Source organism: Specibacter sp. RAF43, from assembly GCF_052114065.1.
Taxonomy (GTDB): domain Bacteria; phylum Actinomycetota; class Actinomycetes; order Actinomycetales; family Micrococcaceae; genus Specibacter.
In genome coordinates this window covers 1-80,980 of sequence record NZ_JBFREA010000023.1, presented here as the reverse complement: position 1 = coordinate 80,980, position 80,980 = coordinate 1, and the positions used below count along the sequence as shown (strand labels likewise).

Here is an 80,980-nt window from a genome sequence, read left to right as displayed (position 1 = left end):
CACGCACCTGGACCGGCTCCGGGCCGGCTACCGGCGGCGGGACCGCGCCGGCGTGGCCGCGGCGCGCCGGGCGGCCGTCCTCGAGCACCTGCAAACGGCCGGACCCGCGCCCGAGTTCCTCGGGCTGCCCGAGGAGCTGCGCTCCGGCGACGCCCGCCTCGACGCGACGCTGGCGGACCTGGTTGCCCGCGCGGCGACGCCCCGGGCGGCCGCGCCGGCCCAACGCCTCTTCGACGAGCTGGCCGCCGCCTCGCGCGTCCTCGCCGCGTCGGGCGAGACGCTGCGCGCCCGGCCCCAGCTGGGCGTCGACGCCGGCGACTTGGCAACCCTCGCCCGCAACGACGACCTGCAGCTGCCCGACGCCCTGCGCCTGGCCACCCGGGGGATCGTCACCGCCCCGCGGCCGTACCTGCGCTGGGAGCCGATCCCCTCGCCCGCGTTCGTGGCCCGGCAGGAGTTCGGCACGGGGGAGCAGCCCGCCCACCTGGTCGTGCGCAGCGGTGCCCCTGCGGACGACGCAGAAGGGGAGGACGGGCCGGACGCCCGGCCCACATCCGAACGGCACATTGCCCCGCCCAAGGCGACCCAGCTGGAGGCCGAGGCCGCCGGGATGTTCGACGCCGCCATCGGCACCGGCGACGCCGCCGAGATCCGCCGGCTGTACGCCGTCGCGCTGGCGGAGCGGGGCACGCTGCTGGATAGGTTCGCGCCCAGCCTCACCGACCCCCGCGGCACGGACGAGCAGCCCGGGATCGCCCTCAAGGACCGGCCCGGCGCGGACACCGGCTCGACGCACCGGGCCACCCTGGACCAGATCACCGCCGATCGCGGCCGGCCCATCGGTGAGGGCCAGTACGTCGTGCACGACACCGACGCGCTGCGCCTGCCGTACCTGCCCGACCCCCACGCGAGCGGCGTCTCGCTGGTGTTCTACGAGGCGGGCGCACCGCACATGCTGGCGGAGCCGCGCGCCCTGCAGGCCGTCACGGTGCCCTACCCGGGGACGTGGCCGTCACTGCAGCCGCTGCGGCTCATCCTGGAGCGCGGGGACGTGCTGGACGCCCGGGTGGCCGGCCACGAAATCCACGTGGCGCTCCCGCCGGGCGAGCAGGTGCGCGTCGCGGTCTCGAGCACCCTGGAGACGCCGGCGTTGGAGCAGTTCGGGCTGTGGCGCTCGCACCTGGCCAGCGTCGCCGACCCCGCGGACGGGTACACCGTCGACGAGGTCGTGGCCGCGGCCGCGCTCATGCGCGCGGCGTCCTCCGGCTGGACCTGGTGGCTGACCCCGTCGACGGAGCTGCGGCTGGTCCATGCCGTGCCCGCACCGGTTCGGGCGCCGCAGTTGCGGGCGCTGGAGGTGTTCCTGCGCCCGCCCGGGCGCCCGGTTGTGGCGCTCACCGGACTCGTCGACGTGCACGGCTCCAGCACGGACACGCTGCTGGTGCGCGCGGAGTGGACCGAGACGGTCGACGACGTCTCGGCCCCCGGTCCGCAGGAGGTGACCAGGTCCGACGTCGTGGTGCGCTCCGCCGTCGCCGAACGGGAGCGGACCGGGGTGCTGTTCCTGTACGACTTCCAGCCCACCGGCGCGTTGGCGCAGGCGCTCGGCCCCCTGGGCTTCCACCGCATGCTCCAGACGTTCAAGGACACGCACCACCGGCGCGTCACGTATGTGCCGTCCGGGACGACGCGGTACGCGGAGTATTTCGCGCACGTGCCCGAACCGGGGGACCCGGCGCTCGCCGGTGAGCCGGTGGTGCTCGAGATTCCCTCTTCGGCCCGGCCGGCCGCGCCGCTGGTGCTGGATGCGGTGCCGCTGCTGCGCTGGGAGGAGGAGACCGAGCCGGAGGAGCCGTTCGCGTGGCGGCAGGTGCGGCGCTCCGGGGTGCGCCTGTGGCTGGCGCGCCCGTGGTTCTCCTCCGGTGACGGCGAGCTGCTGGGGGTGCTCGTGTTCGACCCCGACGAGTGGGTGGAACAGCCGGACGGCTCGTGGACCCGCCAGCCGAAGGCCGAGCAGGCGCCGGACGGGGCGACGAGCCTGTGGGGAGCCGACCCGATCGTCCAGCACGGCGGCGGCACGACGTCCCCGACCGTGCCCCCGCTGCTCACGGTCGACCAGTTGGTGCTGGACGTGATGGAGACGGCGGCGGCCGGGAGTGTGGGCATCTCGCCGCCGCTCGGCGGCGAAGTGCAGGGCGGGCGCGACCGCGGGTGGCCGGACGCGCCGGGCAACCCGGTCGCCGTCGCCGCGTCCCTTCCCTTGCGGGACGTCCGCAACCACCCCGCCGTGCGGGTGCTGGGGTACCGGCCGGAGTACGACGAGCAGTCGGGCCGCTGGTTCGTGGACGTGGCCGTGGCCGAGACGCCGGCGCTGTGGCCGTTCGTGCGCCTCGCGGTGGCCCGGTACCAGCCGCACTCGATCCCCGGGAGCGAGCTTTCGCCGGTCGCGCTGTCCGGCTGGGTGCAGCCGCTGCCCACCCGGACGCTGACGGTGAGCCGGCCGGACGCGCGGCACGTGCAGGTGACGCTGACGGGCGTGGTCAGCTGGCTGCGCTGGGATCCGCACGGCGCACCGGAGCTTCCGGGGGAGCAGCTCAGCGCGGACAGCCCGACCGGCGATGCCGCCACGCGGGCCTCGCGGCTGCAGCAGTCGCGCACGGTGCGCGCCACCGTGCAAAGCCGGGCCCCGGGGGCGGGCGACCTGGAATGGGAGACGGTCTCCAGCGCGCTTTTGTTGGCCGTAAGCGTCCAGGAGACCGGGGGTTGCCGGGCCACCTGGACCGGGTCGGTGGTGCTGCCCGCGAACGCCGGGACCCCGGCGGGGGATGCGGCCGGCTACCCGGGGCTGCGCCGGCCCGGAGGCACGGAGTCGCTATGGCGGGTGCTGGTCGAGGAACACGAGCTGCTCGACGCCGATCCGACGACGCCCGGGGCGAGCTCGTCGCCGGTGCCGCGGCTCGTCTATGCCGACGGGGTCACATTGTAGTTCCGCTGGTGTCTGCTGCGGCAACAGCCGGTCGCAGATGGGCCTCGTGGAATTTGTGGAGCCGTATGGTCGCACCGGACTGAAGGATTTCTTCCATCATCCGGGCGGCCTCCCGTCCAAACTCGAACGGGGTGAGATCCAACGCGGTAATCTTCTCGTTCATCAATTCCGTCGCCGGGTCACCGACAAGCGCCGCCAAATGAAACTCTTTTCCTATCTTGTAGCCCAGCGATTCAAGAATGGGCTGGGAGCGTCCTGCCAAACCCTGTGGTGCGCAGACCAGGGCGTCAATGCTGGAATCGGTGATCAGGCGTCGGACCGCCGAGTCCAGGTCCTGGGAGGTGGGAGAGACCGCAATCGTGGCCAATTTCGGTTCAATTCGATGGTCCTCACACCACGCCAAATAGGTATCCCGGACATCGCCTGCCCAGGGGGAGTCGAACATGGCGTCCGGTGCCATCAGGGCCGGCAGCCGGGCACCCAGGCGCACCAGTTGATCGAGAACCTGCCTTCCCATCTTGTAGTTGTCCACCTCAATGACCCCGTCCGCCAGCCGACTGTTGGACCCGCGCATCGGTCCGCCCGTGACCAGGGGAACACCGGTCCGGGCAAGGCGTTCAATGACGGGGTCGTCGGGGAGCGGGTCCGCAACAATGGCCCCGTCGATCTGCGGACCCATCTTTTGGGTCGGCTCTGACGTCCGGCCAAAGAGCGTCACGTCATACCCCAGGGCTGCCGCCTCATCAACCACACCAAAGGTGAACTGCATGTAGAACGACTGCATGCGCACCTGCGCCGGAATATAGAGTCCCCAGGCACCCGTACTCTGTACCCGCAGCTGCCTGGCCGCACGATTTGTCACATAGCCCATGCGGGCCGCGGCTTCGACGACGCGCCGTCGGGTGGCCTCGGACGATCTGCCCTGGCCCGTCAGGGCACTCGAAACAGTGCTCTTGGACAGGTCCAAGGCGCGCGCAATGTCAACGATCGTCACTGCTCTGGTCATGGCTGGGACCCCTTCGGCATCATACTTCCCTAAGTCAGATGCTCTCACACGCGACGGCCCTTCCCGTGGACGTCCAAAACCGGCTCCGGACACCCTGCCGTCATAAATCTCTATCCCTTGACATGAGACGTGCATCACACCAATACTAGAGCGAGCTGGAACGTTCCAGCAATCGATTTGGGCGGCGACGCCCACAGTCCGGAGGACCGAATATGGTTGAAAATCAACATGCGAAGCGGGTGATCGGTGTTCTGATCGTCTTGGACATCATCGTCGTCTTGTTTCCCACACTTCACTGGTCCTTGACCAGTGGATCCCCGACAATGTCGGTCGCCTACGTCCTGGGATCAGCCGTGTGGGTTGTGCTTTCCCTGTTCGTCATGGCCGCCCTGGACAAAAAGCAAAAGGAGTCCTGACATGGACATGCTGATCGGGTATGGCGGAATAGCACTATTCTTCGGACTCATCGTCTTTGTGCTGGAAAGAACCAAGCGTAAGGAGGTTTCCTTCAGCGACTACGCCACGGGCGGACGCTCCTTCGGGTCCATCTTCAGCACCATGGCATTTGTGAATACCTGGTTTCCCGGGACGATATTCATTTCCTTTGCTGGCCTCGCCGCCGGTGCCGGCGTCATCGGATTCTACGTCCTTCACTACTCGCTCCTGGCGGTCGTGGTGATGTTCTTCCTGGCCAAGCCGGTGCATGTTTGGGGTAAGAAGTTTGACATCAGGACCCAAGCGGACCTCTTGGGCCTGCGATACAACTCCAAGCCCGTCAGGGTCATTGCCGCCCTGATCGGCATTGTCGCCACGGTCCCCTGGATCATCCTTGGCATGCAATCCCTCGGACTGGTCTTTAGGTACCTGTCCTTCGGCTCCGTCGGGGCGGCCGCCGCGATCGTGATCGGCGTCATCGTCATTTCCGCCCGCCAGATCTGGACCATCAAGTTCGGCATGCGCGGCATTGTCATCAGCGACATGGTGCAGGGGATCTTCGCCTACATTCTGGGCACCTTCGCCATCCTCGGACTGCTCGTCTGGCTTGTGACGAACGGCCACGGATTCGCCCAGGTCGACCCCGCCCACTTCCACCTCCCGGGCCCCACCAGCGAACTTGGCGGGCTGTACTTCTTCGCCATCGTCCTGACCGGCGCCCTGGGCGGTTGGTGCTGGCCCGATATCTTCGTTCGACTTTTCAGCGCCAAAAACACGAAGACCATCAAACAATCGGCGGTCCAGGCAGCGCCCCTGCTGCTGATCTTCGGCAGCTCCCTGTTGCTTCTTTCGCTGCTTGCCTCCAGCTATCCCGGGGTCAAGGACGCCCCCGATGATGTGTGGTTCATCGTCTCCGGCGTTGGCGGTGTCCTCATGGTGACATTCGCCGGCATCTGCGTCCTCGCCGCGACGATGGGGAATATCGGGGCAAACCTGCAGGCCCTGGGAACCCAGGCGGCCAACGATGTGATCGGGGTCGGCCGGGCAAAGCGGCTCGACGATCCCAAGAGCGCGAAGATCGTCGTGGGAGCCCTGACCGTCATCTCCGCCCTCGGGGCGCTGGCCCTCAAGAACGTCTCCGGCGGCCTCGTGGTGCTCGCCCTCGTTTCCTACCAGGGAATCGTGCAGCTGGCTCCCACGCTTTTCTTTGGCATCTTCTGGCGGCGCGGCAACGCGGTTTCCGCAACCGCCTCGATGCTCACCGGCTTCGCGACCGCCTGCGTTCTGCAGTGGTTCTATCCTGTGTCCATCCCATGGCTCGGGGGACTCACCTCGGGAGTCGCCGCCCTCGTCGTCAATGCCCTGGTCTATGTTATTTGTGCCTTTGCCATCCGCCAGCCATTGGCCGAACAAGACAGGGTCAAGCAGTTGTTCGATCATCTTCGAGAATCACCCGCCGCGGACGAGTCTGCGCACCGACCCCTGGCGGAATCCTCCGTCGGATCTGAAAGGAATTAGCAGAATGCGACGCACCGGCTACATTTGGCACGAACTCTATGCATGGCACGACACCGGGACTCATGCGGGCGTGATCCCGGCCGGCGGCCCGGTCCAGCCCTATCTCAACTTTGAAAGTCCCGAATCAAAGACCAGGATGGCATCCCTCGTGGAGGTCTCCGGGCTGATTGATGATCTCGTCAAAATCCCGGCGCGACCCGCCACGGAAGAGGACGTGCTGCGGATCCACACGCCCGATTACGTTGCGCGCATCAAGTCCGACAGCGAAAAGCACGGCGGCGACGGAGGAGATGGCTGGACACCGTTCGGGAAAGGATCCTTTGAGATCGCGCTCCTCGCCGCCGGGGGCACCATTGCGGCGACCGAGGCGGTACTCAATGGCACGGTTGACAACGCGTATGCGCTGGTGCGGCCTCCCGGGCATCATGCCGTCCGGGACTCCGGCAAGGGATACTGCATCTTCAGCAACGTATCCGTCGCCATTGAATATGCCCGCGCCGTGCACAACATCGAACGGATCGCCATCGTCGACTACGACGTGCACCACGGCAACGGCGCCCAGGACATCTATTACAGCGATCCCAACGTGCTGACGATTTCGATTCACCAGGAATTTCTCTTCCCGGCGGATTCGGGCACCCTGGCGGAGCGTGGGGACGGCGCGGCACACGGAACATGTATCAATGTGCCGCTGCCCGCCGGGTGCGGAAACGGCGCCTACACCGACGCCATCCAACGCGTCGCCGGCCCGGCCATCCGGGCCTTCCAGCCCCAGCTCATCATGGTATCGAGCGGATTTGATGCAAGCGCGGCGGATCCGCTGGGCAGAATGGCCGTCACGGCCTCCGGCTACCGGGACATGGCCACCGAGCTGGTCTCCATTGCCGAGGAGGTGTGCGAGGGACGGGTGGTGTTCTCCCACGAAGGCGGATATTCACCGGTCTACGTGCCTTTCTGTGGCCTGGCCGTCCTGGAGGCACTCTCCGGGAGCCAGACGGGAGTTCAGGACGCGTTCAGCGACCTCTTTGAGGGCTCGCCGGCCCACAGCCTCAAGCCCTGGCAGGATGACGTGATTTCCGCTGCCGAGGAGCTGGCGCAACAGCTTCAGCTCAAAGTCTAGGACCCGGCTCCCGCACGAGCAGACAGGACAAGAAATGAACAGTGAAGAACTTAGCTGGCTTCCGGCGACAAGCCTGGCGGCTGCCGTGAAGGACGGTGAACTCGCTTCAACCGACGTTGCCGCGGTCATGGCCGACCGCATCGAAAACGTCAATCCGGTGCTCAATGCCTTCGTTAGCTACGAGCGAGACCAGATCCTGGCCGACGCGGCGGACCTCGACGCGAAGCAGGCGGCAGGGGAGGAGTTGGGCCCACTCCACGGCGTTCCGTTTTCCATCAAGGTGCTCACGCCGATGAAGGACCTGCCGTTGACCGCCGGCCTGCTGCCCCTGCGGGACAAGGTGGGCAGCCGCGACGCCGCCCTCGTCCGACGCATGAAGGCCGCAGGGGGGTTGTTTCTCGGTAAGACCAACTCGCCGGAGAGCGGCTATTACGGTGGCACGGACGGACACCTGTATGGTCCCACGCACAACCCATGGAAGCACGGCTACACGCCCGGCGGATCCAGCGGCGGTGCCGCCGCCGCCGTTGCCGCCGGGCTGGGCCCCCTCGCCGAGGGAGGCGACGGGGCAGGATCCGTTCGCATTCCGGCATCCCTGTGCGGCGTCGTCGGGCTTAAGCCCTCGCTGGGGCGAATTCCGCAGTCCATCTTGGAAGGCCGGCATCACACCTGGGTGTTCCACGGCCCCATTACCAGGACAATCGGCGACGCGGCCCTGATGATGAATGTCATCTCCGGACCGGACCCCGAGGATCCGCTGAGCCTGCCCAGGGACGGCATTGATTACACCGAAGAAATCAAGAAGGACATCACGGGCTGGAATATCGCCTATTCCGACGATCTGGGTCTGGGCTACGTTGACCCCGAGGTCGCCCGGATCTGCCGGGAAGCCGTCATGGCCTTTGAATCACTCGGTGCACGGGTCACGGAGGCCACCCCTGGCTGGGCGCATCCGGAAAAGGCGATGTGGGAGGGAATCTGGGTGCCCGCCTATGCCGGTGGCTACGACCTCCTTGACTGGAACTCGATGCAGGGGCAGGTCGATGAGAATCTCATCAACATCATGCGGGAGGCGGAGAGTCTTACCGCGGTTGACATTGGCCGTGCCGATGCGTTCCGTGGCCGCATGTATGACACCTTTACCTCGTTCATGTCCGACTATGACCTGCTCATCTCCCCGACGCTGAGCACGGCAGCCTTTCCCCTCGAGCAGTTCGCGCCCCCGTGGTTGGCGGGTGAATCACTTCGGCGCCAACTGCTTGGCTGGCTCCTGACGTATCCGTACAACATGCTGACGACGCCGGCGATCACCGTGCCGGCGGGATTTACCGCCGATGGCCGTCCCGTGGGTCTTCAAATCGCTGGCCGGCACCACGCGGATGCCGCCGTCTTGCGGGCGGCGGCCAACTTTGAATCGGCCCGTCCTTGGGCCGATTTGAAGCCGAACATGTTGCTGGCGCCACACTAATTCGACCTTGAATCCACGGCGGAGTCGCCGTGCGGTCCCAACGGACCGCGCGGCGACGGACAACGCGAACAAGTGGCATCCGGCGTCCGGCAACTCCTCCATGACGGTCGATTCGTCGGCGCCGCAGATTATCAAAGAAGGCAATGTTGAACTCTAGAATCCTCGGGACACTCCCGAGCCGCCAATCCCCGCCTGGGCGGGCGGGTCTGGTTCGGGACAAGAAGACCTGGATACGGTATGGCCAGTTGGGGGTCTTCGCCTTCCTCATTGACGGCTATGCGCCAACGGTGTCACTTTTGGCCGATGATTTGGGGCTTTCCCTTTCCCAGGCTGCCATGCACGGCCCGGCCGTCGGGTTGGGCGTTCTCTTGGCGGGAGCCGTATCCGCCCGGTTGACGGCAATATGGGGGCGGGAAGCGCTCACCTGGATGGGCCTCTTTGGAATGTGCGCAGGAGTCTTTTCATACTGTTTTAGCGGACAACTTGCTTTTACCCTCGCGGGAATAGGTGTCGCCGGGTTCTCGGGTGCATTGTTGATGGCTGCGGGAAATGCTGATCTAGCCGCCCGGCACGGCAGTAGGGGACCGCAGGCACTGAATGAGGGAGCGGCAGTGTCCCAGGGAGTCGGACTGGTTGCTCCCTTGTTTTTGGGACTGGGCGCTGCCGGCGCGTTGGGTTGGCGGGCGGGCCTCATGGTGCTCGTCGTCCTGTCCGTGGCGCTTGCATCCGTCGGCCTGGCACGTGGCACCAGGCGCCGCGCCCCATCGTTTCCCCAGGGGAAAATTCGATCCCTGGCTCCCCAGCGCATGTCTCCCCGGTTTTGGGCCATGTGGCTCTGCTTTGTCTGCCTTCTTGGCATCGAGTTCTCCATGACAATGTGGACCCCCATGTTTCTGAGCGAACGAACCGGCTTGAGCGCGCCGCTTGCCACGGCGGCCATTACCGTGACGCTTTCGGGCATGATGATTGGCCGCTTCGTTTTCGCCCGGCTGGTCGCCTCCAGGGGACTGGATGCGCTCCTCCTGGCTGCCATCGCACTTTCTCTCCTCGGATTCACGGTCTTCTGGCTGACCACGACGGCGGTGATTTCCTTGGCGGCCCTGTTCATCGTGGGGCTGGGGATCTCCGGGCAGTATCCTTTGGCCTTGGCCAGGATGATTCAATCCTCGGATGGCCTGACAGACCGCGCCACGGCGTTGGCCTCCGTGGGCATGGGGCTGGCGCTGGCATCGGCGCCGGCGGCACTGGGCGTGCTGGGGGATCGAATGGGGATCTCCACCGGAATTCTTTTGGTGCCGGTTCTCGGAATCTTGTCAGTTTCCCTTATTGTTCTGGTCCCGGTTCGCGGGAATTGCGCAAGTCGCTGGGAGTGACTCCTCCCGGGAAGGGGGTATTGACGCCCGCCTCCCCAGCGGCGCAAGCTCATGGTAGGCCCTCCGGCGATGCCGGGCCCAGCCGGGCCTTTCTGCCGCCGGTCCTCAGCCGTGAACGCAACTCGAGGAGCGCCCCATGAACGCCACAAAATTCAACGATCTGCTCGCCAAGCAGGTAGGCATTGAGTTTGCCGCGTCCCAGCAATACATTGCCGTTGCCGCCTGGTTCGACGGGCAGGACCTGCCCCGGCTGGCCAAGCACTTCTACCGGCAGTCCCTGGAGGAGCGGAACCACGCGATGATGATGGTCCGGTATGCCCTGGACCGCGGCATTAAGATTTCCATCCCCGGGATCGATCCGGTCCGGAACGACTTCTCCTCGGCCGAGGAACCCCTGCTCCTGGCCCTTGCCCAAGAGGTCGAGGTCACCGACCACATCAAGGAACTCTTCGCCGCGGCGCGGGAGGAAAACGACCCCCTGGGTGAACAGTTCATGCTTTGGTTTCTCAAGGAGCAGGTGGAGGAGGTTGCGTCCATGTCCACGCTCCTGAACGTCGCGCGCCGCGCGGACAACCTCTTCGACGTCGAGATGTTCCTGGTCCGCGAGGAGGTGGGCGACGCCGGACAGCGCGGCGGCGGCCACAGCCACGGCGGCCATCATGGTCACGCCAGCGGCCTCGGCGGACCCGTCCACGGCTCGGGTGCCCCGAAGGCGGCCGGCGGAGAACTCTAGGTGCCCTCCCGGACGGACCCGCTGGCCCGGGCCGCGTCGGCCGTCCGCCCCGGCCGGCGGCCCGCGGATCTGCCGCCCTGCTGATCATCGTCTACAGCGTGGCGGCGTCGATGACGAAGCGGTAGCGAACGTCGGAGGCCAGGACGCGTTCGTAGGCGTCGTTGATCTTCCCGGCCGGGATGACTTCAATCTCGGCGCCGATTCCGTGCTCGGCGCAGAAGTCGAGCATCTCCTGGGTCTCGCGGATGCCGCCGATCGCGGAGCCGGCGAAGGACCGGCGTCCCTGGATGAGAGAGGACGCCTGGACAGGCAGCGGTTCGGCCGGGGCACCCACGTTGACCAGGGCGCCGTCGAGCGTGAGGAGTTGCAGGTAGGCGTTGATGTCAAGGGCGGCACTGACGGTGTTGATCATCAGGTCGAAGCTGCCGGCGAGCTCGGTGAAGGTATTCGGCTCGCTCGTGGCGTAGTAGTGGTCGGCGCCGAGGCGCAGGCCGTCCTCCTGCTTCTTGAGCGACTGGGACAACACGGTGACATCGGCGCCCATGGCGTGGGCGATCTTCACGGCCATGTGGCCGAGCCCGCCCAGACCGACGACGGCCACATTCTTGCCCGGGCCTGCGCCCCAGTGACGCAGCGGTGAGTAAGTGGTGATGCCCGCGCAGAGCAGCGGGGCGGCAACGTCCAGGCCCAGGCCGTCGGGAATGTGGACTACAAAGTTTTCCGTGACGACGACGTGGGTGGAGTAGCCGCCCTGGGTGATGCGCCCGTCCCGGTCCACGGCGCCGTAGGTGCCGGTGTTGCCGGCCAGGCAGTACTGTTCTTCGCCGGCCTGGCAGTGGGCGCATGCGCCGCAGGAGTTCACCATGCAGCCCACCCCGACTCTGTCGCCGACGGCGTGCCGGGTGACGGCGGAGCCGACCTCGGTGACGATGCCGGCAATTTCGTGGCCCGGCACCAGCGGGTAGCGTTGCGGACCCCAGTCGCCACGGACGGTGTGGATGTCCGAATGGCAGATCCCGGCGTACTTGATCTCGATGAGGACATCGTGCGGGCCGACGTCGCGGCGCTCGATGGTGGTGGGGATGAGCTCGCCGGCGGCGGACGGGGCGGCGTAGGCGTTGACGGTCAGCATGTGTGGTCTCCTGTGGTTGGTTTTTCGAAGGCGGGGAGCGGCGGCGTGGCTGCCCTCCCTCCATCCATTCAACGGCAGGTGCAGGTCGGCAAACAGGCCCTCTTGTGAGGGGTACTAGCAGGGACCCCAACGTTGCAGACCGCTACCGCGTTCGGCTTCGGTCAGCGGTGCATGGGTGGTGGCCGTCCAGCTGGCCAGCAGCCGCAGGCCGTCCTCCGAGGAGGATCCCGGCTCGGCGCTGTAGGTGAACATGGTCAGGCCCGGTGAGGCGGGCAGTTCCAGGGCGTCGAAGTGAACCTCGAGCAGGCCCACCACCGGGTGCCGGAGAGTCTTGACGCCGCTGCGGTGGAGGCGGACGTCGTGCTGGGCCCAGCGCCGGCGGAAGTCCTCGCTGCGGGTGGACAGTTCCCCAACCAGCTCCGTCAGGGACTTGTCGAACGGGTTGCGCCCGGCCTCGGCGTGCAGCATGGCCACGGAGGTGTCGGCAGCCTGGTTCCAGTCCGGATATAGCGACTTGGAGCGGGGGTTGAAGAAGGCGAACCTTGCGAAATTCGCGGGCCGCATCGGATCTTCGAAGACGTCGGCGTACAACGCGCGGCCCAGGTCATTGGCGGCGAGAACGTCCAGGCGGCCGTTTTGCACGAAAGCCGGGATGCCGACCATGCCGTCCAGGATGCGCTGCACGCTGGCGTGGATGCCCTGGGCGGGCGGTCGCCGCACCCGGGCGGCGGGCCCCGCCGCCCGGGCAAGATTGAACAAGTGGTCGTGCTCGGCCTCGTTCAGCTGGAGGGCCCGGGCGATGGCCTCCAGGACGGAGTCGGAGACGCCCGCCAGGCTGCCGCGCTCGACGCGCGTGTAGTACTCCACGCTCATGCCGGCCAGCAGGGACACCTCTTCGCGGCGCAGCCCAGGGACGCGCCGGATGCCGCCAAAAGTGGGCAGCCCGGCCTGCTCGGGCGTGAGCCTTGCCCTTCGGGAGGCAAGGAATTCCCGGATTTCGCTGCGGTTGTCCATGGACACAACGTTACGTCGCCCGACGTGTGCCGTGGGAGGTACTGACAGGGCCTGTGAGGTGAAGCAACCGACACCCTTCTCCTCTTCAATACCCCGGCCGCTAAACTAAACCTTGTTAATACCCAGATACTCCCGAACGGCAATGTCATCGTGAACCACACCGTGCCCAACGGCGATTAGCCGATGACGTGGCAGACGCTGCTTGGAATCTTGGCCGGACTGGTGGCCGTTTACGTGGCCCTGTTGGTGGCATTGTGGGTTTATGCCCGGCGCCATCCGGACACCGTGGGCATGAAGGACGCCCTGCGGTTGCTTCCGGATTTGCTGCGTGTGCTCCACCGCCTGGCCGGGGACAGGACCCTGCCGCGGAGCGTGCGGATCAAGCTGGCCCTGCTGCTGGCCTATCTGCTCTCGCCGTTGGACCTTGTCCCGGACTTCCTGCCCGTGATCGGGTACGCGGACGACGTGATCGTCGTCGCCGTCATCCTGCGGTCGGTGATCCGCTCCGCCGGCCCCGGGCCACTGCGCCGGCACTGGCCCGGGACGCCGGCCGGGCTGCGCACCATTGAACGGCTCGCCGGGCTCCCGGGCGGCACCCTTCCATCGACGACGGCGGAGCACCCTTGAGCTCCTTCGCGCCGACCGGGCCTCATGCTGGAAGGGTTCACCCGGGGCCGGCACGGTGGTGATCTGGGAACTGTCCGGCAGCGGCAAACAGCACCAACAGTTCGCCATGAAACTCATCGCGGGGCCGTGCCAAAAGAGGGCCATTTGACCCTCCCCCTAAGGGCAAGGTTTAGGGTGATCTCGGGAGGTAAGAATGCGCATAGGCGAGTTGGCTGAACGGGCCGAGGCATCCATCAAGGCGGTCCGCTATTACGAGCGGCTGGGCCTGGTTCAGCCAGGCCGTCTGGCCAATGGCTACCGCGACTACTCCGGACATGACCTGCGCGTGATCCGGGAAATACGTGCCTTGGCAGGGTTCGGGATCAACCCCGCCCGCGCCGCGCCGTTCATTGAGTGCCTCGACGCCGGCCACCAGCACAGCGACGAGTGCCCGGCGTCGCTGGCCGCCTACCGGGACAGCATCGCGGAGCTGGACCGGACCATTGCATCCCTTGCCTCCCGGCGCGAGCTCCTGGCCGAAAGGCTTCAGCGGGGCGCGTCCCGAACGTTTGGAACGGAAGTCACAACCGTGATCGACTACTCGAAAGTACTGCCGGAGAATCTGCCCATCCCCGAGGACGACGGCGCCGCCGACCACTTGGTGGGCCTCGCCATGCCGGCGCTAACCCTGAAGGCCACCGACGGCAGCCCCGTGAACCTCGCCGGGCTCGGCGCCGGCCGGACCGTCATCTACCTCTACCCCCTGACCGGCCTCCCCGGGACCGACCTGCCGGCCGGGTGGGATGCGATTCCCGGCGCCCGCGGATGCTCCACGGAGGCCTGTGATTTCCGTGACCACTTCACCGTGCTGCGGGACGCCGGTGTTGCCAACGTCTACGGGTTCTCGAGCCAGGATCCGGACTATCAGCGCGAGGTGGCCAGCCGGCTGAGCCTGCCGTTCCCCATGCTGTCCGATCCCGGTTTTTCCCTTGCCGCGGCGCTGAAGCTCCCCACCTTCGCGGCGCCGGGCCATGACCGGCTTTACACGCGTCTGACCCTGGTGGTGAAGGACGGGGGCATCGAGCACGTCTTCTACCCGATTTTCCCGCCCAATACGCACGCGCAACAGGTGCTGGACTGGCTGCGGGAGTGAGCCTGCCCGGCTCGGGAGCCGCCACCGTCCCACCCTGGATGCTCGCCGTGGCAGCCATGGTGTCCGTGCAACTATGCTCGGCGCTGTCGGTATCCCTGTTTTCGTTGGTGGGCACATCCGGGGCCGCGTGGCTGAGGCTGACGGCGGGGGCCGTGTTCTTTATCCTGATCTGCCGCCCGGACGTGCGCGCCATCCGCCGCGCCGACGTGCCGCTCATCCTTGCGCTGGGCGCCACCACCGGCATGATGACGATCCTGTTCCTGGCCGCCATCTCGCGGATCCCTCTCGGCACGGCCGTCGCCATTGAATTCCTCGGCCCACTTGCCGTCGCGGCCTTCCGCAGCCACCGCCTGGGCGCCATGGCGTGGCCGGCCCTGGCTTTGGCCGGCGTCGTGCTGCTTACGGAACCATGGCGGGGCAGGGTTGACCTCGCCGGTGTCGGCCTGGCTGTCCTTGCGGCAGGATGCTGGGCCGTCTATATCCTGTTGACGCAGAAATTGGGCGATCGCTTCTCCGGGATCCAGGGCCTCGCCCTGACCGCACCCGTTGCGGCGGTCGTGTCCGCGTTTTTTGGCCTGCCCCAGGCGGCGGGCAACCTCGGATGGGGCGTCATCCTGGCCTCCGTGGGGCTGGCGCTCCTCATGCCCGTCATTCCATTCACCTTCGAACTCCTTGCCCTGCGAAGGATGACGCACACGGCCTTCGGCACCCTCATGGCGCTTGAGCCCGCCTTCGGTGTACTTCTCGGCCTGGCACTTCTCCACCAGGCGCCGTCGGCTGTTCAGGTGCTCGGCATCCTGCTGGTTGTCACGGCCGGGGCCGCCGCGCAACCCAATGGCCGCCGCCTTGAGTACGCCCATGGTGGGATTACGATAAATAGTTGAAGCTACAAGTAATCGGTGTATCCTTGAACCTGGGGAACTGCCCGCCACCGTGCCCGTGGCCCGTGATGGCGGTTGCCTGCCACCCACCGATCCGCGGGGCACCGAGCCGCACCCGGCTCCCGGATACCCCTTGCCAAGGAGCTGATTCTTCGAATGAACACCACACTGCGCGACGTACGCTCGCCCGGCTGGACCACCACTGCGGATGCCGAGGCCGTGGCCCTGTTCCTGCACGGCTTCGGCTCCAACGAGCACGACCTGGCCTCCCTGGCGCCGGCCCTGGGGCTCAACCTGCCCTGGGCATCCCTGCGGGCACCGCTGGAGCTCGGCAACGGCGGGGCTGCCTGGTTCACCATCACCACGCCCGGCGCCCCCGAGGCTCGGCCGGTGGAGGAAGCAACCGACGCCATCTGGGCCTGGGTCGAGGACAATGTGGACCCCGGCACCCGAATCGTCCCCCTGGGATTCTCGCAGGGAGGGCTCATGGCCAGCCAGCTGCTGCGCACGCGACCCGAACGGGTGCTGGCCCCCGTGGTGTTGGGCGGATTCGTGCTGGGTGCCCCGCAGCCGGGCGACGAGGAACTGCAGGACAGCCGCCCCACCTTGTTCTGGGGCCGCGGCGCCGAGGACAGGATGATCGCCCCCGTGGCGATCACCCGCAGCAGCGAGTACCTACCCCGGCACACCACGCTGATTGAGCGGGTGTATCCCGGACTGGCCCACGGCATCAACGCACACGAGCTCGACGACGTACGCGACTTCCTCGCCGTCGAGGTCGGCGCCCAGGCGGTGGCCCGCGCATGAGTGAGCCCACGCCGTTCGAGATCGGCATCTTCACCTTCGGCGAGCTCACCCGCAACGCCGAGGGGAAGCCGATGGACGCCACGACGCGCACCCGCGACATCCTGGAATGGGCGCGCGTCGCCGACGACGCCGGGCTGGACGTCTTCGGCGTCGGCGAGCACCACCGGGAGGACTTCGCGGTGTCCTCGCCGGCGGTCCTGCTGGCCGCGGCGGCTGCGCAGACCAAGCGCATCCGCCTGACCAGCACCGTCACCGTGCTCTCGAGCGCCGATCCGGTCCGCGTCTTTGAGGACTTTTCCACGCTCGATCTCATCAGCGCCGGACGCGCCGAAATCACCGCCGGTCGGGGCGCCTACCTGGAGTCCTTCCCGCTCTTCGGCCAGCAGCTGGAGCGCTACGACGAATACTTCGAGGACCGGCTCGAGCTCCTGCTGCGCATCCGCGACGAAAACCCCGTCACCTGGGCCGGGTCCACCCGGCCGGCGCTCAGCGATGCCGGAGTCTGGCCTCGCCCGGCCCAGGCCAGCCTGCCGATCTGGCTTGCGGTCGGCGGGACGCCGGCCTCTGCGGCGCGCGCCGGGAAGCTGGGGCTGCCGCTGTACCTGGCGATCCTCGGCGGCCCGGAACGGTTTGCGCCGCTGGCCGAACTGTACCGACGCTCCGCGGCCGCCGCCGGCCGGGAGCCCGGGAGGATCGGGGTGACCTCGCACTTCTACGTCGAGGAGACGTCGCAGGGAGCCAAGGACACGTTTTTCCCGCACTACTCCTCCTACATCGGCCAGAACATGCCGCGCGCCGGCCGGCTGGACCGCCCCGGCTTCGAGGCCTGGGCGGGCCCGCGCGGCGCCCTCTTCGCCGGCAGCCCGGCCGAAATCGTGGACAAGATCCTCTGGGAACACGAGATTCTGGGCCACACCCGCTTCCTGGCACAGGTGGGCCTGGGCGGCTTGTCGCAGGCGGCGACCCTGCGCTCCATCGAACTGTTGGCCACCGAGGTGCTGCCCGCCGTCCGGGCGGCGCTGCAGCGCTAGGGATTCCTCGGCGGCAAGGTGGCGCCGGGCCGCGAGCTCCACTGCCACATGCCGGTTTGTGCGCTCAGCACGGTTGCGAATAGGGGAGACTGGAAGCTCCCCACGACAAGGCGGCATCCGCATGCTCAACATCCAACAGGACCGCGACGGTTTCATCCACATGAGCCGACACTTCCCGAAGACGATCCCCGTCTCCATCACGTTCACCGATGGCAGCCGGGGCGAATTCTCCGGCGCCCGGCTCAACGAGCTTTACGACCAGGCCCTGGCCGCCTACCGCCTGGGGAACAACCTCGATGCCAAGGGCTTCGACCGGGCACCAGTGAAGTTCCACCGACGCAATGCCGTCAGCCTGGTGCCCGTGCGCCCCGACATGGCCCGCTAGCGTCCGTGCGCCCCTGGAGGGAATCAGCGGCGCCCCAATCGTGTTGCCGCTTACAAGCGATCAACTCCTGAGAGGCCCCCTTCCCCATGACATCTGCACTTTTCGAACCGATCACCCTGCGCGGGTTGAGGGTCCGCAACCGGCTCTGGGTCACGCCCATGTGCCAGTATTCCGCCGAACAGCAGGACGGGATGCCCACCGACTGGCACCTGGTCCACCTCGGATCGTTTTCCCGCGGCGGTGCGGGCGCCGTGTTTACCGAGGCCACCGCCGTGGTTCCCGAGGGCCGCATCACGCCGCAGGACCTTGGGCTGTGGAATGACGCCCAGCGTGACGAGTTCGCCCGGATCGTGCGCTTCATCCACTCGCAGGGCGCCGCGGCCGGCATCCAACTGGCCCACGCGGGTCGCAAGGCGTCTACGTTCCGGACGTGGGACGAACGGCGCGGCAGCGTCCCTGCGGCCGATGGCGGCTGGCCCACGGTCGCCCCCAGCGCCGTCGCTTTCCCGGGCTACGACGAGCCCGCCGCGCTCACCGTCGAGGGCATCCACGAGATCATCAGCGCCTTCGCCGACGCCGCCCGCCGGGCGATCGTCGCCGGCTTCGACCTCATCGAAATCCACGCCGCCCACGGCTACCTCCTCCACCAGTTCCTCTCCCCGCTGAGCAACACCCGCACCGACGACTACGGCGGGAGTCTCGCCAACCGGGCCCGCGCCCTGCTGGAGACCATCGACGCCATCCGCGCAGTTGTGAACGACGACGTCCCGGTGTCCGTGCGCTTCTCGGCCACCGACTGGACCGACGGCGGCTGGACCCTTGAAGAAACCCGGACCGTTGCGCGCTGGGCCGCGGAGCACGGGGCGGACCTTGCCGACGTCTCCACCGGCGGCAACGTCCCCGCGGCGAACATCCCGGTGGGCCCCGGTTACCAGGTCCCGTTCGCCACCGCGGTCCGCACCTCGGCAGGGGTGCCAACCATCGCCGTCGGCCTGATCGACGAGCCCGAGCAGGCCGAAGAGATCATCGCCACAGGGCTGGCCGACGTCGTCATGGTGGGGCGGGAACTCCTTCGCGACCCCAACTTCCCGCTGCGGGCCGCGGCGGCCCTCGGAGTCTCGATTCCCTATGCCCCAAACCAGTACCACCGTGCGCCGATTGGGCGGCCGACGGCGTAGCTGGCGCAGATTCCGGCCTCGACTTTGGTGGGTGGCCGGACATCGAGACTAGTATGCCGACGCGTCCGTTGCAGGAGGGCCCCACCACGACGGCGGGGTCGGCGAAAAGGCGCCAGTGTCGGCGTGGCCCTGCGGCAGTGCCCGCCGGGGCCGTGTTCGGCCGCGCACACACGGCACGGCGGATCTCCGTTGGGGGAGCGTGTGCAGGGCCGCGGCTGCGTCACCGCCCCGGCGGTGTGTCCCCCGCAATCGCCGCGTGTCGGGTGGCGGTCAGATACAGCCGGTGTGCGGTGATGACCAGGGCCAGCCACACGGCGCCCAGCGTCCAGGCGCCCAGGACATCGGTGAACCAGTGGTGGCCGAGGAAGATGCGGCTCAGCCCCACCGTGAACGCGAAAAGGCCGGCCACCAGGGCCGTGAGGACCCGCCCCCGAACGGTGCGCCGGCGCAGGATGAGCAGGTAGGCCACAATGCCGGCGATGACGATCGCGTTCAGGGTGTGGCCGCTGGGAAACGACGGCGAGTATTCATAGGGCGGGACGGCGTCCGTCAGCGGGGGGCGGGCCCGCCCGAAGAGCCGCTTGCCGGCGATGGTCATCAGGAGCGACCCCACCGCCGCCGTGACGATAAGGATCACCGGGGTCCAGGACCGGCGCTTGAGGGCCAGGACGAGCATGATCGTCGCGGCGATGATGGGCATCCAAACAGTCCCGGCAACGTCGGTGTAAACCGTTACGGCCGCATCCAGCCAGGGGGAGCGGAGGCGCATGGCCGTCTCGAGCAGCGGATGGTCCAGGGCGGCGACCCCGTCGGCGTCGGCCACGGACTCGTAGACCTCCGCGGAAATGAACGTCAGCGCGGCAGCGATCGCGGCACCCACCGCCAGGGTGAGGATCAGGGCGGCATGCGGTCCCAGCCGTGCGCTGAGCCAGAGTACGGTGCCGGCCAGGTGACGGCCCAGCGGGGTACGCCACCGGGTGAGGTCCCTGCCTCCGACGAAACGGTCGTTGGAGAGTTCGCCCTCTTGGCCGCCCTGGGGGTCCGTTGCAGTCATGCCCACGTCCTGCCTGTTGCCGAAAGGTTGTTGCGCCGCAAGTCCAACCTACCCAGCGTAATGGCACCGGCTGGAAACTCGCCGGGGCGGAAGGGTCAGGGCGAGGATGAGACAAAGTGGCCCGCATGGGGCATGCGGCTGGCCCTATGGGCATTAGACGGAGGCCATCGCCGTCATGATGGAGCGTCCATGGGAAGTGTCGTTGCCATCATGCCCCTGCGCGATGCGTTCGGCGATCTGGTCGCCGAGTTCCTCCGTGCTGGCACCCATACCGGGACCGGCCAATTCTGGAAGCTCCGCGAGGATAGATGCGACAGCGCGCTCCAGGGACAGCGCGGCCTCTCCTTGTCCGAGGGCGGCGAGGCAGAGTGCGGCGGAGAGAACGGCAGCGGCGGGGTTCGCCCATCCGCGTCCGGCGATGTCAGGGGCAGAACCGTGGACCGGTTCGAACATGCTGGGTGCTTGGCCGTCGAGGTTCAGGTTGGCACTGGCGGCAACCCCCAGCCCGCCTTGGATCGTCGCTCCGAGGTCGGAAATGATGTCTCCGAAGAGATTGTCGGTGACGATGACATCAAACCTCTCTGGGGACATGGGCATGTGCTGGCACATTGCATCGACGTGGATGTAGTCGACTTCGACGTCGGGATACTTGGCAGAATATTCGTCAACGACCGTCTGCCACAGTTCGCCAGCATGCACCAGGATGTTCTTTTTGTGGCACAGGGTGAGCTTTCTGCGGCGTTGTTGCGCAAGCCGGAAGGAGTAGTCAACGACGTCGGCAATCGCTGGGAGCGTATTGACTGACTCCTGCAAGGCTACCGCATTCTTGGTTCCCTTATGGACGGTGGACCCCTCACCCACATACAAGCCTTCCGTGTTCTCCCGCACCACAACGAAGTCACATCGGCCGGGACTTAGATCCCTGATGGGCGTGGGAACGCCGGGGTAGAGCCTCACGGGGCGCAGGTTGACCTGCTGGTGAAACTCGCGTCTCATGCGCAGGATCAATCCACGTTCCAGGATCCCGGGCGAGACTCGGGGGTCGCCCATTGCGCCAAAGAGAATGGCGTCGTGACGGCGGATTCGCTCAAGTGTTTCCGCATCGACAAGGACGCCCGTGTCTAGATAGTTCTGCGCACCCAGGGGGTATTTGGTTGTTTCCAAGCCGAAGTCGAATCGCTCTGCCGCCGCGTGCAGGGCCTTGAGGGCTTGCTCGTTGACTTCGGGGCCGATGCCGTCGCCGTGGATGATGGCGAGGTTGTATGTTCTCACTGTTGATCAAGTCCTCTGGGAGGTAATGGTCCGTCGGTGAGGGCCGGGTGCCCTCACCGTTTCGGCGTGATGGATCAGTTGGCTATCTCCGACTGCCAGCGCGTGGTCCAGGCGGAAAGGTGGGTGGCGATGGCTTCAGGGTCGACGGTGGCCAGGGATTTGATCTGGTCCTCCCCGTAGGGGACGTAGTTCTCCGCCAGGAACGACGGCGACAGTTTGACGGTCCTGTTAGTCGGGCCCTCCCCGACGACCTGGACGAATTTGGAATTGACCGAGGAGGAGATCTGGAAGTCGATGTACTCGTGGGCTGCATCGAGTTTCGTCGTGCCTTTGGGAATTACCATCGCGCTAAGGACGGCGATCGCACCCTCCTTTGGTTGGACGAAAGCGACCGGCGCGCCGCTCTTCCTGAGGGCGCTGGTGCGGTCGGCGTACCAGACGCCGATGACTGCCTCTCCGCTGGTTAGAAGCTTGCTCATCTCGTCGGGAGTGCTCCAGATCGCCGCAAGGTTGGGCTTGAGTGATTTGAGCTTCTCAAATCCGGGATCAATATTGCTCTCACTGCCACCGTTGAGCTTTGCCATGGTGGCGAGGAACTGATAACCCGCCGTACCGCTGACGTTGCAGATGGCGACCTTGCCGGCGTACTGCGGGTCCCAGAGGTCATCCCACGACGTAGGCGGTGATTTAACCTTTTCCGTGTTGTAGGCGATGCCGGTCATCGATGCGAGTTCGGCGATCCAATAGCCCTTGTCATCGACGGCCAGCGGGTAGAGTTCGGCAACGGATTTGAGCTTACTGTGGTCGATGGCTTGCAGCAGGCCMGCGGCTTTCGCCTGGTAAATAATTGCCAGGTCCATATAGGCGACGTCAAAGGCGGAATCCGAGGCTTTCAGCTGGGTCAATGCCTCACTCGAGATGGCTGTGGTCACATTGACCTTGGTCCCGGTGGCCGCGGTAAACGGGTCAACGACGGTTGCCTGGATGGTCTTTTGGAACGTGCCGCCGAAGCTGTTGATGTTGATGCTGTTTCCACTGGCACCCTTCGATGAGCCGGGACTGCCCGCCGCATTGGGCCCGCAAGCTGTCAATGCGAGTCCGGCGGCAGTGGAACTGATTGCGAGGCCGGAGATGGTCAAGAATCGGCGTCGGTTGAGGTTGGCGTCCATGGTTGTTCTCCTGGGTTTGGGTGGGGCATGCGGATGGAAGGGCGGTCATGAGTGGCAAGAAGATCCGGTTAGTGAAGCGTTCGGCCGCCATCAACGGCGAGCGTTGAGCCGGTCAGATATCGGTTGGTTCCAAGGAATACGACGGCTTCGGCTATCTCATCCGGCTCAGCAGTGCGCTTGATGAGGTAGTTGTCGAAATTTTGGACGGCGGACCTTGTCTCGTCGCGGCGGAGCTCCTGTGCGCGTCGGGCCATGGGCGTGTCCACGAGGCCCGGACACACACAATTGACCCGGATATTGCGGGGGGCCAGATCGATGGCCATCGAGGCGGTCAGCCCGACCACGGCCGATTTCGACGCAACATAGGCTGACATGTCTGCAATGGCGCGCAGGCCGGCGGCGGAGGCGATGTTCACCACCGAACCACCGTCAATCATCAAGGGGATGAAGGCCCGCGCCGTACGCCAAATTCCGGTCACGTTCATGTCCAGGACCCGGGTCCAATCGGACTCGTTCACCGCCAGGATGTCCCCGGCGACGACGGCTGCCGCGCCGTTGACAAGCACATCGCAGCGTCCGTGCTTCGCTGTGACCCATCGGGCTAGCGCATCGACGCTCTCGGTGGAGGTGAGATCCGTTGCCGGAGCCTCACCGACTCGGGTGAGGTCGGCAATCACCACGCCGTAGCCCAGCGCGCGGAACCGGTCCGCCGTCGCGGCTCCGATTCCGCTGGCACCACCCGTCACCACGGCCACCGGGGATGCCGGATCGGGTGTTGGCACGGTGTTCACAGGAGGAGATCGTCGGCAAGGAGCGCAGGAAGCACCCGGTCGGCATAGGCGGCGCACGTCGTGAATTCACCGGTACCCGACTCCAGGATGTGTGCGATGGTTTGCTCGAGTGCCCAAAGCCGAGAGTGGCGGCCAATGACCTGCGGGTGCATTCCGAGCATGAAGTGGGTACCTTCTTCACGGGAGATCCCGTCGTACTCGAGGATCCAAGATTCTGAGACGGCGGATGGTGCCGACATGGTCCTGCCGGGGAGGCGATTGCTGTAGAGGAAGAAGGGTGCATCATCGAGGACCCACGCGAAGGGTAGTTCGACAATGCGGGTTCGCCGTCCCTGGTCCGTTAGCAGGTGCGCCGTATCGGAATCGAACAAGTTCGAAGAAAATGTCATCCCGAACTGCTCCATGTAGCGGACGGAGTGCCGCGTGAGTTCACCGGCCGGCGAGCGCCAGCCGCGAGGCTTCCGGCCCGTTGCGGCGACGATCGCGTCCCAGCCCTTTTGAAATTCCTCCAGCTCGGCCTCGGGGCCCAAGCTGTCCGACCACTGGTGTGTATGGCTGTGGTGTTCTATCTCGATGCCCGCCTCAAGGATGGCTTCGATCTCCCTTGGGTAGTTTTCCACGACGAGACCGGGGATGAAAAAAGTAGCGGCGACATCGTACTTTTTCAAGAGCGAGAGGATGCGCGGAAGGCCGACCTTCGGGCCATACTGGCCCTGCGAAATCCACACAGGCTTCGTGGCGCTGTCGGGATCACGGGCGATCCAGAGCTGCTCGGCGTCCATGTCGAAGGTGAGAAGGACGGGTGTGGTCATCGCGTGGTTCCTAACGTGAGAGGGGCTGCAAAATCTGGGCGGCCAGGTGCGGTGGGGAGTCGGTAAACCCTGTCCTGAAACCTCGCGGCGTAGCCCAACAACAGTTCCTCCGAACCTGGGCGTCCGATCAGCTGCATGCCGACCGGCAGGCCCCGTACGACGCCACAGGGAACCGTGACCGCGGGCAGGCCGGTGTAGTTCATGAGGTAGGTGAAGGCGACGAAGCCGCGCCGGGCGTCCTCGGGGAGTGCCATATCGCCGCTGGGGATTTCGGGTGCCACAAAGGCGACGGTAGGCGTCACCAGCAGGTCAACGCCGTCGAGGAGTCCCTCCATGTACTCCAGGGCTGCCAGTTGCATCTCGACGCCGGCCGAGTAGGCGAGACCGGTAACGGTCGACGCTTTCTGGAATTGGTGGCGGCTGTAGTCGGTCAGAAGCGCGTTGGTTTCGGGGTCCTCGTACAAGTCCCTGCCGCCGGTTGAGAGGCGATCTGCCTGCATCATGTCGTAGAATGCGCCGCTGAACCGGCTCGCGTCCATGATCCCGTCCGCCTCTTCGAGGTTTCCGCCGTGGGACCGGGCGAATGCGAGGGCCGCGACGTGAACCGAGGAGACGACGTCGGCCTCCGCGCCGGGGATTCCGCTGTCACCGATCCAGCGCATCCGGGGGCTGGCCGGGAAACCTGAGCCGTGGCGGAGACCGGTGGGTGAGAGTCCGCGGCTGAGACCGTCTGGCGCGAACGGGCCCGCCATTACTTGGTACAACAGCTGGGCGTCGAGTGCGTCGAGGGCCATGGGGCCGGCGGAGGAGAAGCGTCGGGTGCCAATGCGGCCACCTGTGCGTGGCAGGGCACCGCGTGAGGGCATGAGCCCAACGCAGCCACATAAGGCGGCTGGGATCCGGATGGAGCCGCCACCGTCACTTCCGACGGCGATCGTTGTCAGGCCGGCACCGATCGACGCCGCAGCACCACCGCTGGAGCCGCCGCACGTGCGGCTGGGGTCCCACGGGTTCACGGTCTCCGGCTGCAAGTCGTTGGTCGATCGAATGTAGATTGCGAATTCCGGGGTGTTGGTCTTGCCAACGAGAATGCCGCCCGCATGACGGATGCGCCGTACGAATTCCGCGTCCTTCGTGGGGACGTGGTCTGCAAAGACCCTCGAGCCGTAGGTAGTGCGCACGCCCGCGGTGTCGTAGGTGTCCTTGACCGAGAACGGAACGCCCCACAGCGGTCCCGGCGATTCCCCGGCTCGTCGACGGCGTTCGAGGGCTGCAACCTGTTCGCGGGCGTGTGGCTCGTCGACGGTGAGGAATGAGTGGAGCCGGTCATCGTTTGCGGTGATCGCTGCGAGTGTCTCATCCAGGACCTCCGTGGCCGTCCGCTGGCCGGTGACGACGTCGTTACGGATTTCAATTGCTGTTCTCCGGTTCATGACCAGCCGCCCCAGATGGACCATCCGCCGTCGACGCGGAGGGTTTGGCCGGTGATGTAGGACGAGTCAGGGGTGAGCAGGAAGCGTGCCACGCTGGCGATTTCCGCCGGCGTGCCCAAGCGGCCGAGCGGGGTGCGTTGGAGCACCTGTCCTTCATCGAGCAGGCCCCGTTGAAAGTTCCGGGTGACGAGCGGAGTGAGAATCGTCCCCGGGGCGATCGCGTTGACGCGTACGCCGTCCGGAGCCCACTCAGCAGCGAGCTGCATGGTCAAACCATCGAGGCCGGCTTTCACTGCTCCATACGCCGTGCGGCCAGGAATGGCGGTATTGCTCGCCAGGCTGGACATGTTCACGGCGGCCCCGCCGGTAGCCACGAGGTGGGGGTGGGCGAGGCGCAGCAGGCGTGCCGCCGACAGGAGGTGCATTTGCAGGAGGCTGGACCAATCGTCGTCGGCTATGTCAATGAAGCTCTTGGTCAGACCCGTTCCGGCGTTGTTTACCACCCCGTCAATGCGACCGAAGTTCTCGATCGCCACATCGACCAGCTCTTGGGCGGCGTTGGTTTCGCGGACGTCCACGTGCACTGCGACCGCCCGGGCCCCGCAGGCCCGAGTGAGCGCAAGCGTTTCTGCCAGGTCCTCGCCATCCGTGCGGCCGTGGACGATGAGGTCCCATCCAGTACGGGCGAGCTCAAGAGCGCATGCGCGGCCGATGCCGGACGATGACCCGGTGACGATGGCAGCGGGACGAGAGGGGGCGTTGGGTTCAGCGGTCATGTCGTCCTTTGGGGTTGCGGGTAACCAATCCAACGAGAATGACGCAGAATACGACAATGACGGTGGAGACGGCGGCAATGGTGGGGTCGTTGGAATATTGCACATAGGTGAAGATCGTGACAGGGAGGGTGGAAAAGTTGGGTCCGGTCAGGAAGAGCGTCACGACCGCTTCGTCGAAGGAGATGACGAATGCGAAGACAGCACCTCCGATGATCGCGCCGCGTACCGATGGGACGACAATGCGAAGGAAGGTGTGGACCGGGCCGGCTCCGAGGGATCGGGAGGCTTCCTCCAGGCTCGGATCCAGCTGCCGCAGTCCTGCCAGCACGGCCCTCGTCACGAAGGGGCACGCAACGATCACGTGGGCCAGGACACCACCTTCGAATGTGCCGCGCCAGCCCGACGCTGACAGCACGAACAGGATGCCCAGCCCCAGCACGACTCCTGGAAGCATGATGGGCGAGAGGAACACCTGTTCAAAAAATGCCCCAAGACGGCCGTTGTTTTTGGTAATTCCATAGGCTGCGAGCACTCCGGCAACGACACTGATGATCGTCGTTAGTGTTCCGAGGCGGAGGGAGACCCACAGTGCGTCGGTAAAGGTCRCGTCTTGGGCCGCTTTGCCATACCACTCGAGCGAAATGCCCTTCGGTGGGAAGGTGATGTAGCCGGTCGACGTGATGGAAGAAGCGGCGACCACCACCAGCGGTGCCACGATGAAGGCGACGATCACGAGTATTGCGAGCCAAAACACCGTGGAGCCGATCCTGAATTGCCGCCGACGTGAAGTCTTAACGAGTTGCACGTCGCACCGCCCAAGCCTGGAGGATAAGGATCACCAGGGTGATTGCGAGAAGGACCACGCCGAGTGCGGAGGCCAGCGGCCAGTTTTGGGCGCTCGTTGCTTGCTGGTAAATCACYGTCACGATCGTGGAAACCTTTCCGCCGCCAAGGATTTGCGGGGTGACGAGTGCGCTCATGCTTGTGACGAATGTCAGCGCTGACCCTGCGGCGAGTCCGTTGAGTGATTGTGGAAGGGTGATGCGGAAAAAGATGCGAGTGCGTGTTGATCCCAGCGACTCGGCGGCTTCTTCCGTACGCCGATCAATCGCCCCGACGGCGGTGACGAGGCTGAGCACCATAAATGGGAAATATGTGTGCACCAGCCCGATCACGATGCCTATTGGCGTAAACAGCAGTTTCACCGACGACAGGCCGATGGCATCGAGGGAGGATTGGAGAAAACCGTCGCTCGAGAGGAGCACCGACCAGCCGAAGGTCTTCACGACCACGCTCGTCAGCATCGGCACCATGACGATTGCCATCAAGCCGCCGCGGAGGAACCCCGGCCCGCGCGTGATGGCGAGGGCGAGGGGATAACCGATGAGAGCGGAGATGACAGTAGTGGCCAAGGCCAGTCCCAAGGTTCGAACGATCAATTCACCGTAGAGCGGCGTGGTGAAGACTGCGATGAATTGTTCGGCCGTGAACATGCGGCTCTGAGACGCATCACCGTTGAAATGCTCAAAAGAGAAACGGAGAACGAAGAATAGGGGTGCAACGAAGCCGACCAGGAAGAGAAGCATCATGGGCGCCATCAGCAATAGCGACTGCTTGGTTCGTTGGCCGGGGGCACGGCGAAGCGGGCGCGGCACAGGGGACCGCGACGTCGTCTTTGGCTCTGCAGCGAGCATTGGCGTCGTCACGACGCCGTGCTCGGGTCATCGGCAACTACGACAGCATCGGCAGCCGTGATCTTGAGCGCCACGCGATCCCCGGCCCGGACTCGATTTGCCAGGGCGCCGGTTACCAGTGCCTGTAGGGAGTGGCCGTGGGCAGTTAACTGCACGACCGTCGAGCTGCCGTAGTAGAAAGTTTCATCCACCGTTGCGGGGAGCGCGCCAACTTCATTCTCGAGGCGTGAGATTTGAATGTCCTCGGGCCGGATTAGCAGCGTTACTTGCGCGCCAACCGCGGCAATGTCATTCGTCCTGATCGGGCCGGGGCCGGTCGCGACATCTGATCCGTTGGCGTCGGCGGCCACAACTTTTCCGGAGATCAGGTTGGCATCGCCAACAAAACGAGCCATGAAAGTTGTGGCAGGACGGCGGTAGATGGCATCCGGCGTATCCAATTGCTCGATGCGGCCATTGCGCAGCACGGCGATCCGGTCCGCCATGCCGAATGCTTCCTGACGGTCATGCGTTACCATTATCGCCGTCGTGCCCGTCCGCTGTTGGAGACGGCGGATCTCTTCGCCGACCTGACGGCGCAGATTGGCGTCGAGGTTTGAAAGCGGCTCATCCAGCAGCAACAGCTCCGGATCCATGGCCAGGGCCCGGGCCAGGGCCACTCGCTGCTGTTGTCCACCGGAGAGGCCTGAAGGGCGTTTGTGTGCGTGTCCGCCGAGCTGAACGAGTTCGACGAGCTCATCGACGCGGCTGCGGATCTGATTCCGGCTCTTTCTTTGCACCCGCAGCGGATAGGCGATGTTTTCGGCAACACTCATATGGGGGAACAAGGCGTAGCTTTGAAAAACCATTCCGATATTGCGTCGATTGATCGCCATGGCAGTGAGATCGTTTCCTCGCAAGACGATTTCACCACCGGAGGGTTGGATGAAGCCGGCGATGCTTCGGATGATAGTTGTCTTCCCTGATCCACTGGGGCCAAGCAAGGCGATGAGCTCGCCCGCCCCAACGCAGAGATTCACATCCTCAAGCACGCGGTGGCTGCCGTAGTCGACGGACACCCCGCGCAATTCAAGAACAGTTTCCCGGCCAGAAGCCAATGGCATCCCCGTCTTGGTGGCATGTGCGGACTGAAGGGCGGTCATCATCCCGGACCTCGGTCTTTCTCAGAGTGTGTGGCATCGCAAAATGAATGCCGGCTGGACTGGCCTATTAGCGTCTGGTCCGACCAGCTGCTATGACGTAGATCTCATCATGCAGCCTTCCGTGGCCGGGGTCAAGACCCAATGCGGAGTCCGCCAAAATTTTTTTCGGCTCCAGTCCTCCGCGCGTACTGGGACTCGGCAGGCCTTCGTGACGGGGAGCAGGTCCCGCATGCTCACCGTGTCGCGGTGGCCGCCACTCTTGGAGCCATGTACGTTGGTCAGACCAGCTGTTAGCGTTGGCTCCAGACTATGCGTTCGGAAAGGGTTCTATGTTCACGCCGATCACAAAAGGGCGAGCTTTTGAAGCGGTGGTCGCCCAGATCGAGGCGGCCATCTACGCCGGTGATTTGAAGGCCGGCGACAATCTTCCCTCTGAACGGGCGCTCGTTGAGGAGTTCAATGTCGGTCGGTCCACCGTCCGGGAGGCGCTGCGGATCCTTGAGAGCATGGGTCTTGTCAAAACGAGCCCAGGAAGCCATAAGGGGCCGCGCGTCTCAGCGTCCCTCAGCCACGGCATTTCACGAATGCTCAATGGGGCCGTTCGGGTCGAGGAGATCAAACTGGTTGATCTCATTGAGTACCGGATCATGTCTGGTTCGACATCGAATTTCCTCGCTGCCAACCTGCGGACCGACGAAGATCTCGTGCAGATGGGGGCTGCCATCCAGCGGATGGTTGAAGCCGACACGGACGACGTCGGCGGATTTGCGCGTGCAGATGCCGAATTTCACGCCGCAATCCGAGTCGCCGCCGGGAACGCCCTGATGGAATTGATCAATGGGGTGATAGACGCCGCCATCGTCGAGCTGGTTGAAGCCGCCATTCAGAACACGCCCGAAACCGGCGCGACTCGCGAAGAGTTTATCCGTGTGCACCGGGCCGTGCTCAAAGCAATTGCAGATGGGGACGGCATCGAGGCGGCCAGGTTGGCGCGTAGGTCACTCATTTCTGAATATGGTTCATCACTTGGCGCCGACGAGCGCCGTCGTTTAGCGCTTCTGGACCTGTCGGTTGAATCCGCTGACTGAGGTGTAAGAAGCCTGGGTGGCGGCCATCGCGCCGACACCCGTTCGGCCAGGTCCCGCCTTCGGAGCGTCGCCGGAGAACATCGGCATGGCCGTGATGCCGACTTCGATGCGGGCCGTGCCATCGAGCTGTTGGCCACCGAGATGCTGCCCGCCGTCCGGGCGGCGCTGGCGCGCTAGCGGGAATTACTGCGACAGAGCGGGTTTCAGGGGGTCCGCGTCTCATTGCGGATTCCCTCCGGGAATCTGCGACGATAAGGGGCAGGTCATCCGGGCCGTGCCATGGGTTGACATCGAATGTACCGGCAACAGGGGAGTTGGAGGGGCAAGGTGGAGCGCGATTCAGGAGGCCAGTCCCATGACGCCCAGGTCGATTCCCTCGTCGCGTTCCTGGCGGACAAGGGCGATGAGATCGGCCGTCAATTGGCCCGGCGATATCGCGAGGAGATTGTTGAATATCGCTCGCTTCCGGAGGGGTTCATCGAGCAGGACGTCGTACCCACCGCCCGGCTGAATTTCGAGCAAATGTTGCTCGGTGACTTCGGCACGGAGGATGGCGGCCCGGACGGCTTGGACGTTTTCCGTGAGAGCGCCATCCGCAGATTCCGGCAGGGTGTCTCAATTCAGGCACTCCTTCACGCCTACCGCCTTTGGGGCCATACGGTTTGGGAACAGGTGCAAGGATCCCCGCACGTCCGGGATCATCCCCACGCCGGCTTGGAATTGGCCGGTCGGATCATGCGGCACGTCGACCGCGTTTCATCAGCCGTGGCGAGCGCGTATCTGGACGAGGCGGCCGGCCTCATCCATGACCAGGAAAAAGGGCACCGCGACCTGCTGGAAGCGCTGATTTCCGGCAACCAGCCGGCACGCATGGCGAGCTATGCGGCGCGTTTGAAGTTAAGTTTGGATGCGGCCTATTTTGTTGTCTTGATTCGTCGCCGATCCGGCGCGGGCGACGGACCGATCGCGATGCGGACCTGCCTTGAAACCGTTCGTCGCTCGTTCCGGGACGGCGGCGTGGGCCCGGCCATCATCGGCACGCGGGATGAGGAAGTCGTGGTGTTGATTGCGGCGGAGCAGACGGCGCCTCTTCGCATTCGCCCGCAACTCGATGAGCTTGCCAGGGCCCTTCCGAACTTCGTGGTCGCAACGAGCCGGACCAGGCAGGGCCTGGGTGAAATTCCGCATTCATACATCGACGCCCAAAACGCCGTGGCCTTCTCGAAGGTCAGCCAAACCCCGCGGGCCTATTTGTTCTCGGACACGCTGGTGGACCAGATCGCGTGGGGGAGTGACTTCCGGACGGATCTGCTGGATGAGACAACGCGGCCGCTCGCCGCCCACGACGCCAGGCGACACACCGAGCTTTTGCCGACGATCAAGGCGTATGTCGAGTCCGGTTACAAGCTCGCGCAGGCGGCGGCGCTCCTGAACGTTCAGCCGAACACCGTGAAATACCGCCTCCAGCGGGTCGCCGAACTGACCGGCCATGACCCGTTTCAGGTTCCCAGCATGACGTTGTTTTCACTGGCCCTGCGCTTGCCGCTGGAGGAACCGCGAACCTCCCCCTGACGTCGCCGGTCACCCGTGGCGGGGCGGCAGACTGCCGCGCATTTCGCCTTTGCACATAACGCAAATTTGCGTCGCAAACTTCGCTAGAACGGACAGAGACACCACCTGGGCCCGTACCTAGAGTGAGGTAAATCGTGATTCACATCACAGAGCCTCACGCTAGGAGCGAGCAATGACATTGGCTTCCCCGCTGACGAGTAGTGACACCGTTTGGCGCCCGGGCCACGCCGAGCTCGACCGGAGCCGCATCCTGGCATTCGCCTCCTGGGCGGGGTGTGCGACGCTGCCGGAACTGAATGCCCGCGCCGACGCCGACCCCGAATGGTTCTGGGGGAGCGTCGCCACGTGGCTGGGTCTTGACTGGATTTCCGCACCGGAGTCCGTCGCCGACCAGCTGAGTGAACCCCACACGACGCGTTGGTTCACGGGTGGCCAATTCAACATCACGGACAACGCCGTCAACCGTTGGATCCGCGCGGGCCGCGGAAACCATACGGCCCTGTTGTGGGAGGACGAGGACGGGTCCCGCGGGCAGTGGAGTTTCAGCGAGCTGGACCGTGAGATCGACCGGGTCTGCCGGGGACTGCTGGCCGCCGGGATTGGTGTTGGCGACACGGTTGGCATCCAGCTGCCCATGGTGCGGGAGGCGGCGGTCGCACAGCTGGCGTGCGCCAAGATCGGCGCGATTTCCGTCCCCATCTTCTCCGGGTATGGTGCGACGGCGGTTGGGGACCGGCTGCGCATCGCCGGGGCGGTGGCGCACATCGTGGCCAACGGTTTCGACCGCCGAGGCAAGGTGGTCAATGTCCGCGACGAGGCGGCCAAGGCCCTCGAGGCCGCCGCAACGGTCAAGGTGACAATCGTCGTGAACCTGGCGCCCGGCCTGAATCATCCGCAACTTCCCGGGGAGGTCCGGTGGGAAGACCTGGGCGCCGGTGACACGTATGAGACGGTCGAGGCTGCGGCGCTCCCCTCCGACCACCCCCTATTCATTGCCTTCACCTCGGGAACCACGGGTGCCCCGAAAGGTGTGGTGCTGAGCCAGGCCGGCTTCGCGGTCAAGGCCGGCAGCGACGCGGCCTTCAGTTTTGACATCGGCGAGAGGGACACCGCCATGTGGATCACGGATCCCGGGTGGATCATGAGCCCCATCACGGTCCTCGGCGGCCTCATCGCCGGCAGCAGCGTTGCGCTCTACGGGGGGTCGCCGGACTACCCGCACCCGGGGCGCATGTGGGACGTCGTCCGGTCCCTGGGCGTGACGATGCTGGGCATTTCCCCGACGTTGGTGCGTTCCCTCATGAGCCAGGACACCGGGGGGACAATCGACCTCGGGGCGTTGCGGGTGATCGCCTCCAGTGGCGAGGCCTGGACGCCCGATGCCTACGACTGGGTGTTTGAGCGGGTCACCGGGTCATCGCTGCCCATCATCAACTACAGCGGCGGGACCGAAGTGTCCGGGGCCATCCTCTCCAACCTCACCGCCCTTCCCATTCACCCGTGCGGATTTGCCGGCCCCCTGCCGGGCATGGGTGCCCGCGTGGTTCACGACGACGGCCGCGCCATGGACTGCGGTCTGGGYGAGTTGGCCCTGAGTCGGCCATCGCCCGGGATGCCCGTGACGTTTTGGGGAGCGCCGGGGCGCTACTTCAACACCTACTGGGACCGCTGGCCCGGTACCTGGTTCCACGGAGACTGGGCGGAAATCACCGACCAGGGGGTTTGGTATATCCGGGGCCGAAGCGACGACACGCTCAAGATTGCCGGCAAACGCCTCGGTCCCGCCGAGGTCGAGGCCGTGGTCAACGCGCTCCCGATGATCCTTGAGTCCGCCGCCATCGGGGTACCGGACGCGATCAAGGGTGAATCACTCGTTGTGTTTGCCCGGGTGGCGTCGGCCGACCTGGTCAACGCCCACGACATTGCGTATGCCGTGGAGCGCGCCGTGGCGTCCGCGCTCGGCAAGCCGTTGAAGCCCAAGAAGATCCATGTCGTGGACACCTTGCCGCGGACTCGCAGCGGAAAAATCCTCCGCCGGGTCATCCGTTCGGTCTACCTCGGGAACCCGCCGGGAGATACGTCCTCGATGGAAGATCCGTCGGCCCTGATCGCCATTGGAGAATCCAAGTGACCGGTTTCCCGTCCGCGGCCATCATCGGCGCCGTCGAGCTCCCACCCCAAAGGACCACCTCGGGGAGCACCACCCTGGAGATGATCGCCAAGGCATCCCGGCTGGCCCTCATTGACGCCGGGCTTGCCCCGCAGGACATTGACGGGCTCATGGTGGGACCCCACGTCGGTGAAACGCCGCAGCATGTGCCGGCGACGGTGGCGGAATACCTGGGGATCCAGCCTTCCTTTGCCGACATCGTCGATCTGGGCGGCGCCACCGGCGCGGGGATGATCTGGCGGGCAGCCGCGGCCATCCAGGCCGGCATGTGCACCACGGTCCTATGCGTGCTGGGCAACACCCGCGACAAGGACAACGTTCCCAGATCACCGAATCGCAACCCCATCCGTGAGTTTGACGTTCCGTACGGGGGAAGCGGAGCCAACCAGGCCTACGCCATGGTGGCCCAGCAACACATGTCACGGTTCGGCACCACGGCCGAACAGCTGGCCATGGTCCCGGTGAAACAACGCGCCAACGCCATGCTGAACAAGGCGGCCGTCTTTCACGACAAGCCCATTGGCGTCGATGACGTCCTCAACTCGCCCATGGTCATGTCGCCACTCCACCTGCTCGAGGTCGTCATGCCCTGCGGCGGTGGGGCGGCGGTGATTGTGACCTCACCGGAGCGAGCCGCCGATGCACCGCACGCACCGGTCTGGATCCGCGGAGCCGGCGAACGGGTGACCCACCGGGCGCTTAGCCAAGCGCCGCAGCTGACGACCTCGCCCCTCGCCCCGGCAATTGCCGGCGCCTATGCGAGGGCCGGGGTCGGGGCCGAGGACATCAGCTTCCTGTCCATCTATGACTGCTACTCAATCGTTGTCGCGATCACGCTCGAAGACGCCGGGTTCTGCGCCAAGGGAGAGGGCGGCCCCTGGCTGGCCCAGCATGACTTCTCGATCCACGGCGCCCTGCCCGTCAATCCGCACGGGGGCCAGCTGTCAACCGGCCAGGCCGATCTGGCCGGAGGCATGGGGCACATCGTCGAGGCGGTGCACCAACTGCGCAACACCGCGGGGGAGCGCCAAATCCTGGATCCGGAAACAGCCCTGGTGACCGGCAACGGCGCCACCATGAGCGAAGAAGTGGCCCTTATTCTCGGCAGGAGCAACTCATGAGCAACGCGGTGCAGGCTGGGCAAATAGCGAAGCCGGGATTCGTCTGGACACCCCTGACAAGGACCTACTGGGACGCCGCGGCAAAGGGCGTCCTGCTCCTGCAGCGCTGTGGTGACTGCGCCAACCTCCAGCACTATCCCCGCAGCCTTTGCACCAATTGCTGGTCGGAGGATCTGGCGTGGCAGGCGGCGTCCGGCCTGGGACGGGTCTGGACCTTCACCGTCGTCGGCATACCCGGCCATGCCGCCTGGGGATCCGATGTTCCCTACGTCCTTGCCCTCGTGGAACTGGACGAGGGGCCGCGACTTATGACGAACATCGTCGGTTGCGACCCGGCGGACGTCGCATGCGGCCAGCGCATGAGGCTGAGCCCACACCTTGGCGCCACCGGCCACCAGGCGCTCCTCCAATTCACTCCCATCAGCGCTCACTGAGGACACGCCATGTCTACCGGAACGCTTGAGGCTCCCGCGCCATGAGCCGCCATCCCGCCGTGCTCCAGAAATCGTTGATCGCCGCGGTCCAGGTCCTTGGCCTGGCCGTCTGGTTTTCCGCGACGGCCGTGGGGGCCACCCTTCAGCGGGAATGGTCCATCGGTACCGGCACGCTCGTGTGGCTGACCGCCTCGGTGCAAATTGGATTCGTGGCGGGCGCCGTGGCCTCCACCGTGCTGAAGTTGTCCGACAGGTTTCGACCGGAACGGCTCTTGGCTGTGTGCGCAATCGGCGCGGCCGCCGCCACCGGGGTGCTGGCCGTCTCCGTCGACAGCATTGGGCCGGCCATCGCCCTGAGATTCCTCACGGGTGTGTTCCTGGCGGGCATCTATCCGGTGGGCATGAAGCTCATGGCCTCGTGGGCGGAGCCCGAACGCCGCGGCAAGGCATTCGGCGTCCTGATCGGGGCCCTGACGGTGGGTTCCGCACTGCCGCATCTCATTAGCGGCTTCGGACCCTTGCCGTGGAGGCAGGTGATGGGGGCCTCCGCCGTGCTGGCACTCGTGGCAGCCGTCGTTGCCACCGCCTGGATTCGGGTCGGCCCCCATACCGGCTCCACGTCGGCGCCCGTGGTGGCCAACTACTCCATGACCATGTTCCGCGAACGGGGTCCGCGGCTGGCCAACATCGGATATTTCGGCCACATGTGGGAGCTCTATGCCTTGTGGACGTGGCTGCCCATGTACCTCATCATGGGCCAGCAGGGCCGGGGCGTCATGCAGGTTGTCGAAACCGGTCTGACGGTCTTCATCACGATGGGTCTGGGCGGCGTCACCGGGACCATGATCGGTGGCTGGGCGGCCGACAAATGGGGTCGGCCGCAAGCGGCAGCGGTTGCCCTAGCCGTCAGCGGCGCCTGTTGCCTGGCGTCACCACTGATGTTCGGCGCCAATGGCGTCGCCATGATTGTCTTCCTGTTCGTGTGGGGTGCGGCCGTCATTGCCGACTCCGGAGTGTTCTCAACGGCCCTGAGCGAATCGGCCAATCGACGCTACCTGGGTACCGCCCTGACGACCCAGACGGCCATCGGATTCCTCCTCACCGTCATCTCGATTCAATTCGTCCCCCTGTTCGCCGGCGCTGTCGGCTGGCAGTACGCCTTCCTCCTGTTGCTCCCTGGCCCCGTGATCGGGGTACTGGCAATGAAGAAACTCGCCTCCATCAAATCAATCCAACCCCAGAAGGCCGTGATCGACAATGAAAGCACCACTGCTGTCCCTTCGCCCTAAAGTAGGACAATCCGCCCAGCTTTCCCGGACCGTGACCAGCGAGGACATTGCGCTCTTCACGGCCATCAGCGGGGACCGCAACCCACTCCACTATGACCTTGAAGCCGCCAAGGCATCACGGTTTGGTGAAATTGTTGTGCAGGGAGGCATCACCAGCGCCATCCTCAACGCCGTGGTGGCCGAAGAACTGCCCGGGCCCGGCACCGTCTTCCTCAGCGTCAACTGGAACTTCAAGGCCCCCGTTCGCCCGGGCGACGTGATTACCGGCCGCGTGGAAGTTATCAAGGCCCGGGAGGACAAGCCCATCACCGAACTGCAGACAACGGTGGTGCGGGGTGACGGGGTAGTCGTGCTCGATGGAACCGCCGTGTGCTACACCATGGAACTGGACGGGGATCAAGGCAAATGAGCGTGGATACGAGAACGCCGGTACTGGTCTCGGCGGCGCGGACGCCCATTGCCCGTTTTAATGGTGGCCTTCGTGACGTTTCGGCAATAGAACTGGGGGCTACGGCGGTGGCGGGCGCCCTCGAGGCGGTTGGAGACATGATCCCCGACCACGTCTACCTCGGAAATGTCGTCCAAGCCGGGAACGGACAGAATCCCGCCCGATCGGCGGCGGTCACGGCCGGTCTCCCCATGACGGTGCCGGCCACGACCTTGAACGATGTGTGCCTGGCCAGCATGACGGCAACCGGCCTGGCGGCAACCCTCATCCGCGGCGGTGAAATCGACAGCGCGGTAGTTGGCGGATTCGATTCCATGAGCCGCGCCCTGCACGGGGTCCAGGTCCGGCAGGCCGAGCGCGTCGGAGACGGCGGCCTGATTGACCTGCTGGTGCGGGACGGTCTGTGGTGTGCGCTGGCGGATGAAGGCATGGGGCCCATTTCGGATCGGGCGAATGAACGGCTGGGGATCTCGCGCCTTGACCAGGATGAATTCGCCAACGAAAGCCATCAACGCGCAGCCCAGGCCATGTCGAATGGAAGATTCAAAAAGGAAATAGTCCCCTGTGGGCGCGTTGCGGCAGACGAGGGCGTCCGCCCAGATACCACTCCCGACCGCCTGGCTCAGCTTCGCAGCGCGTTCACGGACGGGGGGACCATCACGGCAGGAAATGCCTCGCAAATGTCGGACGCCGGTGCCGCCGGCGTGATGATGGCAGCCGGCAAGGCACGAGAACTGGGCCTGACGCCGATGGTGGAAGTGGTCGCCAGGGCCACGGTGGCCGGTCCGGATGCCTCACTGCACTTGAAGCCCGCCGCCGCGGCCAAGCGGCTTCTCGCCGCCGCCAACCTCACCGTCAAGGACATTGGGCTATGGGAAATCAACGAGGCCTTCGCCGGGGTCGTCCTCGCGTCGGCGAGGGAACTTGGCGTCGGCCTGGACCAGGTCAACGTCAACGGCGGTGCGATCGCGCTGGGGCACCCGTTGGGGGCATCGGGCTTCCGAACGATTCAAACGCTGGCCATAGAGATGGAACAGCGGCAGGTCGAATTCGGCATTGCCACGATGTGCGGCGGAGGTGGCCAAGGACAGGCAATCCTGTTAAGGCTCTTGTGAGCCTCGAAAAGACCCATTAAATAGTGCCCAAAATGTTTATGAGTGATTGAAAAGATTTAATGTAACGCGAATCGAAGTAGGAAATTTTGGAATTTTTCCCGCATCCACAAGAATTGGCGGACATTGAAAGCGCCACCAGCTTAGAAAGAGGAGAACCATGAGTTCACCCACTGCATCATTGGCCGTACCCGATGCGACGCGCCCGGAAGTCCGTGCGTTCCTCTCCGGCTCGCCCCAGCTGTTCATTGACGGGGAAATGGTCGACCCGATCTCGGGAAAGACGATTCCCGTGCTGGACCCGGCAACCGGCCGGGTCATTGCCACGGCGGCCGCGGCAGGCATCGAGGATGTGGATCGCGCCGTGTCGGCGGCTCGTCGGGCCATGGAGTGGGGCGCGCCCTGGCGAAGGATGACCGCACCGGACCGTGGCCGCATCATCGAACGATTCGCCCGACTTGTTGAGGCGCACTCGGAGGAGATCGCCGACCTGGAAGTCCTCGACGGCGGAAAGGTGCGCCGGGCGGCCCTGTCCGTTGACATCCCGCTGGCCATCAGGCATCTGGAGTACTTTGCGGGCTGGTCCGGGAAGATCGAAGGGAACACCATCCCCGTCTCCATCCCTGACACCATGGTGCGAACCGAACGGGAGCCCGTCGGGGTCGTCGCGCAAATAGTTCCCTGGAACTATCCACTCCTCATGTCCATCTGGAAGATTGCGCCGGCCCTAGCCGCCGGGTGCGCGATTATTCTCAAGCCCGCGGAGAACACGCCACTGACCGGCCTTCGATTGGGACAGCTCGCCTTTGAGGCCGGCCTCCCCAAGGGCGTCTTGAATGTGCTCACCGGCTACGGGGCCGAAGCCGGTGAGGCCCTCGTCGATCACCCAGGGGTGGACAAGGTGGCATTCACCGGTTCGACCGAGGTGGGCAAGCGCATCGCGGCACGCGCCGCTTCCCAGGTGAAGCGGGTCACGCTTGAACTTGGCGGAAAGAGCCCCAATATTGTCTTTGCCGACAGTCCGGTGGAGGTGTCCGCGAAAGGCGCCAGCGATGCGATATTTTTCAATGCTGGTCAGGCCTGTGCGGCCGGCTCGCGGCTCTACATCGAGAAGGGCGTCTTCGACGACGTCATCTCGCAGATGAGTGAGATTGCCCAATCACTGGCGATCGGGCACGGGATGGAACGGTCCACGCAGCTCGGCCCACTCATCAGCCAGCGGCAGCATGAGCGTGTCCGGGGCTACATCGACGGGGCCCTTGACATGGGGGCAACCGCGGTGACCGGCGGATCCGCCCGGCCGGCATCGGCCAACCCGGAGGGCTATTTCGTGGCACCAACCATCCTCACCAACGTCAATGATTCATTTGCGGCAGTGCGGGAGGAAATTTTCGGTCCGGTGGTGGTTGCCCAACCATTTGAGAACTTGGAGGAAATTGCCCAACGGGCCAACAATTCCCCGTATGGGCTGGCCGCCGGCATCTGGACGAAGGACATCACCCGGGCCAATCGGCTGGCCAACATGCTTCAGGCCGGCACCGTCTACATCAACATGTATGGCGCAACCGACGCCGCCGCACCGTTCGGCGGGTACAAGCAATCCGGCTATGGCCGCGACATGGGCCATGCGAATTTGGAGTCGTATCTGGAAACGAAGACAATCTGGACCAATCTGGCCTGAGACGCCGGACGACAATCGACGAGTGTCGTTTGCAGAACAAAGGAGCTGTCATGACCGCAATTGAAGACTCAACCACCCTCGTGGACACCGTGAAACGGGATATTCTCGCCAGCCTGACGGGCGGGGAGATCAACCAGATTCGCAAGATTCTCTCCGAGGCGGGACTGGTGCGCCCCGACACCCGATTTGGATATGTGGGGCTGAAGGAACCCGAGAAGGTCAAGGTGCTCGCCGCGGAAGCCGGCACGGGTCCTCTTCCGGCACGCCTGGCCCGCGTCCTGCTCCTGAATACGGGGGACGGGGTTGCCACGGACGCCGTGGTTTCACTTGACGAGCAGGCAGTCATCAGCCGGGAGACCATTGACGGAACAGCGGGCCAGCTGCCGATTCTCGAGGAGGAATACGAGATTGTCGGGCCGATTCTGCTCCAAAACGACGAGTGGCTGGCCGCCTTGGACGCCCGGGGCGTCGACCCGGCCAAGACCGTCTATGTGTCCCTTTCCGCCGGTGTTTTCGGGCACGAAGACGAGGTGGGCAAACGCATCATTCGTGTCGTGTCGTTTGTGCAGAACCATCCGGAGGACCATCCCTGGGCGCATCCGATCGACGGCCTGTGCGCATATGTGGACACCATCGAACGGACCGTTCACCGGATCGTCGATGACCGGACGTTCAGCATCCCCGAGGAGCCCGGCAACTTTCAGGATCCGCAGCAGCAGGGGCCGCCGCTCACCGGTCTCAAGCCGATTCGGATAACGCAGCCCGACGGCCCCTCCTTCACCGTTGACGGGAGTCGGGTGGAATGGGCGAACTGGAAGTTCGGGATTAGCTACGACGCCCGCGAGGGCCTCATCATCCGCCAGCTCTCCTACGCCGATGAGGGTGTGGACCGGCCCGTCATGTACCGCGGCTCCATTGCGGAAATGGTGGTCCCCTATGGGGATCCATCCGCCACCAGGTATTGGCAGAACTATTTTGACACGGGTGAGTATTTATTCGGCCGCTCGGTCAACTCGCTTGAACTTGGTTGCGACTGCGTCGGGGAAATCACCTATTTTGACGCTGTTCTCAGCGACGAGCTGGGTGTTCCCAAGGTCATCAAGAACGCCGTCTGCATGCATGAAGAGGACTACGGAACCCTCTGGAAGCACACCGATGGGTACACGGGGGTGAGCGAGGTTCGCCGCAACCGCCGCCTGGTGATCAGTTTCTTTACCACGATCGGAAACTACGATTACGGTTTCTATTGGTACCTCTACCTTGACGGCACCATCGAGTGTGAGGCCAAGCTCACGGGCGTCGTCTTCACGTCGGCCTACCAGGGCGAAGGCTATCCGTTCGCCAGCGAAATCGCGCCGGGTCTGGGTGCGCCTTACCATCAGCACCTCTTCAGTGCCCGACTCGACATGACCATCGATGGCACCGACAATACGGTGCTGGAAGTGGACGCGCAGCGGGTGCCGATGGGTGCCGGGAATCCCTGGGGCAATGGCTTCACCTCGAAATCGACGGTCATCAGCACCGAGTCCGACGGTGCCCGGGACGCCAACGCAGCGGTCGGGCGGAGCTGGCACATCGTCAACAGGGGGAAGAAAAACCGCCTGGGCCGGCCGGTGGGGTATGTGTTGTACCCGGAACAGAACCCCACGCTCCTGGCGGATCCCGCGTCCTCCATTGCCTCCCGGGCGGCCTTCACCACGAAGCAGCTGTGGGTGACCCAATACGCGGCCGATGAGCAGTACCCGGCCGGAGACCTCGTCAACCAGAACCCGGGTGGTGACGGCTTGCCGAAATACATGGCGGCGAACCGGTCGCTGGAGGACCAGGACGTGGTCCTGTGGCACACCTTCGGGCCCACGCACTTCCCCCGCCTGGAGGATTGGCCCGTCATGCCGGTGGACTATTCAAAATTCACGTTGAAGCCGTACGGCTTCTTCGACCGAAACCCAACGCTCAACGTTCCGGCGTCCGCCAGTGAGCATTGTGGGGCCGGTGAGGACAGCTGCCACTGCGGTTGACGATCGGATTTCACCTGAATGAGAAAAGGTCTCTTTAATAAATACCCCCGTTGAAAGGATACAAAATGACCAGTAGTTCTGATTCAACATTTGGCGCCCCGGGTACCATCGCTCCAAGACCGGAAAAACAGGCTGACACGTCCAGTCCTCGGAAGCTACGCGGTTCCCTGGGTGTCTGGGGCATCGTGTTTATCGTCGTCGCGGCCGCGTCGCCCCTGGGCGTCATGGGGGGCACGGTTCCGATCGGCATAGGCCTTGGCAATGGCGCCGGCTTCCCCGCCATCTTCGCGCTGTGCACTGTACTTCTACTGCTCTTCGCGATCGGGTTCACCGCCCTGACTCCCTATGTGCCAAATGCGGGGGCGTTCTACTCCTATATCGGCAAGGGACTTGGTCGCTCGATCGGGTTCGGCGCGGCATTTATCGCCGTGCTGGCCTACCTCGCCGAGGTCATTGCCGTCTACGGATTGCTCGGCGGAGGGGTGGAAAGCCTCTTCCAGTCGTGGGGCATTTACGTCCCCTGGATCGTGGGTGCCCTGGTGGCATGTGCGGGCGTGACCTACCTGGGTCACCGCAACATCAACCTCTCCAAGCACGTCCTGGGTGTGCTACTGGTGGCAGAGGTGGTAATCGTGCTGGCCCTCGACGCGGCCGTCTTCCTGACCGGCGGTGACAGCGGCATGTCCACCGGTCTCGTCGTCCCGGAGGTCGTCATGTCCGGTGCGCCCGGCCTGGCCCTGCTCTTTGCGTTCCTGAGCTTCCTTGGCTTCGAGGCGACCGCCGTCTTCCGCGATGAGGCGAAAGATCCCAACCGGACGATCCCTCGGGCGACCTACCTGTCGGTCATTTTGATTGGCGTCTTTTATGTTCTCTCCACCTGGGCGTTGATCTCCGCCTGGGGCGACGATGCCGCCCTCAAGATGTCCCAGACCAACCCCGTGGCCTTGTTGCCGGATGCCACCATGCGCTACCTCGGCACCACCACGGCGCACATCGTGGAGGTGCTGTTCATCACCAGCCTCTTCGCTTGCGTCTTGTCGTTCCACAACATCGTCTCGCGCTACGTGTTCTCCCTCTCCCATCGCGGCGCCTTGCCGGCCAAGCTGGGCAAGCCGCACGACGCGCACGGCTCGCCGCACATTGCCTCCGGCATCGAATCAATTGTCGCCGTGGTCTTCCTGGTGGGTGCGGCCATCATCGGCCTGGACCCCGTCAATGAGTTGTACGCATGGTTCGCCGGCACCACCACGGTCGGGTTTATTGTCCTCCTCTTGGGCACGACCATCGCCATTCTTGTGTTCTTCGCCAAGCAACGCCGAAACAACGAACTGACCTATAGTGCCGGCCGCGTGTTCGTCGCTCCGGCGTTCGCCTTGGCGGGACTCCTGGCCGTGTTCGGCCTGGTCCTGCAGAACCTGCCCGGACTCGTGGGGGACTCGGTTCCCATCGCCATCGGGATCCTGAGCCTGCTCGCGGCCACCTTCGCCGGCGGGGTGATCCTGGCTCGCCGCCGCCCGGAGATGTCGCTGGAATAGCACGCCGAAGCCGGGCCTGCATCCATGCGGATATCAGGCCCGGCAGACGGATTGAGGGGCTGCTTTCCTAGCGGCGGGCTTGACTTCTTGGTACCTTGGACCCGGCGGCACTGGCCGCATGGGACCCTTCGCGGGAGGGTGTGTGATGTCTCCAATGCTTCATCTGGCGTCCACCGTGGGCATGGTGATCTTCACGGTCATCGGTCTTTGTTGTTCCCTGGCCGCCGCCCGGGGCGGCAGGGCAGCCGCGTGGCGACCGACGTCGGATGTGTTCGTCATGGCGGCGATGGCGGTCGCGATGGTGGATGTTGCCGTCCCGTCGGTGACCCTGCTGCCCAACGCTGTTTGGGCACTGATCCTGGTTGTGGGTGGACCCGCGGCCGCGGCGGCATCGGGAGTGCGAACGCGACGCGGGCCTGCCGTCGATCAGTTCTCCACCGCACTGGACTTGCACCGCGGCGTTTCAAGCGTGGCCATGGGGGTGCTTGTCCTGTTTATTCACGCCGACGCCCCCGGCGACCTTCTTGCCCCATTGGGTGCGCATGCGCACGGCGGTCTCGGGGCACCCGTCTGGGTTCTGACGGCCGGCATCGTCGCCTTCGCCGTGTTCTCCGTGTACGTGGTGCGCGGGGCAGTCGGAGCAGCCCGTGGCGCCGGCGCGGCCCACGCCGTCGAAGCCCTCGCTTCCGTGGCGGCCGTCGGCTGCATGGCGGCCATGCTGTATTGAACCGGATGAGCCGGCGCCGCGCCCACCGGCGGTGCCGGGGCCTGGGGTTATGCTCAAAAGGATCAATAGGAGGAATTCATGCCCAACTTTGGCACGCCGTCGCACATAGACCTGTCCGTTAACGATGCTGAATCCAGCGCGCGATGGTATTGCGAGGTGCTGGGGCTGCGGCGAGTCCGCCGGGCCGACCTCGAGAACCGCATCATGATTGTGCTTGTGCATCAGGCCACCGGGCTGATCATCGGGCTCAACCAGCACACGGCCGTGCCGGTGACCACATTTGATGACCGCAGCGTTGGCCTGGACCACATCGGGTTCAGCGTGGCCGAACGGGCGGACCTGGACGCCTGGGAGAAACAGCTCACGGCCCTGGACGTGGTGCACTCCGCGCCGGAGGACACGGCCAACGGCGCAGCCCTGGTCTTCCGCGACCCGGACAACATCCAGCTGGAGTTTTGGTGGGCGCGCCGGCACTGAGCCGGCCGCCACTGTTGGCAGGACGCGGGGAAGGGGGCCGGCGTCGACCGGCCCCCTTCCCCTTGTAGTGCTCAGTCCGCGTTACGGGGCGGGCGTGAGCCAGCCGGCCCGGGCGCTGCCCCAGCCGGTTTCGCTATCCCAGCCGGTGCCGACCTTCAGGGTGGTGTTCGTCGTGTTGAAGGAGCGCACGGAATAGACGTACCCGTCGCCGGCGTCCAGCCCGTTCACGAAGTCGACCCGGATGGCGCCCGCATCGATGCCCGCACCGGTCACGTCCCGGAACCCCGAGTGGTCGGCGTAGATCGTCGGGTTCAGCAGGCCCAATCCGTGGCCGCTGGCCTGGATCTTCAGCGCGGTCATGCCCGCGAACAGCGGCGAGGCGAGGCTCGTCCCGCCGATGCGGTAGGTGTCGTACGCCGCGGTGCCGGTGAAATTCTGGGTCTGGCCCACCAACATGCCGGTGGTCGGATCGGCGTCCATCGACACGTCGGGCAGCGCCCGGCCGCCGTTCGGGCTGTGGACGCCGGCCGCGGTCTGGTAGTCCGGCTCGGCAATGTTCGACGAGTATCCGCCGCCGCCGCCGTAGAGGAACGGCACGGTGGGCGCCCAGGCACCATTGGCGAGCCCGTACTTGGTGGTCTGCCAACCGGTCTCGCCCGTGATGCCGGTCGGCGTGATGGCCGTTGACGTGCCGCCGACGCCGGTCACGTACGGATCGGATGCGGGGTAGTCCGTCTGGGGGGAGCCAACGGACGCCGCCTCGTCACCCGAGTCGCCCGTCGAAAACGTGTAGCTGATCCCTTCGGTGGCACCCTGCAGGAAGGCGGTCTCGTAGGCAAGAAGCAGTGCCGGCCGCACGAGGTCGCCGACGCCGCCCCACGAGTTCGTCACGATGGTCGCGACGCCGTCGTCGTTAATCCGGCTGAAGGTGTCGAGGAGGTCGGTGTCCTGGCAGCTGGCGCCCGCGTAGTAGCGGATGTTCGCGGCGGGCGCCATGGCGTGCACGGCCTCGACGTCGAGCGTCTCCTCGCCGTACCATCCCGACGCGTCGCACTGCCGCGGCGACTTGTTGGCGTGCACCTGGGTAAATGAGCGGGGCAGGTTCTGGGTGAACTGGCCCTTCGCGAACGGCTGGTCGCCCGTGTCGGTCGCGTAGCGGTTCGCGTCGGCTTCGATGGTGGGGGAGGCGTAGGCGTCGGTGATCGCGACGGTCACGCCGCGCCCGTCCAGACCCGCTGCCGCACCGGCCTCATAGGAGTTGCGCAGCTGCGGCCCGGTGTAGCCGCACGGGGCGTAGGGCAGCGTGGCGCCGTTGAACTGCGGCAGGGCCGTACCATCCGGCGTCGGCAGCGTCGTCGGGTTTTGGTCGCCGTACCAGTGCGAGCAGACCGGCGCGTTGCGGAAGCCGTCACTGGGCGGCGACGGCTTCTTGGTCCGCGGTTCCACGATCGAGACGGTCGTGTCCAGCCCGGAGACGGCGATGATGGAGGCCGCGACGGAATCGGGGGCGCTCGCCGGCCCGGTGGGCGCCTGGACGCTGAGGCCGTCGTGGCTGAAGTTCGCGATGGTGACGCCGAAGGCCTTGTTGGCCGCGCCCACGCTGCCGGTGACGTCGAGGTAGCGGTGGTTCGCTTCCGCCTTGACCCGAAGACCCGAGCCGGTCAGCCAGCCGCTGACGGCGCCGACGGTCGCCGCGGTGGCGTCGAACTGCGCGTGATACTGCGCCGGCGTGAGGAAGTGGTGGGAGCTGGAGGCCGCGGTCGCGGCATCCTTCAGGGCGTTGACCCCGCCGTTCGGGGCAAGGTAGACGCGCACGCTGACGGGGGAGTTCGGGGAGGTGGTGCCGAGGTTCTTGCCGTGGGTGAGCCACCCGGGTGATGAGTTTGGAATCGGTTTCGGGGCCGGGGCGGCGTTGGCGGCGCCCGCACTGGTGACCGCCGCGACCACCGCCGCGACGACCACCATGGACACTCCGAGGAAATTTTTACGCATTCCAGGATCTCCAGACATGTGAAGGGGGCCATGTGACGATTGTCGGAAGCCCCGCTGGGTCAAGGGTAGGACTCGCTGTTTCCTGCGGCAATAGTTTTGGTGGTACCGGTGGTAGTGGATTTCGGAGACCACCGCCCTCCCCTGCGGCCCCGGTTGCTGTGGGTCAGGCGGTTCCGGCGGGGAAGGCGATGCCGGTGTGCGCTGCGAGTTTGTCCAGAAGTTCGCGCTGGAAATGGGGGTCGTGGGCGGCGCGATGCGGCTGACGTCGCTGGCGGTGATACCAATATCCGCCCGAGCGCGGGCTGATCTTGGTCTCATCGGCGGTGGCGAGCCATTCCTGGGTGCGGTGGCCTTCCTCGAGGCTGTCCGGAGCGGCGCGGCCGCCCATGCGTGTCGGCACCCAGCCCGGGTCCACGGCATGCGCCAGCGCGTCCGGGCGCCGGTCCGCCAGGGCCATGGCCAGCGCGGTGACATAGAGCTTGGAGTCCTCGTAGGCGCCGCGGTTTCCGGCCCCGGAGAGGTTAACTGAGCCGAGATCGCCGGAACCTGCCATGTGCATGGAACTGCTGAGCACGATCGACCGGCCCGGCGGCGTCAGCAGCGCCGTGAGCACATACGGGGCGACGACGTTGACGGCGAACACGTCGGGGCCGTTGAGGACGCCGGCGTTATGGATGACGGCATCGAACCGGCCGATGCGGTTCGCCCGCTGGGCGAGGGCAACGGTCTCTTTCAGGTCGGCGAGATCGGCGTAGAGAACCTCCCGCATGCGCGAGCTGTCCCTGACGCGGCTGGCATTGCGGGCGTGCAGGACGACGTCGTGCCCGGCGTCGGCAAGGGCGGTCGCGGCGGCGAGTCCCAGGCCGCCCGACGCGCCGGTGACGAGGATCAGTGACATGCCGCAGGCTCCTTTCATCGCGGGGAAACGGACACAGCCTACGGGCTTGTCGCCGTCGGGCCTGCAGCCGTCAGCAGGTGGTTTGGGAGCCTGTTTCCCGGCGCCCGGCCGCGGATTTCCAGCAGTTCCCGGGCATGGGCGTGCAGGCGCTTGTCCTCTTCGGTGACGGGAACCCAAGGGGGGACCGGGACGGAGGTGCCGGCGTCGTCCCGGGCCACCATCACGGTCAGGCAGTAGGTTGTCAGGTTCATCTCGCGCCCCTTGGGATCGCCGGAGCGGACGTGGACGGCGATGTGCATGCCCTTGGTCCCCGTGTAGACCAGCCGGGCCTCGACTTCCACGAGGTGGCCGATCAGCAGCGGCCGGTAGAACCGTACGCCGCCGGAGAACACGGCCACGGTGTCCTTTCCGCAGTACCGGGAGGCGCACACATAGGCGGCTTCATCGATCCACTTCATCACGATGCCGCCGTGGACCTTGCCGCCCCAGTTCACGTCCGTGGGGGCGGCCATGAAGCGCAGGACCACGCGTTCGGCCGTGCCCGCGTCGGTGTATTCCTGGGCCTTCATGGCCGCCACGATCTCTTCGCGGACCTTGATGCGGGCCAGGGCATGATCGCGCTGTTCGATCTCCTCCGGCGTGGCGGGTTCGAACGGCCTTACCGGCACGGGTTTGCCGTCCGCACCCACGGCGACGAATATGACCAGGCACTGACTGCGCATGGTGGGGGTGCCGCCCATGGGGTCGCCCGAGGAGACGACGGTGCGGATGTGCATCGAGGACCGGCCGGTGTAGACAATGGTCGCCTCCACGTGCACCATGTCGCCGCTGTTGACGGGGTCCGCGAAGTGGATGTTGCCCACGTAGGCGGTCACGCAATAGGACTTGGCCCAGCCCACCGCGGCGGCGTAGGCGGCCTTGTCCACCCACTCCAGCACGGTGCCGGCATCCACGGAGCCGCTGTGCCCGACGTCGGTGGGGGCCGCAAGGAAACGGAGGGTCACGGAATTGGCGGCAGTCTCACTCATGCAACGAGTTTATTGAAGTGGCGGACCGTAGGACACGGGGAGGTCTCATGGGCGGTTGGTTCCGTCACAATTCACACGCCACGCGACGGTACGTCCGTTCCCGGCGCGACAGCCGGGAGGCCTTGAAGGAGGGCCTGCGCTAAGACAGGGACGACTGTATCGGCACCACATGGACCGTCCCGTCCTCGACAAGCACCAATGCGTGTTCCACGGACGGACCCAAGGCGCTAAGAGCCGAAAGCAGCGCGGCCGGGTCGGTCGGGCCCGTACCCCGCTGATCGGTGCGGGCGGCAAACTTCCAGTTCTGGGCCACCTCTTCCGGCAGTTGCAGCGCCCGCCACCACTGTGCGTCGGCCACCACCGTGACACTGTTCAAGCTGGTTACGGTGTCCACCGCCGGTTCCGCCTGGGCGGTCACCGGCTCCATCTCCGCACGGTCGGATCGCCACAACACGAAGTGGTAGGTGGCCACGACGGCGGTGGCAATCAGCAGCCCGAGTGCCGCGCTGGTCTCTCCGATCAGGCTCGGTCCGGCCAGCTCGGGAGTAATCAGGAACCTGAAGACCCGGTAGCCGACCACCAGGAGCGCCACCAGGGCCACGACCGCACTGACGCCGAAAAACAGCACCAGGTAGATGCGGCGGGCGGCTGCCGCGGCGGGGGAGAGCGGCCGCCAGAACATCACCCAGCTCACGGCGCCGCAGGTGAAGAGTGCGAGTCCCACACGCAGTACGTCTTGGGGATCGTTGCCGACCAACGAAGGGGAAAAGGCGGAGAGCATGGCGTGGATGACCATCCCGAAGCCGGTGGCGCCGATCGACAGTGCAATGCCGCTGATCACCTGGCGTCCGAATTCGCTCGGGGTGCTGGCGTGCTGGCGAAGCACAGCGGCATGATAGATCCACACCATGAATCCTGCCAGGGCCAAGGCCCCGGACAACGGCAGCTGATCAACCACGCGCTCCCAGATGGATGCCGGGTCCACGGGAATCGGCAGGGCGGCACCGAGCGCGAACGCCAGCCCGAGCAGGGCTGCGGCCGCCGCGAATCCGATGGAGACCAGCAATATGACGGTGGCCAGGCCGGTGTCCATGGAGCGCACCCCGAGCCGGTACCAATGCCACCCCCACAGCACCGCGGCACCAACCACCCAAACAAGAAGGTTGGCAAATTCCCGCCACGAACCACCGTCGAGCAATGGGATGAGCTGATCCGTCGGGAGGATGGCTTTGAGCGAGGACCGCAGCAACGCCACCAGCGCGAAAGTCGCCACCGCCAGGGTGTAGTAGTTGCCCAGGACCCAGGCCAGGCCGTGCAACCGAGACGGGGAGTATCGCGGATTCCGCAGCACCCGGTACTGCCAGGCGAACAGCAGGCCCCAGGCCAATCCCATGCCGAGGTTATCGCTCCAGCTTGTCGTGTACCCAGCGGCCAGGGTACCGAGGAGTGCCAGCAGGGAGTTGCCGCCGACGACAAGTGCCACCACGTAGACGGCGGCCGCCTGCAACCCCCAGGCCGCCGAGGTGGATCCTGCTTCCCGGACCAGGGACGGGGCGATCCTGCGCCACAAGAGCCATGCCAGCGGACCGGCAACCAGGGTGAAGGCCAGCGCCAACGGCAGCTGTGCCGGTGCGTTCCGTTCAACGGCGAAGCCCTTGAACGAAGAGGTGAACAGGTTCGCAAGGCCGGTGGCGAAAAGCATCAGCAGGATGAAGAGCAACAGGTGGACAACTACTTGGCGAACGTTGACCACTGCCGGAGTGGGTGCGGCAGTCTTTGCAATGGACACGTCTAGAACCCCATTTCCTTGTCCGTGCACAAGGCCAGATTCCACGGGGCGCGGCTGATTTTCCACTGCCCGTCCTGTCGCTTCATTTCGAACGTATCCTCATAGGAGTTCTCGGCCAGGGAAAATGGCCCGTTCAGGTTTGAATTGGTAATGCGTACCCGAAGTTGGGCGCTATCTGAATGCTCGGTCACCTCGAGCACGTCAATCCCCATTCTGGCGTCGGTGTCGTAACTGGGGCACCGCTGCTCTCCATCCTGGACCGACAAGTGGCGCACGGTATCCCAGTCCTCGTCCAGGAAGGCGTTGATGTAGGCCTGGGCGGCGGCCGCAGGCTGCCCGGCAGGCAGTGTAGCCGGGCCCGGCCGCACGGAAACCAACAAGACGGCCGCTATGGTCAACAACCCGCACAGGGCTGTCAACACCCACAGGGCTCGGCGCGTGGCTGCAGGGATAGTAGTCATGGTTCCATTGTGCGGTCAATCATCCTGTTGGGCCCGCATCACCGAGCCTCAGGTCGGAAAAGAGTCTTTGAACAGTGTCGTCATGCTGAACCGTGCCGGTTGCGATAATCGCACGCAATGTTATGATGAGGCAGTTAATACGGGCGAAAGGAATCTGTTGTGCCAATGTCGGAAACAGCGGTACAGGAGTCGGCCATCTCCAAGACCTTTGATCGCGGGCTCCTGGCGCTGGAATATATATCGGACCATCCAGCTGGCGTGACGCTGACCCAGGTTGCCAAACACCTTGAGGTTCACCGCACCATTGCGCACCGATTAGTCGGCACGCTTGAACGCCACAATCTTGTCAAGCGCTCGGATATGAAATTAATTTCCCCGGCTATTGGGTTGATCAGACTGGCAGAATCAGTTGATCAGGACCTGCGCAAGGTGGCCCGGCCGTTGCTTCAGGTTCTGGCCGACAAGCTGGGGGCCACTGCCCACTTGATTGTGGCCACAGGTCATGGCCAGGCTCAGGCGCTGCTGGTCATGGAACCCACGAGCGCCGTGGCGCACATTGCATTCCGCGCCGGTCAGGTCCATCCCATCGACGAGGGATCGGGGGGATTGGCCATCTTGGCGGCGCGTCCCCCGGTGGAAGGGGAACGCCCCGAGGTGACCGAGGCGCGCTCACGCGGTTACGCCGTTTCCAGCGGCGAGGTCATCCCCTCGGCGTGGGGCCTGTCCGCTCACGTTCCCTCCGGAAGCGGCATTGTTGACTTCAGTATCGGCGTGACCGTTTTCCGTCCCTCGATGTTGGAGGTCTGTGCTCCTGAGGTGCTGCGCTCCGCCGCAGAACTCGGTGGGCTGCTCGGTGAGCGCCCGCGGCAATTCATGACGGTCTGACACATTGCACCGAGCACGAAAAAGTCCCTGGATTTCGTGGCGCCTGACAAACGGCACCACGAAATCCAGGGACCACTTATTCCAGGGTGGCCACCCCGACTAGGGGAGCCGAGTATAAACCGGGTCCTCGGAATTGCGCCTGGAAATAACCCAATGGGGGTCCAGCGCATCCGTGATTATTTCCTGGCGTGATTCGTCAAACACGACAATTCGATCGGCGATCCGCCATTCTCCGTTCCTTTTTTCAAAGCGGTCCACATAACGGCATCGGATGGTCGAAAGAAGTTGTGATTGAGCGCCGGGTTCCTTTTCTTGGCGCAGGTAGCATAGGCAATAGGATTCGACGTCGGCACTATCGATTCCCAAATCAATGAGTACGTTGGTGACGAAATGCTGTGAGGAGTCGATGGTCCGGTGCCGGACCTTCATGTCCTCGACCAGCCCGTCCACGGTGCCGTTGTAGCCGCCGTGGTTGTCATTGGCGTCCGGAAAGTAGCACGCGGCGACGGCGGCGAAGTCTTTTCGATCCACGGCGCGCGCATACCGGTAGAGAACCTCGGTGATGGCTTGCTTCTCGCTCAGGCTCATGCGTTTACCAGGTCCTTGTTTTGTAGGGCTTTCATCAACTGCGGGATGACAGTGAACGCGTCGCCCACGATGCCCAGGTCGGCAATGCCAAATATTGGGGCCTCGGCGTCCGTGTTGATGGCGATGATCCTCTTGGCGTTCTGCATGCCCACCCGATGCTGGATGGCTCCGGAGATGCCAATGGCGATGTACAGTTCCGGCTCAATGATCTGCCCTGTTTCCCCCACCTGTTGGCTGCGGTCGCAATAGCCGGCGTCGACGGCGGCGCGGGATGCGCCGACTGCCGCCCCGAGAGCCTCGGCCAGGTCCTGGACAAGGGCGAAGTTCTCCGCTGAGCCGAGCCCGCGCCCGCCGCCGACGACGATTGGCGCGGAACTCAGCTCCGGCCGGCCATCGGCGACCCGCTGTGCCTGTGTGGACAGGACCGTGGCATCGGCCGCAGAGGGCCCGTCGATGCCCAGCCGGGTGATCGCGCAGTCGACAGCGGCGGCCGGGGAAGCGACGTCGGAGGACGCCGTGTCCGGGCGCAGGCAGATCACCGGGGCGCCGTGGCTGACACCCGAAGCAACGGTGTACTTGCCGCCGAGAACAGCCTGGCTGGCCACGACGGCTCCATCGGCGAGCTCGACGGCAATGGCGTCAATGATCAACCCCAGGTTGCGGCGAACGGCCAGGCGGCCGGCCAGCTCCCGGCTCTTGATGCCGGAGGGCAAGAGGATTGCCCCGATTTCGGCTCCGTCTGAGTCCGCGAGGTGATCCAGTGCGGCAGCCAGGGCCGCCAGTTCGGTGGTGATCAGCTGTTCACCGGCCGGAATTTCGACGGCATACACGGCTCCCACGGTGGTCAGCCTCAGCTGCTCGATGAGACTGTCCAGATGGTGGGCTGTGGCGGCCACCACCGCCACCGGCCGTCCAATTTGTCCGGCTGCTCCAAGTATTCCGACGAATGCCGGGTCCAGCGTTCCTTCGGCGTGGTCCGCATGGACCAGCACGTCCTTGGTGCTCATACGAGTCCTTCTGCTGTGATATAGTCCGAGATCCGCACTCCGGCGAAACCGTCGTCGGCAAACTTTTCTCCGGACGTCCTGGAGGGGTTTTCACTGACCGATCGGACGACGTTCGTGCCGATCAGGCCGCCGGCTGCGGCGGGGGAGCAGCCGGCCAACGCGGCGGCGTCGAGCCCGAGAATTTTCTTGCGTTTGGCCATCATGATGCCCTTGAAGCCCGGGTATCGCGGTTCGGCAATTTGCTCGGTCACCGAGACCACGGCCGGAAGCGTGGCCTGGATCCTTTGGATGGAATCTTCCAGGACGCGCTCGCCCGTCAAGACGCCGCCGATCACGTCAAAGGCTTGAAGTGAGGTGGCCTGGGCCACATCGAGCAGTTCCGCCAGCATGGCGGGAATGGCACCCCCGCGACCATCCGTGGACGCATTTCCCGCGATGATCAGATCGAAGGGGCCGGTTGAGTGAATGCCGGTCGCCAAGAGTTGGGCCGTCCGGACCAGGTCCGCCCCGGCAAAGGATTCATCGCTGAGGTGGACCGCACGGTCCGCGCCCATCGCCAGGGCGTGCCGCAGCGCCGCGACGGCCTTCTCCGGGCCCATGGCGATGACGGTCACTTCGCCGCCATTGGCCTTGCGCAGCTGGAGGGCCTTTTCGAGTGCCCGCTCACTGATTTCGTCTACGACGGCTTCGGACGGGTCCCGGGTGATGCGTCCCGTGTGTGGATCAAGGGTCCGCGGCGATGCGGTGTCGGGAACTTGTTTTATCAGTACTGCAATTTCCATGGTTTCCTCTCGCTATTTGCCTTTGTTCGGCCGGCCGGTGGGACGGGCAGCTACGCCGGCACTTGTCCCGATGCGTGCCTTGCGTCCAGTGCCCGGGTGGCGGCATGCAGGCCGGCGATGCGGCCAAAGGTCAAGGCATGGGCCACCGAATTGCCGCCGCCAACGTAACGTTCGCCGAGGACGCCACCGGCAGCTTCGCCGGCCGCGTACAGTCCCTCAACGGGCTCCCCGAACTGATTGTGGACACGGGCGTTCTCATCAATCTGCAACCCCGTGTGGGTGCAGACCAGTTCGCCCGGGACCATCTTCACGGCGTAGAAGGGGCCCTTTTCGATCGGGGCAAGGTGTGGGTCGGCCCCCTTGGCCGTCAACGTCTGGTGGCGCAGGAAATCCGAATCCACGCCGCCGGCCAGGAGGTGGTTGAACCGGGAAGTGCTGGCCTCCAGCGCCCGCGGGTTCACGCCAATCTCTGCCGCAAGACCGGCCAGGGAATCGGAGGAGTGGACCATCCCGGCCGCGACCTGGTCCAGGACGTTTTCGGCGTTCCAGTCCGCATAGCCGGAGGGAAGGCCAAGGCGGGCGGATTCGTCAAAGATGGCCCAGGCGAATCCATCGTTGTCCTTGAGGATTCCGGGGCTGACGGCGTAGGGTGCGTCCTCGTCCATGAAACGGCGTCCCTGGGCGTTGACATACATGCGGGAAGCCGGCGGGAAGCCGCTCTGCCAGTGATGGTAGCGCTGGAAGGAAGCAGTAACCAGCAGTAGCCCCCAACCATGGCCGAACAGGGCGAGGTCGTGCTGCTCGGCGAAGCCGATGTGGTCACCCCGGCTGCCCGCAGCTGCGACCGAGAAACCGTAGGAACCGGCGCCCAGGGCCTCGGGATACAGCTTGGCCACCAGCTCCGGGTTTTGCCCGAACCCGCCGCTGGCCACCAGGACGTTGGGGGCGGTGACCTCGATGTCATCGGCAATGACGCCGCGGACTTTTCCGTCCGCGACGATGATTTCGCTGACGCGGGTGTTCAAGACCAGCTCGGCGTCCAGGCCGCGGCGTGCCCGATCCAAGGTCTGGACCAGGCCGTACCCCTGGTCCCGGGGGACGTGGCCGCGCCAGATGTCTTCGACGCCGGCACGGGTCAGGCCGGGTTCATGGGCGGTGGAGGACTTCTGTGCCGGCAGTTCCAGGCCCAGCTCCTTGAGCCATTCCACGACGCTTGCGGCTTCCTTGCAGTACGTCATGGTGGGCCCGGGCAGCACTCGCCACTGGTTGAGGTCCATGTAGTGCTGGTAGAAGCGTTCCGGCGTATCCTCCACGCCCAATTCCCGCTGGACACTGGTTCCGGCTGCCGTCAGCATCCCGGCCGACAGCTGGGTGGAACCGCCGATTTCGGCTTCGGATTCAAAGACGATGACCGACATGCCGGCCTGTGCAGCGGTTACGGCTGCTGCAAGGCCCGCGCCGCCGGCGCCTATAACAATGAGGTCGTAATCCATTGAGCTTTCCTGTCTATCCTTGACGCTTTCAGGTGGAGCGGCTAAATGTGCTGCGAGCCGCCGTCGACGGCCACGGTGGTTCCGGTGACGTATCGGGCGCTGTCGGAGAGCAGGAACAAGAGGGCGCCAAAGACTTCCTCCGGAGCGCCAATGCGGCGCAGTGGGATGGTGCCCAGGGCGTTGTCCAGGGCGCCGGGCTGATCGTGCACCCAACGCGTCATTTCCGTGTCGATGAAGCCAGGAGCCACCGCATTGACGCGGATGTTGTGCGGTCCAAGTTCGACGGCGAGGCAGCTCGTCAGATGCTTGACTGCGGCCTTGCTGGAGTTATAGGCACCGCGGGTCACGCGAACACGAACGGCGGCGACCGAGGCCATGTTGACGATGGCACCGCCGCCGTTTTCCTTCATGTGGCGTGCCGCAGTCTGCGCACCGAAGAGCACCCCGTTAAGGTTGACCTGGTAGGTCGAATTGATTTGCGCCGGAGAGATGTCCAAGATGTCTGCCTGCGGGAAGATGCCGGCGTTGTTGATCCAGAAGTCCACCCGGCCAAACTCGTCCAGGGCGGCCCGCAGCACGGCATCGTGGGCCTCGGGGACCGTGACGTCAACGGCTACGCCAATCACCTTGCCGGCAGAATCGTTGTCGCCGAACTCCGCCGTGATGTCGGCGGCCGTTTGCACCACGTCGGCTTCATTGATATCGGCTGCGACGACGTTGACGCCCTGGCGGGCCAGTCCGCGGGCAAAAGCCGCACCCATGCCGCGGGCGGCACCGGTTATGACAGCGACCTTGCCCGCCATCTCGGGGTGGATCGCGAGCATCGGAGCAGTGATGCTGCGGGTCGGGTTCTCGGTTGTAGTAGTCATTGTTTACTTTCCTTTGTTTTCCAAGGTGACCCGCCGGCGCGAAACCTTCCATACGCCGTCGGTCATTACGAGCTCATCTTCAATGGTTGTCAGTCGGAGAATCTGGACGCCCCCCTGCTCAGAGGTCTGAACGACCATCAAATAAGCAGCGGCGGTTGCCTGTCGTGCCGAAATCATTTCGGTGAGGTGGGCATTGGTGATGACGTGGCGAGCCCGAGGGGTGTTGCGCGTAAAACCCTCGGCGAAGGAGATGAGCGCTTCGCGCCCCACGACAGGCTCGGGGTACGTGGGCGATTCGAAACGGCCCGACGCCGTGAACGTGTCGGCCCAGCTCTGGGCCGCGCCCGTGTCAATGGCACGGGACTGCGCCCCGTACAGCTGAAGCACCGCCAACAGGGTTAGCTCAAAATCGTTCACCAATGCCTCCACGAGCCCCGACGGCCCTAGTCTAATTCGTTACTTGCGATAAACGCACGCCATGTGCGAATCCAACTGTAGCCCACGTGGGCTGTCTCACAAAGTCGAAAGGAACGGCCGTGTCGACGCGTGCGCTTTCGGGCGGAATGTGACCTACCCCGTCTTGCATTTGGTGAACTGGCGCACATAGACTGCGGTGAAGCGAAAGCGTGTTGCGTTATTAGCACATGGAGTTTCGCCACAAAACGGTCATCGTACGCATCGAACGATCGACCGCCCCCCTCTTTGAACCGGTACGACATCCACCTGGCGCCACTACCGGACTGCCCGCCCGGTCGGCACAGGCGTCTTATGGTTTCCAAAACCCAAGGAATGAATATGGATACAACACTGCAGGCCTCACCGGCCGCGCACCTGGAAAAGCCGAAGCAAAAACCGTCCAAGGTCATCAAGGCAGCGGTCGTTGGCACCGTCGTTGAGTACTACGACTTCGGCATGTACGGCTACATGGCCACCATGATCGGGGCCCAGTTCTTCGTTTCCCATGACCCCGCCGCTGCTCTGCTGGGCACCTTTGCGGCCTTCGCCGTAGCCTTCTTCCTCCGCGTCCCCGGCGGCATCTTCTTCGGGCACATGGGCGATAAATATGGACGCAAGAAGGCACTGTCCTGGACCATTCTGCTGATGGTTGCGGCCACGGTGCTCATGGGCCTGTTGCCCAGCTACGCCACCCTCGGCGTGTGGGCGACCATCCTCCTGGTCTTGTGCCGCTGCCTGCAGGGTTTTGCAGCCGGCGGTGAACTGGCCGGCGCCAATGCCTTCGTGGCTGAATCAGCCCCGGCAAAGTGGCGCGCCACCCAGACCTCCATGGTCAACACGGGTACCTACATGGGCTCCCTCATCGCCTCGCTCGTTGCCCTTGGCATCAACTCGGCGTTCACCTCCGAGCAGGTCATGGACTGGGCCTGGCGTGTTCCCTTCCTGTTGAGCCTGCCGATCGGCATCATCGGTGTCATCATCCGGAACAAGATGGAAGACACCCCTGAGTTCGAGAAGCTTGAGGAAAAGGGCGAGATTGCGCGGCTGCCCATCAAGGAGCTCCTGCGCACCTCCAAGGCCAGCCTCATCAAGATCATAGGTCTGGGCGCGCTCATCACCGGCGGGTACTACATCGCGTCGGTCTACGCAGCTACGTACTTGCAGACCGTCGGCGGGCTCTCGCCCCAGGTTGCCTTCCTCTCAACCTCGCTGGCCCTGATCCTGGGCGTCATCACGCTTCCGATCGCCGGCTTTTGTGCCGACAAATTCGGCCGCAAGATCGTGATCCTCGTCGGCTCCGCCGCCGCCGTCATCCTCGGAGTTCCGATGTTTACGATGATGTCCGGCGGTGTTGCCTGGCAGGCCGTCATCGCCCAGTCGGTGCTTTTTATCTGCGTCTCGATCGTCAACGGCGCGTCCTATGTTGCCTATGTCGAAATGCTCAAGGCATCGGTGCGCTATAGCGGACTGGCACTCGGCAACAACGTCACGAACATGTTCCTGGGCGGGACGGCACCCTTCATTGCCACTTTGCTCATCAGCCTGACGGGCAACTCAATGGCCCCGGCCGGATACTTTGTCTTCTGCGCCCTGCTCACCCTAATTGCGGTCTTCTTCATCAAGGAGACCAAGGGAATCGAATTGCCAGGGAACTAATGCCCTCGAAAGGAACAAGATGCACAACGAATTCGCGGGAAAAAGCATCCTGGTCACCGGTGCCGCCAGCGGCATGGGCCGTGCCGAAGCACACGCCGCAGCCCGGCAATCCGCCAAGGTCTGGGTCGCCGACATCTCCGAACAAGGAGCCGTCGTTGCCGAGGAAATCCGCCAGGCAGGCGGTGCGGCGCAGTTCCATCGCCTCGACGTCACTGATTTCCGCGCGTGGGAGGAGCTTGCCGCCACTATCAAGGAAAGCGACGGCAAGCTGGACGGCCTGGTCAATAACGCCGGGGTCAGCCACCGCAGCACCATCATGGAAACCTCGCCGGCTGACTGGCATCGCGTCATGGACATCAATCTCACCAGCGTGTTTTATGGCATGAAGACCATGGCGCCCCTACTGCACAAAGCGGGCGGCGGCTCCATTGTCAACATCTCTTCGATCGCCGGCCTGCTGGGCTACTTCGCAGCAGGCTACGGGGCCAGCAAATGGGGTGTGCGCGGCCTGTCCAAGGTGGGCGCCCTGGAATTCGCGGACCAGAACATCACCGTGAACTCCATCCACCCCGGGCTGGTGGACACCCCGCTGTTGAACTCCGGCTACTTTGCCTGGGGTTGGGCAACAATCGTGATGCCCACCCCACATTCGGTTCCCGCCGCCCCGGGAGACCCGCGGCGGCTTTCGGAGCGGACTGATTATTTTTTGTTGTGAGAAAGGAAACCTGCGTGGTGACGTCACGGACGAACCCGTCCAAGGAAAAATTCTTGTCCCAAATTGGACCGGGCGCCCGGAGGGCAGGCATCGCGGCGGCAGCCGTGGTGCTCCTTGTCCTGACGGTCTTGGTGGCGAAGTGGCTGCGAAGCTCGGGAGGCGTCGATGGATTCCTGGCCGCTTATCCGGGGCACGCGACCCTGCCCGAGACCGCGCCCACCGGCTTGCCGCCCTGGCTTGGCTGGCAGCATTTCTTGAATGTGTTCTTCCTCGTGCTGATCATTCGATCGGGCTGGCGGGTTCGGGCGAATCCGCGACCGGAGGCCTATTGGACCAGGAACAATACGGGCCTGCTGCGGACCAGGGGCAATCCGGCCAAGATCAGCCTGGATCTGTGGCTGCACCTTTGCATGGATGTGCTGTGGCTTTTGAACGGGCTCGTGTTTGTTGTTTTGCTGGCCGTCACGGGCCATTGGATGCGGATCGTGCCGACCGGCTGGGATGTCTTTCCCAACGCGCTGTCGGCTGGATTGCAGTATGCCTCACTCGACTGGCCCACGGACAATGGCTGGGTCTCCTACAACGCCTTGCAGCTGCTGTCCTATTTCCTGGTCGTCTTTGTGGCCGCGCCCCTGGCCTTCCTCACCGGTGTGCGGATGTCGGGCATTTGGCCGCAGAACGCCAAGCGTCTTAACCGGGCCTACCCGATCACGCTGGCCCGGGCCGTCCATTACCCCGTCATGCTGTTCTTTGTGTTTTTCGTGGTGATGCACGTGTTCCTGGTGCTCACCACCGGAGCCTTGCACAATCTCAACCACATTTACGCCGCGACGGACGACGGCGGCTGGCTGGGATTCTGGCTGTTCCTGGGTTCGCTGGTGGTCATCTCGGCAGCATGCCTGCTGGCCCGGCCGCTCTTCCTGCGCCCCCTTGCCTCCCTGATGGGAAAGGTGTCCAAGCGTTGACCCCACGTTTTGTACATTCTTGAACTAAATTACTCTCGGCCACGAGATGCTTTACTGCCGCGCACGCGCCCCGACGACACTGCGATGGGCCATCATTTTCTCGAGCAGCATCGTCAGCAACTGCTGTTCAATCGGCGTCAGGGCAGAGACCCAGAGAGTTTCGCGCCGGTTCTGCTCCTGGAAGGCGGTCCGTACCTCACCCAGTCCCGTTTCGGTCAGGGACAAGGTGACGGCCCGCCGATCGTTGAGGACGGGATCCTTGTGCAGCAGTCCCCGTCCAACCAGGGTGGTGGCAAGGTTTGAAACCGCGGCCCGGCTCATGCCCGCCAGCTTCGCGGCCCGCCCGGATTCCATGGGGCCCGCCAGCCAGAGTACAAACATGAGCCTAAAACTGGCCCAGGAGTGGCCTCTGGGGCGATGCGCCGAAGCCTCCAGATCGTAGACTATCTGGCTGGCGGCCCGGCTGAGCGTGAGGATGACCCGATTGGCCGCGCCGTCGTTGTCGGGGATCTCCTCATCCAGGCGCCTGCTGGCCAGCTCCACGAAGGAAAAGTAGTCCAGGTCGGCACCGGGGGAGTCGGCGGCTGCGCTGGCGCGTCCTCCGCGCGTCGGAGTCGGCGACGAGTCACCGTGGTTGCTGCCAGTCATGCTGCACGTCCCGTGGGTCTAGAGATTCTAGGAAATAAAGTCGCTTTATTTTGTACATGTGTTTATGATTTTGTAAAGCGTGTTCAGGTTCAGTCTCGGGCACACATGTGCCGCCCGACTCCAATGGAAGGAATAGTTCATGGCCTACTATCGCAAACTCGGTAGCGTTCCCAAGACCCGACATACCCTCATGAAGCAGGAAAATGGGGCGATTGCCTACGAGGAGCTCATGGGCGAGGAAGGATTTTCATCAGATTCCTCCCTGCTCTATCACCGCCACATTCCCTCGTCCCTGGTCGGTGCCCGGATTTGGGACCTGCCGGATCAGACCCTGACCCCGAATGCACCCCTGATCCCGCGGCACCTGTTGCTCCACGACCTGTTCAGCGACGAGGATGCCGCCACCGTTGATGCCGTCACGGGCCGCCGGCTGTTCCTGGGCAATGGCGACGTTCGCCTCAGCTACGCCGTCGTCGGGACGACCTCCCCGCTGTACCGCAATGGAGTGGGCGATGAATGCGTCTACGTCGAGGACGGTGACGCCGTCGTGGAGACCGTCTTCGGCGCACTGCCCGTTTCGAAGGGCGACTACATCATCATCCCGAGGGCCACCACTCATCGCTGGGTCATTCCCGAAGGCGCCCGGACGCGGCTTTACTTCATTGAAGCCAGCAGCCACATTGGCCCGGCCCGCCAATACCTCTCCAAGCGCGGCCAATTGCTCGAGCATGCACCCTACTGCGAACGGGACCTGCGTGGGCCCGAAGGTACGCTCCTGGTGGATGAGCAGGACGTGGATATCTACATCAAGCACCGCGGGTCTGGCCCCAACGGCCTGGCCGGCACCATCCACACGGTTCCCGAGCACCCCTTCGACGTCATCGGCTGGGACGGCTGCCTGTACCCGTATGTCTTTAACATCAACGACTACATGCCCATCACCGGCAAGGTCCACCAGCCGCCGCCCGTGCACCAGGTCTTCGAAGGCAACAACTTCGTCATCTGCAACTTCGTCCCCCGCAAGGTCGACTACCACCCGCTTTCCGTGCCCGTTCCCTACTACCACTCCAACGTCGACTCGGATGAAATCATGTTCTACGTGGACGGGGACTACGAGGCCCGGAAGGGCTCGGGCATCGGCAAGGGGTCCGTCTCCATCCACCCCGGCGGCCATGCCCACGGCCCCCAGCCGGGCGCCGTCGAGGGCAGCCTTGGTGCGGAATACTTTGACGAGCTGGCCGTCATGGTGGACACCTTCCGCCCCCTGGATCTTGGGGAAGCCGCGCTGGTGAGCGACGACGGCAAATATGCTTCGTCCTGGACGGGCGGTCGGTGGATCAATGACTAGGCAAAGCCCGCAGGCAGCAACGGAAATTCCGGAGGCGTTCGGCGGCTTCTTTGACGACGCCGCCATCTTCCCCCCGGGGCTGGCGCCCCTGGAACGGGCCATCGCGGACCACATCCTGCGCCGGGAGGCGCCCCTGGATGTGGCGGCGGGCCCGCTGATCCTGCCACTGACTGCACTTGCCGAAGCGCAGGCCCTGGCCGCCGCCCATGACCTTGCCTCCGGGCCGATCGCGGTCAGCGTGGTGGTGCTGCCGGGGGATCTCGATGCCGCCCGGCGGACCTGCGCGACGGTTGGGCCGGAGCTGAGCATCGTAGCCATCGAGCTGAAGACCGGTGCCGACTGGAGGCGAGACATCCAGGACGCACAGTCCATCGAGGGCGTCGATGTCTATGTGGAATTGACGGCAGCCCAGATGGCCGAAGGCGCCCTGGATGCCGTGGCCGCGGCCGGGCTCCGACTGAAATTCCGCACCGGAGGCATCCACGCGCGCCTGTTCCCGACCGTGCCCGAGCTCGGCGGTGCCATCCTGGAGGCCGTGGCCCGCGGGATCACCTTCAAGCTCACGGCCGGACTGCACCGGGCGGTCCGCTATACGGACCCGGCCACCGGGTTCAACCACCACGGCTTCCTCAATATTGCCGCCGCAACCGCGGTCGCCCGCAATGGAGGCACGGCAGCCGAGGTGGAAGCCGCCCTGGCAGAAGTGGACGCGGTTCGACTCGCGGGGTTGTTGTCCGTGGACTCCGGGGGTGCCCTGGATGCTGCCTGGCGCGACTCCTTTGCCAGCTTTGGCACCTGCAGTGTGCAGGAGCCGGCGGAAAGCCTCGAAGAGCTGGGGCTGCTGGCCGCTGGCCTTTCGGGCACCTCCGCCGCACCGACAACACACACAACTTCTTGAAAGCGGATCTAAAATGACAAAGCTTCACGCGGGCAGCATTGCCGCCACGCTGGCGACTCCAGGCTTCGGCATCGAAAACCTGCCGTACGCCTCATTCACCCCGCCGACCGCTGCCGGACCCCGCCTGGGGGTCCGGATCGGCGACCATGTACTCGACGTGCGCGCCGCCGTCGAACTGGCGCAGGGCGGAAGCGCCGGGGAGTCCGGTGCGGAACTGCGTGCAGCGGTCGACGGCGCCAACCTGGATCCGCTGCTTGCGGCCGGACGCCCTGTGTGGGACGCCCTACGGGCACTGCTGACCCAAACACTTACCGCGCCGGAAGCATCGGCGGCACTGGCGTCGGACGTTTATGCCGTGGACTCGGTCCAGCTGCACCTGCCGTTCACCGTCGCCGACTACGTGGACTTCTACGCCTCCGAGCACCATGCAAGCAACGTCGGTCAAATCTTCCGGCCGGAGCAGGAACCGCTGACCCCGAACTGGAAGCACCTGCCCATTGGCTACCACGGCCGCGCCGGGACGATCGTGGCCAGCGGAACGGGCGTGGTTCGGCCGAAGGGGCTTCGCCCGGAGCCCGGCGGGACCCCGAGCTTTGGTCCTTCGCGGCGGTTGGACATCGAAGCCGAGCTGGGCTTCGTCCTGGGTGGCAGCGCCTCCGCCGGAGAGGTAGCGCTGGCCGCCGCGCGCGAACACATTTTTGGTGTGACCCTGGTCAACGACTGGTCGGCACGCGACATCCAGGCCTTCGAGTATGTCCCCCTGGGGCCCTTCCTCGGCAAGTCATTTGCCACGTCCATTGGACACTGGGTGGTGCCCATCGCGGCGCTTGACGCGGCCCGGGTGACACCGCCCGAGCGTTCCAAGCAGCTGGCTCCCTATTTGGACGATTCCGCCACGGAACCGTGGGGTTTCGATATCCGCATGGAAATAAAGGTGGACGGGGAAACGGTTTCCCGTCCGCCCGTTGCGCACATGTACTGGACGGGCGCGCAGATGCTGGCGCACATGACGGTCAACGGTGCGAGCCAGCGTGCCGGTGACTTTTTCGCCTCCGGAACGGTGTCCGGCCCGGAAGCCGACCAACGCGGCTCCTTCCTGGAACTGAGCTGGAGCGGCACCACGCCGCTGCACCTGGAAAGCGGCAAGGAAATGAGCTTCCTGGAAGACGGTCACGAGATCATCATCGCGGCCACCGCTCCCGGCCCCGAGGGCGCCCTCATCAGCCTCGGTGACGTTGCCGGAAGGATCCTGCCCGCGAGCTGACAAGGGCAAGGCGGCCCAGAAAATGGCCGCGCCCGAAAAACACGGCACGAACATGACCCCCCTGCGCGAGCAACGTGGCATCACGGCTCCTGACGGAGGGCTTGTTCCCTAAGCGGCTCCGGCCGCCTCCTGGGCGCTTTTGGCGACCCCACGGGCCCCGATGTTGACGACGACAACACGGGGCCCTTCGGCGTCGGCGGCGGTGTCCGCGCCCGTCGACCACGCCCGCCGGCCCGGGCTCTGCCATGCCCAAAAAGACCCGGAACAGCGGGTCTCACGAGCTGCGAGGCCGCCGGCCGGCGCACGTCGCCCCGGCCACACGGTTCGTTCGTTGATGCCGCCGAGCATCCCACGGTGAAATGTGATTGACGCCGCAACGTTCTGTGACTAGCATCATGTGAGCTATATGAGTACGTTTAGTGCGATTATAGCAACAATCCAGTGGGGTGGCCTTGTTTTCGGCGAAGTCCGGAGGCATTGAATCAACATTCCAAACCCCGGCTGTTCAGAGCCTGACCGACCTTCGGAGCCTTCAGCGCGGATATGGCCTCCATGAAAGTTTGTTCTCCAACGACGATAGGAATTTCTTCAGAATGAAAAGCATGCGAAATCGACGCACGATTGCCACTGTCGGTGCCTTTGTGGCTGCAAGCATCAGCCTTGCAGGCTGCGGTGGCGGCTATGGCGGCGGCGGGGGGAACAATGCCGCAGCGGCCGCTAATGGCGTTTGCGCCCCGGACACTCCCTACAAGGTTGGTTTCGTTGCGGGTTTGACGGGTCCCTTCGCCCAGATCAGCGAGACTCAGAAGAATGCCATCAACCTTTACGTCGACAAGGTCAATGGCGGTGGGGGCATCAACGGTCACAAAATTGAGCTTCTAACGGAAGACAGCACCGGTAGCGAAAGCGAGGCGGTCAACGTCACGCGCAAGCTTCTTCAGGAAAAGGTCGTCGTTGTGATCGGGACCAATTCCTCTGGCGAGTCCATTGCCATGAAACAAGTCACTGAGTCCTCCTCGACGCCACTGCTTTCCATGGCTTCGTCCAAAAAGATTGTTGAGCCTGCGGCTGACTCGAGCCACACCTTCAAGCTGTTCCCCGGCAGTGCCGAGGTTCTCCGGGCTCAGATGGAGTATGTCAGCAAGAAGGGCCTGAAGCGTGTGGCATTCTTCGGATCCAACAACGCTTACGGCCAGGAGCCCTTGGCCGAGCTGAAAAACTTGGTCAAGGAATATGGGCTGGAATTGGTCGCGACGGAAAGTTTTGCCCCTGACGCAACCGACATGACGGCGCAGTTGACCAGCATCGCGCGCACGAGTCCCGATGTCACCCTGGTGTGGAGCGTCAGCCCGTCCAACGCCATAATCGCCCAGAATGCCAAGGACATTAACTTCAAGCCGACGCTTCTGCATTCCTCCGGAGCAGCAGCCCGCGGGTACATAGATGCGGCGGGCAAGGCGGCGGAGGGTACCTTCCTCATTGGCACCAAGATCACGGCGGCCGAGTCCTTGCCGAGCGATGATGCCCAGTACAAGGCTATTCAAGGACTCCGGACTGCCTGGACTAAGGCCTACTCCAAGGAGCCCGACCTCTATGCGTCGATCGCCTGGGACGCGGGACTCATCATGGAGCAGGCCTTGACGCGTGGACAAATTGACCCGTGCAACGTTCAGGGAGCCCGAGACGGCGTACGCAACTCACTCGAGTCCAATATCCAGGACTTTGCCGGAGCCAACTCACAGTACTCCTTCTCGCCGGAGGTACATGGGCCCGCGGGTGTAAAGGGCCTCTCTGCGATCACCGTCAAAAATGGCAAGTTTGAAATCGTGTCGAACAAATGATTGCGCCGACCAAACTGTGTCAATACGCGCTAGACATGCGTCCAACGGTGCACTGAGGAAGAAGTTATGGACATATTAATGCAGGGGATCCTCACCGGACTGACTCTTGGCGTTGTTTACGGAATAGTCGGCGCAGGGTATGTGATCATCCACCGGATGACCGGAATGGTCAACTTTGCCCAAGGTGATATCGCCATGGCGGGCGCATTTGGCGCCGTCGTGGCGTCAGCATGGATGCCATCGTTTTTCGCTGCCATCGTGGGCGGCTTGTTGGGAGCGGCTCTCGCACTGGTCCTGTATAGGTTTGCGATCCGACCATTGCGCAGCAAGGGAACCCTGGTCCAGACAATCGCGACGCTCGGCGCCGCAATAGTCATTCGATCCGTCGTGCAGCTGATCTTTGGCTCACAGCCGTACAGCATGCCCGCTTTCATCAGCGGCGACCCGATCAATATTGCCGGTGGCACAATAGCAATCCAGGGGCTTGTGTTAATCGCGATCGCCGTGGCGCTCTATTTCGCGTTGAGCTTCTTCTTTGACAAGACGCTGATCGGTAAGGCGCTCAGCGCGTGTGCCATCAACCCGTACGCCGCACGGGTGGTGGGCATCAACGTGGCCTTCATGGCCACCGCTGCTTTCCTTGTTTCCGGTGCGATCTCGGGCTTTATTGGCGCCGGAGCAACGCCTCTCGCGTTTGCCACGGTCTCGTCAGGGTTGGCACTTTCCCTCAAAGGGTTCATAGCCGCGATTTTGGGTGGATTCGACAAGATAGGGCTGACTATTGTGGGCGGCTTCTTGGTTGGCTTGGCCGAATCCCTCATCGCCATCTATATTTCGACTTCATATCAGGAACTGATTATTATGGCCGCACTCATTTGTCTGTTGGTTCTTCGCCCGGCTGGCCTGACCCGTCTGCGGGTGAGTCAGCGTGTCTGAAGTACTCAATGGGAGTTTGAAAATACGTCAACCCCTGCCGATGATTGGTGGCCTGTTGCCGATCCTCATCTGGGCGGTGCTGATTTTCACGGCGCCGTTCCTCTTTCAGGAATTCGAGCTGGGGCTGTTCTCCACCATCGGCCTCAATATCATTCTGGCCCTTGCGCTGATTCTGGTGACAGGGTACGCCGGACAATTCTCGTTGGCCGGAGCCGCGTTCTACGGATTGGGCGCCTACGGCAGCGGTATTCTTACGGCGTCGTTCGGCTGGCCAGCCTCGCTGGCCCTGCTCGTCAGTGCCGGCATCGCGGCACTGGTTGCCCTGCTCATTGGACGACCGATTTTTAGGCTGAAGGGGCACTTCCTGGCCATGGCCACGTTGGCCTTGACCCAGATCTTCTACCTTCTGGTCACACATCTGGCGTTGGTGGGCGGTTCCACCGGGTTTGGCGGCATTCCGAGCTTCAGCCTTCTAGGATTCGCGTTCGATACTCTGGCATGGCAGTTCATCCTGGTGTGGATGGTTGTCGGCGTCACGCTCTGGGGAAGCCTGAAGATAGGCAAGGGACGCGAAGGGCGGGCACTGAAGGCGCTGCGCGGGCATGAGGCGGCGGCGTCGGCTTTCGGCATCAACGTCAGCTGGTCCAAGACCAAGATCTTCGTTCTCTCCGCAGCCATCGGAAGCATGGCTGGGTCCTTTTACGCCCACCAGATGACGTACATCAACCCGCCGCCGTTCGCCTTTGGAACAGCCATCAATATTCTGGCCATCGCCGTCCTGGGCGGACTCCGCACGCCATGGGGCGCGGTTGTGGGCGCGGCCCTTTACGAGGGACTCCGTCAGATCATCTCTGAGGTGCTTCCCGCCGTCTTTGGGCCGGGATCGGTCGGCCCGGGCCAGACGCTCATCCTCGGCGCGCTACTGGTAGTCATCCTTGTCCTGCGGCCCGATGGTGTTGCCGGTCTGGTAACGGAGACAATCACCAAGCTGCGAAAGGGCGGCCGCAAGCGTGCCGTTGCCGAGCGGGAAACCGACGACGACGGCATGCTGGGCGCGGAAGCCTACGAGTCCTTGGTCGTGGGGCCGCCATCCGAGGAAGTGGTACTTGAAGCCGTGGGTCTCTCGAAGCACTACGGTGGCGTCAAGGCCGTCAATAATTTGGATCTGAAACTGCACAAGGGTGAAATCCTTGCCGTCATCGGACCGAACGGGGCCGGCAAGACGACGCTGCTCAACATGCTCTCCGGCAACATCAAGCCGACCCGGGGGCAGGTTCTGGTCCAGGGGATTGACCTGACCCAGCAGCCCACGCATGAGGCCGCCCGGCATGGGATCGCACGGACATTTCAGACGGCTACGCTCTTCGGCGCCATGACCGTCCACGAAAATGTCCTCGTCGGGGCGCACACTCGAGGCAAGGTTGGGCTGCTGCGTTCGGCCGTTCCTACCCGGGGTGCCATCAATGAGGAGCGGCGTCTCCGTGCCGAAGTTGATCAGGTGCTCTCAGAGAGCGGACTCCAGGACCTTCGCGACAAGGACGCGGACGAACTCTCCCTCGGCCAGCAAAAGCTCGTTGAAGTTGCCCGCGCTTTGGCACAGCGTCCCAACATCCTCCTGCTGGACGAACCCGGTGCGGGCCTGACTCGTGTGGAAAAGATCGGGTTGGGCAGGCGCCTTCGCGAATTGCAGCGCGACGGGTTGTCCATCCTCTTGATCGAGCACGACATGGAATTTGTCATGGGACTTGCCGACCGCGTGCATGTAGTCAACTTTGGCGAAACACTTACGGTCGGCTCGCCAGCTGAGACTCAAACAGATGATCGCGTCATCGCGGCATACCTTGGCACCGTCAACTCGGAGGAATCCTAAGATGGCAAATTCACAGATTCTGCATGTCGACGACCTGCATTTTGCATATGGGCGAACAGAAGTCCTTCCGGGCGTCAGTCTTGAGGTACAAGAAGGTGAAATCGTATGCCTCATAGGGCCCAATGGTGCCGGCAAGTCCACGCTCCTCAACGTCATTTCACGTGGGCTCGACGCCGGCAGCGGTGCCGTCGTTTATCGGGGCGAAGCAGTCACAAAGGTAAACCAAGCTGAGCTTGTGCGCCGTGGACTGATTTTGGTTCCGGAAGGACGCCAGGTATTCGGTTCACTCTCAGTTGAGGACAATCTACGTCTGGGTATGTATGTAAACCGCAGGACGTCGGAGTACGAGCTCCTTGTTGACTCGGTCTTTGATATGTTCCCCAGGCTGAAGGAGCGGTCTTCTCAGCTCGCGGGGACTCTCTCGGGCGGTGAACAGCAAATGCTCGCTATTGGCCGTGCGTTGATGGGTTCGCCAAAACTAATGCTGCTCGATGAGCCAAGCCTCGGCCTGGCTCCGAAGATTACTTCCCAGATTATGGAAAATCTGCAGCAATTGCGCGAGCGGGGCCTGACAATCCTGCTGGTGGAGCAAAATGCCCGCATGGCCCTTAGCATCTCAGACCGCGGCTACCTCCTGAACGGTGGCCTGGTCCATGCCGCCGGTACCTCCTCCGATCTCCTGGAAAATGAGCTGGTCCAAAAGGTCTATCTTGGCGGAGGTTAGTCGGGAGTTTTCATGAGGGTGGCATCCTGACAGCGTGTTGAGGAAGCGAAAGGGTGCTCTGCGCCGGGAAAATAGTGGTGGCAAAACCATGACATCTCGTTGCGCGGGAGCACCCTTTCGACGTTCATCGTCGTGTGGCTTGTGTTCCAATGCCGCACGCGAACCTCACTATTTACTGTCGGGCATCATTGAGGCGAACGCGCCAGTCCATAGGCGACGCCACCAGCAGGAACAGACAATTCTGCCCAATGACACCTGAGGGTCAGTTTTTCATTGAGTCATGTTCTTGGTGGCGGGTGGGCCTAGTACTTACCTTGCCAGCTGATCCCAGACCAGCCACTACAAGACTCACAGTTTTTCATGGCCGCCAACACTTGACTTGGGTCGTTTTGGGCCCTAATTGGCTCTGACCTGCCGAACATGACCGTAGGTCAGAGCCACTTTTTGGTGCCTCGGTCTTGTTTCAATACATCGTTGACAGCTGAGTCGGGACATCGTTGACACCGAAATCGGGTTGATGCTGTGCGGGCGGTTTGATGTGTCGGGACATCGTTGACGGCGGGAATTGTTGGTTGCGTGGATGGATGTCCGCGCGAATCTGGCCGCGGCCGATTCCTATTTCGCCGGGCGAGGGCCCGAGAAGGCCATTTGGGGCGGGCGCGTGGGCCATGCTCCTGGGCACTGCTCGCGGGTGTGGTCGGTGCCCACTTTGGACAATTTGTGTTTGTGGGGCCCAGCCAGGCGATTTTGGCAGGACAAAAACTAAAGCCCCTCCGGAAGGAGAGAGCTTCTGTCAATCATGTTCCGGTACATCTGTCAACGATGTCTCGACACATCACAATGGTGCCCCGGGCGGGAATTGAACCCACGACCAAGAGAATCTCGCCGCCTGGATTCTTTTGGGTGTGGCCAAAATCCGCGTGTTTCCGGGGCCTTTCGTTGTTTCCGAAGGCCGTGGCATGTCGTGGATTGCCGTAGTTCCTGGTTGAAAAGGGGGAGTAAAAGGGGAGTGCCTCGTCCGGCCCTTGTGATGCCGGCCGGGCTTCGACTGCGAATATCGCGACAACAGGCTCATGGAAGGTCGGACATCGTGAAGTGTTGACAATCATCCGTTGCTTTAGATTTTACGCCTGACCGTAAGCAAGCGCTTCGTTGGTTGCCAACGGATAACTTTTGGGTCGGTTCAACGCTGCCGGCACTCGACTTCAAATGGTCGGTGGGGACTAGCTAACCAGCCGGCGATAGCGCGATGCAAACGCGGTCTCGCCCCCTTCCATGATTCGACAAATAGCATCTTTCACTAGTGGTTCTTGGATTGATCCGCTTTGACCAACTAGCGGCACTGGACCGTACTTGAGCACAGAAACATGCTCTGAGTCGGCGTTCACTACGATGTTCGCGTTGTGAGTCACGACGATGACCTGGCGTTGTTTCTTGATCTGTTTCAGCGTTGTGACAATGAGATCTGTGATCAGCTCGTTGTCTAGATCATCCTCCGGCTGGTCCAAGATCAGGGGATCTGAGCTCATCCGAAGGATCACGGAGAGCAGAGTCGCCGTTTTCTGGCCAGGGCTTCCCTGCTCCAGACCATGGAAGTTGCTCTCCCCTGACATTTTGTATCTGACGCGCAGGAGATCCTCTGGGAACCACAGGGCGAGATTGATTGCAAATTCAGTCGCATAGAGTGTGGACAGATGAGTGATTAGTCTAGAGTCGATGGCGACTCCTGAAGCTGCCAGGCTAGGAGCTTCGGGACCAGAGTCTCGTAGCTCCGAAAGGAGTTTTTTCAACTGGTTCAGCTCGCCAAGATACGAAGGGTCCTTCGAATCGGACTTCAGTAGTTTCCGAACCCCTCCCGGCCCGGCATAGAACCCTTCGTACGAGCTGGGCTTCTGTGTAATTTCTCTTAGGTCCGTTTCCAGAGATGATTGATCCGCCATCTCGAAGAGATCGAGTTTGAGTGAAGTAGCATCAAGCTGCAGATCAGCAAGGTACTTCCTCCGGCGCCGGGTCAGGTCCGTTCGATGGGCCTTGATAAGTTCGAGAACGGCTTCAGCGTCGTCTATCAGCTGCTTGCTAGAGGCTTTGGCTCGCTCGACCTCGTCTATACGAGCTATAAGATTGCTTCGTCCCGCCGTTAGTTGAACAAATCGGCCATCCGGATCCACGATGGAGTTTGAATCTCCGGACGCAGCCAGGTCTTGGCTGATTTTTCGTCTAATCTCCTCGATGCGTTTCTGGCTAGGCGACTCACCAGCTGCAGTGAGATCGAGCCGGGAAGCCTCGAGTTTTTCCACTGTCGCTCGAATGGAAGCTACCGCCTCCACCTCCGCTGTGTGACGCAGTGCCCGAGGTTGCCAGTCCCTGCTAGCGAGTTCGGACCCTTCTAGTAGTGTGGCGAAATCGCCAATGCTGTTGCGGAGACGAGATTCGAACAGCCCGGCTTCCCGTTCGACGGCGAGGTGCGCTGTCTCAGCCGCGGCTAAACGGTCGAGTTCTTGCATCTCTCCGGAGTCACGTAAAGCTATGAGTTTGTCGAGCTCCGCATCAACGTCCGTGAGTTCTCCACGTAGACGCGTTTCGCTCTCTATAAGCGTCGCGTTGCTGGCCGTCTTCTGCATTTTTTCGGCGTATTCGGACTTGAGGAGCTGAAACGTTTCGAGCCACTGAGCATGGCCCATTTCCGGTTGCGCATCAATGATCGAAAGCAGGCTCTGAGTGTTTTTTGCAGTTTCGTAGACTTGCTTCTGGCTATATATGAGTATGGGGAAACGGTCGGCCACGGATCCCTCCTGAGGTACCCAGTTGCCGTTTGTGTCGACCTCAATATGAGATTTGCTGGGAGCGGATCCGTCCCAAAGGACGCGATAGGGATTGCCATTTTTTCTGTAGTGAACCTCTATTTCCGTGTGTTCATCCCAGAACCGGATGTCCCCAGATCGCTCCTTGGTTGCAGAGAACCATTCGAGGTCGTGGTGGAGAGCCTGTGGGAGTTCAGCAAACCGCCCCAAGCACAATCGGATGACCTCGACGATGGTGGACTTACCAACGCCGCGGCCCCCGATCAGCGAAGTTAGCCAAGGGCCGAAAGGAACTTCGGTTGAGTCTTCACCTCTGCGTACTACAACTCGTTCAATGCGGTTATGTCCCACGTCGTTCGGATCAAGTTGTGTGTCAATGGAACGAAGTACTGAGTCTCCTCCATCAGCCAGGGCGAGGCGAACGCCGTTCAAGTCCAGTGTTTGCATCTTCATCCAGGTGAAGTGGCTGCCCGGAAACTTAGCCTCTTTGCCAGGAGGACACAACGAGCCATCGAGATGGTGGGCATCCGACCCCAGGACCGGGATCCATTCGGCTTGAAGGGCTTCGCTGACGCGCTCGGAAGCGATCAATTCAACGGCAACCACCGCGCCCAAGCCCTTAATCTGCTCGAGCGTGCGTCGCTCGGCACCGAAAACGCCCATAGGCCCGTCCGCGTGAGCGGGAATTGGTAGGCCACCTGCATCCACAATTATTCTGCAAACATCGTGAAACGACTTGGAAGTGGTCTCCGTGCTGGCACCTCGTGTGCCACCGTATCCCGCGTTGTGAATAACACCGTTCGCCGCCTCGGCAGACTCACTGGGATCAAATACCGCAAGTAGGTGGAATCCGCCTTCGGTCGTTATTTCGACGCCAGGAAAGATAGTGAGCTGTCTGAAGTCCTCGTGAGCAGTTTCTTTGAGTCGCTGCAGTACTATCTGAGCCTCGGCCACCCCTGTATGACAGTTGTGGTCCGTGATGACAATCGCGTCAATCTCGGCTCGCATGTAGGTGAGCAGCCAATCCTCGAAGGAAACTTCGATGTCGGATTTCGTCTCCTCCAGACCACCGAAATCAAAGGAATGTGGACTGTGAGCATGGAAGTCTATCTTCCACCAGCGCGAACCGAGGCTATTTGTATGAGACACCAAATAAACATAGCAAAGGTCTGCGTGTCAATAGTTAGCCGAGACTGCGACACGGTGCGCGGCTGGCTTCTGAGTATTGATTCAGCCTCAGAGCTCTCCAAAAGGTTTACCCTGTCATTTTCATGGATCGTCTGAAGAGGTGACATAGTCAGAGGTTGAAGGCGCTCGGAGCATCTCAAATATTGGTCGTTTAAGCACCCCTCTCTTGGAGAGCACCTCGAGGAGAAGCCAACACCACAGTGATGAGCAAATTTCTCGTCATCCTGACCTTTAGAATCAGGATCGAATACATTGAGCACATGAACTCCTGGCCGAACACACCATCGACTCCAGCAAAAGCTACCAACCCAAAAAATAACAGAAGCTCCCTCCAAAAGGAGAAGCTTCTGTCAAGTATGTCTCGACACATCTGTCAACGATGTCGCGACACATCACAGTGGTGCCCCGGGCGGTGTCTGGTTTCAATACATCGTTGACAGCTGTGTCGCGACATCGTTGACAGCTATCGTGACCGGCTGTTCGGTTCGTGTTTGCTGTGTCGGGACATCGTTGACAGCGAGAATTACCGCTTTCGCGGGTAGATGTCCGCGCGGATCTGGCCGCGACCGATTGCTATTTCAACGGGCGACGGCCCGAGAAGGCTATTTGGCGCGGGTGCGGGGGTTGAAAGCGCTGGACACGGCTCGCAGGTGTGCCTGGCGCTCCCTTTGAGCGGTGTGTTTTATGGGACCGTCACGGCGATTCTGGCTGAGAAAAAACAAAAGCCCCCTCCCGAAGGAGAGAGCTTCTGTCAAGTATGTCTCGACCCATCTGTCAACGATGTCGCGACACATCACATGGTGCCCCGGGCGGGAATTGAACCCACGACCAAGAGATTAGAAGGCTCCTGCTCTATCCGCTGAGCTACCGAGGCGTCGCCCACTTGGAGGTGGACAGTGTCTAAATTATCAGGTTTGCCAGCCATCTCCTCCTCCACAGGCGGCTGGTGCCCCAAAGCTGTCCACATTTCGAGAATGACCACTGGTGGGCGCAGCCCTGCCGGGGTTTGCTGAAACTACCCACAAGACGCCGCGCCAGCGACCCATCGAAAGGCAGCACCATGGCCAACCAGATCGCACTCCGGGGATTTGTTTGCTCGGACATCATCCTCAACAACTCCAGCACCGGGGTGCTCTACGGCAACTTCCGCATGGGCTCGAACGACCGCGTGCGCGATCGCGTCACCAACGAATGGGGCGACGGGCCCACGAATTGGTACCGGGTCTCAATGTTTCGCAGCCTCGCGCTCAACACTGTCTCCAGCATCCACAAGGGGGACAAGGTCATCGTCATCGGCAAGCTTCGAGTCACCCAATTCGTGCGCAACGATGGCACGCCCGGAACCGGCGTCGAGATCGAGGCCGATGCCATCGGACCGGACCTGATGTTTGGGACCACCCACTACGAGCGCACCGGCGCCAAGCGTCCTGCGGCCTCGCCGGCCGGCCAGAACGACGGACCGGGACCCTGGCCGTCCACCAACGCGGGGGAGACCGAGGACGGAATCGACGATCCTGACGAGGACGACGAAGAATCCAGCGATGCCACCGACAGTGACACGGAAGAGACCGGTGAATTCGGAACACCGTCAGCCGCGGATGCCGAGCCAAAAGAGGATCACGTCAACAAGGAGACCGGCGAGCTCACGGAGGAAAAGGTTCCGTTCTGAGCCACTGGCCCCGGGCCGTCTTGCGGCCGTGGCACAATGGCGGGGTGACCCCGGAACCCGCCGCGCCCCGCCAGCCGGCGCTGCCCACATCAAGACGCCTCCGCAATGCCGTGGCGTCGCTCGCACTGGCCTCAATGCTCTCCCTCGCCGGCTGCTCCCTATTACCCACCGGCGGTGCGGTGGAACAAACCGTCCCCCATCCCACGCAAATAGGGAACCACAACGGAACCGGGAACGCCACGCGCGGGGCCACGAAAGCGGAGGTGCTCGCGGCCAAGGTCAGGGAGTCGCTCGCCGCACTCGGCGCCGCCTCCAAGGCGCCCAGCCGCGAGCAGATGGTGGCCGCCATGCTGGACGCCGGGGCGGCCAAGGACGCGGTGGAGGTGTCCATCGACAGGACGCCCACCGGGCTGGCCGTCGACGCGATCGAAGCGGCGGCACTCCTGGGCGGTGACTGTGTCATTGGGCAGGTGCGTACCGGCAAAGCGGTCGTGGTGATCCTGCCCGTGCTCGCCTCCGGACGGTGTTTTGTGGGCGACCAGCACTGATCCCCACCCCGGCCGCCACTCCGGTGTGGCCCTCGGGCGCGTGGGCCCACGCCGGCAAATATGAGAACCGCCTGCCACCCACTAGCCTTAGAGGTATGGCGGAATTTATCTATACAATGTCCAATGCCCGCAAGGCCGTTGGCGACAAACTCATTCTTGACAATGTCAGCATGTCCTTCTTCCCGGGGGCCAAGATTGGCGTCGTCGGACCCAATGGCGCCGGCAAGTCAACCATCTTGAAGATCATGGCCGGCCTGGACACCCCGTCCAACGGCGAGGCCCGGCTCAGCCCCGGCTACTCCGTGGGCATCCTGCTCCAGGAGCCGCCGCTGAACGAGGAGAAGACCGTCCTGGGCAACGTCCAGGAGGGCGTTGCCGAGATCCACGGCAAGATCCAGCGCTTCAACGAGATCTCCGAAGAGATGGCCAGTCCGGACGCCGACTTTGACTCCCTGCTCGAAGAGATGGGCAAGCTGCAGGAAGCGATCGACGCCGCCGACGCCTGGGACCTGGATTCCCAGCTCGAGCAGGCCATGGACGCGCTGCAGTGCCCGCCGGCCGACGCCGACGTCAGCGTCCTCTCCGGTGGAGAGCGCCGCCGCGTCGCGTTGTGCAAGCTCCTGCTGCAAAAGCCGGACCTGCTGCTCCTGGACGAGCCCACCAACCACCTGGACGCCGAAAGCGTGCTCTGGCTGGAGCAGCACCTGAAGAGCTACGCCGGCGCCGTCCTGGCCGTCACCCACGACCGCTACTTCCTGGACCACGTGGCCGAATGGATTGCCGAAGTGGACCGCGGCCACCTCTACCCCTACGAGGGCAACTACTCCACCTACCTGGAGAAGAAGCGCGCCCGCCTGGAGGTCCAGGGCAAAAAGGACGCCAAGATGGCCAAGCGCCTCACCGAGGAACTCGAGTGGGTCCGCTCCAACGCCAAGGGCCGCCAGACCAAGTCCAAGGCCCGCCTGGCCCGCTACGAGGAGATGGCCGCCGAGGCCGACCGCACCCGCAAGCTCGACTTTGAAGAGATCCAGATCCCGCCGGGACCGCGCCTGGGCGGCGTCGTCCTGGAGGCCAAGGACCTCAAGAAGGGCTACGGCGACCGCGTCCTGATCGACGGGCTGACCTTCACGCTCCCGCGCAACGGCATCGTCGGGGTCATCGGCCCCAACGGCGTTGGCAAGTCCACCCTGTTCAAGACCATCGTGGGCCTGGAGACCCTGGACGACGGCGAACTCAAGGTGGGCGAGTCGGTCAAGATCTCCTACGCGGACCAGAGCCGCGGCGGGATCGACCCCGACAAGACCCTGTGGGAGGTCGTCTCCGACGGCCTGGACTACATCCAGGTCGGCAACGTGGAAATGCCCTCGCGCGCCTATGTCGCCGCGTTCGGCTTCAAGGGCCCGGACCAGCAGAAGAAGGCCGGGGTGCTCTCCGGTGGTGAGCGCAACCGCCTGAACCTCGCGCTGACGCTCAAGCAGGGCGGGAACCTGCTGCTCCTGGATGAGCCCACCAACGACCTGGACGTGGAGACCCTCAGCAGCCTGGAAAACGCGCTGCTGGAGTTCCCCGGCTGCGCCGTCGTGGTCTCGCACGATCGCTGGTTCCTGGACCGGGTGGCCACGCACATCCTGGCCTACGAAGGCACCGAGGAAAACCCCGCCAACTGGCACTGGTTCGAGGGCAACTTCGACTCCTATGAGGCCAACAAGGTGGAGCGCCTCGGCGCCGACGCGGCGCGCCCGCACCGCGTGACGCACCGCCGCCTCACCCGCGGCTGATCCCCTCTGGCCGGCCCGCTACATCGGGAACCCGGCCAGCGCGGACCAACCAAACAAAAGGCCTGCGGCCGCCCCCGAACGAGGAGCGGCCGCAGGCCTTCGTGCGTTTCCGGACAACGCCGGAAGGCTCAGGCGAGGCCGGGCGTCCCCGGGGGCAGGCGCAGCATGCCCTCCTGGGCCACCGAGGCGACCAGCACGCCGTCGCGGTTGTAGAAGCGGCCGATGTTCAGGCCGCGGGCGCCGGAGGCGCTGGGGGACTCGGCAACATACAGCAGCCAGTCGTCCACCCGCAGCGGGCGGTGCCACCACATGGCGTGATCGAGGCTGGCGACGCTCATCCCGGGTGTGTCCCAGCTGATGCCGTGCCGGCGCAGCGTCGGCTCCAGCAGCGTGTAGTCGCTGACGTAGGCCAGCGCCGCCCGGTGTAGGTTCTGGTCCTCGGGCATGGGCCCGAAGGTCTTCAGCCACACGGCCTGGTGGGCCACGTGCTCGCCCTTGACCTCGAAGTACAGGTTCTCGCCCACGTGGCGGATGTCGAAGGGCCGATCGTACGCCCACGCCCGGGCCACGGGGTGGTCGATGCCGCCGAGCACGTCCGCCGTGGTTGGCAGGGTCTCCGGGTCTGGGATGTTCGCCGGCATGTCCTGCTGGTGTTCGATGCCCACATCGGCGACCTGGAAGGAGGCGATCAGGGACAGGATGGGGACCCCATCCTGGTAGGCGTGCGTGCGCCGCGCCGAAAAGGACCGTCCGTCGCGCAGCCGCTGCACGCCAAAGGTGACGGGGAAGTCGGAGTCGCCCGGACGCAGGAAGTACCCGTGCATCGAGTGCACCAGCCGGTCCCCGTCAACGGTCCGGGCCGCCGCGATCAGCGACTGCGCCAGCACCTGCCCGCCGAAGAGCCGCGGCCGCGGGGAGTTCGGTTCCCCCGGACCCACAAAGATGTCCTCATCGGTATGGGCGCCGCCGGCGTCGGATAGGTCCAGGATTTCAAGTAGCGCTTCCATGGGGCTCGCGTCTGCCGGGGTTTCTGTCATGAAAGTGACTCTATGTGTCCGCCCGCCCGCGAACAAATGGCGCGCCGTTCGGGAATCCGGGCGACGCCGGCCGCCCGGTTGGTGGGGACCGGCCCGTTTTGACATGATGAGGATATGGCTTCGGCAATTCAAATCCCCCTCCAGGTCCGCTTCGGCGACATCGATGCATACAATCACGTCAACAATGTGGCTTATCTGCAGTACCTGGAAGACGCCCGCATCCGGCTGATCCACACCCCCCTGGACAAAGACACCGGCGGGGACGTGTCGGCCGGCACGAGCTTCAACGACCTCATCGGCGACGACCTGTTCACCCTGGTGGGCCGCAACGAGATCGAATACCTGGCCCCCATCACCTTCCGCCCGGCACCGGTCTTCGTCAACATCTGGATCACGAACGTGGGCGGCTCCAGCTTTGACTTTGGCTTCACCATCACCGAAAAGGACCAGTCCGTGGTGTACGCCCAGGCCGCCTCCTCCATGGTGTTGGTCTCCCGGGCCACCGGCCGCCCGGTCCGCCTGACCCCCGCCCAGCGCGCCGCCCTGGAAGCCTGGCGCGGGGAACGAGTCCCCTTCCGCCGCCGTCCCGTCCCCGTCCCTGAAAGCGTGCTCTAATGCCCACCGCCACCAATACTGCTGAACTCCGGCTCGCCGACGCCGGCACCGTCGCGGACCTGCGCACCTTTGTCACCCGTGCCCGGGCCGCGGACGACGGCGCCATCCGGCTGCAGGGGGCCGGTCACGTCCTCGCCGCGTACGTGTGCGTCATGCGGGCCAAGCTCCTGGGCGAAGGCACCCCCACCATCCTGGGCCTGCGCACCATGGCCCTGGACACGCCGTCGGACTTGGATGTTACCGTAAGCCTGGCCTCCGTGGCCGACCGGCTGGCGCGCATGGACGCCGACGACGTCGCCCTCCCCGTCCCGCCCATGACGGTCAATGCGGCGTGGACCGCCGTCAGCGCCCCCCGCGACGCCTGGGAGGAAGTGGCCACCCTGGACGCGGACACCATGATCGACGCCGCCAAGTCCGGCGTTCGGGAAATCGGCCAAATCATCCCGGTCAACCCCGGGGCGCTGATCGTCAACAACGCCCGGGCCGCCGTGTGGGGGCGCCCCATGGCCGGCCTCACGCTGCCCGGCGGGGCCGCGTTCGCCGCCTACGCCCTGGGCTTCGTGGCGCCGGGCGAGACCGGGACCGTGTTCCGCTCGCACCGCTGGCTGCGCCTGAGCACCGGGCGCGGCCACATCCTGGTCCGGCCGCCGCTCTGACCCGGCTGCGGCATCCAAACGGTCGCGTATGCGCCGGACTCGGCGTGAGTTCGGCGCCGGTGGACACGAGGCGCCGAATCCGGCACGAGTTCGGCGCATAAGGGAAGTCGCCGGCCTGCATGCGTTCGACTCGGCGTCAGTCCGGCGCATAGCGAAAGTGCCCGGGGGCCCGGCCGCGGCTATGCGCGCTGGGACGGATCCGAGGCCGCGTTGACCAGGGACGCGGCGGCACGCTCCAGGTAGTCCCACAGCGTTGCCTCATGCATGGGGGAGAGGTTGGCGGCGTCGACGCCCTTGCGCATGGCGGCCAGCCAGCGGTCGCGGGCCTCCGGCGTGACGGCGAACGGGACGTGGCGCATGCGCAGGCGCGGATGGCCGCGCTCCTCCAGGTAGGTGCGCGGGCCGCCCCAGTACTGCTCCAGGAACATCAGCATGCGGCGTTCGGCCGGGCCCAGGTCCTCCTCGACGTACATGGCGCGCAGCAGCGGATCGGCGGCGATTCCCTCGTAGAAGACCCGGATGATCTTCTCAAACGTGGCGTGCCCGCCGATTTGGCCGTAGAAAGTGTCGGCATACGCCGCTTCGTCAGCGTATTCGCCGGCGTGCTCGCCGGTGGCCTTGCCGGGTTCGGCGGCCGGGTCCGAGCCGGCGGACGGGCTGGAGGTGGAGGGCAGCGGCCGGCCCACCCGTTCCGGGATGGGCAGCATGCGCGCCAGCGGGGCCCCAAACCGGGAGGGGATGGGGATGCCTTCGGCGGCATCGTTGTCGGCGGGGCCGTTGGCAAACGGCGACATTTGGTTGTGCTCGGCGCTCATGAAGGGACGGTTCTTTCTGCTCTGACTATTCGGAGGATTCGGCGGACTTTGACGGTTCGGGTGCTGCCGGCGCGCCCGGCCCGCCCGGCCCGCCCGCCGCGGGCGCCGTGGCCATGCCC

Annotated in this window: 71 protein-coding genes and 1 tRNA gene; 43 read left to right on the top strand and 29 right to left on the bottom strand. The window is 64.2% G+C overall.

Annotation, left to right across the window (positions count from 1 at the left end):
* On the top strand, positions 1-2,986 hold a 2,986-nt coding region (locus tag AB4Y80_RS13040), incomplete at its 5' end, for a hypothetical protein (RefSeq protein ID WP_442214646.1).
* Here the strand turns inward: AB4Y80_RS13040 and AB4Y80_RS13035 are convergent.
* Complete coding sequence (locus tag AB4Y80_RS13035; protein WP_442214644.1) at positions 2,976-3,992, bottom strand: LacI family DNA-binding transcriptional regulator; 1,017 nt, start codon at positions 3,990-3,992, stop codon at positions 2,976-2,978. The genes AB4Y80_RS13040 and AB4Y80_RS13035 overlap by 11 nt on opposite strands.
* A 212-nt stretch (positions 3,993-4,204) precedes the next feature.
* Here AB4Y80_RS13035 and AB4Y80_RS13030 point away from each other — a divergent pair, with 212 nt between their 5' ends.
* From AB4Y80_RS13030 to AB4Y80_RS13005, 6 genes are all read left to right on the top strand, one after another.
* Positions 4,205-4,408, top strand: coding sequence for a hypothetical protein (locus tag AB4Y80_RS13030; RefSeq protein ID WP_442214643.1), 204 nt, complete (start codon positions 4,205-4,207; stop codon positions 4,406-4,408).
* A 1-nt stretch (position 4,409) separates the two neighbouring features.
* Positions 4,410-5,945, top strand: a complete 1,536-nt coding sequence (locus tag AB4Y80_RS13025) for a sodium:solute symporter family protein (protein ID WP_442214642.1) — start codon at positions 4,410-4,412, stop codon at positions 5,943-5,945.
* Between the two features lie 4 nt (positions 5,946-5,949).
* The gene (locus AB4Y80_RS13020) at positions 5,950-7,065 is read left to right on the top strand and encodes a class II histone deacetylase (protein WP_442214641.1); all 1,116 of its coding nucleotides are present in this window, start codon (positions 5,950-5,952) and stop codon (positions 7,063-7,065) included.
* A 34-nt stretch (positions 7,066-7,099) separates the two neighbouring features.
* The gene (locus tag AB4Y80_RS13015; RefSeq protein ID WP_442214640.1) at positions 7,100-8,533 is read left to right on the top strand and encodes an amidase; all 1,434 of its coding nucleotides are present in this window, start codon (positions 7,100-7,102) and stop codon (positions 8,531-8,533) included.
* Between the two features lie 143 nt (positions 8,534-8,676).
* Complete coding sequence (locus AB4Y80_RS13010) at positions 8,677-9,906, top strand: MFS transporter (protein ID WP_442214638.1); 1,230 nt, start codon at positions 8,677-8,679, stop codon at positions 9,904-9,906.
* Positions 9,907-10,042: 136 nt separating this feature from the next.
* Complete coding sequence (locus AB4Y80_RS13005) at positions 10,043-10,639, top strand: ferritin (protein ID WP_442214637.1); 597 nt, start codon at positions 10,043-10,045, stop codon at positions 10,637-10,639.
* A 91-nt stretch (positions 10,640-10,730) separates the two neighbouring features.
* On the opposite strand, the gene AB4Y80_RS13000 is transcribed toward AB4Y80_RS13005, so the two are convergent.
* Both AB4Y80_RS13000 and AB4Y80_RS12995 read right to left on the bottom strand, forming a co-directional pair.
* Entirely contained in the window at positions 10,731-11,771 is a 1,041-nt protein-coding gene (locus tag AB4Y80_RS13000) for an NAD(P)-dependent alcohol dehydrogenase (protein WP_442214635.1), read from the bottom strand.
* A gap of 114 nt (positions 11,772-11,885) precedes the next feature.
* Positions 11,886-12,785, bottom strand: a complete 900-nt coding sequence (locus tag AB4Y80_RS12995) for a helix-turn-helix domain-containing protein (RefSeq protein ID WP_442214634.1) — start codon at positions 12,783-12,785, stop codon at positions 11,886-11,888.
* 183 nt (positions 12,786-12,968) lie between these two features.
* Here AB4Y80_RS12995 and AB4Y80_RS12990 point away from each other — a divergent pair, with 183 nt between their 5' ends.
* From AB4Y80_RS12990 to AB4Y80_RS12960, 7 genes are all read left to right on the top strand, one after another.
* The gene (locus AB4Y80_RS12990; protein ID WP_442214633.1) at positions 12,969-13,412 is read left to right on the top strand and encodes a YkvA family protein; all 444 of its coding nucleotides are present in this window, start codon (positions 12,969-12,971) and stop codon (positions 13,410-13,412) included.
* A gap of 193 nt (positions 13,413-13,605) precedes the next feature.
* Positions 13,606-14,544 (top strand): redoxin family protein, encoded by a 939-nt coding sequence (locus AB4Y80_RS12985; protein ID WP_442214632.1) that lies wholly within the window; start codon positions 13,606-13,608, stop codon positions 14,542-14,544.
* Positions 14,541-15,428: an EamA family transporter gene (locus tag AB4Y80_RS12980; RefSeq protein WP_442214630.1), complete on the top strand. Its 888-nt coding sequence runs from the start codon at positions 14,541-14,543 to the stop codon at positions 15,426-15,428. Before AB4Y80_RS12985 ends, AB4Y80_RS12980 begins: the two co-directional genes overlap by 4 nt.
* A 153-nt stretch (positions 15,429-15,581) precedes the next feature.
* Positions 15,582-16,232 (top strand): alpha/beta hydrolase, encoded by a 651-nt coding sequence (locus AB4Y80_RS12975; protein WP_442214629.1) that lies wholly within the window; start codon positions 15,582-15,584, stop codon positions 16,230-16,232.
* Positions 16,229-17,263 carry an LLM class flavin-dependent oxidoreductase gene (locus tag AB4Y80_RS12970; RefSeq protein WP_442214628.1) on the top strand — a complete coding sequence of 345 codons (1,035 nt, stop codon included), beginning with the start codon at positions 16,229-16,231 and terminating at the stop codon, positions 17,261-17,263. Before AB4Y80_RS12975 ends, AB4Y80_RS12970 begins: the two co-directional genes overlap by 4 nt.
* Before the next feature lie 121 nt (positions 17,264-17,384).
* Complete coding sequence (locus tag AB4Y80_RS12965; RefSeq protein WP_442214627.1) at positions 17,385-17,648, top strand: hypothetical protein; 264 nt, start codon at positions 17,385-17,387, stop codon at positions 17,646-17,648.
* Positions 17,649-17,734: 86 nt separating this feature from the next.
* Positions 17,735-18,826: an NADH:flavin oxidoreductase/NADH oxidase gene (locus tag AB4Y80_RS12960; protein ID WP_442214626.1), complete on the top strand. Its 1,092-nt coding sequence runs from the start codon at positions 17,735-17,737 to the stop codon at positions 18,824-18,826.
* A 220-nt stretch (positions 18,827-19,046) separates the two neighbouring features.
* Here AB4Y80_RS12960 and AB4Y80_RS12955 read toward each other — a convergent pair whose 3' ends face one another.
* The 10 genes from AB4Y80_RS12955 to AB4Y80_RS12910 form a co-directional block, all read right to left on the bottom strand.
* Positions 19,047-19,880: a phosphatase PAP2 family protein gene (locus AB4Y80_RS12955; RefSeq protein WP_442214625.1), complete on the bottom strand. Its 834-nt coding sequence runs from the start codon at positions 19,878-19,880 to the stop codon at positions 19,047-19,049.
* Between the two features lie 153 nt (positions 19,881-20,033).
* The gene (locus tag AB4Y80_RS12950; RefSeq protein ID WP_442214624.1) at positions 20,034-21,152 is read right to left on the bottom strand and encodes a 3-isopropylmalate dehydrogenase; all 1,119 of its coding nucleotides are present in this window, start codon (positions 21,150-21,152) and stop codon (positions 20,034-20,036) included.
* Between the two features lie 74 nt (positions 21,153-21,226).
* Positions 21,227-22,321: an ABC transporter substrate-binding protein gene (locus AB4Y80_RS12945; RefSeq protein ID WP_442214623.1), complete on the bottom strand. Its 1,095-nt coding sequence runs from the start codon at positions 22,319-22,321 to the stop codon at positions 21,227-21,229.
* 68 nt (positions 22,322-22,389) lie between these two features.
* The gene (locus AB4Y80_RS12940) at positions 22,390-23,103 is read right to left on the bottom strand and encodes an SDR family NAD(P)-dependent oxidoreductase (protein WP_442214622.1); all 714 of its coding nucleotides are present in this window, start codon (positions 23,101-23,103) and stop codon (positions 22,390-22,392) included.
* Positions 23,104-23,108: 5 nt separating this feature from the next.
* Positions 23,109-23,924: a polysaccharide deacetylase family protein gene (locus tag AB4Y80_RS12935; protein ID WP_442214621.1), complete on the bottom strand. Its 816-nt coding sequence runs from the start codon at positions 23,922-23,924 to the stop codon at positions 23,109-23,111.
* Positions 23,921-25,357, bottom strand: a complete 1,437-nt coding sequence (locus AB4Y80_RS12930) for an amidase (protein ID WP_442214620.1) — start codon at positions 25,355-25,357, stop codon at positions 23,921-23,923. Before AB4Y80_RS12930 ends, AB4Y80_RS12935 begins: the two co-directional genes overlap by 4 nt.
* Positions 25,354-26,133 carry an SDR family NAD(P)-dependent oxidoreductase gene (locus AB4Y80_RS12925; RefSeq protein ID WP_442214619.1) on the bottom strand — a complete coding sequence of 260 codons (780 nt, stop codon included), beginning with the start codon at positions 26,131-26,133 and terminating at the stop codon, positions 25,354-25,356. Before AB4Y80_RS12925 ends, AB4Y80_RS12930 begins: the two co-directional genes overlap by 4 nt.
* Entirely contained in the window at positions 26,123-26,938 is an 816-nt protein-coding gene (locus tag AB4Y80_RS12920; RefSeq protein WP_442214618.1) for an ABC transporter permease, read from the bottom strand. Before AB4Y80_RS12920 ends, AB4Y80_RS12925 begins: the two co-directional genes overlap by 11 nt.
* Positions 26,925-27,719: an ABC transporter permease gene (locus tag AB4Y80_RS12915; protein ID WP_442214616.1), complete on the bottom strand. Its 795-nt coding sequence runs from the start codon at positions 27,717-27,719 to the stop codon at positions 26,925-26,927. The genes AB4Y80_RS12920 and AB4Y80_RS12915 overlap by 14 nt, the downstream gene beginning before the upstream one ends.
* Positions 27,720-27,835: 116 nt before the next feature.
* Positions 27,836-28,969, bottom strand: coding sequence for an ABC transporter ATP-binding protein (locus AB4Y80_RS12910; protein ID WP_442214615.1), 1,134 nt, complete (start codon positions 28,967-28,969; stop codon positions 27,836-27,838).
* A 329-nt stretch (positions 28,970-29,298) separates the two neighbouring features.
* On the opposite strand from AB4Y80_RS12910, the gene AB4Y80_RS12905 reads away from it, so the two are divergent.
* The 13 genes from AB4Y80_RS12905 to AB4Y80_RS12845 all read left to right on the top strand — a co-directional run bounded on the left by AB4Y80_RS12905 (position 29,299) and on the right by AB4Y80_RS12845 (position 44,641).
* Positions 29,299-30,057 carry a FadR/GntR family transcriptional regulator gene (locus AB4Y80_RS12905; RefSeq protein WP_442214614.1) on the top strand — a complete coding sequence of 253 codons (759 nt, stop codon included), beginning with the start codon at positions 29,299-29,301 and terminating at the stop codon, positions 30,055-30,057.
* Positions 30,058-30,384: 327 nt separating this feature from the next.
* Entirely contained in the window at positions 30,385-31,629 is a 1,245-nt protein-coding gene (locus AB4Y80_RS12900; RefSeq protein WP_442214613.1) for a PucR family transcriptional regulator, read from the top strand.
* A gap of 172 nt (positions 31,630-31,801) precedes the next feature.
* Entirely contained in the window at positions 31,802-33,760 is a 1,959-nt protein-coding gene (locus tag AB4Y80_RS12895) for an AMP-binding protein (protein ID WP_442214612.1), read from the top strand.
* Complete coding sequence (locus AB4Y80_RS12890) at positions 33,757-34,920, top strand: thiolase family protein (protein WP_442214611.1); 1,164 nt, start codon at positions 33,757-33,759, stop codon at positions 34,918-34,920. Before AB4Y80_RS12895 ends, AB4Y80_RS12890 begins: the two co-directional genes overlap by 4 nt.
* Positions 34,917-35,354, top strand: coding sequence for a Zn-ribbon domain-containing OB-fold protein (locus AB4Y80_RS12885; RefSeq protein WP_442214610.1), 438 nt, complete (start codon positions 34,917-34,919; stop codon positions 35,352-35,354). Before AB4Y80_RS12890 ends, AB4Y80_RS12885 begins: the two co-directional genes overlap by 4 nt.
* 41 nt (positions 35,355-35,395) lie before the next feature.
* Positions 35,396-36,643 (top strand): MFS transporter, encoded by a 1,248-nt coding sequence (locus AB4Y80_RS12880; protein WP_442214609.1) that lies wholly within the window; start codon positions 35,396-35,398, stop codon positions 36,641-36,643.
* On the top strand, positions 36,612-37,052 hold the full coding sequence (locus AB4Y80_RS12875; RefSeq protein WP_442214607.1) for a MaoC family dehydratase: 441 nt from the start codon (positions 36,612-36,614) through the stop codon (positions 37,050-37,052). Before AB4Y80_RS12880 ends, AB4Y80_RS12875 begins: the two co-directional genes overlap by 32 nt.
* On the top strand, positions 37,049-38,206 hold the full coding sequence (locus AB4Y80_RS12870) for an acetyl-CoA C-acyltransferase (RefSeq protein ID WP_442214606.1): 1,158 nt from the start codon (positions 37,049-37,051) through the stop codon (positions 38,204-38,206). The genes AB4Y80_RS12875 and AB4Y80_RS12870 overlap by 4 nt, the downstream gene beginning before the upstream one ends.
* 157 nt (positions 38,207-38,363) lie before the next feature.
* The gene (locus tag AB4Y80_RS12865; protein ID WP_442214605.1) at positions 38,364-39,884 is read left to right on the top strand and encodes an aldehyde dehydrogenase family protein; all 1,521 of its coding nucleotides are present in this window, start codon (positions 38,364-38,366) and stop codon (positions 39,882-39,884) included.
* 50 nt (positions 39,885-39,934) lie between these two features.
* Complete coding sequence (locus AB4Y80_RS12860; protein WP_442214604.1) at positions 39,935-41,902, top strand: primary-amine oxidase; 1,968 nt, start codon at positions 39,935-39,937, stop codon at positions 41,900-41,902.
* Between the two features lie 65 nt (positions 41,903-41,967).
* Complete coding sequence (locus tag AB4Y80_RS12855) at positions 41,968-43,437, top strand: APC family permease (protein ID WP_442214603.1); 1,470 nt, start codon at positions 41,968-41,970, stop codon at positions 43,435-43,437.
* Between the two features lie 145 nt (positions 43,438-43,582).
* Positions 43,583-44,164 carry a hypothetical protein gene (locus tag AB4Y80_RS12850; RefSeq protein WP_442214602.1) on the top strand — a complete coding sequence of 194 codons (582 nt, stop codon included), beginning with the start codon at positions 43,583-43,585 and terminating at the stop codon, positions 44,162-44,164.
* Positions 44,165-44,242: 78 nt separating this feature from the next.
* A complete protein-coding gene (locus AB4Y80_RS12845) occupies positions 44,243-44,641 on the top strand; it encodes a VOC family protein (protein ID WP_442214601.1) in 399 nt (132 codons plus the stop codon).
* Between the two features lie 81 nt (positions 44,642-44,722).
* On the opposite strand, the gene AB4Y80_RS12840 is transcribed toward AB4Y80_RS12845, so the two are convergent.
* The 5 genes from AB4Y80_RS12840 to AB4Y80_RS12820 all read right to left on the bottom strand — a co-directional run bounded on the left by AB4Y80_RS12840 (position 44,723) and on the right by AB4Y80_RS12820 (position 50,809).
* Complete coding sequence (locus AB4Y80_RS12840; RefSeq protein WP_442214599.1) at positions 44,723-46,633, bottom strand: S53 family peptidase; 1,911 nt, start codon at positions 46,631-46,633, stop codon at positions 44,723-44,725.
* Between the two features lie 163 nt (positions 46,634-46,796).
* Positions 46,797-47,531 carry an SDR family NAD(P)-dependent oxidoreductase gene (locus tag AB4Y80_RS12835; protein WP_442214598.1) on the bottom strand — a complete coding sequence of 245 codons (735 nt, stop codon included), beginning with the start codon at positions 47,529-47,531 and terminating at the stop codon, positions 46,797-46,799.
* 38 nt (positions 47,532-47,569) lie between these two features.
* A complete protein-coding gene (locus tag AB4Y80_RS12830; RefSeq protein WP_442214597.1) occupies positions 47,570-48,559 on the bottom strand; it encodes an acyl-CoA thioesterase in 990 nt (329 codons plus the stop codon).
* Between the two features lie 139 nt (positions 48,560-48,698).
* On the bottom strand, positions 48,699-50,348 hold the full coding sequence (locus AB4Y80_RS12825; protein ID WP_442214596.1) for a DUF5671 domain-containing protein: 1,650 nt from the start codon (positions 50,346-50,348) through the stop codon (positions 48,699-48,701).
* 2 nt (positions 50,349-50,350) lie between these two features.
* Entirely contained in the window at positions 50,351-50,809 is a 459-nt protein-coding gene (locus AB4Y80_RS12820; protein ID WP_442214594.1) for a hypothetical protein, read from the bottom strand.
* A 165-nt stretch (positions 50,810-50,974) separates the two neighbouring features.
* Between AB4Y80_RS12820 and AB4Y80_RS12815 the strand changes: the two genes are divergently transcribed.
* Positions 50,975-51,694: an IclR family transcriptional regulator gene (locus tag AB4Y80_RS12815; protein WP_442214593.1), complete on the top strand. Its 720-nt coding sequence runs from the start codon at positions 50,975-50,977 to the stop codon at positions 51,692-51,694.
* Between the two features lie 99 nt (positions 51,695-51,793).
* Here the strand turns inward: AB4Y80_RS12815 and AB4Y80_RS12810 are convergent, their stop codons facing one another.
* From AB4Y80_RS12810 to AB4Y80_RS12785, 6 genes are read right to left on the bottom strand one after another with little or no spacing between them, the layout of a single operon-like run.
* Complete coding sequence (locus AB4Y80_RS12810; RefSeq protein WP_442214592.1) at positions 51,794-52,282, bottom strand: nuclear transport factor 2 family protein; 489 nt, start codon at positions 52,280-52,282, stop codon at positions 51,794-51,796.
* Positions 52,279-53,289 (bottom strand): electron transfer flavoprotein subunit alpha/FixB family protein, encoded by a 1,011-nt coding sequence (locus AB4Y80_RS12805; protein WP_442214591.1) that lies wholly within the window; start codon positions 53,287-53,289, stop codon positions 52,279-52,281. Before AB4Y80_RS12805 ends, AB4Y80_RS12810 begins: the two co-directional genes overlap by 4 nt.
* On the bottom strand, positions 53,286-54,071 hold the full coding sequence (locus AB4Y80_RS12800; protein WP_442214590.1) for an electron transfer flavoprotein subunit beta/FixA family protein: 786 nt from the start codon (positions 54,069-54,071) through the stop codon (positions 53,286-53,288). The genes AB4Y80_RS12805 and AB4Y80_RS12800 overlap by 4 nt, the downstream gene beginning before the upstream one ends.
* Positions 54,072-54,121: 50 nt before the next feature.
* Positions 54,122-55,564 carry an FAD-dependent oxidoreductase gene (locus AB4Y80_RS12795; protein ID WP_442214588.1) on the bottom strand — a complete coding sequence of 481 codons (1,443 nt, stop codon included), beginning with the start codon at positions 55,562-55,564 and terminating at the stop codon, positions 54,122-54,124.
* Positions 55,565-55,605: 41 nt separating this feature from the next.
* Positions 55,606-56,433, bottom strand: coding sequence for an SDR family NAD(P)-dependent oxidoreductase (locus AB4Y80_RS12790; protein WP_442214587.1), 828 nt, complete (start codon positions 56,431-56,433; stop codon positions 55,606-55,608).
* A 3-nt stretch (positions 56,434-56,436) separates the two neighbouring features.
* Positions 56,437-56,850, bottom strand: a complete 414-nt coding sequence (locus AB4Y80_RS12785; RefSeq protein WP_442214585.1) for a nuclear transport factor 2 family protein — start codon at positions 56,848-56,850, stop codon at positions 56,437-56,439.
* Positions 56,851-57,228: 378 nt separating this feature from the next.
* Here AB4Y80_RS12785 and AB4Y80_RS12780 point away from each other — a divergent pair, with 378 nt between their 5' ends.
* The 3 genes from AB4Y80_RS12780 (at position 57,229) to AB4Y80_RS12770 (ending at position 60,225) form a co-directional block, all read left to right on the top strand.
* Positions 57,229-58,545, top strand: coding sequence for an MFS transporter (locus AB4Y80_RS12780; RefSeq protein ID WP_442214584.1), 1,317 nt, complete (start codon positions 57,229-57,231; stop codon positions 58,543-58,545).
* Positions 58,546-58,564: 19 nt separating this feature from the next.
* Positions 58,565-59,260 carry an SDR family NAD(P)-dependent oxidoreductase gene (locus tag AB4Y80_RS12775; RefSeq protein ID WP_442214582.1) on the top strand — a complete coding sequence of 232 codons (696 nt, stop codon included), beginning with the start codon at positions 58,565-58,567 and terminating at the stop codon, positions 59,258-59,260.
* A 62-nt stretch (positions 59,261-59,322) separates the two neighbouring features.
* Positions 59,323-60,225: a cytochrome b/b6 domain-containing protein gene (locus tag AB4Y80_RS12770; protein ID WP_442214649.1), complete on the top strand. Its 903-nt coding sequence runs from the start codon at positions 59,323-59,325 to the stop codon at positions 60,223-60,225.
* Between the two features lie 51 nt (positions 60,226-60,276).
* Here the strand turns inward: AB4Y80_RS12770 and AB4Y80_RS12765 are convergent, their stop codons facing one another.
* Positions 60,277-60,873 carry a MarR family winged helix-turn-helix transcriptional regulator gene (locus tag AB4Y80_RS12765; protein ID WP_442214581.1) on the bottom strand — a complete coding sequence of 199 codons (597 nt, stop codon included), beginning with the start codon at positions 60,871-60,873 and terminating at the stop codon, positions 60,277-60,279.
* A 139-nt stretch (positions 60,874-61,012) separates the two neighbouring features.
* Between AB4Y80_RS12765 and AB4Y80_RS12760 the strand changes: the two genes are divergently transcribed.
* From AB4Y80_RS12760 to AB4Y80_RS12730, 7 genes are all read left to right on the top strand, one after another.
* Positions 61,013-62,221 (top strand): homogentisate 1,2-dioxygenase, encoded by a 1,209-nt coding sequence (locus tag AB4Y80_RS12760; protein ID WP_442214580.1) that lies wholly within the window; start codon positions 61,013-61,015, stop codon positions 62,219-62,221.
* The gene (locus AB4Y80_RS12755; RefSeq protein WP_442214579.1) at positions 62,214-63,119 is read left to right on the top strand and encodes a hypothetical protein; all 906 of its coding nucleotides are present in this window, start codon (positions 62,214-62,216) and stop codon (positions 63,117-63,119) included. Before AB4Y80_RS12760 ends, AB4Y80_RS12755 begins: the two co-directional genes overlap by 8 nt.
* 13 nt (positions 63,120-63,132) lie before the next feature.
* Positions 63,133-64,383, top strand: a complete 1,251-nt coding sequence (gene fahA / locus AB4Y80_RS12750; RefSeq protein WP_442214578.1) for a fumarylacetoacetase — start codon at positions 63,133-63,135, stop codon at positions 64,381-64,383.
* Between the two features lie 452 nt (positions 64,384-64,835).
* Positions 64,836-66,224 carry an ABC transporter substrate-binding protein gene (locus AB4Y80_RS12745; protein WP_442214576.1) on the top strand — a complete coding sequence of 463 codons (1,389 nt, stop codon included), beginning with the start codon at positions 64,836-64,838 and terminating at the stop codon, positions 66,222-66,224.
* 78 nt (positions 66,225-66,302) lie between these two features.
* Positions 66,303-67,160, top strand: coding sequence for a branched-chain amino acid ABC transporter permease (locus AB4Y80_RS12740; RefSeq protein ID WP_442214575.1), 858 nt, complete (start codon positions 66,303-66,305; stop codon positions 67,158-67,160).
* Entirely contained in the window at positions 67,153-69,030 is a 1,878-nt protein-coding gene (locus tag AB4Y80_RS12735; RefSeq protein ID WP_442214574.1) for a branched-chain amino acid ABC transporter ATP-binding protein/permease, read from the top strand. The genes AB4Y80_RS12740 and AB4Y80_RS12735 overlap by 8 nt, the downstream gene beginning before the upstream one ends.
* A 1-nt stretch (position 69,031) precedes the next feature.
* A complete protein-coding gene (locus AB4Y80_RS12730; RefSeq protein ID WP_442214573.1) occupies positions 69,032-69,754 on the top strand; it encodes an ABC transporter ATP-binding protein in 723 nt (240 codons plus the stop codon).
* 1,223 nt (positions 69,755-70,977) lie between these two features.
* On the opposite strand, the gene AB4Y80_RS12725 is transcribed toward AB4Y80_RS12730, so the two are convergent.
* Positions 70,978-73,704: a TrlF family AAA-like ATPase gene (locus AB4Y80_RS12725; protein ID WP_442214572.1), complete on the bottom strand. Its 2,727-nt coding sequence runs from the start codon at positions 73,702-73,704 to the stop codon at positions 70,978-70,980.
* 837 nt (positions 73,705-74,541) lie between these two features.
* Positions 74,542-74,617 (bottom strand) — tRNA-Arg (locus AB4Y80_RS12720).
* Positions 74,618-74,803: 186 nt separating this feature from the next.
* Between AB4Y80_RS12720 and AB4Y80_RS12715 the strand changes: the two genes are divergently transcribed.
* From AB4Y80_RS12715 to ettA, 3 genes are all read left to right on the top strand, one after another.
* Positions 74,804-75,412 carry a single-stranded DNA-binding protein gene (locus tag AB4Y80_RS12715; RefSeq protein WP_442214571.1) on the top strand — a complete coding sequence of 203 codons (609 nt, stop codon included), beginning with the start codon at positions 74,804-74,806 and terminating at the stop codon, positions 75,410-75,412.
* 44 nt (positions 75,413-75,456) lie between these two features.
* Positions 75,457-75,960 (top strand): DUF6993 domain-containing protein, encoded by a 504-nt coding sequence (locus AB4Y80_RS12710; RefSeq protein WP_442214570.1) that lies wholly within the window; start codon positions 75,457-75,459, stop codon positions 75,958-75,960.
* Between the two features lie 95 nt (positions 75,961-76,055).
* Positions 76,056-77,738, top strand: a complete 1,683-nt coding sequence (ettA, locus tag AB4Y80_RS12705; protein ID WP_442214569.1) for an energy-dependent translational throttle protein EttA — start codon at positions 76,056-76,058, stop codon at positions 77,736-77,738.
* A gap of 128 nt (positions 77,739-77,866) precedes the next feature.
* Here the strand turns inward: ettA and AB4Y80_RS12700 are convergent, their stop codons facing one another.
* Positions 77,867-78,775 carry an acyl-CoA thioesterase gene (locus AB4Y80_RS12700; protein WP_442214567.1) on the bottom strand — a complete coding sequence of 303 codons (909 nt, stop codon included), beginning with the start codon at positions 78,773-78,775 and terminating at the stop codon, positions 77,867-77,869.
* 114 nt (positions 78,776-78,889) lie between these two features.
* On the opposite strand from AB4Y80_RS12700, the gene AB4Y80_RS12695 reads away from it, so the two are divergent.
* The gene (locus tag AB4Y80_RS12695; RefSeq protein ID WP_442214566.1) at positions 78,890-79,390 is read left to right on the top strand and encodes an acyl-CoA thioesterase; all 501 of its coding nucleotides are present in this window, start codon (positions 78,890-78,892) and stop codon (positions 79,388-79,390) included.
* Positions 79,390-80,046 (top strand): hypothetical protein, encoded by a 657-nt coding sequence (locus AB4Y80_RS12690; protein WP_442214565.1) that lies wholly within the window; start codon positions 79,390-79,392, stop codon positions 80,044-80,046. Before AB4Y80_RS12695 ends, AB4Y80_RS12690 begins: the two co-directional genes overlap by 1 nt.
* 179 nt (positions 80,047-80,225) lie before the next feature.
* On the opposite strand, the gene AB4Y80_RS12685 is transcribed toward AB4Y80_RS12690, so the two are convergent.
* Positions 80,226-80,753, bottom strand: a complete 528-nt coding sequence (locus AB4Y80_RS12685; protein ID WP_442214647.1) for a globin — start codon at positions 80,751-80,753, stop codon at positions 80,226-80,228.
* Positions 80,754-80,980 lie beyond the last annotated feature (227 nt).

Excerpts from the sequence above, each read along its gene's own strand:
- AB4Y80_RS13035 (WP_442214644.1), bottom strand. The coding sequence starts at position 3,992 with ATGACCAGAGCAGTGACGATCGTTGACATTGCGCGCGCCTTGGACCTG.
- AB4Y80_RS13030 (WP_442214643.1), top strand. The coding sequence starts at position 4,205 with ATGGTTGAAAATCAACATGCGAAGCGGGTGATCGGTGTTCTGATCGTC.
- AB4Y80_RS13025 (WP_442214642.1), top strand. The coding sequence starts at position 4,410 with ATGGACATGCTGATCGGGTATGGCGGAATAGCACTATTCTTCGGACTC.
- AB4Y80_RS13020 (WP_442214641.1), top strand. The coding sequence starts at position 5,950 with ATGCGACGCACCGGCTACATTTGGCACGAACTCTATGCATGGCACGAC.
- AB4Y80_RS13015 (WP_442214640.1), top strand. The coding sequence starts at position 7,100 with ATGAACAGTGAAGAACTTAGCTGGCTTCCGGCGACAAGCCTGGCGGCT.
- AB4Y80_RS13010 (WP_442214638.1), top strand. The coding sequence starts at position 8,677 with ATGTTGAACTCTAGAATCCTCGGGACACTCCCGAGCCGCCAATCCCCG.
- AB4Y80_RS13005 (WP_442214637.1), top strand. The coding sequence starts at position 10,043 with ATGAACGCCACAAAATTCAACGATCTGCTCGCCAAGCAGGTAGGCATT.
- AB4Y80_RS13000 (WP_442214635.1), bottom strand. The coding sequence starts at position 11,771 with ATGCTGACCGTCAACGCCTACGCCGCCCCGTCCGCCGCCGGCGAGCTC.
- AB4Y80_RS12995 (WP_442214634.1), bottom strand. The coding sequence starts at position 12,785 with ATGGACAACCGCAGCGAAATCCGGGAATTCCTTGCCTCCCGAAGGGCA.
- AB4Y80_RS12990 (WP_442214633.1), top strand. The coding sequence starts at position 12,969 with ATGACGTGGCAGACGCTGCTTGGAATCTTGGCCGGACTGGTGGCCGTT.
- AB4Y80_RS12985 (WP_442214632.1), top strand. The coding sequence starts at position 13,606 with ATGCGCATAGGCGAGTTGGCTGAACGGGCCGAGGCATCCATCAAGGCG.
- AB4Y80_RS12975 (WP_442214629.1), top strand. The coding sequence starts at position 15,582 with ATGAACACCACACTGCGCGACGTACGCTCGCCCGGCTGGACCACCACT.
- AB4Y80_RS12970 (WP_442214628.1), top strand. The coding sequence starts at position 16,229 with ATGAGTGAGCCCACGCCGTTCGAGATCGGCATCTTCACCTTCGGCGAG.
- AB4Y80_RS12965 (WP_442214627.1), top strand. The coding sequence starts at position 17,385 with ATGCTCAACATCCAACAGGACCGCGACGGTTTCATCCACATGAGCCGA.
- AB4Y80_RS12960 (WP_442214626.1), top strand. The coding sequence starts at position 17,735 with ATGACATCTGCACTTTTCGAACCGATCACCCTGCGCGGGTTGAGGGTC.
- AB4Y80_RS12955 (WP_442214625.1), bottom strand. The coding sequence starts at position 19,880 with ATGACTGCAACGGACCCCCAGGGCGGCCAAGAGGGCGAACTCTCCAAC.
- AB4Y80_RS12935 (WP_442214621.1), bottom strand. The coding sequence starts at position 23,924 with ATGACCACACCCGTCCTTCTCACCTTCGACATGGACGCCGAGCAGCTC.
- AB4Y80_RS12930 (WP_442214620.1), bottom strand. The coding sequence starts at position 25,357 with ATGAACCGGAGAACAGCAATTGAAATCCGTAACGACGTCGTCACCGGC.
- AB4Y80_RS12925 (WP_442214619.1), bottom strand. The coding sequence starts at position 26,133 with ATGACCGCTGAACCCAACGCCCCCTCTCGTCCCGCTGCCATCGTCACC.
- AB4Y80_RS12910 (WP_442214615.1), bottom strand. The coding sequence starts at position 28,969 with ATGACCGCCCTTCAGTCCGCACATGCCACCAAGACGGGGATGCCATTG.
- AB4Y80_RS12905 (WP_442214614.1), top strand. The coding sequence starts at position 29,299 with ATGTTCACGCCGATCACAAAAGGGCGAGCTTTTGAAGCGGTGGTCGCC.
- AB4Y80_RS12885 (WP_442214610.1), top strand. The coding sequence starts at position 34,917 with ATGAGCAACGCGGTGCAGGCTGGGCAAATAGCGAAGCCGGGATTCGTC.
- AB4Y80_RS12880 (WP_442214609.1), top strand. The coding sequence starts at position 35,396 with ATGAGCCGCCATCCCGCCGTGCTCCAGAAATCGTTGATCGCCGCGGTC.
- AB4Y80_RS12875 (WP_442214607.1), top strand. The coding sequence starts at position 36,612 with ATGAAAGCACCACTGCTGTCCCTTCGCCCTAAAGTAGGACAATCCGCC.
- AB4Y80_RS12870 (WP_442214606.1), top strand. The coding sequence starts at position 37,049 with ATGAGCGTGGATACGAGAACGCCGGTACTGGTCTCGGCGGCGCGGACG.
- AB4Y80_RS12865 (WP_442214605.1), top strand. The coding sequence starts at position 38,364 with ATGAGTTCACCCACTGCATCATTGGCCGTACCCGATGCGACGCGCCCG.
- AB4Y80_RS12860 (WP_442214604.1), top strand. The coding sequence starts at position 39,935 with ATGACCGCAATTGAAGACTCAACCACCCTCGTGGACACCGTGAAACGG.
- AB4Y80_RS12855 (WP_442214603.1), top strand. The coding sequence starts at position 41,968 with ATGACCAGTAGTTCTGATTCAACATTTGGCGCCCCGGGTACCATCGCT.
- AB4Y80_RS12850 (WP_442214602.1), top strand. The coding sequence starts at position 43,583 with ATGTCTCCAATGCTTCATCTGGCGTCCACCGTGGGCATGGTGATCTTC.
- AB4Y80_RS12845 (WP_442214601.1), top strand. The coding sequence starts at position 44,243 with ATGCCCAACTTTGGCACGCCGTCGCACATAGACCTGTCCGTTAACGAT.
- AB4Y80_RS12840 (WP_442214599.1), bottom strand. The coding sequence starts at position 46,633 with ATGCGTAAAAATTTCCTCGGAGTGTCCATGGTGGTCGTCGCGGCGGTG.
- AB4Y80_RS12835 (WP_442214598.1), bottom strand. The coding sequence starts at position 47,531 with ATGTCACTGATCCTCGTCACCGGCGCGTCGGGCGGCCTGGGACTCGCC.
- AB4Y80_RS12830 (WP_442214597.1), bottom strand. The coding sequence starts at position 48,559 with ATGAGTGAGACTGCCGCCAATTCCGTGACCCTCCGTTTCCTTGCGGCC.
- AB4Y80_RS12820 (WP_442214594.1), bottom strand. The coding sequence starts at position 50,809 with ATGACTACTATCCCTGCAGCCACGCGCCGAGCCCTGTGGGTGTTGACA.
- AB4Y80_RS12815 (WP_442214593.1), top strand. The coding sequence starts at position 50,975 with ATGTCGGAAACAGCGGTACAGGAGTCGGCCATCTCCAAGACCTTTGAT.
- AB4Y80_RS12810 (WP_442214592.1), bottom strand. The coding sequence starts at position 52,282 with ATGAGCCTGAGCGAGAAGCAAGCCATCACCGAGGTTCTCTACCGGTAT.
- AB4Y80_RS12805 (WP_442214591.1), bottom strand. The coding sequence starts at position 53,289 with ATGAGCACCAAGGACGTGCTGGTCCATGCGGACCACGCCGAAGGAACG.
- AB4Y80_RS12800 (WP_442214590.1), bottom strand. The coding sequence starts at position 54,071 with ATGGAAATTGCAGTACTGATAAAACAAGTTCCCGACACCGCATCGCCG.
- AB4Y80_RS12795 (WP_442214588.1), bottom strand. The coding sequence starts at position 55,564 with ATGGATTACGACCTCATTGTTATAGGCGCCGGCGGCGCGGGCCTTGCA.
- AB4Y80_RS12790 (WP_442214587.1), bottom strand. The coding sequence starts at position 56,433 with ATGACTACTACAACCGAGAACCCGACCCGCAGCATCACTGCTCCGATG.
- AB4Y80_RS12780 (WP_442214584.1), top strand. The coding sequence starts at position 57,229 with ATGGATACAACACTGCAGGCCTCACCGGCCGCGCACCTGGAAAAGCCG.
- AB4Y80_RS12775 (WP_442214582.1), top strand. The coding sequence starts at position 58,565 with ATGCACAACGAATTCGCGGGAAAAAGCATCCTGGTCACCGGTGCCGCC.
- AB4Y80_RS12765 (WP_442214581.1), bottom strand. The coding sequence starts at position 60,873 with ATGACTGGCAGCAACCACGGTGACTCGTCGCCGACTCCGACGCGCGGA.
- AB4Y80_RS12760 (WP_442214580.1), top strand. The coding sequence starts at position 61,013 with ATGGCCTACTATCGCAAACTCGGTAGCGTTCCCAAGACCCGACATACC.
- AB4Y80_RS12755 (WP_442214579.1), top strand. The coding sequence starts at position 62,214 with ATGACTAGGCAAAGCCCGCAGGCAGCAACGGAAATTCCGGAGGCGTTC.
- fahA (WP_442214578.1), top strand. The coding sequence starts at position 63,133 with ATGACAAAGCTTCACGCGGGCAGCATTGCCGCCACGCTGGCGACTCCA.
- AB4Y80_RS12740 (WP_442214575.1), top strand. The coding sequence starts at position 66,303 with ATGCAGGGGATCCTCACCGGACTGACTCTTGGCGTTGTTTACGGAATA.
- AB4Y80_RS12730 (WP_442214573.1), top strand. The coding sequence starts at position 69,032 with ATGGCAAATTCACAGATTCTGCATGTCGACGACCTGCATTTTGCATAT.
- AB4Y80_RS12715 (WP_442214571.1), top strand. The coding sequence starts at position 74,804 with ATGGCCAACCAGATCGCACTCCGGGGATTTGTTTGCTCGGACATCATC.
- ettA (WP_442214569.1), top strand. The coding sequence starts at position 76,056 with ATGGCGGAATTTATCTATACAATGTCCAATGCCCGCAAGGCCGTTGGC.
- AB4Y80_RS12700 (WP_442214567.1), bottom strand. The coding sequence starts at position 78,775 with ATGACAGAAACCCCGGCAGACGCGAGCCCCATGGAAGCGCTACTTGAA.
- AB4Y80_RS12695 (WP_442214566.1), top strand. The coding sequence starts at position 78,890 with ATGGCTTCGGCAATTCAAATCCCCCTCCAGGTCCGCTTCGGCGACATC.
- AB4Y80_RS12690 (WP_442214565.1), top strand. The coding sequence starts at position 79,390 with ATGCCCACCGCCACCAATACTGCTGAACTCCGGCTCGCCGACGCCGGC.
- AB4Y80_RS12685 (WP_442214647.1), bottom strand. The coding sequence starts at position 80,753 with ATGCTGCCCATCCCGGAACGGGTGGGCCGGCCGCTGCCCTCCACCTCC.